Consider the following 115343-nt stretch of genomic DNA (forward strand, 5'->3'; position numbering starts at 1 on the left):
ATCCACACCGCCGTCATTCAGCAGCATCGTAGCGCCTGTGTGACGCGCCCAGTGGGTCGTTATCGGCTTGTCTATCCCTGCCGCCTGAGCCACGAGTTTCAGATACTCGTTGTACTTCACGTTACTCAGCAGTGGCAGCTTGCCGCCGTACTTCTTCAAGACGTTCTTCGCTCCCTTCAACAGCAGAAGCGTAAATTCCACGCCAGTCTTTCCTCTCTTCGCCGTATAGACGCTCACATCAGAGCACAAGGCATCTTCGCCGCCTTGGATGGAAGAGAGGTCGAAAGCAACCAAATCGACGTAACTCAGACAAGTGTACGTCTGGAACACGAATAAGTCACGCACCCTTTCAAGGCTCTCTGTGCCCATTGGTGCGCGCTCCAAGCGCCTGAACTCTTCCAAGGTGAGAAACTTCTGCAGACCGCAGTTCTTCTCCTTCTCTATGTGAAGCCACTTGTAAGGGTTCCGTTTCAGCATCCCTTCATCCATAGCATCAAGAATGAAGCTGTTCATGAAGCGGTGGTAGTTGTTCCACTTCGAGTAGTTCTTCATCCCTGTCTTCGCCAGGTCTTCATCCATCTTCATGATGTTCCTGTCCGTCACGTCGCTGAAGAACACAATGTGACCCCACGCCCTGAGCCATTTCAGAAAACGATCGTAGCGGTCTGCCGTGTCGGCACTCTTGCCATACACACGCACCTTCGCCCTGTCTTCACAGAAGTCCACGAAGAGCCGCTTCTCCCTCGTCAGGGCCTCCATCCTGCTCGGAATCTCGTCAAGGTTCAGCGCTCCGGCATCCATCATGGCGTTCACCACCTTGCGCGCTTTCACCATGATAGCATCAAGGGCAGCGTTCAGTTCCTTCGCATCCACGCGGTTCGTCACCGTTCCGTTATGCCAATGCTTCGGGAGCAGGCGAATGCCTGTTGACATCCACTTGGCCCTGCGCTCAAACGTCACTCGCAGTTCTACGACTGCTTCTCTCTTACTGGAAGCGATATGCCTCCTGTCATACACGAAAGTCAGAATTGGTACAATCATAATCGAATACTTTTATTGTTAATAATCAGTAAATGTTCCTTTTTTGTTCCGTATGCCACACTCTCGCGTCATTTTCCCCGAAAGTGTAAAACATTGCCCCGAAAGGTGTAAAACATGTGTAAAACATTCCGTCCGCATGAATGATTATTTATCATCATAAATCTACGTCCGTTCAGAGAGGTCTCTATCCCCTTATTAGGCTAATACTCAGCCCATTAAGGACACCTAAAACCTATAAATAACTGATTATCAACAACAAAAGAAGGAAGCCGTTTTGCGACTTCCTTCTTCGTTCAGCGGAGAGTGAGGGATTCAAACCCCCGATACCCATAAGGGTATACCGGATTTCGAGTCCAGCGCGATCGATCACTCTGCCAACTCTCCGAATTTTCACTTCATACGAGTTCTGTTTTCCTCTCGCTTTTTGCGGATGCAAAGGTACGAAGTTTCAACGAAACCTCCAAATTTATTCAAAGGAAAGTTTCGCCAATCTGCTTTTTAACTGTTCGGCTTCACTTTTACGGATACTCAGGCAAATCTGACAGGTATTATCGTATGTCTGACTGACAATACGCGGGTTCATATCCTTGACGATTCGCATCACGTCGTTCATCAGCGGATAGGCAAAGGAATAAGTAACCTGCTCCTCCACCTGACGCGTCACTACCTCTGCATGGGCTATCGCATCGGCAGTCGCCTCACGGTAGGCAATAATCAGTCCGCTGGTACCCAGGTTCACGCCACCATAGTAGCGTACCACGACAACCAGGATGTCTGTCAGTTCGTTGGAGTTTATCTGACCCAGAATGGGTTTTCCGGCAGTTGACGACGGTTCCCCATCATCATTCGCACGGAACTCCTCACGCTCAGGCCCCAACATATAGGCATAGCACACGTGGCGCGCATCATAGTATTTCTTACGATACTGCGCAATAATCTCCTTTACCTCCTCGACCGTCTCAACATGATGTGCAAAAGCGAGGAATTTACTCCGTTTCTCAGAGTAAAATCCCTCGCTTGTTGTTGCTATCGTCTTGAATTCGTCTGTCATTCTTTCCTGTTATAACGTAATAACGTTATTAGGACAATTTATGAATCACCAGTCCAGAGCGCAGTTTAGGCTCAAACCAGGTTGCCTTTGGAGGCATAATCTTACCGCTGTCGGCAATATCCATGATTTGCTGCATAGAGACAGGATAGAGCGCCAGGGCAGCACGCATCTCGCCATTATCCACACGACGCTTCAGTTCGCCCAGTCCGCGCAGCCCCCCGACGAAGTCGATACGCTTTGAAGAGCGCAGGTCGCCGATATTCAGGATCTCATCAAGAATCAGGCGGCTTGAGATGTCCACGTCGAGCACACCGATAGGATCATTATTATCATAGGTACCCTCCTTAGCCTTCAAGCTATACCAGTGCTCATCCAGATAGAGTGAGAACTCATGGAGCTGGGCGGGCTTATAGATTTCCGTACCCTTATCCTCAACGATGAAATTCTTGTCCAACGCCTTCAGGAACTCCTCCGAACTGAGACCGTTCAGGTCTTTCACCACGCGGTTATAATCCAGGATGGTGAGCTGTGAAGCCTGGAAACATACTGCCATGAAATAGTTATACTCCTCCTTACCCGTGTGATTGGGGTTCTGCTTCTGTTTCTCGGCACCAACCAAGGCAGCAGCTGCTGAACGGTGGTGACCATCTGCGATATAGAGAGAAGGCATCTTGGCAAACTCGTCGGTGATGGTCTGCATATCAGCCTTATCGCTAATCACCCAGAACTGATGACGGAAACCGTCGATAGGAGCAATGAAGTCATAGATGGGCTCTGTCTTCGCATAGCGCATAATCAGCGCATCGAGCGTGCTGTTATCAGGATATGCAAAGAATACGGGCTCAATATTGGCATTGTTCACACGGACATGCTTCATGCGGTCTTCCTCCTTGTCGCGACGTGTCAGCTCGTGCTTCTTGATACGTCCCTGCATATAGTCGTCAACCAAAGCACCTACCACCAGACCATACTGCGTCTTACCGTTCATGGTCTGTGCGTAGATATAATAGTGGTCGTCCTCATCCTGTACCAGCCAGCCTTTGTCCTGGAACATCTGGAAGTTCTCAGCGGCCTTTTCATAGACGCGAGGATCATATTCCGATGTACCCACAGGGAAATCAATCTCCGGCTTAATGATATGATACAGACTTTTCTCGTTGTCGCCAGCCTCAGCACGGGCTTCCTCAGAATCCAGTACGTCATAAGGACGGCTCTCTACTTGTTCTACAAGCTCTTTTGGTGGACGAATGCCACGAAATGGTTTTACTGTTGCCATAGGTTTATTACTGATGTTTTATTAACAGAGCGCAAAGGTAATCAAAAATTTCGAGAACACGAAAAGAAAATGCCTATTTCTTTCCTTTATTGATAATGTATATTCCAGCTGTGGTCAATGTGGCCGCAACGGCATACTTCCACTGGAATTCCTCGGCCAGACACAGACAGGAGGTCACAGCCCCCACCACAGGGATGAGCGAGTTCCAGATGGCAATCTTTCCCACAGGATTACACGTCAGCAACTTGTTGTAGAGCGTAAAACCTATCGTAGAGATAGCTATCAGCATCAGCAGATAGAAGAGTCCCAGCAGGGTGACGTGCGGAAGGGTACCACCAAGTATCAGGCCTGGTATCACCAGCAAAGCGCCTCCGATACCCAGACTATAGCCTGTGCCCACAAACACATCCACACGCTTGTTGACACCCCTTGTCATCAGTCCTGCGAAGGCGCCGCAGAGCGCATTCAGGATAATCATACCGTCGCCAAGGAAAGTAAACGAGCCACTCCCCTCGCCTCCCAAGTTCAGCGAAAGGATACCGCCAAAACCGATGGCACAACCCACCATCTTGCGAAGCGTCAGTTTATCGCTCTTAAAGAAGGCGCAGGCCAGGAGCACCAGCACAAACACACTCAAGGAGTTCAGGATAGCCGCACGACTGCCCTGACTATGGGACAGACCGATGTAGAAAGCTGCATAATGCAATGTGGTGTTCAGAAGCGTGAAGGCCAACAGAAACAAACTGCTGGCCAGCACGCTGTCCCTTGCCTCCTCCTTAAAACTAAAGGAGCGATGAGTCAGTTTGGCAATAGAGAGGATGATAACACCAGAGATAAAGAAACGGATGCCGGCAAACAGCATCTTGCTGCCCGTCATATCAGCCGTAATCTCAAACTCATCGAACCCCAGTTTAATAAACGGATAGGCCCATCCCCACAGAAACGCTGCAGTGAAGGCAAAGAGTGCAGCCCACAAAGGGCGTTGAAAGAGCGTCTGTTTTGACATGCTATTACGGTGTCAGATGCCCGTTTAGGCGTCAGCAAAGGTCTTGCCGTCGCTCAACGTAATCTGGAGTTTGGTATACTCTGAATGAAAATCATTCCTCAGTCGATCCAAATAGCGGGCACATTCCCACTTACACATGGGCAGGTCGTGCAACAAATAGTTTCCGCAAGCCTCCGGACGGGTTGCCGGTACTTCATTCTGGGTTAGAATCCACTCCAGGCACTCTATGGTCAACTGACGCATATCCTCTACGCTGTAATCACCCGTCATAATGATGTACATACCCGTGAGGCAGCCCATAGGACCAACATATACCACATCTTCCTTAACATGAGAATTACGAAACCATGTTGCCATCAGATGCTCAATACTATGTATGGCAGCAGGAGCTACTGCCGGCTCCTTATTGGGTTCTGTGATACGTAGGTCAAACGTTGTAAAACCCTTATCTACACGGGACACATAGATACCCGGCTTCAGATGTGTATGATCAATTGTAAAACTTTGTATGACTTCCATTATTTAAAATATTTTTCTCATTAGAATTATCTGTTTTAGTAATAATAACGTATTTCCTGGCCATTTATTGCTTAGCAGAGAAAAGCACCTGCAAATTTGAGTTTTAATCATTTTGTAACAAGTAACATTTTTGTTTTTCAAAATTAGTTCGTATCTTTGTACCAAGAAATACAAAAGAATCATGAAGATACTTGTTGTAGATGATGAGCAGGATATCTGTGAGATACTGCAATACAATCTCGAAACAGAAGGATTTGAGGTAACAACAGCAAACTCGGCAGAGGAGGCGTTGGACCTACCTCTACAGGACTATTCTCTGATACTGCTGGACGTGATGATGGGAGAAATGTCGGGGTTCCAGTTGGCGCGCAGATTAAAGAACGATGCTGCCACTATGCGGATTCCAATTATTTTCATCACGGCACTCGATAGTGAGGACAATCTGGTAAAGGGATTGAATATCGGTGCCGATGACTATATCACCAAGCCGCTGGGTATGAAAGAAGTGAAGGCCAGAGTAAAGGCTGTGCTCAGACGTGCACAACTGCAGCAAGGCGCATCAAGTCCTGCTGAGAACAAGATTGTTTATGAGGGTATCACTGTTGACCTGAATGCCAAAACTGTCACATGCGACGGAAAGGAACTGGAATTTACAAAACTGGAATTTGAGTTGTTGTCGTTTTTTCTCCAGCATCCCAACAAGGTGTTTTCCCGAGAGGACCTGCTGAAGTATTGTTGGCCACAGGATGTATTGGTGCTCGACCGTACGGTGGATGTCAATATCACCAGATTGCGCAAGAAGATAGATCATTATGGAAAACAGATAAAAACTCGTGTGGGATATGGCTACTACTTTGAAAGATGTGACTAAACGGGAACCTTTTACGCCAGAGCCGAAGAGTAAATCCTTTCAACGCAACCTTCTGCTGAGCATCGGTGGTGTGTTCCTGCTATTTGCTATTTGTTTTAGTGTATATCAGTATAAGCGTGAAAAAGAGTATAAAATTGATATCCTTCACTCACGACTGCAGATGTATAACTATGAGATGGTGCAGACTGTAGGTATGGACAGCATCGTCTGCAGCCATACTTTTCGCAATTACGTCTTACACCATCAGATGGAGGGGCTTCGAGTGTCGGTGATTGACAAGGAAGGACGGGTTATCCTTGACAGTTACGACACGAACGTGAAAGACTTGGGAAATCACCTACAGAGAAGGGAAATCCAACAGGCTTTGCGAGAAGGCAGTGGCTATGACATCAAACGTATGTCACAATCTACCCATGAGACCTACTTCTATTCTGCCACACGCTTTGGCGACGTGATTGTACGTGCTGCCGTGCCATATTCTGCAGAACTTACGCGCTCACTGCAGGCAGACAACACTTACATTTACTACTCTGGTGTTCTCACCTTGCTACTTGGCATTGTGCTCTACTATATCACTCACCGCATCAGTCGCCATATAGGTTACTTACGCGAATTTGCCGTAAAGGCCGAGGAAGGCCAGGAACTCGATCATGAATTAGAACGCAGACTGCCTGATGACGAATTGGGAGATATCAGTCACGCTATCATTATGTTATACTGGAAACTACGGCATTCTGAAGAAGACAAGGTCCGTATCAAGCGACAACTTACACAGAATGCTGCTCATGAACTAAAGACACCTGCTGCCAGCATTCATGGTTATTTAGAGAGCATCATCGATAATCCCGACATGCCTGATGATAAGAAAAAACATTTCCTGGAACGTTGCTATGCTCAAAGCGAACGCATGAACAAGCTTCTGTTGGATATGAGTGTTCTCACCAAACTCGACGAGATTGACGATGGCTCATCTAATATTCGGCACGAATACCGTCAGGTTGACGTGTTGCAGATTATCAACAATGTGACAGACGACACTGACTTGCAATTACAGAATAAAGGCATCAAACTTGAACTCCACCTACTAGAACATATAGAGGTGCTGGGTGATTCAAGCTTACTCTATAGCATTTTCAGAAATCTGATAGACAATACTATTTCCTATGCCAGCGGGGCGACCCGACTGATCATCGCCTGCCGGGAAATTGAAACGGAAGGACGGCACTTCTTTGAGTTTCAGGTAAGCGACAACGGTCTTGGTGTAGAGGCAAAGCACCGTGAACATCTGTTTGAACGTTTCTACCGTGTGGACAAGGGACGTTCACGCAAGTTGGGGGGCACAGGCCTAGGGCTTGCCATCGTCAAGAATGCAGTATTGGCTCACGGCGGACAAGTTGAGGCACTTGCGACTCCTGGTGGTGGACTCACCATCAGGTTCACCCTGGCACGTTTTCTTGTCGTAGACGCCAAATAGCCAACGCCCCATCAAGCCATCCCATTGACAGGACCGTCGCCAAAGTCATTACTCAGTCCCTTTCCAGCCTGAACAACGTTCATCACGTAGTCGCCAAGTCTCTCACACTCCGAGATAAAGTCAACGTAGAACACACCGAGCTGATAGTCGTAGAGACCTGCGTTGACATCGTGTAGATTCTGGTTTTTCAACTGGGTACGGTAGTTGTTGATTTCATGTTCGATGTTGAGCGACGTCTTAACACCCGACTTTGTTGTAGGTTGGTCTATGCGCTTCAGCATCTCACTGAGGGCAGCATCTACCAACTGCAGCATCGTCATCATATGCTGTTTCTGTTCTGCGGTAAAAGATTTCTGGCAGTGCATACGGTGACGGTTTAAGGTACGCCCAAGATTATATACAGAGTCACCTATCGACTCTAGTTCTGATATCTGGCGGAGCATCTTCTGAATCTGCGTCTTTGAGGCATCAGACAGACGTCCCTCGCTTACTTTATTCAGATAACTGGCTATCTCCATCTCCATCGAGTCGGTAATATTCTCGTATTTCTCGATACGGGCAAAGATCTTATTAAACTCCATCTCGTCTTGTGTTTCCAAGAGCGTGGGCACAAAACCGGCCATGCGCTGACAGCGCTCAGCGAAACTGTGAATCTCCTTCTGAGCCTCCATGATGCTGAGCTCGGCTGTAGAGAGCAGGCCACCACTGATGAAGCGCAGGCGATAGTCTTCGTCCTGGGCCTTCATAGGCAGCACACGACACACGAGCATCTCTATCTGCTTCACAAAACCGATGAGCAACAGGGTGTTAATGACATTGAAAGCGGTATGGAAGGCTGAGAGTTTAAACAAGTCATTACCGCCACCTAGGATATTCTCTACAACCCAACTGACGGCATCGCAGGCTGGATAGAACACAATGAGGAAGACTACGACACCAAACACATTGAAGAACATGTGGGCCAAGGCTGCTCTTCGAGCTTGCGTGTTGGCTGTCAAAGAGGCCATAAAGGCTGTGATGGTAGTACCTATATTCTGACCCATAGCCAACGCAGCAGCCTGCTCAAATCCAAAACCAGGGATATTCATGCCAAAGAGCATCAGCGTGATAGCCATCGTGGCTGCCGATGCCTGAACAATCATCGTGACCAGTGCACCAACAATAACGAAGAGAATAATGGTTAGGAACGAGTCTTGGGGCACGTGGGCCAACATACCAGCCACCATATCACCGATATTCATTGTGGTAGCTGCCTCTTGCAGAAACGACAAACCCATAAAGAGGAAAGAAAAGCCGAATATAAACTCACCAATACTTTTGCGTGACCCTTTGCTACTGAATATCAGGGGCATACCAATCGATAGTAAGGGAATGGCAAAGGCGGCGATATTCACCTTAAAGCCAACTGCTGATATAATCCATGCTGTAACCGTGGTTCCAATGTTTGCACCCATGATGACACCAATGGATTGGCCAAGTGTCATCAGTCCTGCATTAACGAAGCTTACAACCATCACGGTTGTAGCGCTTGACGACTGAATGAGGGCCGTGATCAGAATTCCTGTCAGGACACCCATCACACGGTTCTTGGTCATAGCTGCCAGAATACTGCGCAGACGATTGCCCGCAAACTTCTCAAGTCCTTCCGACATTGTCTTCATTCCATAGAGAAACAATGCCAGCGACCCCACAAGATTAAAAATGCCGATAATCAATTCCATTGTCATTTGTTTTTTTCAGGGTACAAAGGTATTACAATCTTGTTACGCTCATGTTACACTGATGTTACAATGTTGTTACAAACGGCGTTGTAACCTATCTATCACACGAATGAAATATTCTTGTAACATGCTCCATTTACCTTTGCAATGTCAATCACTAACGGTTGGCAAATCATTTATGGATAAAGAAAAAACTGTAAGAATTCAGAGAATATTTAATTGGGGGAGATTTATCATCCTTGTGTTGTTTCTCACATTTGTCTTCATTGGTTTATCTAAAGCTCAACCTACCAATGTCAACGTTGAAGAAGATAAAACGATACATGTAATCAAATAACAGAAGCGATGAATACTTTATTCCTAATCATTGTCATATTTCTGATTGTGCTCGCTGTGTTCGACCTTATGGTGGGCGTGAGCAACGACGCAGTGAACTTTCTTAACTCGGCCATCGGAGCACGAGTGGCACGATATCGGACGGTAGTGGCAATAGCCGCTATTGGTGTTTTTATTGGTGCAGCGCTTAGCAACGGCATGATGGACGTGGCGCGAAATGGCATCATGACACCGGCATACTTTTCTTTCTATGACGTCATGTGCGTGTTCCTGGCCGTGATGATTACCGACGTCATCTTGCTAGATGTGTTCAACACGCTAGGCATGCCAACATCCACCACCGTCTCAATGGTGTTCGAACTGCTGGGCGGAGCCTTTGCTATTGCGATACTCCAAATTATGCACGGGGCGACGGCGTCAGACGGCACGCTGCTATCGCTAGGCGATTTGCTCAACACAGAGAAAGCTATCTCGGTCATCCTCGGTATCTTCCTCAGCGTGGCCATTGCATTCGTCTTCGGCATGCTGGTGCAGTGGGTGGCACGTATCGTTTTCACTTTTACCTATCGCGTGAACGGCCGAACAACGGACCAGAAGGGCAAGATGGGGAGTCTGCTTACTTCGTCGTTAAAGATTGGCATCTTCGGCGGACTGTCGGTGACTGTCATCGTCTGGTTTCTGCTCATCAACGGACTGAAGAATAGCAGTCTGATGACGCCAGAGATGAAGGCACTCATCAGCGAGAACACATGGCTGATTATCGGTGGTGGCATTGCTGTATTCTCAGTGCTTATGACGCTGCTGAGTGCCTTGAAACTGCCTGTGCTGAAGTGCGTCGTGCTATTTGGCACGTTTGCTTTGGCAATGGCGTTTGCGGGCAACGATCTCGTGAACTTCGTGGGCGTGCCGTTGACGGGGCTTGAGGCTTATCAGGACTATATAGCTCACGGAAGCGCTGATGCTCAGGGATTCATGATGAAGAGCCTGATGGAAGGAGCCCGCACACCGGCTATCTATCTCATCGCGGCTGGTGTGGTGATGGTGCTCGCACTGGTCTTCTCGAAAAAAGCACAGAATGTGGTGAAGACGTCGGTCGACCTCTCGCGTCAGGACGAGGGCGATGAGATGTTTGGGGCGAGCGGAGTGGCTCGGACATTGGTTCGCACGTCCAGAAGCGTGGCCGGTGGTGTGGCAGCGATGGTACCAGGGGGCATGGCACGATGGATAGACTCGCGCTTCAATGCCGATGCTGCCGTGCTGAAGCAAGGAGCCGCCTTTGACGAGATTCGCGCAGCTGTCAATCTGGTACTCGCCGGAGCACTTGTGGCACTGGGCACATCGCTCAAATTGCCGCTATCCACTACCTACGTCACCTTCATGGTGGCCATGGGGGCTTCGCTAGCCGACCGTGCATGGAGTCGCGAAAGTGCCGTATTCCGTATCACTGGCGTGTTGTCGGTTATCGGCGGCTGGTTCATCACGGCTGGCGTAGCGTTCATACTGTGCTTTCTCGTCTGCATCACCCTGTTTTTCGGGTCGTTTATGGCAATGGTCGCTGCCATCGCGCTGGCCATCTTCTTGCTTATTCGAAGCCACCTGAGCTATAAAAAAAGCAACAAGACCAGCGAGGCCGACGAACTGTTTGATCGCATTATTCGTAGCAGCGATAAAGCTGAGTGTTGGAGATTGCTTCGACAGCATGTGACGCTAACCATCACGAACCAACTGCAACTGGTTGCAGAGACTTACAAATCGCTGACCGATGCTTTCTTTTATGAGGATTATCGCATGCTAAAACGTACTACAGCGATGACCGAAAACCAACGCAAGGATATTAAACGTCAGCGGCGCAAGCAAATTGTAGCCCAACGGCGCATAGACCCTGTGTTGAGTATCGAGAAGGGCACATGGTACTTCCTGACCATCAACTCGCTGGCGCAGCTGGTTTACTGCCTGAAGCGTATGGGTGAGCCATGCTTAGAGCATGTAGGCAATAACTTTAGTCCTGTGCCGGGAAGGTATATTCAGGAGTTCTTACAGATGCGCAATGAGATATTACAACTCATCACCCGGGCAAGCCACGCCGAAACAAAGGATTTGATACGTGGTGATGCTAATAAGATGCAATCACAACTTTCCGATTATCGACAGACTATCATCCACGACATTCAAGCCAAACAACTCAATATAGAGAGCATGACGGTATTTCTGAATCTAGTCCAGGAGTCGCAACAGATTCTCAGTGCCCTGCGCCATACCATGAGAGGATTAAACAAGTTTGAGGAATAGTTTGTCTTTGTAGCGGCTTTATGCTCTAGTCTCATGTTTGTTGTTAATCTGATAAATACTTTACTCGAATAGCCTTCGGAAGTTTCGATGCTATGAGTTGATAGGATTCTTTAATCAACCCCTCTACTATTGCTTCGTCCATCTCTTCGTAATAAACGTCGCTCCAGTGCGTCTTGTTCCAATGATAGGCTGGTCTAACGGCAGAGAATTGTTCTCTAAGTTCGATATTCCTGTCTGGAGATAACTTCAAGGCGATTCTTGATTCTCCGTCCTTCATATCATATCTGCCACCGCCTAACCATAGGCAGACAAATATCTTTCCTTCCAAGCGAAAGTTAAGGATGTCTTCACCAAACGCTTGGTCTTCGGTCACTCCTGGAAGTGACAACGTGTACTCTCTGACCAATTCAATATTCATACCCAATCAAAGTTGACTTCTCCGGCACCAATCTGCTCTTCCAGTATCTTGACTGCATCATCAGCCAAAGGTTCGTTTTTGTATGCCCTTACACTATGCCGGGCTTCAATAGCTTCTTGTAGTGTCATTGTTATATTCTTTAAAAATCAGATTCTTCCTTTCATTTCTTGATTGAGCCACAAAGTTAAAGAAAAATCTGCAAAGTTACACATTTTTCGCAAAAAAATGTGCTGAATGTACAATCTTTTTAAATCTTAATCTTACATATCTACCATAACACATGTTTTGTCTCTTTGGGGGTGAAAATGACTTTTCATAAGTCAATTTGGTGAGTTTTTTCCTGTTTTTTACTTTCAAAATTTGTTAAAACACAATTATTCTTGCCTGTCTGCTCATATTTTTAGCAAAACTTGTTTTTTTCTGCTAAAAAAACGTTATCTTTGTATCCTATAATATAATAATGTGTCACATGGAAGGTAAAGACTTAAACCGACTAAAAGTAGTGCTTGCAGAGAAGGGAGGAACCGCTAGACTACCGAGTGTCTCGTGGAGGGTACCAGCGCACCAATAAGTGGTTAGCAGAGCAGATAGGTGTTGCCCAAGCCACGGTTTCCAAATGGTGTACCAACAGCGCACAGCCCAACTTGGAAAATCTGATGGAGGTAGCCAAATGTTTCGAAGTTAACGTCAATGAACTTCCGCACATGTAACATAGAACGAACACAGGTCGATGCAAGCTGATGCCTTCGAAGATGGCTCGGAGTAGGTTCGTAGATGAAACCATACTCTAGGCTGTGTAGCCTTACCCTTGAGTGTGCTTACAGTATGGCAAGGGCAAAGAAGGAGAGACGGATGATGTGATACAGAACGGAATAAATGCGTTATACGAAATATGGACAAAGAGAACAAACTGATACTGTACAAGGATGATGAAGGCAGGGTGAGTGTGAATACTCGTTTTGCTGATGAGGATGTGTGGCTGACACAGGAGCAGCTTGCTACGATTTACCAGACTACTCAGGAGAATGTTTCCATGCATATCACCAACATCTATACAGATAAAGAACTCGACAAAGAGGGAACTTATAAGAAATTCTTATTAGTTCGCCAAGAGGGTAAAAGGCATGTGCGTCGAAACATCGACCATTACAATCTTGATGTAATCATAGCTTTGGGCTATCGTGTTCAGTCGCCCATTGCCGTACGCTTCCGCCGCTGGGCTACACAGCGGTTGCATGAATATATCCAGAAGGGGTTCACGATGGACGATGAGCGACTGAAGCAAGGGGGCAACCGATACTTCAAAGAGCTTTTGCAGCGCATCCGCGACATTCGCAGCAGCGAACGCAACTTCTATCAGCAGGTGACGGACATCTATGCCACATCGACTGACTACGACCCTCGTGCAAAAATGACGAAGCAGTTTTTTGCTACGGTTCAGAATAAGATGCACTATGCCGTACATGAGCATACGGCAGCAGAGCTGATTTATGAGCGTGTGGATAATGAGAAACCTTTTGTTGGCATGACCAACTTCAAGGGCAACTATGTGACGCGAGATGATGTAAAAATAGCCAAAAACTACCTGTCGGAATTGGAGTTGCAGCGATTGAACCTACTTACCTCTCAGTTCCTCGACTATGCCGAGTTTCAGGCATTGGAACAGAATCCTATGACGATGGCCGACTGGATTGCTGCCCTTGATGACCAGATATTGCGATTAAGAAAAAATATCTTAGAGGGGAATGGCACCGTGTCGCATCAAGAAGCCATTGAGAAGGCAGAACGTGAGTTTGAGATATATCGTGAGCGCGAGATGCGTATGTTGGAGAGTGATTTCGATAAGGCCGTGAAGCGGTTGAAAAATCTTAATGAAGATTCGGATGGAGATGATCCTGTTAAGTGTTAAAATAAATTTGGCATATGATAGATAAGAACGAAATTACCTGTCGGTTGCAGGAATGGATCGATCAGATGGAGGGAAACGGTAAGCACGTGAACCTGGATGACATAAACCGCCATCTGGGTGAAATCATGCATGCACAGAATGCTGCTCCAAAGCCGGATTTCAATGGATTCTCATCAGAGCAGATGCACCAGATGCTTAACAGACCGTTAGAAGTGGGGTGTCCAGTACAACTGCGTCGATTAACCGATGAACAGATGGAGCGGATTCCCGTCATGAGACAGGCGCTGCACCTGATGAATGAGTTGAGCGAAAAGGAATTGAAACTCACGGCACATGGGTATATACCTCCAAAGACGGTTGCCGAGCTCTACGAATTAGGAAGTCATAGTTGGAGCACTGACTGGTATAAACAGAAGAGTGAACCTAAGACAGAAGAAGTGCAGGTACTCAGGGTCGTGTTGAAGGAGTGCGGACTCATCAAGACTCGTATTGGAAAGTTGTCACTAACGGCCAAGGGTAAGCAATTACTTGCTGACCATAATGAGTTGATGCGGACGATGATCCAGTTCCTTTTTAGGAATTACAACACTGGCTGGCTTGATTTGTATGAAGACAACGAAGTGGGTAATTTAGGACGACTGTATTCTTTATGGCTTCTGCATCACTATGGCGTGGATTGGCGCGACACAAGATTCTATGCTGATGAGTATAGCAGAGCTTTCCCAATGCTAAATGCTGGTCATGGGTATGAATATAGAGTATTCAACCGCCTGTTCCGTTTTATTGGCCTCTGTGAGATAAACGAAAGCGATGAATTCAAGGGGAAGAACTGGGGTAAAGAAGTCCGTAAGACGGAATTACTTGACATGATGTTTGCCTTTGAAAAAAAATAATTGTTATTTTTGTGGCATAAAATAATCAGCAGACTTTTAGATGATATGAAGAATTTGCTTATTTCCCTGCTGCTCTGTATCCTGGCAATGGGAGCACAGGCACAACGGCAGCCTCGCCTGGAGCATCGTGATAATAGTACGGCTAGGATTGTTGTCAACGACAGGCCTATGCTGATGATTGGTGGTGAGTTGGGTAACTCGTCAGCCTCGACGCCAGAGGACGTGAAGCGTACGTTTTCGCATCTCCACAAGATGGGACTCAACACTGTGCTCGTTCCCGTGTCGTGGGAGTTGATTGAGCCCCAAGAAGGTGAATTCGACATGGGGACGCTCGACGTGATTCTGAGCGAAGCAAGGCATAACGAACTGAAAGTGGTGCTGTTGTGGTTTGGGGCTTGGAAAAACTCGATGAGTTGCTATGCGCCAGAGTGGTTTAAGCGAGACGTGAAGCGCTTCCCTCGTGCCCATACGTCTGAAGGGGTGCCCGTTGAGGAGGCTTCTTCGCTGAGTAAGAATGTGCTGGAGGCCGACAAGCGTGCCTTCTGTCATGTGATGGCGTATCTACGTGATCATGATGCTCTGGAGCAGACGGTGATCATGGTGCAGGTGGAGAATGAGATCGGTATGATTGAGGTGCCGCGCGACTATTCGGCGAATGCGACGCGGTTGTACCAGAGCGCTGTGCCCAAGCAGCTGACCGACTATCTGAAGAGGCATCAGAAGTCGCTGCACCCTTATCTGAAAGAGAAACTGCAGCCGCAGGCTAAAGCGGGTGCCAACTGGGCGCAGTTGTTTGGGGATGACATCTATACGGAGGAGATCTTCCAGACGTGGACCTACGCCACCTATGTGGAGCAGATAGCCAAGGCGGGACGTGAAATCTACAATCTGCCAATGTACGTTAATGTGGCTCTCAACAGCCGCGACCGGAAGCCTGGGCAATATCCGTCGGGCGGTCCGTTGGCTCATCTCATCGACCTGTGGCATTGTGGGGCTCCATCTATCGATGTGCTGGGGGTGGATATCTACGACAAGGGCATCAAGTCGTGGCTGGCAAAATACCACCAGCCCAACAATCCGCTCTTCGTGCCAGAGATACGACTGGAGGATAAAGACGCGATGTATGCTCTCTACGCCTTCGGGCATCATGGGGCGATGGGGTTCTGTCCGTTCAGCATCGAGAACTATCCGCTCACAACGGTTTCTAATGCCAACGACTGGAAGCAGATGGATATCTCGCAAGATGACCAGCTCAATACCTTCTCTGCCGTAGGCACATCGCGGTCGCCGCTTGTGGCTGCCTACCAGCTGTTGCGACAGGCAGAACCGTTGATTCTTGAGCGACAGGGCACGAAAGATATGGATGCTGTGCTGCTCGACAACGAACAGCGAGAGGCTGAGATCGTCACTGCTGATGGTTTCCGCTTCACCATCAGACATAGTTATTCGCTGGGTTGGGAACCAGGTGCGAAGGATGCGGAATGGCCAGAGACGGCTTGCATCATCTTAAGACTGGGTAAAGAGGATTATTTGGTGATAGGCAGTGGGGTGGTGGTTACCTTTCAGCAGCGCATCGGGTTGGCGAAATGCGAGGAGGTGGAGATCGTTGATGGCAAACAGCGCATCATCCGTCATCTGAATGGCGACCAGACGCATCAAGGTCGTCATGTGCGCATACCCGTAGGAGCATTCCAGATTCAACACTTCAAATTATACAGATACTGATGAGAAAGAACTTGCTTATTTTCCTGCTACTCTGCCTTCTGACAATGGGAGCGCAGGCACAACTGAAACCTCGTGTGGTGATCTTGACTGACATCGGACAACCGGATCTTGAACCTGATGATACGGAGTCGCTGGTGCATCTGCTTTGCTATGCCGACCAACTGGAGATTGAGGGTATCATCACCTCGACGGGCTGGAACTGCGACCCTTATCCCACGAAGAGCGCTGCCTATCGTGATTCGGTGGTAGAGGCTTACGGGGCGGATGTGCATAACCTGATGAAACGATCTGACCAAATGGCTTTTCTCAGCTTAGAGAAAGAGAACGGTTGTCAGGAGATGGGCTACTGGCCAAGTGTGGAGTACATTCGTAGCCGGAGTGTGATGGGTAGTCAACGGGCTGGCATCAAGGTGATTGGCAGCGACAACGACAGCGAGGGTAGCGAACTGATTATCCGTCTGGCTGACGAGAAGGATGAGCGCCCCATCTGGGTTTGTGCGTGGGGTGGTGCCAACACATTGGCTCAGGCGATCTGGAAGGTGAAGCAGACGCGCACGCCCGAACAGCTGAAGGCGTTTCTGCATAAGTTCCGTCTATACACCATCACTGATCAGGATATGGTGTATGCAATGCGCATGAATCTGGCATACAGCTCTCATCAGTGGATGCGCAGGGAGTTTGCCAGAGATCTTCTGTTTGTGTGGGATGAAGGCACATGGCAGTTGCAATGCAGTCTCGGACAGGATTACTGGCAGCTGATCAGAACGCAGATTCAGGGACATGCCACTTTGGGCAGACAGTATCCTGATTATAAATATGGTGTGGAGGGTGATACACCTTCGTTTCTGAACGTAATTCCCAATGGTCTGCACAATCCTGAAGAACCGATGCAGGTGGGTTGGGGCGGTTATCATATTTGGACAATGACCAAGGACCCGACAACCTGTGCGTGGACCAGTTGGCAGGAGCCTGTGAAGAGCATCTCGGAAACGTATTACAGACAGTTCTATCCTTCACAACTTAACGACTTCATCGCCCGCATCGAATGGGCTGAGAAGGGACAGGGTAACCGCAATCCGGTAGCTGTCGTCAATGGTGAGAACGGAACTGATGCTATCGTCATCATGGCAAAGGCTGGGCAGACCATCAGTCTCGACGCTTCTGCGTCATTCGACCCCGATGGTGATGAACTCACCTTCAAATGGTGGCAACAGGATGGTATCAGTCAGGCAAAGGCAACTGTCAGCAATGCCACTTCTTCGACAGTTAAAGTGGACATGCCAACAACTTTTGCAAACGATGAGATTCACATCATCTGCGAGGTACACGACCAAAGCAAGTACGCCTTGCCCGCTTATCGCAGAGTCATCATCAAACCGACAGAATGACGAATTTGAAATAGGTGCAGGTAATGACAAATTGATATAACGTAGTCTCATATCACTTTGAAGTGAACCCAGAAAGTTGGACACAACTGAAAGGATATGTTATTTTTTGTCCATTTTTTCAAAGAAAAATATTATCTTTGCATTTGTATTTAAAAGCAGTTCTCGAAGAGAAAGGAAAAATCCTGCAAATGGTTATCTAGGCGACATGGAGCAAAAGATTAAACCAAATACATCGATATAATCCCAAAACAACAAAAAAATGACTTACAAGAAATCTATTCTATTAACCGGTTGTGCTCTCTTTGCATTGGCAATTCAGGCACAGGTAACTATCGACATCGATACCCAGCAGCGCGGACCGAAGGTTAGTCCGATGCTCTATGGAATCTTCTATGAAGATATCAACCACGCAGCCGACGGCGGTATCTATGCCGAGTTGATACGCAACCGCTCGTTTGAAGACGGACCACGCTATGGCGCCCCTGCCGATATGCAGGGATGGACGACCGATGCTACCGTTCCTTCTCTGTTGTCGGCAAAACTCATACAACCCTCTAAAAAGACACCGTTGCTCAACAGCGTGCAGCATAATGCCTTGGAACTGACAGTCAGGGCCTCAAAGGAATCTCCCATACGCTTGGTGAATGAGGGTTTCTGGGGAATTAATGCCGTGCAAGGGCGCAGCTATCATCTCACATTCTGGGCAAAAGCCTTGAAATATCAAGGTAACGTGAAGGCTATGCTCTACTCGCATGACGGCTCACAGATATATGCCGAGACTATGGTAAGCAGTCTTTCTTCCTCTAATTCAAAGGGCTGGAAGAAGTATGAGGCTACGCTCACAGCTGATGGCAATGATCCTAAGGCACGGTTTGCGCTGGTCTTCGATGGCGTGGGACAGGTACAGCTTGACATGGTAAGCCTTTTCCCTCCAACCTTCAAGAATCGCGAAAACGGCATGCGTCCCGATCTTGCCAATATGCTGTGGCAGATGCATCCTAAATTCATGCGCTTCCCCGGCGGATGCTTTGTAGAGGGACAGGAGAGTCCTGATAACGCCTTCCGATGGGAGCGCACCATAGGACCGATAGAAGAACGTGAAGGGCATTGGAACGTGAACTGGGGATACCGCACAACCGACGGACTCGGTTATCACGAATATCTACAACTGGCAGAGGACCTGAACGCCAAGCCGCTCTATGTAGTAAACGTAGGACTATGGCACGGTGGTATGACTCCATACGACAACATACAGCCGTGGATTGACGAATGTATGAATGCCTTGGAGTATGCCAATGGTCCCGTCACTTCGAAATATGGTGCCTTACGCGCCAAGAACGGGCACCCTGAACCATTCGGAATAGAATATATAGAGGTGGGAAACGAGAACAACCAGCCTGATCCCAATCAACAGAGTGACCACTACTATGAGCGTTATGAGCAGTTCTATAAAGCCATACGTGAAAAGTACCCTGAGATGAAAATCATAGGAAACGTGGTCGCATGGGGCGATGACAACCCGAAGTGGAACAGCAAGCTGCCTGTGGATCTGCTTGACGAGCATTACTATCGCTCACCTGACTGGTTTGCTGCCGCTTTCCACAAATACGACAGCTATGACCGTCAAGGGCCAAAGGTATATGTGGGCGAATATGCTGTAACAAACGGCTACGGCAATCTGGGCAATATGAATGCAGCCCTTGGCGAGGCTGTATATATGATGGGAATGGAGAATAACTCTGACGTAGTCGAATTAGCTTCCTATGCGCCAATCTTCGTCAATGAGAACGATGCCCGCTGGCGTCCTGACATGATACGTTTCAATAGCAGTCGTGTAATGGGCACCCCAAGCTACTACGTTCAGCAGCTCATGCCTCAGCATCTGGGCACCCAGGTAGTGAAGGTGGTACAGAACAATCCCTACAAGGATGTGGCACGAAAACCTCTTACTCCCAAGCAGAGCCGTGTAGGATTCGGCACATGGAGCACACATGCTTCTTTCGAAACCGTCAAGGAATACGATTATGTCAAGGGCGACTGGAACAAAGAAGGTAATATCGTTCGACAGACAGGGCTGAAGGATGCCACCCTATGTATAGAGAAGAATGTTATCGACAGCGACCACTACACATGTAAGTTCCGCGCACGCAAAGACGAGGGAGTAGAAGGATTCATCATCATCTTCAACTATGTGGACGACAAGAACTACTGTTGGGTGAACTTCGGAGGATGGACAAACTCACAGCATGCCATAGAGCAAATCAGCAATGGCGGAAAGCTGCTGACCGCAAGTAAGCGAGGACATATCGAGTCTGGACGCTGGTATGATGTAACCCTTCAGGTGGCAGGAGATAGCGTCAAGGCATGGCTCGACAACGAACTTGTCTTCGACACGGTCTTGAAGCATGATGAAACGAAAGGAATCTTCTCGTCTGCCACTATCGACGATGCCACAGGTGAACTTATCGTAAAGGTCGCAAATACCAGCGATGTCGCAACAACCGCCAACGTCAACCTCAAGAATTTCACACCGGCATCAGCCCGAGTAGTACGCTTGGCAGCCAACGATGGTATGGAAGAGAACACGCTCGATGCCCCTACCACCATTCACCCTGTGGAGCAGTTACTCTCCCCAGAGAACAATAGCGTTCAGTTTGATGTACCTCCATACTCGCTGAACATCATTCGGCTTACAGCTCCAGCCAAGCCCTAACAAGCGTTAGAGAAATAAATAACGTCAGTTGAAATAGATCAATTTACACTCGCGGTAGAAATACTGTGCCAAAATAGCTTGAAAAACTGGTACAAACAAATATACAACTTGAAGTGTTAAAATACAAAAAGTCCCTCATTTAGAGGGACTTAGTTCAAATTACTCCAAGTTGCTCAGAGTTGTTTATAAGGGGTCACTTGCCCACGCAAAAGTTTTTAAAGATATTTCCTAAGACTTCATTGGGAGTTATCTGACCACCGGTTATCTCTGAGAGGGTATCGAGCGCCTGACGAAGATCCTCGCTAAGGAGGTCACCGCTGAGTTGCATCTGAAGACCATCGATGACACGCTGGATGCAGTCACGAGAACGGGTCAGCGCATCATAATGACGGGCATTGGTGACGATGATATCGTTGTCGGTAAGGGCTGGAATATCAGCTGCTTCATAGATGGCCTTCTCCAAATCCTCAATGCCCGTGCCATACTTGGCGCTAATAGCCACTAATGGTGAATTTAACAAATTGTAACTATTGTCATTTATCTTATCTGACTTATTACGAACTACGATAAGTTTTTTATTTTCAGTACGTTTCAATAATTCATTAACCTCTTCATCTGAAGGTTCTTCGTCGATAATCCAAAGAACGATACGCGCCTTATCGATGGCAGCATACGTACGACTGATACCTATCTGTTCTACCGTATCTTGTGTTTGACGGATACCTGCCGTATCGATAAAACGGAAGGTTACGCCCTGAATATCGATGGTATCTTCAATCGTATCGCGAGTGGTACCGTGGATATCCGAAACGATGGCTCGATCATCTTTCAAGAGTGCATTCAGCAGAGTAGATTTTCCAACGTTCGTCTTGCCTACAATAGCCACAGGGATACCCTGCTTTAGTGCCTGGCCCATTTCGAAAGAACGCGCCAACTTGGTGATATGCGTGTCAATTTCTTTGCTAAGCGCCAAAAGCTCGCTACGGTCAGCAAATTCCAGGTCCTCGTGGTCAGAGAAGTCAAGCTCCAACTCCAGCAACGACGTGAGTTTGAGCAGCTGTTCGCGCAATTGCGAAAGCTTAGAAGAAAAATGCCCCCTAAGCTGACTCAGTGCCACCTGGTGGGTAGCCTGATTGGTAGACGCAATCAAATCAGCCACAGCCTCAGCCTGCGTCAGATCCATCTTACCGTTAAGATAGGCACGCTGCGTAAATTCGCCGGGAAGAGCCATACGACATCCATGCTGAATCAGCAAATCCAACACCCTATTTAATATGTAGCGCGAGCCATGACAGGAGATCTCCGCACTCTCCTCGCCAGTATATGAGTGAGGAGCCCTAAACACGCTCACCAAGACCTCATCAACAAGGTTGGAGGTTGGAGATTGGAGGTTGGAGGTTTTGTCGACGATGTGTCCGTAGTGGACGGTATTTGGCTGGGCCGTTGTCAAGTCTTTAGTGAATATACGAGAAAGAATCTCAAGCGACTGAGCACCTGAGATTCTTATGATTCCTAATGCGCCACCCGGGGCGGTGGCCAACGCACATATTGTATCGACAGACATTAAATATCAAACATTAAAGATTAAATGCGGTCGAGTACTTTCTGAATCAGCGTATCAATAGAGTTCTTATACTCGGTATTCATCTCCTTGGCGTAACGGTTGGCAATCACCATACAGCAAGTCATGGCACGATGGCCAAGCAAAGCAGCCAAACCAGCAAGGGCAGAAGATTCCATCTCAAAGTTGCAAATCTTCATACCTTCATATTCGAACGCCTCAATCTTCTCATTCTGCTGTGGGTCAGCAATATCAGCACGCAACTGACGTCCCTGAGGACCATAGAAACCACCACAAGCCACCGTGTAGCCCTTAACCATATCGTCGCCAGCTACCTGTTCTATCAGGTCGGCATCAGCTACAGCCACATAAGGTGCGCCCTTGATGGGATCCCACTTCATATGCTCACAGAAAGCCTTCTCCATCGGTACATCACACACCACGTTACGTCCTGCATAGTAGTTCAGCAGGCCATCAAAGCCGATGCTCTTCACAGAGGCCACGAAACAGCCCGTTGGCGTGAAAGGCTGCAAACCGCCACAGGTACCGATGCGAACCATCGTGAGCGTGCGATGCTCATCCTTCTCCATACGCGTGGTATAGTCGATATTAGCCAGCGTATCAAGCTCGTTGACCACGATATCAATATTATCACAACCTATGCCGTGACTCTGAACGGTGATGCGCTTGCCCTTATAGGTACCGGTAATAGTATGGAACTCACGACTGCTTACCTCGTGCTCTATCGTATCGAAATGAGCAGCAACAGTATTTACTCGGGCTGGATCGCCCACAAGCACTACACGATCGGCCAGGAACTCTGGCTTCAGATGCAGATGGAAACAAGAGCCGTCCTCATTGATAATCAGTTCTGAGGGGGCAAAAATTTTCTTTTCGTTTGTCATAGTCTTATAAGGATTTGTTAGTTACTTTTATACTGTTTATTATGTACTTCCTTTTCTACGCGACGTATCTCCAGTTGCAGCGCCTCCAGTTCCTTCTCGCTGGTCAGTATCTCCTGAGTCAGCGTCTGGCGGTCGTTCTTTGAAGCACGCGCATAATAGTTGCGTGCCAGCAGGAGCGCCTTTTCCAGTACAGCTGCCTGATGACGCAAGTTGTCCAGTTCAGAAGAACCACCCTTCTTTGCCTGCAACTGCGTTGTCTTTGCCTTCACCTCATTCAGACGAGCCAAAGCCTGCTGACGGGTAGCCTTATCCGTCCATGTATCAGCAATACGACTGATATCTGCCAAGGCACGCATCTGGGCATCAGAATAAGCCTCCGACTGATAACTCTTTCGCGTCTCGTTAGGGATGAAGACGTAAATACACACCTTCCCCGCAGGCTGACGGCGATCCGTCACAAAATAACCCAGATTATTCACCTCGTCGATGGCATAGAGGTAGTCATTTGCCGTAGAAGAGAACGGCATGCCAATATTCTCGGCCTTGAGAAAAGAGCCAGTCTCCGGGTCATAGCGTGTGACAAAGATATCATACCCGCCAATACTCTGCTCACCCTTCTGGGCAAAATAGAACGTCACGCCATCCGGCATCAGGAACGGGTAATTGGCTGACGAGTCAGAAATACCCCCGACCCTTACAGGTGCTGTCCATTGATTAGCTATATAGTCGCTCTGTGCAATATGTATGCACGAATCCTTCTTGTCGAAATAAGCCGTCAGACGATGATCCTTCAGTTCATTGGTAAACTGTCCCAGGGAGTCCGTCTGTTCCAACAGTCCTGCATCCGCCGAAAGGGGGATACGACTGATGAAATGACGCTTGTCAACCACCATACTGTCGATAAACATCACCTTCTGTGTAGCTGCAAGCATCTGCTGGATGCGAGGGTCTTCAACCTTCACTTCCTTCTTGGCAGTTTTCTTCTTGACGACCTTACGTGGACGACCTGCCTGAGTAGCTGTAGTCAGCAGGAAGAGTCCCATAAGAAGCATTACGTATCTTTTCATTTGCGTCTTTGTTTCACTTTAAAAAGCAAAGATACAAATAATAATTGACAAACACCAAAATTATTAACTGAATTTAAGATATGTCCACCAGTTTACCTGCGCGCACGATTGCATTCCACAGACTATGACGGGCCTCAGGATTCATCTGCTGAATCTGTTCGAAGAGCTGTCGCATATCATCACGATGCGACACCGTCTCGTAGGGACAGAGTTTTACCTGCTTCTCATAGCCCCTCAACTCCGCATAGCGACGGATATCATTCTCCTCAACCATACAGAGCGGACGGATGATGCTCAGGGGCATCTTTCGCATCTTGAGCAAAGCAGGCATCGTATCAAAACGTCCCTGATAGAACTGGTTCATCAAGCAGGTATGCAACAAGTCATCCTGATGATGTCCCAAGGCAATCTTGTTGCCCCCCAGCTCCTGCGCCAGATTAAAAAGCTGCTTACGGCGGTTCCACGAACAGAGGAAACATGGCGGCTTTTGCTTGAGTTGAGAATTGGGAGTTGAGAACGGAGAGGTATGATTAGCAGGCGTGGCAGAGAAGCTGGTTGTGACGATATGCAATGGCACATCCAACTCCTTGCAGAACTGCTCCAGATAATCCGTCGAGGTTTCGTACGAGATATTCTCCATACGTACATGGATAGCCTCAACACGGAATCTGGGCTGGTCTATCTTAGCCCGTTTGCCCAACATCTCAAGCAGACATAGCGAATCTTTTCCGCCCGACAACCCCACAAGGACATGATCACCATCCTCAAGAAGATGGTAAGTGACAAAAGCCTTAACGAAGCGTTCGCGAATGCGTTTTTCTAGCAGGTCAACCTCTGTGCGCATCTTCGTTCTATTTCATGAACACCAGATAGACGGCACAGATAATCAGCAGGAAAGCCAGGATATGGTTCCAATGGAGACTTTGCCCCTGAAACATGATATTAGCAATGACTGCGAAGACAGCCAGCGAGATACACTCCTGTACAACCTTCAACTGCACCAATGAGAAAGGACCGCCATTTCCCAAGAAGCCAATACGATTGGCTGGCACCTGACAGCAGTATTCCAGGAAAGCGATACCCCATGAGAAGAGTATCACACCAATAAGCGGCCAGTTGCTTGAAGTTCCTGACTCCTGAAGTTTCAAATGCCCATACCAAGCAAGCGTCATAAAGACATTGCTTAGTATGAGCAAAAGAATAGTATAAAAACCGTTCATTTCTTCTGTAAATAATCATCCATATTCTGAGCAGCACGACGACCGTCACCCATAGCCAGGATAACAGTAGCACCACCACGCACGATGTCACCACCTGCGAAGATCTCTGCACGATTAGACTGCATACCCTCGTTAACCACGATGGTATTCTTGCGACCCAGTTCCAGTCCCTCGATACTCTTTGGAACCAATGGGTTAGGACTAACGCCTACAGCAACGACCACCTGATCGACATCGAGCGTCACCGTCTTGCCCTCCACAGGAACAGGACTGCGACGTCCACTGGCATCGGGCTCACCCAACTCCATAACCTGCAGCACGGCAGCCTTCACAGCACCAGCCTCATCAGTCAGATACTCTATAGGATTATGCAGACAGAGGAAGTTGATACCCTCTTCCTTGGCATGCTTCACCTCTTCCAGACGGGCAGGCATCTCCTGTTCGCTGCGACGATAAACCAATGTTACCTCAGCGCCCAGACGCTTAGCCGTACGACAAGAGTCCATAGCCGTGTTACCACCACCTACAACGAGCACTTTCTTACCCAGGTTGATAGGCGTATCCGTAGTTGGGTTAGCAGCATCCATCAGATTCACACGCGTCAGGTATTCGTTTGACGACATGATATTGATAGCATTCTCGCCAGGAATATTCATGAAGTTGGGCAGACCGGCACCAGAACCTACGAAGATGCCCTTAAAGCCCTGCTGCTCCAGCGTCTCCACGCTGATCGTCTTACCAACAATCACGTCGGTCTGGAAGTGAACGCCCATTTTAGACAGGTTCTCAATCTCCACATCCACAATCTTATTGGGCAGACGGAACTCAGGGATACCATATTTCAGCACACCGCCAATCTCGTGTAATGCCTCAAACACATACACATCATAGCCCTTCTTCACCATGTCGCCAGCAAAGCTCAGTCCGGCAGGACCAGAACCCACAACAGCAATCTTGATGCCGTTAGAAGGAGCAATCTCAGGCAGGGAGATATTGCCGCTCTCACGCTCATAGTCGGCAGCAAAGCGCTCCAGATAACCGATAGCCACAGCGGGCTCGTTCATCTTCAGGTGGATACACTTGCTCTCACATTGCTTCTCCTGCGGACAAACACGTCCACAGACAGCAGGCAGGGCAGATGTATTCTTCAGCACCTTGGCTGCAGCCAGGAATTCACCACGCTCGATATTCTTCACAAACGAAGGGATATTGATATTCACAGGACAGCCTTCAACACATGAGGGTTTAGCGCAGTCAAGACAACGCTTAGCCTCCGTCATCGCCATCTCCTTGGTCAGACCAATGTTAACCTCCTCTGTACGTGTGGTAGCACGATAAACAGGATCGAGCTCAGGCATCTTCACGCGCTCTATCTGCGTACGCTCCTTGGGCTTCATTGAAGCACGCAGTTCCTTACGCCACTCGGCATCACGGTCAGTGAGGACCTCTATGGGGTCAACAGAGGCTTTGGCCTGAGCGGTAGCAAATTCTTCACTCTTCACTTTTACCTCTTCCTTTCCATCCAAGTGCTCCTGGAAATGCTCCATCTCCTCCTGCTCGGCCTTCTTGAAGGTACCCATGCGCTTGAACATCTCGTCCCAGTCAACCAGGGCGCCGTCAAACTCAGGGCCGTCGATACAAACGAATTTCGTCTTACCACCAATCGTCAGACGACAGGCACCACACATACCCGTACCATCGACCATAATGGTATTCAGCGAAACCTCACAGGGGATATTATGCTTCTGGGCGGTGAGATTAGAGAATTTCATCATGATTGGAGGACCGATAGCAAACACCTTGTCCACATGCTCCTGTTCAATGAATTTCTCAATACCTACGGTAACGACACCTTTCTCACCATAAGAGCCGTCATCGGTCATGATGATTACCTCGTCAGAACTCTCGCGAACCTTGTCTTCCAGGATAATCAAGTCCTTGGAACGACCAGCCATCACAGACAGCACACGGTTGCCAGCAGCTTTCAGTGCCTGAATGATTGGCAGCATCGGAGCAACGCCCAGACCACCACCAGCGCAAACTACCGTACCGAATTTCTCTATATGCGTGGGATTTCCCAGAGGACCTACGATATCTGTGACATAATCGCCCTCGTTCAACATACACAGTTTCTTTGAAGAGAGACCCACCTGCTGTACTACCAGCGTGATAGTGCCCTTGTCTTTGTCGGCACCAGCAATGGTGAGGGGCATACGCTCACCTTTCTGTCCGACACGTACAATCACAAAGTTGCCTGCCTTGCGGCTGTTAGCAATAAGCGGAGCTTCAATCTCGAAAAGGAACACCTTTTCAGAGAACTGCTCTTTTCTGACGATTTTATTCATAATTCAGGTTTATTGTAACCAAATTGTTTAATAATTGGCTGCAAAGGTAACAAATTGTTTTGAATTAACCATACTTTTTACGAAAAAAGATGCAAACATATACTTATGCTTGCATCTTTATTCATAACCTATATGTATTAGTCAATCATTTCGAAACCTGTGTAGGGCACGAGTGCTGCAGGAATCTTGATACCGTTCTCTGTCTGGTTGTTCTCCAGCAGGGCAGCCACGATACGGGGCAGAGCCAGGGCCGAGCCATTCAGTGTGTGACAGAGTTCCGTCTTCTTGGTCTCACTGTTACGATAGCGGCACTTCAGACGGTTGGCCTGATAGGTGTCGAAGTTTGATACAGACGAAACCTCGAGCCAGCGGCCCTGAGCCTCAGAGTAAACCTCGAAGTCGTAGCAGATAGAAGAGGTGAACGACTGGTCACCACCGCAGAGCAGCAGGATACGATAAGGCAACTCCAGTTTCTTCAGCAGTCCCTCAACGTGTGCCAGCATCTCCTTGTGGCTCTCCTTTGAGTGCTCAGGCTTGTCGATACGTACAATCTCGATCTTAGAGAACTCATGCAGACGGTTCAGACCGCGAACGTCCTTACCGTATGAGCCGGCCTCACGACGGAAACACTCTGTATAAGCACAGTTCTTGATAGGCAGGTCCTTCTCGTCAAGGATCACGTCACGGTAGATATTCGTCACAGGCACCTCGGCCGTAGGAATGAGATAGAAATCATCTACCTCGCAGTGGTACATCTGACCCTCCTTATCGGGCAACTGACCTGTGCCGTAGCCAGAGGCAGCGTTCACCACTGTAGGAGGCATGATCTCCGTATAGCCACTCTTGCGAGCCTCATCCAGGAAGAAGTTGATCAAAGCACGCTGCAAGCGGGCACCCTTACCGATATATACAGGGAATCCGGCACCAGTAATCTTCACCCCCAGGTCAAAGTCGATAAGGTTGTATTTCTTGGCCAGTTCCCAGTGAGGCAGAGGATTAGCGATACCCAGTGAGGGGTTCACGTCCCAGTTGCCTACGGTATCCTTCTCCGTGCACTCCTTCAGGTTTGACTTCACCACGTGGTTATCCTCTGCGGAAGCACCCTCGGGCACCTCATCGTAGGGGATATTAGGAATCTGACAGAGCAGACGGGTCATCTCCTCCTGTGCCTGGTTCATGGTGTCCTCCAACTGCTTGTTGGTCTCCTTCATCTCGGACACCTTGGCCTTGATAGCATCAGCCTCAGCCTTCTTGCCTTCCTTCATCAGACCACCAATCTGGGCAGCCATCTTCTTGGCCTCGCTCAAGTTCTTGTCGAGTTCCTGCTGAGCCTCACGACGACGCTTGTCAACAGCCAGCACCTCGTCGATAGCCTCTTTAGCACCCTTGAAATGTTTCTTCTCCAAGCCGCGAATCACGCGCTCGGTTTCCTCAGTAATGAGTTTAAGTGTAAGCATAATCTATATTTGTTTTTTATCTTTTTATTTCAGTTCATTCAGTCGGGCGATATACTTGCCCAGGATATCAAACTCCAGGTTGACCACCGTACCTACACGGATATCCTGGAAATTCGTGTGCTCCATGGTGTAAGGGATGATAGCCACCTGGAATGAGTTTGCCGTGGGATTACATACCGTGAGCGACACGCCATTAACGGTCACCGACCCTTTATCCACCGTGAAGTAGCCACGACGTGCCATCTCGCGGTTCTCCGGATACTCGAAAGTGAAGTAAGTAGAACCGTTGGCATCCTCCATCTTGACGCACTTAGCCGTCTGGTCCACATGACCCTGAACGATATGTCCGTCCAGTCGGCCATTCATCACCATCGAACGCTCCACATTCACCTTGTCGCCCACTTTCAGCAGACCCAGATTCGTGCGGTCGAGCGTCTCTTTCATGGCAGTCACCACATACTCGTTACCCTCAATCTTCACCACCGTCAGGCAGACGCCATTATGAGCCACACTCTGATCGATGCTCAGTTCACTGGTGAACGAACAGGTCAGTGTGAAGTCAATATTCTCTCTATCGTGCTTAATCGCTACTACCGTAGCAAACTCTTCAATAATTCCAGAAAACATTTAAAAAACTCCTAACTCTTAATTCTTAACTCTTAACTAAAAGAAAAAGGGACCGCCAGGGTGATGTGATGAAAACTCCTTTATCACAGGTTATGGGTGCTCTCCGTCTTTGTAATCCATCGGCATTTGGAAAACGCTTGGGTAATGGCCCGCCATCGACAAGAGAAGACTGCCCGGTTTTCATTGTTATTTGATGAGTATCCCAATCTAACCGAGACGGTCCCAGTTTTTCTTTATTCTATTATTTCATAATCCGTAGAAGCGCCAGTGGTGTCAGTCTGCCTTTGGGCATCACGATACTGTGATGGAGTCATCTCCGTAGCCTCCTGGAACAGACGGTTAAACTGCGCCGCATTAGCAAATCCCAGTTCAAACGAGATGTCCGCAATGCTTGCATCTGTATGCGCCAGCATCTGCTTAGCTTTATCTATCCTATATTCGCTGATATATTCCTTTGGTGTCTTATTCGTGATACGCTTCAGCTTACTTTCGAAATCTGCCAGGCTCATGGACATGAACACGATCAACTGCTCTACGTCAACCGTAGGATTCTTATAGTTCTTTTCCATCCACAGCTCTACACGCTTCATGAACTCATAGTCCTCCTTGGCCCTGATGACAGCCTTCTCGCGCGTCTTACTATCCTTCATCGAGCGTCCCTGTCTTCTGCGGTGCATTTTCTGCAACCAGAACATCAGCATCACGCAGAGCACGACACCTATTGCCAAATAAATCCACATGGCATTGCGCGACATCAGGAACGATGGAGGCACAATTACCTCAATCTCTTTCAGGTCGTATTTCTCCGGCGAGTCAATCAGGAAGGCCTTCACCTTAAACTTATAGGTACCTGAAGGCAGGTTATTATACCATGCCGTCCTTGACACCGGGGCATTATGCCAATCCTCGTCATAGCCCTCAAGCATATACTGATAATGTACGCGGTGCTGCAACTGATAGTTCAGTGAGGCAAAACGGAAACCAATCTCATCATCATGATTCTGCAGTCGCACCGTCTTGGCATCGGGCACGTAATAGCCATACAGGGTGGTCTGACGCGGTGTCTGCAACACGTTGTTCAACCAGAAATCCGTGATGCGCAACTTCAGCATAGAACCTGTCGATGTCATCAACTTTGTTTGATCTACATCGTAATAGCCATTCACCGTACCGAAAAGCACATGTCCGTTTTGCAGCGTCACAGCAGAAGCCTCTGAGCAGATCGTCTCATCCACGCCTTCCAGGTTAGAATAGGTGGCAAAGATGCGCTTTCCCTGATCAAAGGAACAGATGTGGTGGTCTGTAGCAAACCACACGTTGCCACGACTGTCAAACGTCAGACATTTTATCTCCTCAGACGGCAGACCGTCTTTTGCGCCGAAATGCTCAAAATACCAGTGTCCCTCCGAGTCCTGTCCGATGGTATGTGCCAGACCACCGCCATTGGTGCCTACCCACATCATGCCATGCGCATCACGCGCCAGACAAACCACATCGTTTGACATCAGGATATTGTCAGGATACTCTTTGGATTCCAACAGTCGCTGCACCTCTACCTTACCTTTCTTATACGACATGATAAGCACACCGTCAGTTGTTCCTGCCCACACCTTTCCGTCCTTGTCGAGTTCCAGCGTGCGCACCTTCTGGTAGGCATTGATGGGATAATTGTTCATGCCCCTCTTGGGATAGAGGAATCCGTTCTTACCCTTAGGCAACAGATTCACGCCACCGCCATAGGTTGCCACCCACAGGTTGCCATCCTTATCCTCCAGACAGCAATAGGCACGATCATCATTCAGCGAGTTGGGATCACCAGCCTTATGACGCAGGTTCACGATAGAGTAACCGTTGCCCGTTGGCGTCATCCTAAACAATCCATTATCCTTCGAAGCAATCCAGTAGCGGCCACTGGCATCCTTTGAGATGCCGTATATACGTCCAATAGGACTGCCGTCATCGGTCCTTGACCAGGTAGTGTGTATGCTGTCGCCCTTGATGATATGCAGCACACCAGCCTTGGTACCCATCAGCAACTGTTTCCTGGACTTGTCATACAACAGTCCGCGAATTTCGTTATCCAATGGATTGGTGCTGCCAGGCGCAACCATCCTGCGAGCTATCGTCTGTTTGATAATCTCCAGTTTCTCCAGTCCGCGACGTGTTGTTGACTCAAACACCACGCCCTCGTTGGTTACCAGCATGGCATTCACCGCATTCGACAGGTTCCAGGGGTTAGAGGGGTCGTTATGGAAATACTCCACCTCATCGGTCTCACGGTTGTAATAGCCGAAGCCGCCACGGTTCATGGCTATCCAAACCACACCGTTACTCTCGGCAATAATACCGCCATAGCCGTCATAGTCGGGCGTTTTCACGTTCTGCGAGTAGAACCGCTCCACATGGGTCTCAGGATCTATCTTGCTGACACCCATACGCGCATCCGTAAACCATATCAGGCCGTGACTGTCCACAAAGAGCTTGGCAACCTGGTCGCCACCGGCACGAATCACCTGTGATTCCTGGCCATATGAGAACGACATGATCTTGCCACTCTTTGTACCCACATAGATATTATAGCCATTTGAATACAGACAAGTGATACTTTCGTCCAGGAACAGTCCCTTGCGCTCTACGGTCAGGTTACTGGCATCCATGCGATGCACGCCCTGATTCGTACCAAGCCATATATCGTCCTGATAGCCCTCGGTTATCGAGGTGATAACCATGTCTCCCACGGTGATCAGCTGTGCCTTGACGCCGGAAGACATCATACGCAACTTATACAGTCCCACGCCGTCTACAGTAACCAGCACGTCACCGCTACTTGTCACGACGATAGGATGTGTCGTACGGTATTCCTCACTGCCACTGACATTCTCAAAGGGATTGACGATGCAGTCGGTTGAGCGTTTCAGCACAAAGACCCTGGAGTCATACATGCGCATCCACACGTTCTGCTGATTGTCCACAGCCAACTGTGCTATACGGTTATGCAGATTCCTGATATGACTGGCAGCGCCCGTCTTATAATTAAAGAAGTTGTATCCGTCAAATCTGGAAAGGCCATTCCAGGTGGCAAGCCATATATAGCCATAGTCATCCTGCACCATATGCGCAATGGCATTGCTCGCTAATCCGTCATCCGTTGAGAAATGACGACGCGTAGCCTGAATCTGCTGAGCATTGACATCCGTTCCACCCAGTTGGAAGATACAAGCAATCGCAAGAAATATTTGTGTGACCTTTCTCATTGTATTTCCTTTTGTATAGATTTACGGCTACGAAATTACAAATATTTTTTCTGAGTTGATACGTTTTTATCTTTTTTAACGATTCTTATGCTCTAAAAACCACCTATGGGTCCAGAACACGTACATCAGAAGAGCCGCAACAACAAGGAGGAATGCCACCATGAGCATCTCCATCGTACGTCCGCTGAAGAAGTAATAGCCCACGCCGACACCGATAGCCAAGCCACTCTCCCACCCCAGCATGAAGGTGCTCTGCGAGGTACCTCGCTGGCAGTGACGGCTCAACTTGATGAAGAACAGCAGGAACCTACCGCCCACCAGTCCTACTCCCAAGCCCAGAAGGGGCGTTGTCAGGGGTGAATAGCGGGACGTCAGAAGTATAATCAACGAGGCGCCTATCAGCAACAGGCCGGTAATCACCTCACTCTTCAGTTCTGCATCACAAAACACGAAGCGCTGGGCCAGCAGGGCCAACAGGAAACCCAGCATCACCATGCCGTAAGCATGTACAGGCACTGGGAGCGACATCAGCATACCGATAGCCGTCGTCACCAACAAGAGGTTCAGGAAGAGTGTCCATCCTGACGTCAGGAAAAACCTGTCAAGACTCAGCACATGCAGGTTGTCCTCCGGAATACGGAACGGAAAGCGGATAAACGATACCAGTAAGATAGCCGCCACGCAACATACCAGCGCCAGGAAGAAGACGTTCAGCGTCGACATAGGCGAGGCCGGTATAGATGAAGGGACTATCAGACTAGACAACTGCATCATCAGCAGTCCGGCCATCGGGCCCAGCGACAGGGCAAACCGTCCGAACCACGTTGCTGAGTGGTTGGCCTCCGTGCGCTGATGCGATTCACAGGTATCGATAATCAATGTCGACGAGAGTACCATCTGCGCCAAGCCAAAGGCCGCACCCTGAAGTCCACGCCATACAAGTATTATCGGATACAGGTGCAAGGCGGGGAGCTTGAAAAACGGCAACGTCATTGATGCGGCCAATACCAGCACACATATCATGAACACCACGTTGCGCCTGTATTGCTGCACCAGGTAGGAGCAGAAGGCACCCGGCAAGAACAAGCCCAAGGCAAAAGACCCCATTACCAGACCCACCTGCCGGTTGTCCAGACCAGCAGCTTCCTTCAGCCATATAGGCAAGGTAGGAATCAGCATTGTAACGGCCATCGACAGCAAAAGGTTTGCTAGCACCATCAGCCAGAACTCCTTATGCCACAGTCCGATATGTAACCTTGTGCCTTGTGTGTTCACGCTTATAGTCTTTAATTAATACGATTCACTCTCGTTGGGGAAGTCACCGCTCTTCACGTCAGTAACATACTGTCCGATAGCATCCGTCATCACCGTATTCAGGTCGGCATAGCGACGCAGGAAACGGGGAGAGAAGCCCTGGTTCATACCCAACATATCCGCTACTACCAGGATCTGGCCGTCGCACTTACCGCCAGCACCGATACCGATAGTAGGCACACTGATTTCCCTGGTCACCTGTTCGGCCAGTGCTGCGGGCACTTTCTCCAGTGTCACGGCAAAACAGCCGGCCTCACTCAGAGCCTTGGCATCCGACAGTAGTTTGGCGGCCTCCTTCTCCTCCTTGGCACGTACAGCGTATGTACCAAACTTATTAATACTCTGAGGTGTCAGTCCCAGGTGGGCCATCACGGGGATACCGGCATCCAGGATAGCCTTGACGGTGTCCAGTATCTCTACGCCACCCTCCATCTTCAGGGCGTCACATCCACTCTCCTTCATGATGCGGATAGCATTCACCACGCCATCATGCACACCAGTCTGATAAGAGCCGAAGGGCATGTCACACACCACCAGTGCACGTTTCACGGCACGAACCACCGAACGTGCGTGATAGATCATCTGATCTACGGTCATAGGCAACGTGGTAGAGTTACCAGCCATCACATTTGATGCTGAGTCACCCACCAGGATGCCGTCAATACCGGCACGGTCTACGATGCCTGCCGTGGTGTAATCGTAAGAGGTGAGCATTGAGATTTTCTCACCTTTCTGTTTCATTTCAATAAAGCGATGTGTCGTCACTTTACGATTGTCGCTTACTAAATATCCTGCCATAATGTGTTTAACTTTTGGTAATTTATATCCTGATAATCTTTAATCTGTATATTCGATAATGCCTCGATATTCTCCTTGGTATTCGTGGTGGTCAGTCCCACGACGTACATGCCGGCAGCACGTCCGCTCTTCAGTCCATTAATACTATCCTCCAACACGACACACTCGTCCGGACTCACGCCAAAACGCTCAGCACCCTTCAGATAGCAGTCGGGCGAGGGCTTGCTCTCAGCAAAGTCCTCACTGGTCAGAATCGCGTCAAAGAGGGATTTGAACTCCGGACGTACACGGAATACGCTCTCCATCTTCGGCATATTGCTGCTTGTCACCACAGCCGTCTTCACGCCATGCTGGCGCAAGTCGCGCACAAAAGCCTCGAAGCCAGCGATATAGCTATAGTCCATCTGTGCCTCAAATTCGTTCAGGCGCCGGGTCACTATATCGCGCTCTTTCTCCAGTTCGCCGCTCCACCACTTGTCATAAATCTGCTGCAGCGTAGAACCCTTTATCTCATGTTCCAGCCCTGGGCGTTCCGGATGATATAACCGGCACTGACTTCCCCAGAAAACGGTGTACTGTGGCTCTGTGTCAAACACCACACCATCCAGGTCAAAAAGCGCCGCTTTAAGTTGTTTCATTACTTCTTCTATTTAAAAATCGGGTGCAAAGGTACAAAATAATTGAGAATTAAGAATTCTTTTTCAAGAAAAAGCGGTCAAGCCGAGCGAAGAATTAAGAATTATTTGTATCTTTGCACCATGAAATTGATTGAAAAGTATTTTCCAAAGCTCACCAACGAGCAATATGCGCAGTTTGAATCCCTGAATGCGCTGTATCATGAATGGAATCAGAAGATTAACGTTATCTCGCGCAAGGATATCGACAATCTGTATGAGCACCATGTGCTTCACTCCATGGCTATCGGCCGCTTCATAGGCTTCAAGCCCGGCACGCAGATTCTCGACTTCGGCACCGGTGGCGGTTTCCCCGGTGTGCCCCTGGCCATTCTGTTTCCAGAGTGCGAGTTCAAGCTCATCGACGGCACGGGCAAGAAGATTCGCGTGGCGCAGGAGGTATGCGATGCTATCGGACTGAGGAACTGTCACCCCGAGCATCTGCGTGGCGAGGACGAGAAAGGCAAGTACGACTTCGTGGTGAGTCGTGCCGTGATGCCCCTGCCCGACCTTGTGAAGATTGTCCGCAAGAATATCAGCAAGGAGCAGCGCAATGCCATCCCCAACGGTGTCATCTGCCTGAAGGGAGGCAACCTGCAGGGCGAGACGCAGCCTTTCAAGAAGATTGTCCAGTCCACGGAACTCTCCAGCTATTTCAGTGAGGAGTGGTTCAAGGAGAAATACTGTATCTACTTACCATTGTAACCATGCTGACTATCAAGGCTTTTGAGGTAAACCCTCTGCAGGAGAACTGCTACGTAGTGAGCGACGACACAAAAGAGTGTGTCATCATTGACTGTGGTGCCCTTTATGACAACGAACAGCATGCTATCCAGAACTATATCCGGGAGCAGCAGTTGAAACCCGTGCACCATCTCTGCACGCATGGCCACTTTGACCATGTGTTTGGCGCTGCCTTTGTTTACAAGGCCTTCGGACTGAAGCCTGAGGCTCACGCCAATGACCAGACGATGATAGAGGACCTTGACCAGCAGTGCCGCATGATGGGTTTCGACCTTGGCACCAGTTTTACCAACATCCCCTTGGGCAGGATTCTCAGTGATCAGGATGTCATCACCTTTGGCCATCACAGTCTGAAGGTGCTCCACACCCCAGGCCATTCTTCCGGCAGCATCATCTTCTATTGCGAAGAAGAGCATGTAGCCTTCTCGGGCGACACGCTCTTCCGTATGAGTGTAGGCCGTACCGACCTCCCTGGCGGCTCTTGGGAACAGTTAATCAACAGCCTTTCTACTGTCATTGCCCAGCTCCCCGCCGAGACCACCGTCTATCCAGGCCATGGTCCCAAGACCAATATCCTCGATGAGGTAAGGATGAATCCATATTTCCATTAACCATAGATAACCATAGAATATAAGAATGAAAAGATTGTTTTTATGCTACCTGTTTTTAATGGTAGCAATTGATATTGTGGCTCAACATGTGGATACGCCAAAGAAACTGGTGAGCGGCTACGTGATAACCAACGATAATGACACGATACACGGCACGATAGACTATATCTCGAAAAAAGAGAATAATGCCGTCTGCCGGTTCTTGCCAGAAGGCGAAACAACCTACCGAATGTATCAGCCCTACGACATCCGAGGCTACCGTTTCATGGATGACGGCTCTTTTTACGTAAGCAGTACGCTGCCTGTCAACGGCAAGGACAGTAACCTTTTTGCTGAATGTCTGCTACTTGGCGGAGTGAGTCTCTACAGTTATCAGGACGGTGATCAGACCTACTATTACATGGTTGATGCCAACGGCAAGACTGCAACCATCAAAGAGGAGTCATACGACGACTACCGAACGGAGGATGCCATGAAGCGAAAGCGAGAGAACCTGCGCGGTGCTGCAGAAATCATGTTTATCAGTTCTGAGGCTACACAGGCCCTGTGGAAAAATGATATCACTGCAGCCAATCTGAAGAAGACGACACGCCGGTACAACCAGATGTATTGTAAGGAAGCTGGCGACTGTGTGGAGTTTGAATACGACAACAGCAAATCCAAGTATGCCACCCGCTTCTTGATGGAGGGCGGTATGAGATGGGGCCAGATCAATGACAAGAACCTGTCCTATCATGCCATGATGCCACATGTGGCGCTGGGCTTTGAGTTCGGTGCTTCACGCAACCATCCCAACCTTGCATACCAGTTCATGGTACTGGCTGGACTATACAAGAACAAGGTGAAGGATCTGGACGAGTATTCTCATCTCCGCGTCATGGAGAACGACAAGCTATGGATTGAAATCGATTGCGGACTTATCTATCGCTTTGACACAAAAAAGAAGCACCGCCCCTATATATGCGGCGGTACTACTTTATCTATGACTCAGGGACTTTACGGCGGACTTGGCTACGAGTTCTGCATGGGGCGCAGACTGCTGCGTGTAGGGGCTAAAGGCAACTGCCGTTTCATCAATCTGGCCAATATCCTCGACAGCAATATCTTCGAGTTCAAGAAGATGCCCTCAAAATCACTCGACCTGTCCGTTGCCTGGGTTTTCTAGGACCTATTCTGCGGCCACGACCTCAATCTCCACCAGTGCTCCCTTTGGCAAGGTCTTCACTGCCACTGCCGAACGGGCGGGATATGGCTCTGCAAAGAACTCGGCATAGACGGCGTTCATATCCGCAAAGTCGTTCATGTCAGCCATGAATACCGTTGTCTTGATTACATTGGCCATTGTCAGGCCAGCCTCTTCCAGGATGGCCTTCACGTTGGTCAGCGACTGACGGGTCTGTTCCTTGATACCACCCTCAGCAAAACTGCCTGTGGCGGGGTCAATGGGAATCTGACCGGAGGTATAAACGAGGTTTCCCACTCTGATGGCCTGACTGTATGGGCCGATGGCTGCAGGAGCAGCCTTTGTACTGATTACATCTTTCATATGCAAAACTGTTTTTTAGAGTTGTGTTAGTCGTTAATAAAGGACTTTGTCGTCATATCATAATATAAGGCTTCCAACTCCGCCAGCGTCAGCTTCTCCACACTATGTTCGATAATGCGTATCAGCTCATCACGCCGACGTTCATCTGTCTGATTGAATCTGTTCATGTAAGCCATATTGCCTTTTCTTTCAAATATCCTATTCGTAATGTCTGATTCTAACGTCAATGCCGTCATTCCGGAGCAGTGACGGAATGCTGTTCAGGTCTGTCTGTCCGTAGTGATAGGGAAACAGCACCTTGGGCTTGATGATTCCTGCAGCCCTGACCAGTTGCCCTGGTGTCATGGTGTAGGGCTGGTTACACGGCAGGAAGGCAATGTCAATGTCCTTCACAGCCGACAATTCCGGGATATCCTCCGTATCACCGGCGATATAGATTCTCAGGCCGTCGACAGTCAGGATATAGCCGTTATCACGTCCCTTGGGATGGAACTGCGTGCGTCCCTCACTGTAGTTATATGCAGGGACAGCCTCAACAGTGAAGTCATCAGCCAACTGCAACTTATCACCATTCTTCATCACCTCACCAGAGCCATACATTTCGGCACATCGCTGGTTGGTAATGAAACGTGTCTTTCCGTCTGTCAGAATCTTTATGGCATCCTGACTGAAGTGGTCGCCATGCTCATGGGTCACAAAGAGATAGTCAGCCTTGGGCATAGCAGCATAGTCTATCGTCTTGTTACCCAACTTCGTCACAGGATCAATCTCTATCTCCTTGCCATCATACTGGATACGGATGCTGGCATGTGTCAAGGCATGAAACGTCACCGTCTTACCGCTTCTGGTCTTAAACATATCCACCTCGTAGGTGTCGGCCTTTCTTACGTCAAGGATTACCACGTCAGGGTCTGCAGTCAGTTCGGCAAACGCCTTCACATCATAATTGTCAAAATTCTGGCTGCAAGCTGTGTTCAGCCCCAGTACAGCCAACAAGAATGTCAGGACCTTTTTCATATTTCCGTGTGTCGTAGCTTCAAAAATTCAACTTTTGTTAATTGTGAGGGCAAATATACGAATAATATCCTAAAAAGGACTATCTTTGCCCTCACTTTTAATATGTTTTGTGATATAAGATTGTTGAGAGATCATTACTTAATGGTAATCCACACCGCCTCACCACGGTCTTTCGCCTCTACTATTTTCTTCTTCAGGCGATAGAGCCAGATGCGCGAATCGACCACCTGACCTACAAGCTTGTTCTTGCCCACGAGGATGCAGCCCTCAGTGTCGGCGGCAGTGTTACCCGCGTGGATGCGGATGCCACTGAAGTTGGGCACACCCAGCAGAATGGGCAACCATGCCTTGAACTTCGGGCTCCATGAGATAACTACTGCGTAGCGCCCTTCGGGAATGGCCGAGCGACCCTTTACCTTGCGGCCGCCGTGGGCATAGTCGCGCCATGTGGGTTCCAGTGTGTCACAAAAGTACAGGTTCTCCCCTGCCCCTTCAATTTCAAGCCTGCCTATCGTGTAGGTCTTGCGCTTTGCTATTCTTGTCAATACTAATTCCATAATTCTGAAATTTAATGTTTAATGCTTAATCTTTAATGTCCTTAATGTCACGATGTCACTTTGTCATTGTCACTTTTCGCCTTAGACCATCTTTTCGAGTCTGCCTTCACCACCCAGCCGTCGCGGTTCCAGCGCGAGATAATCTTGATGATGGAGTTTCGCGGCACGTTGGCGGGCTTCAGCGCAGCCAAGTCATCTGCCGTAAACGTGGGCGGCAGTTGGTCGAAGATGCTGTTGTTGGCACCATAGCGCTGACACTCCTGCTGGGCATCCACATACTGATTCTGCAGGGCCGCACCAAACACCTTGATTTGCTGGTTCAGACAGTAGTCGGCCATCATCGTGGCAAACTCCACGCAAGCGTTGCTCTCCTTCACGCGTCCCGTCAGCAGATGGAAGATAACCCCACAGCGGAAACCGATGACGGCAGCACGACGACGATAGGTGTCCTTCACGTGGTCTATATCCTTCAAGGCCACTACGCGCTGCTCTTCCACCCATTGGTCTATGGCCTTCCGCAGGCGTGGCGTGTCCACATAGCCGCTATACGAGCGCAACCGGGTGACGGCCTCCTGAATCTTCGACTCGTCCTCCTGGGTGCGACGCCCATAATGAGGCATCTTGGCAAACGAGGTGTCGGGCATCTCGGCCAGCAGGATACGGCTCGAAAGGCCGTTCTCTACGTTGTCTGCCTTGAAGCACTTCCTGACGGCCCCACTGGTGCCCAGCATTGACCAGTTGTACGCCACTTTCACCACGCCCGACTCAGCCTGGTCGCTGTTGTAGTCCTGACCCCATTCCGAGTCTATCGGGTCGAAGGCCAGACGATAGATGTCGTACTTCGACGACCACGAGCCGGCACCGTTGGTCTTGCGCAACGTGTCCAGTTCCTCGCCAAACGAGAAGAGCGTATGACCGTCTGCATTCTTCAGTCGCTTCAGCAGCGTAGAACAGCTCACCGTGACGGGCACCACGCGAATCAGCACCTTCGGGTCGTCCGGAGCCTTCTCGTTGGCCTTGCGGTTCTTCTTGCGCTCCTTCCACTCATCTTCACGCTTACGAGCCAAGGCATCCTCGTCGTCCAACTGGCGTTTCCAGATGTTCACAGCATGTTTGCAGACCGACTTACCGGAGGCCTGCTCGCCGTAGATAATCGACATCATGCCCAACTTCTGCATCTCGCCGTCGCAATAGCGCACCTCCACCTGGTCGGCATAGGCAGCCGCCAACGGCATCAGCGAACAGAGCACTGGCATATGCATCGAAACGGGCACACCTGTCAACGATTCCTTCAGGCCGATGGGCAACGCTTTCACATTGACCTTGACACCAGTCTCTTCCTGAACAGCCTCAGCATCGTCCACCTCGTCAGGACTGATGCCCGTTTCCAGAGCCTTGACAATCTTATCTATCAGCCGCGACCCTTTCGTAGGCTCCTTGCAGGCCGAGTGGATAATGCCGCGCATCTCCTGTGCCGACAGTCCGTATCGAGGCATCACCTCCAGCAACCACTCCTCGTTATCATCGCAGATAGCTCGCAGATTGGCAGCCAACTGATGCAGACGCTTATTACGCTCACCCTCACTGGGTTCGCCGCCAGTTCTGCGCCAGAACTCACCTATAATAGAGGTATAGGAGATGCCTTTGAAGTCGCTAGGGAAAGAAAGAAGACCCTCCCCCTTCCCCTCCAGACTCTCCCCCATCCCCTCTCTGTGAGAGAGGGGCGTAGATAGCTTCTGTCCTTGAGTCTGACCACTCCCCTCTCTGAGCAGAGAGGGGCTGGGGGTGAGTCTGGTGAGTCTGAATATCTCATCATCCAGAAATAGGAGATCCTCGGCGCTCCCCGTTGTCGTGAAAAACACTCTCGTGATGTCCTTGGCACCATCGTCATATTTGACCTCCAGCAGCTCACTCGCCCACTTCAGGTTCTCCTCCTGCGAGAGCTCCGGACGGCGACGGAACACCAGGTGATAGCCACCGCCACGGGCACTCTCCTCCAGCATCAGCAGACCCAGTTCTTCCTTCTTCTGCAAGATGCGCTCACGCACCGCGGGCATCTCCTCCTTCGACAGGTGGTCGATATCCATGCCCACCGTGGTGCTCATCGTCTTTGAGCCCTTCAGCGAGCCGTCCTCATTGGGCAGGCACGAGTAGTTCATCTGCACCAGCTTCGATTTCAGACCTTCCTCGCCAGCCCGGATACGCTCCACCAACCGCCGCTGCTCGCCGCCATTCCTCAGACTCAAATACTCCTCTCTCGTAGAAATGGGGCGCATCCTCTTCGCCCCATCCTTATAATAAATATAATGTACACTCATATAAAAAAGACCCCCTCCCTGCCTCCCCCTGAATGGGGAGGAGTAGTTAGTTGGGGTAATATTAGTTATTAATTGGAAAATCTATTCACTCCCCTCTCTGAGCAGAGAGGGGCTGGGGGTGAGTCTTAGAAGTTCGGGTATCCCAGTATAGAATTAAGGTAGTGCAGTCCCTGCATCGTCCACGTCATATAGGTGCGTATTTTCTTCTCGCCCTTCAATGAATAGGAGACGTGGGTGCGCAGGCGCACGAAGTCGCGGTCGGCAAGGTCGTCAGAGATGTTCCAACGCCCGCCGCGTCGGTACTGGATGCCCATGTCGCGCAGCACGGCGTTGAAATCGAGCGTGGTCATGTTGAATGTCTTTGCCACCTGCGTCGCCGTCAGCGTGTCCTCAGCGGGCTCGTTCAGCATACGGAGCCCCTCCCCGATGATGCCGTCGGCCAGGGCAAGGATTTTCTGTGGACTGGGCAGACATCTCGCATCAGCCATCTGACGTCTTGCGTCAGCCTTCTCCAGTTCCTCCCAGCGCAGCACCAGCTTGGCGCGTGCCTCGTCGTTGAACTTCGTGGCGATGTAGAGGCACTCGGTCTTAGTGAGCACATAACAGGGAACTTCCTTCGTTCCACCATTCGGCAATTGGTAGGTTCTGGACGAGAGTCCAAATTTGGACCCTTGTACTTTTTCCCATGCAATCTCCATCTTTCTAATGTCACGCATGAGATGATTGTGTTGTTTACCTGTCAGCTCTGCAATTTCGAGCGACGTGATTGTTTGAACTGTATGATTAATAATGTTTGTTTTCATTGTTGAGTTGTTATTAAGCGAGAAGAAGTGCTTGGAAATCCGATGGCCATCTTCACGTGAAGACTTCCTCTGCTTCAACTCAAATTCTCGTTTTCTTGAGGAATAAATTCCTTTTTTCTTGGAAACAAATTTTCGTAATTATCGTAATTTTCTCGTAATTTTTATTATGGATAAATTATGCGTATTACGGCAATTTGTTTCCATTTCAATTGTACGGCAATTTGTTTCCTGATCAATTGATTTTCACGATATCAGTGGCAAGTATTTCCTGGAACGTCTGTCCCTGATATTCGTGTGTAGAGAAACGGAGGGTGGCGATGACGATGTCACCCTCGTAGAACCTGCACGCCGCCAGATTACCCAGCATCGTGCACACATATTCATTTTCAAACTTTGAGCCCAGCTCCTTCAGCACAATGTTGCACTTCTGGATAACGCCCGACTCCTGTTTACTTGACTGTACGCTGAAGGCCTCGCCCTGGCGTACCACTTTCAAAATCTTTGTTTCCATTTGTTGTTGTATATAAAAACCTTGCTTGTAGCCGCCCCTTCCCAAGGGGCTCAAAATGTGTATCAGCATGTCAAAGAGCACCGTCGATCAATTCGACAGTGCAAAGGTACGGCAAGTAAAAAGAGTAAAAAAAAATAAAAGCCAGCCGATAAATAATAATAATTTATCAACTGACTTTCAATAAGTTACATTTCCGGAAATAACAAAAAATAAAATCAGGTATGCTTTTTTATTACCTCCTTGATGGCTTTTACTTCTTCGCGGGTCATTTCTGAGTCGGAAGAGTCGTAGTTCGCATAGTTATTAATATACGTATAATGCGTCTTACCTGTGTAGATAAGGGCATCGGCCTGTTTGGGATTTACATCGTACACACCTTCTCCACACAACAGTCCCACTAGATTACACGTCAACTTCTGATTATAGCCACCTTTGAAGGTGTTTGGCGATACCTGCTTTAGTTTCTTCTGCAAATCGCCTACCATCAGAATTGCATCCAACAACTCATCATAGTTTCCAGAGAAATCAGATACCACATGTTCACGTAGCGGCTGCATGTCTGTCAGCATACCAGTCATACACTCCTCCAACTTACGGTCGCGATTAGCTTTCTTCAACTGGTCAAGGTCTTGATAAATAAGGCCAAGAGTAGTCTCAAAACGGAAGTAGTGACCATAACGAGCTGGGCTGTAGGTGTCGCGATTTTCGTACATGTAGTTACCGATAGCCTCCTTATTGTCAAACTCAAAACGCCCCATTCGTAAATCAACCATATCACGCAGCAATGCATAACGCAGAATTTGCACTTCGCTCATACAGTCTACTTCCAATCCCAGCTGCTCCAACTCCTCTTTGGCTTTTGTGCGTTTCGATCTTGGAATCTCGTAGTAGTCATCACGCAGAAACTTGGTGTCAAGCAGACTCTTTAGCATCAGTCCGACACGTTCAGTCAAATCCTCTTCTGTCACACCGCCGCCGTGACGCTTAGTCCAGACGGCATGATCCTGTCGCGCTTGTTGGATGGTATCTTGCTGCTGGGCGAGAATGGTGTCGTAGTACTCGCCACCTGGCACAGCCGTCAACTTCACTTCCACCTGACGTGTAATCATGTCGAGTTTGATGTAGTCAATATGGCGACCACCCGTCTCAAAGGCAGCCACACGACTGAATATTTCTTCTAACAAATCGCTCATGATGCACTGCCAGTATATTCAAAGTAAATGTAAAGCGAACGATAGTTCTCATCAGGCTCAGTTTCTGTGTTCACTTCGAAATGTGAGAATTCAAAAATCACAAAAGCAGTCTCAACATTCGGACCAGGACGCTTATAATCCATCAAATAAGTGGTTGCAATCTCTCCATTTTCGGCGTCATCCATCACTTGTTTTTCCAACTCTGCTAATATCTCGTAAGGACGTAGATACCATTCGTCATTGCCGAGCGTAAACATTTCCAGAAAATACTTCAGGTTACTTAGCATCAGTATCGTGGCACCACTTTTACCTGGTAGGCCCTTAGGCAGCACAACATACTCACGAGTTTCATCACCCCATTCATGATGAGTGGTCTCTTCTCTGTATTCAGGATTCTCTATTATCATTTATCTGTCTATTTTGATTTCTTATTCAATCCATAGCCTCTCGTTGAAGGCTCCACTAACTTAAAGTTTCCCTCTTGCGGAGCAAACGGGTCAAGATTGGCTTTGTACCTATAGCTGAGCTGATGTTTCAGGCTTTCCCTTTGAGCCTCCACCTGATTATCCTTCAACATCTCGTTCGAAACAAACGTGGTAAAGTTGAAGTATCGGCGGTCTGCACCCGAAAGGCCCAACGAGATGCCATTACGCGAATAGGTTATCAGATTCTTGAAACCCGCCTGACGATTATATTCTTCGTTTTCCTCGAAAAACATACGGTCTTCATCGTCAAGTTTTATTTTTAATTCAATTAACGTCTCATCAATCGCATCATAATGTTCTCTCATCACCATCTTCACAAGATTAGGGAAGTCTGGTTGCGACAACCCCCTGGCCTCAACAAAACGCTTGCGAAACTGATTGAAATAATGTGGCGGGAACTCATTGCACATGATTGTATCTTCGCTATTTGCGTTTAACAAATAGATGCCCATACCATTGTTGCTTTCAAGTTTTGCGTGGCAGACAACGTAAGTCTGATAGCCCCGCACGTTGACAATGCCCTTTTTCAATATAGCCTTGCTTTCTGCCATTACGATGACCGTCCACTTCCCCATACCATCAAACGTCCGTTCGAAAGTATAGAAAGTTGGGAACACCTTCGTCTTGAACACAATTTTATAATTGTGTTTCAACCAGCCCATGGCAGCCTCATACAGCAACGGCTTCATCTTTTCCATCTGTCTCACCTTCTCTTCAGGTGTCATTGTAGGGAGTATCATACAATCTTCTTACCTTTATTATCTATATGAATAATATATCGTGTTTTCGAATTGCAAAGGTACAAAAAATCCCGCTCTATTTGTGGTAGAACGGGAAAAATATTTATAAAAATTATATTATGCCGAATCATTGAGCAAAGCAGAGTGACTCGTCATGGGAACAAGGGCTGTAACCATTTTTTACTTCTTACAAATCTTGTTCTTTTAATGACTTCCGAAATTCCTCGTAGCTGATTTTGTCTTGCCCTGAAAAACGTTGAATAAAAAACAACGTTTAAAAAGAAAAAAATATGATTTTCTTTTTTTTTTCGTGGGAAATTCGTATCTTTGCGGCGTCTATACCTGCTGACTAACCTAACAATTCATCAAGATGAAACAAAAGATTCTTTATTCCTATATCCTGCTGCTATCCTTCGCCACATTTTTTACAGCCTGTTCAAAGGACGAACTGCAGGCCGAATCCCCGTCCGGAAAAGACCTGACGGTTCTCTTTGCGTGGGAATCCGGTTTCTCTGGTGCAGGCTACGACGATGCTATTCTCAAGTCCGTGTCGGAAAGTCAGGCAGCACATCTGGATATGAAGGTTCATCTCATAAGACCCAAGAGCCAAGCCGAGGCCCTTGCCCTTATGAATAATTTCACAACCAATGGAACTGCAGAGAAAGCCCTTATCCTCTGTGGTCCTCAGTACGAGTCTCTGGCACAAGAGCTTCACCCTGGAGCCGGGCGCATCCTTTTGGTAGATAGCCAAGAGGAAATGCCCAACGGTCTCTCCACCTTGCAACTGAAACGCTACGGCGGGGCATGGCTGGCCGGAGCCCTCAGCAAGCGTCATGAGTTGCATATCTTCAAGGCTTTTGACGGCGACAGCATGATGGACGCGGTGGCCGACGGCATTGAGGATGGTTATCGGGATGCAGGCGGACAGGAATGTCACCGCATTGTGCTGGCAGACAGCTACCGCGGCACCAACATGCCCGACGAGTTGTTCCACCTGCTGTATACGAATCCGGATGAATACTGGGAGGCTGTCAATGTTTGTCTGGCGCCGGTGTGTGGCGCTTCCCGGATGGGAGCCTACGCCTACTCCAACAATTTTTGTGTGTATTCCATGGGCATCGGGGAAGACTGTAGTATATTCTCTGACTGGCTGCCATATTCTCTCATTTACGATATGGGAGAAATCATCAAGACCTATATCAACCAGTGGCTTGCTGGCCAATCGTGGCCTGTACATAAGGACTTTGGTCTGTCCACCGGCCATGTGCGTATTCTATACAACGACCGCTTCTTTGGATTACTCAATCGCATCCATTACTACAGAGAAAACTTCCCTCAAAGGGACGAATACGAGGCGCTGGAAGCGCAATACATAGAAACCGCAAAAGAAAAGGAGATGACCCATGCGTACTAAACTGATATTCCTATTCACGATTCTGTTTCTCTGGAGTTGCAAGGACGAAAGTCCGACGCCCAGTTCCAGTCAAAACGTGGAAACGACCTCCTACAAAGTGGCCGTGATTATGCCTCAGGAAATCTGGGGCAGTATAAAACCCGTAGCAGAGCAGGCTCTCCAAAACGTGGTGAAAGCCCAAGAGGGATTAGCGAAAAGCGTGACAATGAACCTGGAATGGGTTGACGAGTCTGCCGAGAACCTGAAGGATGAAGTGTATCGCATCACCCACGACAACACCTATGCTGCCATCATCGGACCCAAATACAGTCGTCACGCCCGTATGGTGGCCAAGGAGAGCCTTTCGTACCGCATCCCCGTACTGATGCCCAGCGTCACTTCTGCAGAGATTCAGCGCATCTATGCGGGCAGCAACCGTACGGCCCCCAACATCTTCTGCATGTCGGAAAGCGACCTTGCCCAATGTCAGGCCATCTTGAGCATCATCTCCCACCAGATGTATTCGTCCTTCGTCATGCTGTTGTGCCGTCAGGACGACGCCGACGACTACGTCACTTCCTTCAACTCCTATCTGCCCTTCCTGGCCAGAGAACTCGGCTTCCGCAATGTATTGACCTACCCCTTCAAAGACAAGGAAAGTATGCGCGCGCAAATAAAATCCATTGCCGGTGATAATGTCCTCGCCAAATTCTTAAGCAGCATCTTCTTCGTTCCAGCGACCACCCAAGAAATGCTCTGGCTCGACGAAATACTGACGGAGGAAGGCATCAAGCAAGACTACGTCAATTTCCCCCGCATTTATTGCACAGATATTGCCAGCAACGAAGTCCTGGAAAAACAACTGAAACACGAATACGAAGGCATAGCTCTCTGCGGCAGTCCAGAAAGCGGTTTCCCCGCCATGCGAAAAGCCTTTACCGGCAAGGAAATCCAAAACGGCTATGCCCAGTTCTATGATTGTTTCACCCTTTTGGGAATGGCGTTGGCACACAAGGAGACCGCAGGACTGGAAACCGTGCGCGAGGCCATTGTTGCCGTAATGGATGCCTGTGACGGGCATGGAGACAAACTGGGATGGACAACCGAGAGTCTTTCCGCAGGGTTCCGCGCCATCCGTGGCGGCCAGTTGCCCAACATGGCGGGAGCGTCTGGTAGCTGGGTATTTGACCGCGAGACCCACATCAGTCAGCTGGGTACTTGGTACGGTCACTGGCGGTTCTACGATGGGGCCTATCATTTTGTGGAGTACCTTACCCGCAGTGACAATGCCAACAAGGCCTCCATGGATCAACTCTGGAATATGGAGATGGGTTATAGATTATTTCCTTCCAGCAGAGACTATGATTTTGAGTACGAGCCCCTCCAAGACCGCTATGCCGTGGTGATGGCCACCTCTACGGGTTGGAACAACTACCGCCACCAGGCAGATGCCCTCGACATCTACCGTATGCTTAGAAACGCCGGTTACGATGATGACCACATCGTGCTCATCACCGAGGACGACCTGGCCAACGATCCTGAAAATCCCCACCCTGGTGTGGTGCACGTAACCCCTGACGGGGAAAACCTCCACTTGAACATCAAGAACGATTACAAAATCAGTCAGCTCACCCCTGCCGACCTGGAAAACATCCTCAAAGGCAATGTCACAGAACGCACACCGCAGGTCGTACATGGCAGCAAGAACACCAATGTGCTCTTCTTCTGGAGTGGCCACGGGAAATACGATGGCATGCTCAACTGGGCGGGTGGCGAGATCACTGCAGAAGAGATCCGTACTGCCATCCATGGGGCACAAGACAACTTCCGCAAAATGTTGCTGGTCATGGAGACCTGCTACAGCGGCTCGGTTGGCGAGAATCTGACCGGTATTCCCGGACTGATGGTGCTCACAGCTGCGGCTCCAGACGAGAAATCCCATGCCGACGTCATAGAGGGCAACATCTATCTCTCGAATGCCTTTACCCGAGTGTTCCGCGAAGAGGTGGAGAAGAATCCGGACATCACCATTTACGACCTTTACACCCAACTGGCCCGCCACACTACGGCCTCCCACGCCATGATGTACAACTACGACTGCTATGGCAGCGTCTACAACAATACCTTAGGAGAATATTTCAAATAAAGAATAATAATTATTAATTCAAAATCTATAGTACAATGAAAAAGATTTTCAACATTCTAATGCTTTTCACCGCAAGTCTGCTGGTGCTGAGTTGTTCGGAAGATGAAACAGAAGCCATCAGAGAGGCGAAGACCTATGCCCATGCGCTGTCTGTCATCAACGAGGATTATTACGAGTTGCTGGTTTTGAACGAGCTTTCGGAACCTGTTACCGTTGCGTCAACTAACAACCTTCCCTATTGGCTTTCCGTGGAGGCTCAGGAGGGAGTGAATAAGAATGGCCATCCGGTGCTCAAGCTAAATGTGAAAAAAGAGGACGGCATGCAGGAAGAACGCCAGATTGAAGGTACCGTAACCCTCTCTACTGGCGACATCATCAGCCTCGCCGTGAAGCAGGGGAGCGATCTCCCTACCGGCTTTAATGACGGAGGAGTCCTCACTTCCAGTAATACGGAGTTCGAAGCCGACTGGGCCAGCTGTAAGAGCATTTCGCTGGTAACCAGCTATGTGGATGTCAATGGCCGCACGCAGGTAACCACCACAGAAGTTGCCCTGCCGTGGGCTCAGGACGCCCTTCCTCAAGAATGGCTGCCGGAGGACGAAGCTCAGTGCATGGTCATCAACAAAGACCAATGGGAGTTGGTTTTCAACCTCACCGGCATTGAGTCGCGTCCCAACTACAACTACTTTGGCATGTACAATAAGTACAGCGGCCTGTTGCGCATCTTCTACTACATGGACGAGGCCCATATGCCTGCCAGCGCTGCCAACGACCACATGTGGTCTCTTAACTTCTCCGACGACCTGGCCGAATATCCCGTTTTCCAATATGGTGTGCCTTACAACGAAAGTATTTCCATGTCTTACAAGCAGGCTGTGGGCTATCCCAACATCCAGTACATGACCAGTGCCACCACAAGTCAAATGAGCCGTCAGGGAAAAGTGATTCCACGCATTGGCTGGTGGGCATACGACGTAGACATGTCCCAGTTGCGTCCCAAGGCCTTGGCTTCGCGAGGTGGCTATATCACTCCCGGCATGTTGCTGTTTGCCCAGGACAATGTGTTCTTGAACTCCATCATGCACGGAGACATCGCAGGGAGCATCTCGGGTAAAATCGACCTATATGGACTGCTGCCTGCTAAAGTCAACAAAGCGGGCCTCGCCTTTACCGATATCTTTGGAATTGCAAGTTCTTTCGTTGGCGCAGGTGGTATGAGTGCTTTATTTGCGGGTAATTCTAAGAACGAGCCAGGCTCATATGCTCAGGGTGGTATTATGGCTGCCTTGAGCATGTTTGGAATGATGGCTTCCCAGATTAACCCGGGCTCAATCAGCAAAGATGACAAGAAAAACCTGGGTAATATTCAATTGCAGGCCCAACTGAACTTGAATGCCGAGATGGAAACCCAGGGAACCATTGGTGGAGAGCGCTCCACCAACATTGCCTCCCCTAAGATTTCTTCTAAGTATTTCAAAGCCGGCACCCACTTTGGTGAAGGCGTTTGGAACATTCAGAATACCCCCGTCATCTATGTGTTGGGAGATGCCTTCTGGAGTGATGCCACGCACTTCCTCGCCTACGACAAGGGAGAGGAGTTGGATGCCTCCGGCAAGGTAATCCGTACTTACTACAAGACTTTAAAGGACCCAGGACTCGTCAATATGCGAATGGTTTCGTTCATGGACCCGACTTCTATCGGAAATATCCTGCTGAACAACAATGTCTATGATGCCAATGCTCCGATGGAGGTTAACCAGTCATTTGGCGTTTATCCGGGATCAAAGGCCGGCTACACCAAAGGATTTCGTGAGGGTCTGGGCGTTAATCAACAGACAGATGCCATATCCGACGGCGCATTCAATGCGGCTAAAAATAATAAATTTGTAGCGGTACAGCGCCCCGTTGACGACGATTTGTTTAAGTATGACATTCCTGAGGAATACTCCAGTATCATGGCTCCGCGCTTGAGTCAGCAGTTAGACCCCACGAACGCGAACCTTGCCCGCCAGTTCTTTGGCCCGTCCACGTACTTCTACAAGGTGAACGCCGGCGTGAAAGAAGTGGATCAGGTACATTATGTAGCCGACCCCCAAGTTAAATTGCCCTATGCTATAAAGGATCAACCCGATAAGACAAATATGGAGAAGAAGCCAGAAGACAGGGCAAAAGACTACTTCCTCTACGACCCTGACTATGTGGACTGGGTAACGACTGTGAACCTGAGAATAGTGCAGGGCGAGCGCATCTATATCATGAACCGTCAGTTCATGCCTGAGGTGAAAGTCATCTCTTACAAGGATATGCCTGCCCTCATTAACCAGATGAAGGCGCGCAAGGGGCGGATTCCCAGTAACATGACATATCTCAACTGTGATGAGATGATTGACCGCATCCAGCGGTACTACGACGCGATAAAGGAAGCTGTAAAATAATAAATTAATAATGAATAGTCAAATTATGAAAAAGTATTTTTATTTGCTATTATGTGCAATATTTGCATTGAGTTCGTGCAGTAATGATGACTCTGAAGATAATTCTCAGACAGAATCAGAAGAATATACTGGCAAGTTGAGTGACCTCGAGCTTCTGGAGGAGCGTTTGGTGGAAACCGACTCCGTGGGCAACATCCTGGGGTATTTGGTGGGTGCAAACCTGAACGAGGCAGATCCCACGGAGATTTCCGTGCCTGTTAACACCTACGAAGAGGCTGTAGAGCTGTTCAAGAAGTGGTTGCCGGAAGGTGCCCAACTCATCGAAGAGAACAAAAAGATTACATGGAAAATGACAGACGAGGAAAACCAGGAAGAGGGTGAGACCATACTCAAGGAAAGCACCACCCCTGGCGAGATTGCCAACGTAAGCATTAGGAAAGCCTCCCAAACGGAGAATGCCCCCATCATTACAAGCGTGAAGTTCATTCCTTTTTCTGCCTGGCCGGAAAACTCAACGGCAATAGAAGAATACCTGGAAGAACATTATTATCTGGGGGCTGAGGTTAAGGTTACGGAGAACAAGGGGGCCAGCACAGGAACCTATGTAGTGATTCGCGAATGGAGCCCGCAGGAAGCCGGCATCATGATCCGCTTCTCAGGGGATACATGGAATACTTTTTGGGATGGTTATAAAAGAGATAATTGTTCCAGTGTCGGAACCACCCAGACGGTTAGCCGGGTTCTACATCAAGGGAGTAACTATGATTACTTTGTCAATTATTACGGACCAGAGCACAATTGGCCTGACCTGAATAAAAGATTCATAACAAAGACAATAACGGGTACAAAAATTTGGCAAACAAAAAAATATTGGTTTGTAAGACTTGATACTGGCGAGGCAGCTACCTTCCCTAATCATGCGGGGGCGAAATCCAGTTATACGAAGGTGTATATCTATTGGTTCATTCCCAAAGGCAACTCTGTTAAGATTTGGTAACAATATGAAAAAGAAAACATACGAGAAACCGCTGACAAGAGCAATTCAGTTGAATTTGCAACGCGTTTTGCTCATTGCCAGTCCCGATCCCAATGCAGAGACGGAGGATATCAACGAACAGCGGGACTGGGAGCATCAGGAAGGAGGCTGGTCATGAAGAAGATGTTTGTTTTGTGGGGTGCCTTGGCACTCCTGACAGCCGCCTGCAGTAATGAGGAGAGTCAGGAAGTATCGTTCAGTCCGCTGGTGCTGACGGCCCAGCAAGAGGGTGGTGAGGCAACAAGAACCTCACTCAGCGGTACGGAGGTTCACTGGTCGGCTGGCGACAACGTAGCTGCCTTTGTGAGCAACGTGGCACACACCTCTACGGCAACAGAAATACTATCTGCCAAGAGTGCCCGCTTCACCTTTTCCGACCTTGCGGCTGATGCTGTCGTGCAATATGCCGTTTATCCCGCTGCCGCAGCTGCAGGCCTGGCGGGCGACGTCATCACCGTCACCGTGCCCACCGAGCAGACTGCCGTAGCAGGCAGTTTTGCCGAGGGCAGTGCGGTGGCAATTGCCCAGGGCGGCAGTTCTACACTTGGTTTTAAGAACGTCTGCGGTTTCCTGGCTTTCACCATCAATGCTGATGATGTGCAGAGTGTACACATCTATGCCAACGAGAAGATGACGGGTACGGCTGACATCAACTGGAACAGCGGCGACCCAACGGTCAGCGCTTTTGGGACCTTTGCCTACACGGGTGTCAAACTCACGGGGCCATTCATCAAGGGCGCGACTTACTATGCCGCCGTATTCCCCGGTACCTATACGGGCCTTACGCTGAAGCTGACGCATAGCGACGGTTACGTGTCGACATACACCAACAGTAACACGCTCACTGTCAGTCGCAAGGACAATGTGGTTATCGCCAGAAACCTGGTGCTGCGCACTCCTGTCAGCGGCACATGGTTCGAGAAGACCCCTGCCACAATTGGATCTGGCGTGCCAGTCATCATTGTAGGTAAGGTGGGTGGCAGCTATCGCCTGATTTCTAACGCAGATACAGGTGCCTCGTCGTCTCCCAGCGCTGCCACTACGGCAACGGTTTCGGGTTCAACGGTTACGGATGTGGATGATAGCTTCGATGGCTACAAGTGGAATCTCTCGACAACCGACGGCAAGTTCACGCTCTATCCCGCAGGCGTTAACACACGCTGGCTCAATTGTCAGGCCACCAGTGGGTCGGCTAGTCAGACTTGTATGGCTGTTGACAACGAAAGTTATTTTAAACGTCGCTTCTTCATATGGGATGCTGCAGGGCACTTGGTCACCAGCGATAGTTACGATGCCCGCTATCTGAGCTATAATAATGGCTTATGGTGTGGCGAGACCTTCCCCGCATCGACCGTTTACCCTGCTGCCGTCTTCTCCTTCTATGTTAAAGTTCCGTAGAAACGGGCTTTGGTGATCACGGGGAATGCAGTTCCACTGACCATTCCGGACGGACTCTCGGTCCGAGCCGTTCGGAATGGCAAATCCCCAAAAGATGACATCGTGACATCGTGACATCGTGACATTAAGGATATTCTACATGCTGAGAGGGGAAAGAGTAATAAATTGTAAGAAATTAATTTTATAATAATATTATAATATATTATAATATTATTATAACTTATAGCATGCGCATATCGAGAGGTGCTTAATGTCACTTTGTCACGATGTCATTGTCACGATTTGGAGCTGGGTGCATGAAAGCAAGCGCGAGCGTTAACAGATTTTTACAGGTTACGCTATGCCGAAATTCGGCAGTTCAAGATTTTCTTTGTACCTTTGCATTGTCAAAAATGAGCAACACGCCGTATCGCTGACAGCAAAACGCCGGCTCGCTGAAAGAGAAAAGCCGTTTCGCTCATTAAGGGAATAGTGAATAGTGAAAAGTGAAAAATTTGCTACCGCTAGAACCTCAATTCTAAACATTAACCATTAAAAATTAAACATTAAAAATCACTATGGGAACAATTGAAATTAAGAAGGTAGAACGCAAGGTGACTGTGGGCAAGAAGGGCGAGCAGCGCCAGCAGGTGAAGAAGACCTACGGTAAGATTATCTATCGCGGCACAATGCGACTCACCGACATGGCCGAGCACATCATGAAGCACGGCAGTATCTATACCGAGGACGTGGTCATCGGTGTTATCACCAAGTTGAAGAGCTGCATGCAGGAGATGCTGGCCGACGGCTACAAGGTGAAGCTCGACGGCATCGGAACCCTCTACCCTGTCCTCACCTCCAAGGGCGTTGCTGACGCGAAGGACTTCAGCGCATCCGAGAACGTCACCCGCCTGGGCATCGCCTTCCTGGCCGACCAGAGCAAGAAGTCTGCCTACAAGGCTTCCGCCATGCGACAGGGCGCTACGCTGAGCACCCAGCTGTACAGCGAGCTGACGGGCGAAGAGACGGAGAACGGAAACACGGAGTCAGGGAACTCGGAGAGTGGAAACACGGAATCAGGGAATAACGGAGAAAGCGGACCCGTAAATCCTTAAACCTCGCACAGAGGTGATAATCTCACACAGAAATCACGGAAATCACAGAAATGAGAATCGCCAGCGATTCTTTATCCGCTGAATCCGATTAATCCGTGGTCGAAAGATTTCTGTGATATCTATTTGCTTTGCAAATACTGGAGGCGCAGCCAATTTCTGTGATATCTGTGGTTTCTGTGTGAACTTAAATAATCTATCGGTGTGAAATTAAAACATTATTACCATGAAGAACAAGACATTTTGGAAATTCGCAATCCAGACAGCCATTAGTGTGCTGTCGGCCATCGCAACGGCACTGGGAGTGACCTCGTGCATGGCATGAAAGTAGAAAGGTAAAAAGGTAAAAAGGTAAAAAACAGGAGTTGGCAAATCTGCCAGCCCCTGTATTTTTTTATAAGAGTAATTCCTTCATGCTATTCCTATCAGTTCAATTTCAAAGATAAGCGTTGAACCACCGGGGATGCCAGGCTGTGAGAACTTGCCGTAGCCCATCTCTGCAGGGATATAGAGTTCCCACTTGTCGCCGATGTGCATCTGCTGCATGGCGATGATCCACCCCTCAATGAGGTCGCACAGGCGACAAGCCAGAGGTACACCGCCACGACTGCTGTCAAACTGCTTACCGTCGATTGTCCAGCCGGTATAGTGGGCAGTGATGATGCTGCGGACCGTCGGTTTCTGACTATCCTGATTTCCCTCACCCAGCACCTTGTAATAGATGCCCTTAGGCAGGGCTTTTACGCCCTCCTCCCTGGCTTTCGCCTCCAGCCAATCCTTGTTGGCCTGTATGTATTCCCGTTTTGCCATATGTTATAAAGTTCTTTAATTTGTCATGAGTATGATGATGCCGCTGACGCAGATATAGGCATAGACAATATAGCGGAAGATGCGGTTGGGAATACGCTTGAAGACGTATGCGCCGAGCATCGTGCCGATGACGACACCACTAAGGCCATAGAGATAGCTGGTGGCGACTGTCGCGGTGAAGAAGCCATTGCAGGCTCTCACGCCCGTCATCATCAGATTGCCAATCAGGAAATAGGTCTGTGCCATCGCCATATAGTGCTCCTTGGTAGGCTCACTCTGGATGAAGTAAAGCACGGCGGGCGGGCCTTGCATACCAAAGAAGCCACCCATCAGTCCGCTGAGCGTTCCCGCGCCGACCTGCACCCTCTTTGTAGTCGGCAGTTTGATGCGCTGGCTAAAAAGCATGAAGTAGATGCTGATGAGGATGAGCACCACACCAAGGATGCGCTGCAGGATATGGTCTTCGATACGCGTCAGGGCAAAGATGGCGATGGTAGAGACGACGACAAACGTCAGCAGGATAGGCCAAAGCCGCTGCCACGTGACATAGCTGCGCAAACGCCACACGATAGCCGCAGATGTGGTGATAGCCAGCAGTCCTGAGAGCGTCGTAGCCTCGCCATAGCTGGGCATAAGAAACGGCAGCATCGTCATGATGAAGATGCCGAAGCCGAAGCCCGTGGTGCGCTGGATGAAACTGGCACCGATGCTCAGCAGGAATATGGAGAGGGCAATGCTACTCATTTCCTAATATTTATCAAAACTTGCAATTTTTCATGGCAAAGGTAACTATTTTTCATTGATTTTTCGTATCTTAGCGGCCAGATTTAATATGTTTTGTGATTATGGACAGAAGTTCTCAAATTATCCGTACCAGTTGGATAGGCATTATAGCCAACGTATTGTTGGCAGGCTTCAAGGCCGCAGTAGGTATCCTGGCCAGCAGTGTGGCCATCGTGATGGATGCCGTCAACAACCTGAGTGATGCGCTGTCGAGCGTCATCACCATCGTGGGTACCAAACTCTCCCAGCGTCCTGCCGACAGGAAGCATCCCTTCGGTTTCGGTCGCATCGAGTATTTCAGTGCCATCATCATCGCCGTCATCGTGCTGTCAGCCGGTATCACCTCGCTCATCGAGTCGGTGAAGAAAATCTTCGACCCCACGGAACCGGAATACACCACGACGACACTGGTGGTTATCGTGGTGGCTATTGTGGTGAAGCTTATCCTGGGCCAGTATGTGAAGAAGAAGGGCGAACAACTGAAGAGCGACGCGCTGATAGCCTCTGGCTCGGATGCGCTGTTTGATGCCGTCATCACGCTGGCCACGCTCGTATCGGCGGGAGTCATGCTGCTGTGGGGGGTGTCGCTCGACGGTATCCTTGGCGCCCTGATATCGGTTGTGATTATCAAGGCCGGTTTCGAGATGCTGGCCTCGCCTGTCAACGAACTGCTGGGTACGAGTATCTCGGCCGAGTACGCCCAACAGATCCAGAAGGAGGTATCCGACTTCGAGGGCGTGCATGGTGTCTTCGACCTGATACTGCACAACTACGGTCCGGACGTGAAGATTGGTTCGCTGCATATCAACGTGTATGATACGATGTCGGCCCACGACATTCACGGACTGACGCGCCGCATCTCTACGCAGATGTACGAGCGTCACGGCATCATCATGACCGTCGGCGTCTATGCCGTGGCTACAGGCGAGAACCGCCGTGCGGAACTGCAGTCGCAGGTGATGCAGGCCCTCGCTGCCCACAAGGAGATTGTTCAGGTGCACGGCTTCTACTATTCAGAGAAGAACAAATACCTCTCCGTCGACATCGTGCCTGATATCTCCGTCCACGACGAGGCCGCTTTTGTCAGTCAGCTGACCACAGAGCTACAGCCGCTAGTGCCCGATACAAAGGTGGTTGTGGTGGTGGATCACAATTACGCAGAAATACTATGTACCGCTGATCAGGAAACAAAAACAAAATCATAAACTGGCAATGATCGGAACAATAGTCAACGCAACCACCATCATCGCAGGCACCATCATCGGCAGTCTGCTGCATCGTGGTGTGAAGGAGAAATACAAAGAGGTCTTATACACCGGCTTGGGACTGGCATCGCTGGCCATCGGTCTGAATGCCACCATCAGCCACTTCTCTCAGTCGCAGTATCCGGTGCTGTTCATCATCTCGCTGGCCATAGGCGGCGTCATCGGCACGGCACTCGACATAGACGGAAGGTTCAAACGGCTCGTTGACAAGTTGCAGCGCGGAAAGAAACAAGACGGCAACCGACTCGCCGAGGGACTCTCGACAGCTATCCTACTCTACTGCATCGGACCGCTGTCGATGCTCGGCCCTGTCATCTCGGCCCTGAAGGGCGACCACACCTTCCTTTTCACCAACGCCACGCTCGACTTCGTATCGTCGATGGTGTTTGCCTCTACCTACGGCATCGGCATGGTCCTGGCAGCACCCGTACTGTTCTGCTGGCAGGGCATGTTCTGGCTCGTGGCCCATATCAGCAGTACCGCCATCAGCGATGCGCTCATGGCAGAGTTACTGATTGTGGGCGGACTGCTTATCACGGGCAGCGGTCTCTCGCTGTTGAACCTGAAGGACTGCAAGACGCTGAATCTCCTGCCCGCCCTCCTGGTGCCCGTCATCTGGTTCCTGATACGTGCCATGGTATGAGATCAGCCTCCAGGAACCGCAACTCTGCCTCCAGCATCTCCAGCTTTGGCATCGGACAGCCGGCCTCACGGGCAATTTCCAGGGGACGGGTGTATAGATAGTATATCTCCATGGGACGGTGGAAGTCGTAATCCAGTCGCATGGACGGCGAATAGGGTGTCATCGCATCGGTGGTCTCAATCATCTTATCCACAAACGATTCGTCCAGATTCTTTACACCCAGATGCTGGGCTGCACTGACTACTTCCATCATCTGCTCGCGAATCAGCTGACGGGTCGATTGGTTCTTCAGCAGTTGGTCGGTCTGCGTGTGCAGCGCTACGGTCATACCATTGAACGGCATGTTCCACACGGCCTTTTTCCATCGTGCCTCATGATACTCCACCAGTCCTGTCTCTATGCCGGCCTGACGGAACTCATCGACCACGGTCTGCATCAACGCTTCGCCCTTGCATGAATAGTTGGCCAGGTTGATGCTGCCATAACACTGGTGACTGACAAGTCCTGGCTCTGTCTTGGCAGAACAGATAAAGGCCAGTCCGGCAGCCAGTTGCACATCGGGAAACATCTGCTGCACATCTTCCTCTACGCCAATGCCATTCTGGATGAGCACCACCAGCGTATGGGCATGGAGCAGTGGTGGGAGCAACGACTGCAGTTTGTCGTTGTTGACTGACTTCAGGCCCACGAGCACCACGTCGCATTGCGGCATATCTTCCGCACGTTGATAAACATTAACATTATCCAAATGAAACGAGCCGTCGCAGGAGTCAACCTGCAGGCCGTGCTGTCTGACATACTCATAGTCGCGGTGCAGCAAGAAATGAACTTCCTGTCCTGCATGAGCCAGTTTTGCTCCATAATATCCACCAATGGCACCTGTGCCGATGATTCCGTATTTCATGTCAATAACTATATTTTACAATGCGACCGCAAAGTTACGCTATTTTTAGGAATTCCATCCCATTTTATGAGATTTTCATTGTATCAAGCTGCATTTTTCCATTCTTTTTCGTACCTTTGCAATGATTGATGACATCGGCGTGAACCAAAATCGGACATATATTGCCATCGACCTGAAGTCGTTCTACGCTTCAGTGGAGTGTGTGGACAGGGGACTTGACCCACTGACCACCAACCTCGTCGTGGCTGATGTGTCGAGGACGGAGAAAACCATCTGTCTGGCTGTTTCCCCTTCACTGAAAGCATACGGCATAGGTGGACGTGCGCGCCTGTTTGAGGTGGTTCAGAAAGTGCGCGAGGTCAACAACGAGCGCAGGAGGGCTGCCGGATGGAGAATGACCGGCAAGTCATTCAACGACCTGGAGCTTCAGGCTCATCCTGACCTCGAACTCGACTATATCGCTGCCCCACCCCGCATGGCACACTACATAGAGGTGAGTACCAAGGTCTATCAGACTTACCTGAAATATATTGCTCCTGAAGATATACATGTCTATAGTATCGATGAGGTGTTCATGGATGTGACGGCCTATCTGGGTACTTATAAGATGACTGCTCACGAGTTGGCGATGAAGATTATCCGCGACGTACTGGCTACAACAGGTATCACGGCAACAGCTGGCATCGGCACAAACATGTATCTGGCTAAGGTGGCTATGGACATTGTTGCCAAGAAGATGCCAGCCGACAAAGACGGTGTGCGTATTGCTGAATTGGACGAAATGGCGTATCGGCATGAACTATGGGATTATCGCCCTCTGACCAAGTTCTGGCGTGTGGGACGGGGGACTGTCGAGAAACTGGTTGTCTACGGTATTGACACGATGGGGAAGTTGGCGCGAATGTCAATTCAGAACGAAGGACTGCTATACCGTCTCTTTGGCGTGAATGCAGAGCTACTGATAGATCATGCATGGGGCTGGGAACCATGTACCATAGATGCTGTGAAAGCCTACAGGCCAGAGACAAACTCATTCAGCAGCGGACAGGTTTTGCAGGAGCCTTATACTTTCAAGAAAGCCCGTGTGGTGATACGTGAAATGGCTGAGGGAATGGCACTCGACCTTGTATCGAAACGTCTGGTGACTGACCAGTTGGTGCTGACCGTAGGGTATGATGCCGAATGTCTGACACGTCCTGAGATCCGCGAAAAATATCATGGTGAGATTACCACCAACTATTATGGAAAGGCTGTTCCCAAGCATGCTCACGGCACGTTCAACTTCGAGAGCCCTACGTCATCATCACGGCTCATCATGGATGGGGCAACTGAATTGTTTGACCGCTTCGTGAATCCTGATTTACTAATCCGCAGACTGAACCTGACAACAAACCATGTGGTATCTGAGGAAGCTGCATCGGCACAGGATAAAACGCCCCAGCAACTGGATCTCTTCACCGATTACGAAGCGTTAGAGAAACAGCACCAGGAAGAGCAGGCTAAACTGGAAAAGGAACGGAGGATGCAAGAGGCACAGTTGAAAATCAAGAAGCGTTTCGGTAAAAACGCTATTCTCAGGGGCTTGAACTTTGAGGAGGGCGCCACGGCCAAGGATCGCAACAAGCAAATAGGAGGACATAAGGCTTAGTTAAGAATTAAGAGTTAAGAGTTATGGATAATTACGACGATATCATCAATCTGCCGCATTACGAGCCGAAGCATCACCCGAGGATGTCGATGTGGAACCGTGCAGCCCAGTTTGCACCTTTTGCCGCACTGACCGGCTATGATGATGCCATTAAGGAATCTGGCCGTTTAGTAGAAAACCAGACAAATATGGCCGATGACTATAACATGTACGAGGAGTCTCATTTCTGAAACTCCTCGCATTTTTCTGATGTAGCCTGCTAATTGCATTTAGAAGGCAACATGACTTCTAAAATTTCTCGGCAATCTTTGCTGCCTGATAAATTCGGTTGCCCATACCTATGCCATCACGCATGTTACCTGCAAGAATCAGGCCAGGATAATCCTGCTCAATACAGCGGATTGCTTCAAAACGGGCACCACTATCCGCTCCATACTGAGGAATAGCATGCTCATGACGGAAGATACGGATCATATCGGGCTTTATATCTGCAGGATATTTCAACATGGAATGGAATGCCTCGATAACAATCTGCCGTATCTCGTCATCACTCTTCTGAAGATACTCCGGATGACGGGCACCACCTATGAAATAGGAATACAACGCTCCACCATCGGGGGCACGCTGCACGAAGCACTCCGAGGGGAAGAGGATACCCAGCAGCTGCTGCTTTTCCTTACTGGGCACCAAACCGCCAAAGGCGGGCTTATTGAGCCCACGGGCATCACGGATACCGACGCTCACCTGGATAACGGGAGCGTAGTACAGATTACTGATATGCTCCATCATACTGCTTGGCACAAAGGGCAGCATATCGGGCAATGCATAGGCTCCTACGGTGGTGATAACATGGTTGCAGCGTATCTCCTCTGCCCCGTCATTGTAAGACACGCGCCAGACATGCGCTCCATCGGGACGTACCCTGATATCCTGGGCATTGGTCACAATGTTGACGTTCTGTGCCAACGCCTCTACAATCTGTTGCAGACCGCCACGGGCTGAGAAAACTTTTCGCGTGGCCAGTCGGTCGCGATCGGTCTTTGGTTCCTTACGCTTGGCAACAGCACCACGCACAAAACTGCCATAGTTGGTCTCTAGGTTATAGAGCTTTGGCAGGGCATAACGGGTGGTGAGCTTCATAGGGTCGCCGGCATAGACACCGGATACGAAGGGATCGACGGCATATTCAAAGAACGAGCGTCCCAGGCGGCGCTGGGCCAACGAGCCCACCGACTCATTGGGATCGTTTCCTTTTTTACGCCAGGGTTCGCCGAGGATACGGAACTTATCCTTTAGGGTGAACAAGGGGGTGGTGATGGCAGCCACAGGACCGGCTGGCAGGGCATGAAACTTGTTGCCTTTCCATATCAGACGACGTTTGGACGACTCGCGGGCTATCTCTAATTGGCAGCTACCGTCGAGGTTCTGAAACAGTTCGGCCACTTCAGGGAAAGAGACGACACCGGTATTAGGACCGCTCTCGAAGGTAAATCCGTCTTCTGTATAGGTACGTATCTGTCCGCCAATACGGTTCTGCTTTTCCAGCACCAGGACATCACGTCCTTTCTTCTTCAGATTAAAAGCTGTTGAAAGACCGGTGAGTCCAGCTCCAATCACAACGATATCACATTTTTGAATCATCGGGAAAAAAAGGGAATTATATGGGAGTTGAGAATTGTTTATCTGTATGTCGCATCAAGGGGTCGAGGACAGCTGCCACACAGCGCACCAACGAACAGGCATCGGCATGCACGACAATGTGGTCGTCGTCGAAATCCAGAATACCGTCGGCTGCCATGTCCTGCAACTGATGCTCATCATAGTGGCAGGCTGCCCGGAGGGTGTCAACCGTAACGCCCATGCGCTCTGCCACCTGATGCCAGTTGAGCTGATAGTTGCACATCAGTGTCTCCACCACCTCGCGCACCAGTTTCTGCTCGTGCGACAATGTATAGCCTCGCTGTATGTAGAACCGTTTCTGGTTGATGGTCTCGATATAGGTTTTGATATCACGACCGTTCTGCACATAGGCATCGTCAAGCTGACTGATAGCCGTCACGCCGAAGGCATAGACCTGGGCTGTGGTGCGACGTGTGCAGTAGCCTTGGAAATTGCGATGGAGCATGCCCGACTGCAGGGCGGTATACAGTTCGTCCTCGGGCAGCACAAAGTGATCCAGTCCTACACGCTGATAGCCTGCTTGTGTCATCACCTCTGAGGCGGCTTCATACATCGCGCTCTTCTCCTCCATCGAGGGTAGTCCTATACGGTCCAGTATCCGCTGGCGTGGGAAGAGCTTGGGTAAGTGGGCATAGGCAAAGGTCACCAGACGGTCTGGACGCAGTTCTGCTGCCTGTTCTATGGTATGCCGGAAGGAGTCGACAGTCTGCAGGGGCAGACCATAGATGAAATCAAAGTTGACCGTGGCGCCCGATGCTCTCAGTATCTGCAGCACATCACTCATAGGGAGCAACGAGGGACGGCGGTTCACTGCCTGCAGCACGTCGGTCTTCAAATCCTGCATACCGATGCTATATCGGGTGAACCCGCACTCGGTAAGCTGCTGCCAGTCTTGCTCGGTCAGATAGCCGGGATGGCACTCGATGGCTATCTCCGGACGGTCTATCGCAGGTGCAATGCTCAGCAGGTGCTCGTTCAGCTCCTTTATCATTGATACGGGAAGCGACGTCGGACTGCCTCCGCCATAGTGTATCTGCGAGATTTGTCGGCTGCGGTCTATCTGACTGGCTACAAGGTCTATCTCCTGATGCAAGGCATCGACATAGTCTTTCACGGTGTCGGCCGATGCTGCGGGATAGGAATTACAACCGCAATAGTGGCACAGATGACGACAGAAGGGGATATGCAGATAGAAGGATATCTGGTTCTGACGGGCTGTGTTTGATGCTGCAACGACACGCTGATAGTCGCTCTCACTGAATGCTGTGAAATAGTTGGCTGGCGGATAACTGGTGTATCGCGGCACAGGACGGTTGTATTTCTGTATTAATTCTGGCTGCATGCTTTAAGATTGTGGTGAACAGGATGAAGCAGGCAAAGAGAATACGGGTGAAGCGGATGCCGACTCGACGCAACAGCAGACCTGCTCCAAAGGAGGCGCAGAAGGCGGCTGAGGTTCCCACGATGCCACTCATCACGCCTATCTCTTTCATGTCGTATCCAAGGTCCACTAACCAGGGGCGCATCATGGAGAGAATGCCTATCATGCTGGCATAATAGAGCATCAGAAAACCTATCTGACGCCAGATGCCACGCTGGGTGAAGAACGAGGCAAAATCGGTGAGGCGGGCACGCTCTTGTGTGCTCTTTGCCGCTATCACTGGTTCACGACGCATAATCAACGGTATGAGCATCAGCAGCACGAAGAGTCCTAAGCAGAGGGTGACCGTCTGCCAGCCAAAGGTATGTAGCACTACCAGCAACAGACCGCTACCAACGAGGGCGCCTCCGAAACTGCCCATAGACTGCATACTGTTCACCATACTCTTATCCCTACCCCCATGCATCAGGATGGCTAATGCATCAGTAGCGATATCTTGTGTGGCTGACGCCACCAGCGACAGACAGACAAGGGCGATGATGAGATACAGGTTGTCACTCACATCAAACAGGCCTGCCAGAATGATAAACAGGGCATAGACACACTCGCTGCCAATGATGCAACGACGGAAATCACGACCTGTCAGACAGTGACGGTCGACAACTGGCGACCAGAGGAATTTGAGTACCCAGGGCAACTTCACCAACTGAAGAAGTCCGATAGTCGCTAAAGAATAATGAGCTTCTCGCATCATCACCTGAAGGGCGGTAGCAAAGAAGCTGGAGGGAATACTCTGAGCTATGTAAAGGCAGAAGAACATCGGTAGCCCGATGCCTCCTCTGCCTATTAAAGATATTTTATTGAGTTGTCCTTGCTTTTCTTGTTGCATCTTTTTCATTAGAGATCAAAAATCAGCGATGTTCCAAAAGAGACGGGGCGTCCCTGCTGACCATAACCTACATTGGTCTTGAAATAGTAGGTCAGATAATCGGTATTGGTCAGGTTCTTTCCCCATACCTCCCACGTCAGCAGACCGAAGGTGGCACTCACCTTGGCATCGAGCAGGGCATAGAATGACTGACTGACGGCGTTGTCCTCGTTCCAATAAATCTTACCCATACCATTGACACCGGCACTCAGCACAATACGGTCAACGGTCTTACAACTGGGCAGAATGGTGTAAGCGCCTCTGAACGAGAGGGTCTGACGGGGAACAAGGGGCAGCATCTTGCCGGTATAGTCCACTGTGGCACTCTTCTTATAATTCAGGAAGCGGGCATAGGTGTAACCGTAGCTCATACGCAGTGTGAGGGGCTGCACAGGACGAACGGTAAGACCAAGTTCTACACCCTTGCTGTCGGAATGACCGGCATTGCGGGTGATATTACCTACGCCTGGCACAGTCTGCGTAATCTGCTGATGACGCCAGTCCACATAGAACAGGGTCAGGTCGGCCTGCAAGGCGTGGTCAAACAGTGAGGTCTTTGCTCCAATCTCGTAGTTCCAGTTGTACTCGGGCTCAAACGTACGCTCATCGTCCTGGGTAAAGGTAGAGTTAAAACCGCCTGTCTTGTAACCTCTTGTCACCGATGCATAGACCATATTGTCGTTACTGAAGAGATACTCAAGGGCAAACTTCGGTGTGAACTGGGTGAAATTCAGTGTGCTGTTATAGGTATCGGTCGGTGCGCCCAGCGTTCTGTCCCATGCTGTTGCGGTCTTATATGACTCATAATCTTCCTTAGCATGCTCATAGTCGAAACGCAGACCCAACTTTGCATTCAGACCGCCAACAATACGCAGTGATGACTGGTGATAGACGGAAAGACCGGTTGTTGGACTGTCATAGAATTTTGGGGTGCAATAGTTCTGCGAAATATAGGTGGTATAGAGGGCCTTCTTATAACTGTCGTTGAAGAAGAAAGCACCAAACATCCACTGATAACGACTGGCTGTTGTTGACTTAATCGTGAGCTCCTCACTGAAAATATTCTGACGCACACGCTGATTTACCCAATAAAGGTCGGCACGGGTGAAATCCTGGTCAATACCCTGATTATCATCAATATACTGATAGGCTGTCTGACTGTTGAAACTAAAGCCGTTGCCTTCGTAACGGGCATTCAGACCAGCAGTGGTCAACTGGCGCAGGTAAGAGCTGTAGCGGTTGTAGTTAATCTCGCCTACAGTACCATCTGCCTCGTTATACAGGCCATAGGGGTATCCTCCCTGGTCACTGTTACGATAGCTCAGGTCGGCTGAGATGGTCCAACGTTCGGTGGGCTTCCAGAACACGCGACCGCGCATAAAGCCTTCGTTAAACTTATCTATCTTACTGTCATCGAATGCGTTACGGAAATATCCGTCGTTGTGATGATAACTACCATTCACGGCAAAAGCCAGCTTATCGCTCAACTTGCTGTAATGACTGGCATTAACTGATACGTCATTATAACGTCCATACCCTACTTTCACGCGTGTGCCCTGATAGTCGAATGGTGAACGGGTATAGGCATTGATAATACCACCGATGCAATTACGACCATAGAGTGTACCCTGCGGACCGCGAAGCACTTCCAGTGAACTTACATCAAACAGATCATCATCAAATGCTGAGCGCTCCATGTGGGGCACGCCATCAATATAAAATCCTACTGTAGGACCATTTGTCTTGGCACCCACACCACGTACGAAAACGGGGGAGTTCTGACGCGTGCCATACTCTGGAATAAAGAAGTTGGGCACTACATAACCCAGATCCTTAATACTGGTCATCTCTGCCTGACGGATATTGGCAGCAGAAATGGAAGTAATAGAAAGAGCTTCCTTGATAGGCGGATCCTGTTTAAAACCTACTACAGTAACCTCTTCTACATTGTACTGTCGTGAAATTGTTGTGTCAGCTGTTTCTCCTACTCCATCCGCATACATAAAAATGGGACACAGTAATCCTAGAAATAATAAATGTTTTTTCATTATTATATTGAAGTTTTTGTGTTGTTAAGCGATTGCAAAGGTACAAACATAAAACTATCAACACAATCCCCATTTATATTGATTTTTGAAAACCATAGGTCAAGGCATCCTAAATCATAGACTTTGAGGTCCTAAACCATAGACTTAGGCATCGTAAACCTATGGTTTCCGACCTCAAAGTCCCTATTTTCCGATCTCAAAATCAGTGAGTTTGAAACTACCAAAATCAGGCTTCACCGGAACACTCTGGAAATGAGCAGTTTACAGTAAAGGTGAAACCTAAAAAAATAGTGCATACAAACACGAAAAAGACCCTGACTCATTGCTGAATCAGGGTCTTTACTAGTAAAAATGGCAGCCTCCTACTCTCCCGCATTGCATTGCAGTACCATCGGCGCAAGCGGGCTTAACTTCTCTGTTCGGAATGGGAAGAGGTGGGACCCCGCCGCAATAGCCACCTGAATATCTTCGCTAAATTGATAATTGACAATTGATAATTGACAATTATACAACCGCGTATAAGGTTGACATATCACACTAAGACTGAAGACAAAACTTCATCGTCAATACTGTCACAGTTGAAAGCATGCGCTTATTTAGCGAAAGCCTTCGGGCAATTAGTAGTGCTCGGCTTTGACATCACTGTCTTTACACCTGCACCCTATCAACGTCGTAGTCTACGACGACCCTCAATGGAGCCCTCATCTTGTGGCCGGCTTCGCACTTAGATGCTTTCAGCGCTTATCCGATCCCGACGCGGATACCCGGCGGTGCACCTGGCGGTACAACCGGTAAACCGGAGGTCAGTCAAACACGGTCCTCTCGTACTAGTGTCCGATCCACTCAAGACTCCCACGCCCACGATAGATAGAGACCGAACTGTCTCACGACGTTCTGAACCCAGCTCGCGTGCCACTTTAATGGGCGAACAGCCCAACCCTTGGGACCTTCTCCAGCCCCAGGATGTGACGAGCCGACATCGAGGTGCCAAACCACCCCGTCGATATGAGCTCTTGGGGGGGATCAGCCTGTTATCCCCGGAGTACCTTTTATCCTTTGAGCGATGCAGTTTCCATACACTTGCACCGGATCACTAAGCCCCAGTTTCCTGCCTGCTCGGCATGTCTGCCTCCCAGTCAAGCGCCCTTTTGCCTTTACACTCTATAAGGCCGGTTACCAATCGGCCCGAGGGCACCTTTGGAAGCCTCCGTTACGCTTTTGGAGGCGACCACCCCAGTCAAACTACCCACCAAACAGTGTCCACGCTACTGCGTGTTAGACCTCAGGCAGCAGAAGGGCCGTATTTCAACGGCGGCTCCATGAACGCTGGCGCGCCCACTTCATAGCCTCCGGCCTATCCTACACATCCGATGACCAAGGTCAGTGCTAAGCTGTAGTAAAGGTTCACGGGGTCTTTTCGTCCCATCGCGGGTAATCGGCATCTTCACCGATACTACAATTTCACTGAGATCGTGGCCGAGACAGCGTCCGGATCATTACACCATTCGTGCAGGTCGGAACTTACCCGACAAGGAATTTCGCTACCTTAGGACCGTTATAGTTACGGCCGCCGTTTACTGGGGCTTCAATTCAATGCTTCATCCGAAGACTGACATCTCCTCTTAACCTTCCAGCACCGGGCAGGTGTCAGGCTGTATACCTCATCTTTCGAGTTTGCACAGCCCTGTGTTTTTGTTAAACAGTTGCCTGGACCTATTCTCTGCGCCTCACTTAAAGTGAGGACCCTTTATCCCGAAGTTACAGGGTCAGTTTGCCTAGTTCCTTAGCCACGAATCTCTCAACGCCTTAGTATGTTCTACCCGACTACGTGTGTCCGTTTGCGGTACGGGTACCACACGGGTTAAGCTTAGCGGTTTTTCTCGGGAGTATGTTTACCTGCGCTATCAAGTTCTTCCGAAGAAGACCCTGTACTGTCACGTTCGGCTCGGAGTGTGGATTTGCCTGCACTCCTCAGCACCTACACGCTTCAACGTGCTATTCCGTCAGCACGCGGCAGTGTCACTGCTCCGTCACCACGTCGCCCCGTATGGTAGTCACGGAATATTAACCGTGTCAGCCATCGCTCTCGCCGTTCGGCTTAAACTTAGGACCCGACTCACCCCGGGGTGATTGACATCGCCCGGGAAACCTTAGTCTTATGGCGGACGGGAATCTCACCCGTCTTATCGTTACTTATACCTACATTTGCTTTTCCAGAAACTCCAGTGAAGGTCATCCTTCACCTTCGGCGCCGCTGGAATGCTCCCCTACCGATACTTTTTAATGCTATCCCGCGCCTTCGGTACCTGTCTTATACCCGATTATTATCCATGCACGGCCTCTCGACTAGTGAGCTGTTACGCACTCTTTGAATGAATGGCTGCTTCCAAGCCAACATCCTAGCTGTCATCGAGGCCACACTTCGTTAGACTAACTCAGACAGGATTCCGGGACCTTAGACGGCGGTCTGGATTCTTCTCCTCTCGGGGACGGACCTTAGCACCCGCCCCCTTACTGCCGGACTGCAGACCGTGAGCATTCGGAGTTCGTCAGGTCTCGATAGGCGGTGAAGCCCTCTTGACCTATCGGTCGCTCTACCTCTCACGGTGACCATCCGACGCGGCACCTAAATGCCTTTCGGGGAGTACGAGCTATCTCCGAGTTTGATTGGCCTTTCACTCCTACACACACCTCATCCGGAAGCTTTTCAACGCTTATCGGTGCGGACCTCCATCCCGTGTTACCGGGACTTCATCCTGGACATGTGTAGATCACTCGGTTTCGCGTCTACCCCATCCGACTTGGGCGGCCTCTTCAGCCTCGCTTTCACTGCGGTTGCGCCCCAGAAGGGCTTAACCTCGCCGGACATGGTAACTCGTAGGTTCATTATGCAAAAGGCACGCCGTCACTAGTATAACTAGCTCCGACCGCTTGTAGGCGACTGGTTTCAGGTACTATTTCACTCCCCTAATAGGGGTGCTTTTCACCTTTCCCTCACGGTACTGGTTCGCTATCGGTCTCTCGGGAGTATTTAGCCTTACCGGATGGTCCCGGCAGATTCGCGCAGAATTCCTCGTGCTCCGCGTTACTCAGGATACCACTAGGCCTCATTTCACTTCGCGTACAGAACTTTCATCTTCTATGGTTGAACTTTCCAGAACATTCTGCTCATGATCAGAGTACCACGGCGTGGTCCTACAACCCCCATTATGCATTGCTACATAACAGGTTTGGGCTCTTCCCCGTTCGCTCGCCACTACTAGGGGAATCATTGTTTATTTTCTCTTCCTGAGGGTACTAAGATGTTTCAGTTCCCCCCGTTTGCCTTCCTACCTTTGTAGGAATAACAGTCCTTCAGACTGCTGGGTTGTCCCATTCGGAAATCCCTGGATCAAAGATTATTTGCATCTACCCAGAGCTTATCGCAGCTTATCACGTCCTTCATCGCCTCCGAGAGCCAAGGCATCCACCAGACGCCCTAACTTGCTTTCGCCTATATACATTAAACATTAATGATTAAACATTAACATTCAATGCATAGCTCATACTTTCAGCTGTAATTTTGAGATTTTTTAATCTACTCAGTTTGACTTCTTAAAGTCTTTACTTACAGTCTTGTGTGTCAATATGTCAAAGATCTCTGTACTTGAAACATTAAACATGAAACATTAAATTTCAGAGGTCGTCCGTACTTGGTGGAGAATAACGGATTCGAACCGTTGACCCCCTGCTTGCAAAGCAGGTGCTCTAGCCAACTGAGCTAATCCCCCAACTTTTCGTTTTCGAGTCGGATGTAGTCCCAGGCAGACTTGAACTGCCGACCTCCACATTATCAGTGTGGCGCTCTAACCAACTGAGCTATAGGACTGGCTTCAAGCTTCGCCGTTACTACGCTCAGCTTCATCTTTCTCTATTCTTATATATAAACATCAGCAGTAAAGAAGCTTGGGTTAAAAACTAACCTTCTTAACTTAAAGCGGTAGCAAATTTTCACTTTTCACTATTCACTTTTACCTTTTATAGTCATTCTCTCCAGAAAGGAGGTGTTCCAGCCGCACCTTCCGGTACGGCTACCTTGTTACGACTTAGCCCCAATTACCAGTTTCGCTCTAGGCCGATCCTTGCGGTCACGGACTTCAAGCGCCCCCGGCTTTCATGGCTTGACGGGCGGTGTGTACAAGGCCCGGGAACGTATTCACCGCGCCATGGCTGATGCGCGATTACTAGCGAATCCAGCTTCATGGGGTCGGGTTGCAGACCCCAATCCGAACTGAGGAAGGCTTTTAGGATTAGATGCGCCTTGCGGAACACCATCTCTCTGTACCTCCCATTGTAACACGTGTGTAGCCCCGGACGTAAGGGCCGTGCTGATTTGACGTCATCCCCACCTTCCTCACACCTTACGGTGGCAGTCCAACCAGAGTGCCCAGCATAACCTGATGGCAACTAGTCGCAGGGGTTGCGCTCGTTATGGCACTTAAGCCGACACCTCACGGCACGAGCTGACGACAACCATGCAGCACCTCCACCAGCGCCCCGAAGGGCCTCAACATCTCTGTATCGTTCGCTGGCAGTTCAAGCCCGGGTAAGGTTCCTCGCGTATCATCGAATTAAACCACATGTTCCTCCGCTTGTGCGGGCCCCCGTCAATTCCTTTGAGTTTCACCGTTGCCGGCGTACTCCCCAGGTGGGATGCTTAACGCTTTCGCTTGGCCGCATACAGTATATCGCATACAGCGGGCATCCATCGTTTACCGTGCGGACTACCAGGGTATCTAATCCTGTTCGATACCCGCACCTTCGAGCTTTAGCGTCAGTTATAGCCTCGCCAGCTGCCTTCGCAATCGGAGTTCTTCGTGATATCTAAGCATTTCACCGCTACACCACGAATTCCGCTGACGTCGAATACACTCAAGGAAACCAGTTCGCGACGCACTTCCACGGTTGAGCCGCGGCATTTCACGTCACGCTTAATCTCCAGCCTGCGCTCCCTTTAAACCCAATAAATCCGGATAACGCCCGGACCTTCCGTATTACCGCGGCTGCTGGCACGGAATTAGCCGGTCCTTATTCTTACGGTACATACAAAAAGGGACACGTCCCTCACTTTATTCCCGTACAAAAGCAGTTTACAACCCATAGGGCCGTCATCCTGCACGCTACTTGGCTGGTTCAGACTTCCGTCCATTGACCAATATTCCTCACTGCTGCCTCCCGTAGGAGTTTGGACCGTGTCTCAGTTCCAATGTGGGGGACCTTCCTCTCAGAACCCCTACTGATCGTGGGCTTGGTGGGCCGTTACCCCGCCAACAACCTAATCAGACGCATCCCCATCCCTTAGCGGTAAACCTTTGATTCATCTTGAATGCTCGCAACGAACAACATAGAGTATTAATTCGACTTTCGCCGGGCTATTCTCTACTAAGGGGAAGGTTGGATACGCGTTACTCACCCGTGCGCCGGTCGCCGACAAAGAAAGCAAGCTTTCTTCTCGCTGCCCCTCGACTTGCATGTGTTAAGCCTGTAGCTAGCGTTCATCCTGAGCCAGGATCAAACTCTTCATTGTAAAATGTTTTATCTCTAAAGTCTTGGTAAAGCAGGAAATGCTGCTTTCACAATCTTTTATATCTGTCTCAGAACGACTATCCAGTATCAAGTTAAGAATTAAACGGTTTGTTTCTTCTACCCAAGAGTAACCGAAATTACTCTCGCTTCTTGTACTACTTCTGTCTATGTAAATCTTTCAAAGAACTCTTTCTTTAGTGCCTTGCCCGTTGTTAGGCGAAAGCGGATGCAAAGGTACGACTTTTTTCTGAACCACCAAACATTTTACTACTTTTTTTCATAAAAAAATTGCAGGCTTTCGAGTTATTTGACAAACCTGCAATTATACACCTTATTATATATAAGGGGATCATTTCCTGTTTCCAAAAAATCTCAGCAGATAAAGGAAGAGGTTGATGAAGTCCAAATATAAGGTCAATGCAGCAAGAACTGCATATTTTTGAGTATGGGCACTTGCATCAGGTGCCATCTGGAACATCTTTTTAATCTTCTGTGTGTCGTAAGCCGTAAGACCTACAAAGATAAGAACACCAAGATAAGTGATGATAACATCCAGTCCGGTGCTAGCCAAGAAGATATTTACGACAGTAGCAATGATGATACCAATAAGGGCCATGATAAGAATACGTCCTATAGCAGAGAGGTCTTTCTTGATAAATAAGCCTACTGCCGACATAGCCCCAAAAGTACCTGCCGTAACAAAAAAAGTCGTCGCCAGGCTTGGAAGTGAATAAACCAGGAACAATGTTGAGAATGTTACGCCATTAAGGAGGGCATAGACAATAAACATCAGTGTGGCTGTTGTAAGCGACAGCTTTTCAATGGCTGCGCTAAGAGATATAACCAAGCCAATCTCTGCAATAAACAGAATCCATATAGCGGCGCGAAAATTAAGCAAGATATTGAGAATCATCTCATTACCTGCCACGATATAGGCAGTGAGGCCTGTGATAGCCAAGGCCATTGTCATCCACAAATATGTCTTCAGCATCAATACAGAAAAAGCTGCCGATGACTCTAATTCACGTTCACGTGAAAAAGAACGATAGTTGATTTCTTCGTAATCCATATTTTATAATATCTAATGTTAAACGTCGCAAAGATACGTAGTTTTTACGTGTTTAAAGAAAAATAGAGACAATTTTTAAGATAAAAAACACTAAAGTCCCAAGTCGTGAGCCAGAATAGCAGAGAATTTGCACGCTCCCTGATCAGACAGATGGTCTGAATCGAAAAAATCATTATCACTCAAACGAGCATCACGAGAGTAATCACATTTCACAGAACCATACTTTGCACAGCAGCTATCGGTCATTGCATTAATCCATTGCAATTGCCATGCCGGAGCTTTTCGAGTATAATCTTTACATACTGGAGTCTGAAGCAGAATCAATTTCACCTGATGCTGCTGACACCAAGAGGCAATGGAATCAACGTAATCCCGATTGCGATACGTGTACTCCCAATTTACAAAAAGATGTTCCCTTACATTCTTATATAAGAAATCGTCAGGGTTGCGATCGGCTACCACATAATTATTGCCCCACCCCAGACTGTCGCACATAACACTCTGTCCCTGATAATGATATCGTAGTTTCTGATGAAAATATCCTGCATTTGATAATTCAAAACCATACTGAGAAAGCATTGAATGAGCCCGATACCCCATATACAACTGATAATAAGTCACGCGTGCAGGCTCGTCACATTCCATTGGGACATCAAAGAGATTAGAATTATCAGCAACCAGGATTACCTGTTTTAGCGCATCATACCTATCAGCATAATGACAAAGCAAGAAATAATCCTGTTCCAAACGTTGCGATACATTACACAGATTAAAGATGCTATCGCCCATAGCAGAAGGTTTCAAAGCAAAATAGCCATGAGAATTGCCAAGTATGAGTGTCTTTACACCATGCGCATTTCGCAGCATCCACTCGTTCTTCATCCGATAAGTATTAGGAATAGTACGCATATACCATTCTATCACCGCCAACATACAGAAGACAGGAATCAGGAAAAAGACAACACGGAAAAGAAACTTTCTCATAGGCATCTCAGAACTGGAAATAGATAAACGTCTGTTCCTCTCCACGGCCAAAGAACATCAACATGAACACAATATAATATACCAGCCAGCGCGTCCAGCGGTAGCGGCCCAACCAACATCCGTCCAAATGGAGAGGACATAAACGATCACGCTGTATCCACTCTATGACAACCAACAAAAGACAATAAATGATTGCCACCTTACCATAGACCGGCATTCCGAGATTCATGGATGTCAGGGTGATAGTCAAACGCTGCAGATATCCAGATGCTTCGGACAAGCTCTCTGCCCGGAACACCACCCAGCCCAATACGACTAAGGCGAAAGTAAAACAGACAGGAACCAGATCTCTTACCCCTACCCGTTCATCGGTATTAGCCCCTGACTTCCACAACCAGCGTGCCATCGCCAGTAGCACGGCATTATAGCCGCCCCACACGACAAAGGTCCAGTTAGCGCCATGCCACAGGCCACTCAACAAAAAGACGATGAAGATATTCCGGAAGGTATGATACGTCCCTAGCCTACTGCCACCAAGCGGTATATAGAGATAATCACGGAACCACGTCATCAGCGAGATATGCCAGCGACGCCAAAACTCTCCAATAGAGCGCGAGAAATAAGGCAAACGGAAATTCTCCATCAAACGAATACCGAATAGTTTCGCCGTACCAATAGCAATATCAGAATAACCGGAAAAATCACCATATATCTGGAAAGTGAACAGCACCATGCCACACAGAAGCGTCATAGCATTCGCATCTGTATAGTCATCCCATATCTGATTCACAGCCAGAGCACAGTTGTCGGCAACAACTAATTTCTTAAAGAATCCCCAAAGTATTCGGCGCAAGCCATCAACAGCTTCAGCATAGTCAAAGCGACGAGTGCTTAACATCTGCGGCAATAGATTCGTAGCACGCTCAATAGGACCTGCCACCAACTGCGGGAAGAAGGCAATATAAGTACAGAAAGCCACGACATCCCTGGTGGCAGGGAGTTTACCACGATAAACATCAATGGAATAGCTCAGCGACTGGAAAGTATAGAAGCTAATACCCACTGGCAGTATAATACGCCATGTAGGCATATCAAGCGAGAAACCAAACTGCGACAGGAGCAGATTCAGATTGTCGGCAAAGAAACCATAATACTTGAATACTGCAAGAATACCCAGATTCAAGCATATATTTGAAATAAGGTAAAACCGTCTATTACGTGCTTTCTCAATATAGAGTCCACTGAAGAAACTCGACAGCGATGTAATCAATATCAAGATGAGGAAGCGCCAATCCCACCAACCATAAAACACATAACTGGCAATGAGCAGACAGATATTCTGCAACTTCAGCTGTCTCTGCATAGTCCAATAAAACAAGAAAACTATGGGCAAGAAAAGCAGGAAAGATACAGAAACAAATGACATAAACAGTTAACTAAAGGTCGTATTCATAGATATCATAGCACAAACCACGTCCGCCAAATCCCTCTTTTTGGAATGCCAGAGATTCATTAAGACCGCTACCATCCGGATTCTCCGTGGAGCGTCCGAAGTCAAAATAGGGATAATTGACATAGTCGTGAAGCATGATTTGTTCATAGATTAGGTCGATCGCTCCCAGACTCTTTCCCTCGGGCGTTGCCGAGCTATACTGTGCATGAACAACCTGAGACGAGAGATAAAGCACGACGCCAGCTATGACCTGCCCATCCTTCACGGCTTCATAAAGAATGATATTCTCAGGAAAACGACTTCTCAGCAGCTCAATCTCCTGAAGAGAATGCACTGGCTTGATACCATATTTATTACCCAGATTATCAGAAAGAACTTTCCAGAAATCTGCGTAATGGTCAGAACGTCTTACGGTAAGACCAGCCTTCTGAGCCCTCACCACCCCACGGCGACGTACACGTTCCCAGCGCAGTCCGGCTCTCAGGAAGATATTCGTAGAATAATCCCTTGCCACCATTCTAGCCTTACAAACATGATACAAGGCATAAAGATCTTCCTCTGCAGGAAAACGGTGATAAATCCATGGGATACATTTATAATAGACACGTTTGATACCGATACTGCGAAGATAGTCGTTCAACTGCTTAAAGAGTTCAATAGTTTGGACTACTGACAGTTGGAGACTCATCAGAAGTCCACCATAAGTCAACCCTTTATGAGTGAAATAACCATCACCGCTGATATGTCCAGGAAGAACTGCCAGCAATCTGTTTTTCTCATAGAACATCAGAGAATGGTCATTGAAGCGGTCACTATGGTAATCCATATAGTTACGGTCGAAAAGGAACGTTCCGTTCTTAGCTTCTGCTACGAAACGGTTCCATATATCGGCCTTATCAGGAGTGTATCGGATAATATCAAACATTTACTTGCTATTTCGTCATAACATGATGATGGACATACGCCAGGAATTCATCATAATCATAGATATAGTCCTCTTCCTCATAATGCTCGGAAGCAAGAACCATACAAACTGCTCCCGACGAAAAATCATCGAGCGTACGCCACACATTCGTATCAATCAGCAAACCTTGCCAAGGATGGTTCAAAAGGACTGTCTTTCGTTCAAAACCATTATCGAGGGTGACATGAAAAGAACCGCTTAATGCCACGATCAACTGTTTGAGTCGCTTATGAGCATGCCCACCACGACTTTCGCCAGCGGGGACATCATAGACCCAATAGGCCCGTTTGATATCAAACGGCACCTTGTCGTTCCCCTCGGCAACGGTGAGGTTGCCCCGGGGATCAACAATCTTGGGTAAGTCAATCAGTCTAATCTCTAAGTTTTGCATAAGGATCAGTACCTAATACAGTCTTTGCCAGACGCTTGGCTTTTTCACGCAAAGCATCAATATCGTCACCCACCTCACCATAGCACAGGACAACACCCATGCGACGGCCTTTGTGAGCCTCGGGTTTACCGAAGATACGGATACGCGTACGATCTTCCTTCAAAGCATCCTCAAGATTATAGTCGAGCAAAGAACGGTCAACAGGTGTAGAAGCCTCCTTTGGAGAAAGGATAACAGCCGAAGCACCTGCATGCTCTAAATGGATGCCGGCAATAGGCAGCCCCATCACGGCACGGAAATGCAGTTCAAACTCAGAGAGATTGGTAGTATGACCCAATGTCACCATACCGGTATCATGTGGACGGGGTGACAGTTCGCTGAAGATAACCTCTCCCTGTTTGGTAAGGAAGAACTCTACGCCCCAAATTCCGGCTCCCGTCAGGGCTTTCGTTACCTTATCAGCCATCATCTGAGCCTGTTTCAAAGCCTCATCAGAAATCTTATATGGCTGCCATGATTCACGGTAGTCGCCCGATTTCTGAACATGTCCGATAGGAGGACAGAACAATGTAGGCCATCCATTCTTCTGAGTAACGGTGAGCAAGGTGAACTCTGAATCGAAGTCGATAAACTCTTCGATAATCACTTCCTTTACATCACCACGACTGCCTTCCATTGCCTCGCGGAAAGCCTGTTCCAGTTCATCATCGTTATGAACATAACTCTGTCCATGACCACTTGACGACATCAATGGTTTCACTACACAGGGGAAGCCAATCTCATCGGCAGCAGCCTTGAACTCATCAAATGTCTTAGCATAAAAATATTTTGCCGTACGCAAGCCCAATTCCTTTGATGCCAAATCGCGAATTGCACGACGGTTCATCGTGAAATTCACAGCACGGGCAGAAGGAACAACCTGAATGCCCTGTTCCTCTAACTGGAAAAGACGTTCGGTACGGATAGCCTCAATCTCAGGTACGATGATGTCAGGCTGATGTTTTTTCACCACAGCCTCCAGCGCATCGCCATCAAGCATATTAAACACTTCACGCTCGTCGGCTACCTGCATAGCAGGTGCATTGTCATAGCGATCACAAGCAATGACATACTGACCAGCACGCATAGCGGCAATTACGAACTCCTTGCCCAGTTCTCCTGAGCCTAACAATAATATCTTCTTCATAATTGAATGGTTTTTCCTAAACTATACTTCATTGCTTGGATATACGAAAGTTCCAAACGTCCCAATAACTGTATCCGCATTGCATTTCTCAGCGCCTCAAAATTCCTATATTCCCATTCTCCTATCTCGAGGACTACCTTCTCATTTTTGACGAGCCAACGTAGTTCTTCATCTTTAGATCCCATTTGCCCGTCGCTCTTGATAATCACATCATAACAACCATCAAAATCATCCAACAGATAGTACTTCACCCGAAATGGCCATAACAAACGACGCACTTCCACTTGTCCTCGCCATACCGTGATATTCTGATAAGAGAAAAGATAAGCCCGCGTCAGTCCGCCAAAGAGCAATATCCCGAAGATGGAAAAGAAGAATATACCTAAAGAAACAACTTTGCCATCGCAGTATGGCCCCACAGACATAAGTGCCATAACAGCTACGGAAAACGAGCCAAAGCCTAGTCCCCCATACAGGTGAACCTTGTTATACTCTGAAACGACTTCTGCATTGTCACGACCAGAGAAATGTTCTTTTGTCTGCACGCCAATGGCTTGACAAAGTTGCGTGTAGTTCTTATATATAGCTGAAGAGAAACTTACCACTCTCCTACCGTCCTTTATAAGCCACAGCACTTCTCCGCTGCTCGTTTGCAGCTTTTCAGAATAGTCGAACTCTGCGAAGCGATAGAATTGCTTACTAAATGGCAGCAAAACACTATGGATTTCAAAACCGTCATTTAATATAGTTATGCGCTTTAAAGATAACAGGAAGAATGCAAAGAAAAAGAATGTAAATATCCCCATAACAAGTAACATTGGCACAAGCATCTCCTCCTTAAACAAGGAAACGCCTATCGATGACAGCACACCCAATGCTATCAATACGAACGTCGTGTAAATATACTTTGTATTAAATTGGGAATATACCATTTCCTTTTATCTATCCTTATACATATTATCGTAATACTTCTGATAGTCACCGCTAGTTACATTATCCAGCCACTCCTGGTTGTCAAGATACCAACGAACGGTTTTCTCGATACCTTCCTCAAACTGGAGAGAGGGTTCCCAACCAAGCTCACGCTGCAACTTGGACGAATCGATAGCATAACGCAGGTCGTGACCGGCACGGTCGGTAACGTATGTGATAAGATCCATATCCTCACCCTCCTTACGTCCGAGGAGACGGTCTACGGTATTGATAAGCACCTTGATGATATCTATGTTCTTCCACTCATTAAATCCACCGATATTATAGGTGTCGGCAATCTTTCCTTTATGGAAAATCAAATCGATAGCACGGGCATGGTCTACCACATAGAGCCAGTCGCGCACGTTCTCGCCCTTACCATAAACAGGCAGAGGCTTACGATGACGGATGTTATTAATAAAAAGAGGTATCAGTTTCTCTGGAAACTGATAAGGACCATAGTTATTCGAGCAGTTGGTCACCACCACCGGCATTCCGTAAGTATCGTGGAAAGCACGTACGAAATGGTCACTGGAAGCCTTTGATGCTGAATATGGTGAGTGAGGATTATACTTCGTAGTCTCCAGGAAGAACTTATCGCCATAAGCCAAATGATGCTCAGCAGAAGAAGCCGTCGTAGTAAATGGAGGCTCAATACCCTCTGGATGTGTCAGCTCAAGAGCGCCATACACCTCATCGGTAGAGATATGATAGAAACGCTTGCCTTCATACTTCTCTGGCAGGCTCTCCCAATAGAGTTTTGCAGCCTGAAGAAGTGAGAGAGTACCCATCACGTTAGTACGCGCAAAAGTGAAAGGATCCTTGATAGAACGGTCCACATGACTCTCGGCAGCCAGATGGATGATACCATCAACCTTTTTATCCTGCATCAATTTATAGAATGCATCAAAGTCGCAGATATCCATCTTCACGAACTCATAGTTTGGTGCATTCTCAATATCCTTGAGATTAGCCAGATTACCTGCATAGGTCAGTTTATCCAGATTGATAATATGATACTCCGGATACTTGTTTACGAAAAGGCGCACCACATGACTTCCAATGAAGCCTGCACCACCGGTAATGACAATGTTCTTCATACTCATTATGTTATTTGTTTTTATTCTTTAGTTTGCTAAATAAAGTCAGGGCGATATAGACCACGAAACAGATACCATAGGTCTGGGCTGCATCATCCCATGTCTTATCAAACCCAACGATATATGATATTAACGTGAGAACTGCGGCAACTATTGTGCCAGTGATAAAATCAATTACATATTCTTTCATCTTCTACGTGGATCTTCAAGGGTTATCACCTCCATATCCTTAAACGTGGAGCCGTCGATAGTAAGTCGGACCAACGTTCGTTCCTTATGCCATCCCTGCAGTCCTGCTGCCCCTGGATTTATATGAAGCATCTTCAGTGTTGGGTCGTATTTCACTTTCAGTATATGCGAGTGTCCTGCAATAAACAACTGTGGCGGATTTGTATAGAGTGTCCGCATCACAGAATGATCATAGTTGCCAGGATAACCGCCTATATGTTTGATAAGTACATCCACATCCTCACACTTAAAACGATTCATCTCACGATACATCAGTCGCAGGTCGCCACCATCGCAATTACCGCAGACAGCCCTAAACGGACGGAACTCCGCCAAACGGTCGGCCACCTCCACACTGCCGATATCCCCCGCATGCCAAATCTCGTCGCAAGGTTCGAAATAGTACAGGTACTTATCGTCCCAGTAGCTGTGTGTATCGCTGATGATGCCGATTCTTTTCATTTGGATGTTAGGTGATAAGTGATTGATTATAGTTTAAGTTTCTTTCTGGCAAATTCTGCTATTAGGCGGGCGGTCTCTGCTGAGCCTATGGCACTGGAATCTATGCAGAGATCATAACTGGATGCATGTCCCCACTGCTTTCCCGTATAGTAATTATAATAAGATGCACGACGGCTCTCTACATGCTGAATGCGTTTGACAGCCTCATCATACGTCACGTTCTTTTCCTTCATAAAAAGATTCGCCCTTGATTCGATAGAAGCCGTAATAAATACGTTGACCACATTATCAAAATCACGCAACACATAATCGGCACAACGTCCCACGAAAATACACGAACTTTCCTGAGCCGCCTTGATAATGGCATCACTTTGGAACTTAAACAAACTCTCCTGCGAGAAATTGCTCTGATAAAAGTTACTGCCGCCACCCCAGCTATTTCCATAGGACAAGTGGAAGAACGAACGCAAGAAGCCCTTTCGCTCATCGCTCTGTTTAAAGAACTCCTCTGAAAATCCGCTTTCCTTAGCAGCCAGATTCAGCAGTTCGCGGTCATAGTATTTGGCTTGGAACTCATCAGCCAGTAGCTTTCCGATTTCCAATCCGCCAGCACACACCTGACGACCAATGTTAATGATTATCTTTTTGTCCATAAGACTTGAATTTACGAATATGCCATATCAATATGGGGATAGTAAAGGAAAATGCGATAAAGTCACTGGCAGGCATTGCATACCACACGCCATCAAGATCCCAGAACAGCGGAAAGATATAGGCCATGGGTAATAGGAAGATGAGTTGGCGCGCCAGCGATAGGAATATACTGATTTTCACCTTACCAATACACTGGAAGAAATTAGTGATGACAGCCTGCGAGCCCACCACGAAGAACACCAACATGTCAAGCACGATACCATGAGCAGCCATTTCAAGCAACACAGGATCGGTGGTAAAGATGCGAGCCATCTCTCTGGGGAATAACATTGACAGTGCCCATCCGCACAGCAGTATAGAGGTAGCCACAGCGATAGACAGCCACAAGCAGCGCATCATGCGGTCAGACTTCTGTGCTCCATAGTTATACCCCACAATGGGCTGCATTCCCTGCGTAACGCCCATCACGAACATAAAGAACACCATGACCATTGAGTTAGCTATAGAATATGCACCCACAGCCATATCGCCGCCATAACGCACGAACTGGTTGTTCATGAAAATCACGATGACACACGAGGTGCTTTGCATCAGGAATGGAGATACGCCAATAGCTATAATATTTCGTACCAGGTCAGCCTTCAAGCGATAAATACCCCGTTTCAGATGAAGCAGTTCACGCTTGTCACTAAGTATCCACATCTGCCAGCAAAGTGCAAAAGACTGCGATACCACTGTTGCCAAAGCAGCTCCTCGAATGCCCCAGCGGAACAACCAAACAAAAGCCATGACCAGCACGATGTTACACCCTACGGTAAATAACGTAGCATACATAGCATGGCGCGGTTTTCCCGCCGCACGAAGTACGGCATTCATACCGAAATACATGTGGGTCACCATATTTCCCAAGAGGATGACCTGCATGAACTCACGGGCATAAGGCAATGTAACATCAGACGCACCAAAGAAACGAAGAATCGGATCAAGGAATATCAGGCTGACTGCCATGAACAGGAAGCCCACAATGGTATTCAGCGTTACCGTATTACCAAGCAGATGCTGAGCAGTAGCATAATCACGCTGCCCTAATTTCACACTGATACACGTTGATGCGCCCACACCTACGGCTGCGCCAAAAGCAGCACCCAGATTCATAAAGGGGAAAGTGATACCCAGACCAGCGATAGCCTCAGGGCCTACCACTTGTCCGATAACCGAACGGTCGATGATATTATACAGCGAACTGGCCACCATTGCCACCATTGCAGGCAAGGCATACTGCCACAACAATTGCCCAACAGGCTTCTGACCTAGTTCTAATGCTTTCTGTTTATTATCCATAATTCAAGTTGCAAAGGTAATGTTTTTTTCTGACACAACCAAAACTTACAACAAAGATTTGGCTGTTTCAAAAATTTTATGTAAGTTTGCAACCGATAAGATGACACATCATGAAACAAACGACATGCTTTCTAATCGTACTCCTATGGAGCTTTACGATGTTTGCAGCAAAAATAAAATATCCAGGAAAAAAGACCTTCATCTACCGCTATGCGCTCATTGACAAAGCGTCAACGGAATTTACGTTGGACCAACCCTTACAATTCCTGTCCCAGAAAAGTCTGGAGAGACGTCAACGCCAAGGCCTGAGCGTTGATTCCACTGACCTGCCCGTATGCAAACAGTATATCAGGCAATTCCACAGAAAAGGAATTCACATTATTGGTACTAGCAGATGGCAGAACACAATACTCGCAAGTTCTTCCGACTCACTGTTGTTGGCTAGCCTCGACACACTGTCTATCGTCAGGAAGAGCACATGCGTATTTGTCTCACCCGACTCAATCGAACACCCAGGAGACATCCGTTGGAATGTGCACGAGGACTTCAATCGCTGGGACTCCGTGAAAAACGACCCATACGGCATGGCCCGTCAGCAAATTGAAACGTTGGAAGGTATCTTTCTGCATGAGATGGGATACAGAGGTAAAGGCATTACCATTGCCGTACTAGACGGTGGTTTTCAGAACTATAAACGCATCCCTGCCTTTAAAAGAACCAATATCCTTGGCACGCACGATTTCATTAAGCCACGAGAAGACAAAAAATATGGCGCATTTGAGAGCATTGACCACGGAACAAAGGTTCTTTCCGCAATGGCAGCCTATGCGCCAGAGGTCACTATTGGCACTGCACCAGAAGCCTCCTACTGGCTATTGCGGTGTGAGGACCCACTCACCGAACAGCCTGTAGAAGAGGACTATTGGACGATGGCTGTAGAAATGGCAGACTCATTAGGAGCCGATATCATCAATTCATCCTTGGGCTACTATGCCTTTGAGAACGGGCAAGGCAATTATCGTCTTCAGGATTTAGACGGACAAACGGCATTCATCTCACGCTCTGCCTCCCTGTTGGCTCAGAAAGGCATGATTCTCTGCAATTCCGCTGGCAACTCTGGTATGGGACAGTGGAAGAAGATCAGTGTACCTGCAGATGCTCACAACATCCTGACTGTTGGAGCTATTGACAGGAACCGCCTTTTGGCTGCATTCTCAAGCATTGGCCCGTCTCAAGACGGACGTATCAAGCCCGATGTAGTAGCACAAGGCGCCCCCACCGTATTACTATCAGGAAGAGGCACATTGGTACACGACATGGGAACATCGTTTTCGACTCCGCTGATCTGCGGATTGGTGGCATGTTTATGGCAAGCACTACCAGAGAAAACCGCATCAGAAATCATGGAGATTGTACGACGCAGTGCCAATCAATATCATGAGCCAACCAACATTCTGGGCTATGGTATTCCTAATTTCCGTCAGGCTTATAACAACAACCGAACCCATTAATTCCACGATATATCATGGACGCTTATTCACTCTTAGAGCTCAACAGCATGGTGCGCCAGTCCATTGAGCACACCATGAACCAAGAATACTGGGTCGAAGCAGAACTATCTGAATGCAGAGAGAACAGAGGCCATTGTTTTATGGAACTCATTCAGAAAGAAGAACATAGCAACACGCCCATAGCGCGAGCCTCAGCCAAATGCTGGCAAAGCACATGGGGTATGATAGGTCCTTATTTCGAACGAACCACAGGTCAGCCACTTCATGCCGGACTGAAAGTGAGGCTACAAGTTTATCCCCAGTTTCATGAAGCATACGGTTTTTCTTGGATTATCACCGATATCGACCCCACCTTCACATTGGGCGATATGGCACGACGCAGACAGGAAATCATCCGTCAACTCAAAGAAGAGGGCATCTTTGACCTGCAGAAAGATCTGACACTACCGCTTTTTTGCCTCAATATCGCTGTCATCTCCAGTCAGTCTGCTGCTGGCTATGGTGACTTTGTCAACCAACTGGCCGACTCGCCTTATGATTTCCATACCCAGCTCTTTCCCGCTATCATGCAAGGTGAACAGGTAGAAGAGAGCATTATCCAGGCACTCAATGCCATTTACAATTCATGCGCGAATCAACAGACATCTGCCTTTGATTGCGTCGTGATTATACGAGGGGGTGGTGCTACAGCAGACCTGTCGGGCTTCGATGCCCTGCAATTAGCAGAAAACGTAGCCCAATACCCCCTGCCCATCATCACAGGCATTGGACACGACCGCGATGAATCCATCCTTGATATGGTGAGCAACACGCGAGTGAAGACACCTACTGCAGCTGCGCAACTGCTCATTTCTCATCTAGACAGCACCGCTCTGCGCATTGACACTTGTGGTGAGCGTATCAACACATTCTTCTCACTGTTAAAGACACGCGAAGAAGCACGTATCGACAAACTGTCCTCTTATCTCTCACCACTCATTTTCCACCTTTTAGAGCGCGAGCAACATAAGTTGGAAATGCTGGAGCAGAGAGCAAAAGCACTTGACCCAGCCCTACTGTTGAAACGCGGCTACAGCATCACCTTACACAACGGACATCTACTACGGAATGCCGCAGAAGTGAAACCTGGAACAGAATTAGAAACCCGCCTGGAACAAGGCACAATCATATCTATAGTAAAATGACCTACGAAGAATCACTGAAACAACTGGAGGATATCGTCCGACAGATGGAAGCCGGCAGCTATAGCATCGACCAACTGGCCGATAAACTGACGTTGGCACAACAACTCATTACACAATGTAAAGAGAAATTATACAAAACAGATTCAGAAATCAAGAAAATTTTAGAAAAAAGATAGAAAAACTTGCAAGTTATAAGAAATATGCCTATCTTTGCACTAAAATCATAAACTAAATAGGAGAAAATGAAAGACCTAGACTGGAAAAACCTTTCCTTCGGCTACAGGCCGACCGATTACAATGTCCGTTGCTATTATCGCGACGGAAAGTGGGGAGAAATTGAAGTATGTTCTGACGAGTATCTGAAGCTGCATATGGCAGCAACCTGTCTGCACTACGGACAGGAGGCTTTCGAAGGTTTGAAGGCATACCGCTGTAAAGACGGTAAGGTACGCACATTCCGCGTAAAGGACAACGCTGAGCGCCTGCAGTCAACCTGTCGTGGTATCATGATGCCCGAGGTTCCCACAGAACTGTTCACCGAGATGGTTAACAAAGTAGTTCGTCTGAATCAGGAGTGGATTCCCACCTATGAGAGTGGTGCTACACTGTATATCCGTCCTCTGCTGATTGGTACTAGCGCACAGGTAGGCGTACATCCCGCCAAGGAGTATTGCTTCCTGATTTTCGTAACACCCGTAGGCCCATACTTCAAGGGTGGTTTCTCAAGCAATCCATACGTCATCGTTCGTGATTATGACCGCAGTGCTCCTTTGGGTACAGGTAAATATAAGGTAGGTGGAAACTATGCAGCCAGTCTCTTTGCCAACAATCTGGCTCATGAGAAGGGTTATGCTTGCGAGTTCTATCTGGATGCCAAGGAAAAGAAATACATCGACGAGTGCGGCGCTGCCAACTTCTTTGGTATTAAGAACAACACATACGTGACACCAAAGTCAACCTCTATCCTACCCTCTATCACCAACCGTTCACTGATGCAGGTGGCTGAAGACTTAGGCCTGAAGGTTGAGCGTCGCCAGATTCCTGAAGAGGAACTGGAAACTTTCGAGGAGGCTGGTGCATGCGGAACAGCAGCAGTTATCTCACCTATTTCATATATAGATGACCTTGATACGGGCAAGCGCTATTCATTCGGCGATCAGCCTGGTCCAATCTCCAAGAAGCTGTATGACACTCTGCGTGGCATCCAGTATGGCGAGATTGAAGATAAGCACGGTTGGACAAATGTAGTCATTGAGTAATAACCATTAAAACAGTCATTATGGAATACAACAATCAAGAAAATACATTTGTACCACAGCCCAACGACTACAAGGTTTGGTCTATAGTAAACTTAGTGGTATCTATCCTCTTTTGCTGTTCATGTACGGGTATTGTCAGTCTTGTGTTGTCAATTATCGCCCTCATGAAGTCAAATGACGTCAACAAATACAACATGATGGGCGAATCATCTGCCATATTAGCACAGGATGCCTCTAAGACAGCTAAGACGCTGAATATCATCAGTTCTATTCTGTTGGCAATAGGCTTCATCACAAGCATTATTTACATGCTTATTTATGGCATAACAGGCATTGCCGAGGCCATGCAGCATTAAATATAATGACCATCAAAAAAGGATTGCCTTTAATACTGGGTATAGCAGCGACAGTAGTCGTGCTGACGCTGCTTTACCTTTTCAATCCAGTTGAAACGGAATACGCTCCAAAATGCATTTTCCACGCTGTAACGGGATTGAGCTGTCCAGGATGTGGTATGCAAAGATTCCTGCATGCTTTTATGCACGGTAACTTCCTTGAGGCAATACAATACAATTACATGCTAATTGTTCTCATTCCTTATTTATTATTATTCGGAATAGAGAGATTTATTCTCATAGGCGAAAGAAAAAAACGCTGGAACAGTATTATTGAAGGGCGTGTTATTTCAACAATCATGATAATCCTTGCACCAAGCTGGTTTATTATCCGGAATATTTTACATATCTAATTCATATTTTATTAACCCTTAAAAGTATTACGCTATGACAAAAGAACAGATTGATCAGCTAATTGACATGAACTGTGACAAGCTTGCCTCAGAATTCATTCCTCAGATTCGTGAGCGTTTGGAAAATGTTGATGAAGGTGTAGCTCAGGCTGCATTCTCAAACCTGAAGGGTGGCACCCTGATGACCTTTATCGCATGGTTCCTCGGAGGTCTCGGTGTTGACCGTTTCATGCTTGGCGATACTGGTTTAGGTATTGCGAAACTCCTGACCTGCGGCGGTTGTGGCATTTGGACAATTATCGACATTTTCACCGCTGGCAGTCGTACAAGAAAGTACAATGCCCAAAAGGTTCTATCATCAATTTAATAATTAATCGAAGGGCAACACATTGCCCTTCGATGCTTTTTCGACCGAATATACGATGGAATTAAGAGACGCAGAACAAATCATCTTGCTGTATTCTTCTAAACTATCTCCAGAATACATCCCGATGATAAAAGAAAGACTATTGGAACTTGATCGTTCTACCGCTATTACTGCTTTCTGTGACTTGAAAGACCCGCAAACAGCCTTCATCATCTCAATTTGCGAGTTTTTTATCCAAATCCATGGAATTAGTCGCTTTTACATAGGTGATATAGGCATCGGCATAGGAAAACTACTAACCTGTGGCGGTTGCGATATCTGGTGGCTCATAGATCTCTTCCTTATTTCTGATGCAACCCGCAGCAGAAATACACAAAAGGTGATGCGACTCCTTGGCATCTGATTAGAATAGAATTGCCGTATTGCTATAAGAGAAAGGCCGTATTGCTTCGAGCAATACGGCCTTTCTCGATTCACAATTATCCACATTATTATGATGACACAACATTCTGAGGGTTGCCATTCAAAAAACAACGCACATTATCAGTCGCGACTTGTATCAAACGTACCCTCGCCTCTTTCGTTGCCCATGCTATATGAGGGGTGATATACGCATTTGGCTGCATCAAAAGTGGATTTGACATACTCGGCGGTTCATTCGTAAGCACATCAGCGCAAAAAGCATAAAGACGTCCACTTTCAAGAGCATTAGCCACAGCCCCATCATCAACCAACGGTCCACGACCGGTGTTGATAATAACAGCAGAAGGTTTCATTTTGCTAAGTGTCTCTTTATTTACGAGATGACGAGTACTGTCAGTCAGAGGGCAGTGTAAGGACAATACATCAGAAGTAGCCAACAACGTATCGAGATCTACTTTCGAGACACCATCAGGCAGCTCTGTTTCCGACTTACTCGTCAGCGCCTGTACCTTCATTCCAAACGCAATAGCAATCTGAGCTACACGACGGCCAATATTACCCAGTCCCACAATACCAAAGGTCTTACCAGCCAACTCTGTCAACTCCGTATCCCAATAACAGAAATCAGGATTAGCACTCCAGCGACCATGACGATTCTGAAGAGCGTAATGCTCTGTGCGATTCATCACAGTAAGCAAATGAGCAAATACCATCTGGGCAACGCTCTCCGTACTATAAGCGGGTACATTCGTCACCACGATGCCACGTTCACGGGCCGCTTCAATATCTACCACATTATAACCTGTAGCCAATACTCCGACATATTTCAAAAGCGGTAACTGGGCTATCACCTCCTTACTGATAACAACTTTATTAGTAAGCACTATCTCTGCGTCTTTAGCCCGCTCTACAGTCTGTTCAGGCGCAGTACGGTCATAGACCATCAATGTGCCTAAATTCTCAAGACCCAGCCAAGATAAATCTCCTGGCTGGGCCGAGTAACCATCTAAAATGACTATCTTCATTGCCATTTATTCCTCTGGACTAAAGTCTTCTTTACTTACACCGCAAACAGGACAAGCCCAATCATCAGGAAGATCTTCAAATGCAGAACCAGCGGGAATTCCGCTATCAGGATCACCTACAGCTGGGTCATACACGTAACCGCACACATTACACACATACTTTTTCATAGTTGTTTTGTTTTTAGTTAGACATCTAATTTACTTTATCTCGGCTACAAATATAGTAAAAAAACAGCAATATATAGCATATCAACAAATTATTTTAATAAAAAAATCAAAAAACGAGGTCATAATTAGTAGAAAATAGGTAACTTTGCGCAAAAATAAACATATGAGTAAAGGAAAATTGGCTAAGTTTGCCGACATGGAAACATACGAGAACGTCTTTCAATACCCTTATTCGGTAGTGAGCGATGTGCCGTTTGCCATGCGCGGACACTGGCGCGAGCAATATTTTAAGAACAACAACCCTATCGTACTCGAACTGGGATGCGGAAAGGGAGAATACACCGTAGGATTGGCAAAGCGCTATCCGCAAATAAACTTCATTGGCGTTGACATCAAAGGAGCACGCATGTGGACAGGTGCGACACAGGCTACTCAAGAAGGCCTGAAAAACGTGGCATTTCTACGCACTAACATTGAGATTATCGACCGTTTCTTTGCTCCAGATGAGGTGCAGGAGATTTGGCTCACTTTCAGCGACCCGCAGATGAAGAACCCACGTAAACGTCTGAGCAGCACATACTTCATGGAGCGTTACCGTCGTTTCCTCACAGACAACGGAATCATTCATCTTAAGACAGACTCCAATTTCCTGGCTACCTACACCAACTATATGGTGGACCATAATCATCTGCCAGTTGATTTAAGGACTGACGATCTCTACAAGCAAGAAAATCAGGCTTTTGCTGAAGCTGCCTCTATCCAGACCTATTATGAGTCCATGTGGTTAGCACGCGGACTGAACATCAAATATCTGAAATTCCATCTTCCGCATGAAGGCGCCCTAGAAGAGCCAAATGTAGAGATAGAATTGGATGACTATCGTAGTTATCACCGTTCGAAACGCAGTTCATTGGAAACGGCAAAATAAAAAGTATCACATGAAACGATTTCTGTTAAGCATACTATTGGTGACCTGCCAATTGTCATATTGCGCAGCACAACAGCTTACCGTAAAAGTTGATTCCGTAGGACAACTGGCAGGTAAACTGACGGACGATATTCGTTTTTCTATGTCAGAACTGAAGGTTTGCGGTCCACTAAATACCAGTGACCTCAGGCTATTGCAGACTATTGCCGGACGAGGTGTAAAACCAAAGCGTGCTAGTAATCATCATCTCTTGGCGCTCGACCTCTCAGAGGCCAGTATCCCTGAGTCTAAAGGTGCTATCCGTATGCGCGCAGGAGCACTCCCCGCGGCAATGTTTTTGAACTGCAAAGATCTGGAGCGTGTTGTCCTGCCTGCCTCGTTGACAGAGATAGGCCGAAGCTGTTTCAGTGGATGTATCAATCTGAAAGTCGTAGAGTTGCCAGAAACGCTAAAATTAATCGGAGAGTATGCTTTCAGTGGTTGTCAGAACTTGACTGATATCACGATTCCAGCGAGTTTGGAGTCTCTTCAAGGCCACGCATTCGATGGTTGTGCCTCACTCACCTGCGTAGATATACCTGAACTTGTAACGAATATCGACGCATTTGCCTTTAATAATTGTAAGTCACTGGAGACTGTCAATATAGAAGGACAGATAAAACGTGTCAACAATAACCTGTTCTCAGGTTGCGAACATCTGAAAAGTATCACGCTGCCACAATCTGTAACCTATATAGGAAGTGAAGCTTTCAAAGGTTGTACAGCCATGGAGACTGCTGAACTCCCAGAGGTGCTCACAGAAATTAATGTCAACGCATTCGAAGATTGCCAAAGCTTGCGCGAAATTCAACTCAACGTGGTTACAGCCATCAGCAGTGAGGCATTCAAGGGCTGCAGCAGTCTTGAGAATTTCAAAGTTGACAATCTTAAACGTATGGGACCAGGCGCTTTTCAGAACTGTCTTAATCTAAAAGAAATTAGCATAGACGGCAACCTGCCTACCATCAGCGCGGAATCATTCTCCGGCTGTACCAGTCTGTCATCCGTGACTCTCCCAGATGGTATCCGAACCATTGGCAAGCGAGCTTTTGCTGATTGCAAATCTATAGAAATCATCAAGTTACCTGCTTCTTTGGCAAGGATTGACGATGAAGCTTTCAACCAATGCTCCAGTCTGAAGAACATCTATCTTCCCAAACTCACAAAAAAAATGGGACGCGGTGTCTTTGAGAATTGTATCTCACTTGACAGCGTCAATATTGAGGGCTTTGTAGATAAATTGGATGACAGAGTATTCCGCAACTGCCACTCATTACGTGTGATACTGCTCCCAGTCTCTATCAAAGGCGTAGGTGACAATGCCTTCGAGCAGTGCAGTTCGCTCTATGCTATCGACCTGCCTATATCCTGTTCAGAGGTCGGAGACAATGCTTTTGAGAAGTGTTCTTCACTAACTACAATGATTATCCCTGCCGCTTGCACAGAGATAGGTAGCGCGGCCTTCCGCGAGTGTAGCGGATTGGCACGTATAGAATTCCCTGCAGCATTAAAGAAAATTGGCGGTAATGCTTTTGCAAAATGCGCCTCATTACGCGAGATTGCATTCAGTTCACCCATACCTCCTTCCATCAGTAGCAGTTCATTCAAAAATGTTGTAACGGCTACCTGTATCGTCTCTGTACCCAGAGGGGCAAAAAGGAATTATGCAGAGGATAAAACATGGAAAAAGATGGCAAAAATCGTTGAACAGTAAACAGTAAACAAAATAATGACTTTATATCCCAAACTGATTATGGATGCCCTTGCTACGGTGACGTATGCGGGCACAAAAAAGAACTTAGTAGAAAGTGAGATGGTGGCCGACACCCCATCTATCAACGGCCAGGCAGTAAAGGTCATCCTGGTATTCCCACGTGATACAGACCCATTCCTAAAATCCACCGTAAAAGCAGCAGAAGCCGCCATCAAATACCATTGTGGTCAGGATGTAGAGGTAACTATCAAAACAGAATTCAAGTCGAAACCTCGTCCTGAAGTGGAAAAACTACTCCCTCAAGTTAAGAATATCATTGCCGTCAGCAGTGGTAAGGGTGGTGTAGGCAAAAGCACTGTATCTGCCAATCTTGCAATAGCTTTGGCTCGTCTGGGCTATAAGGTAGGATTGCTGGATACTGATATCTTCGGCCCATCTATGCCAAAGATGTTTCATGTAGAAGATGCACGTCCATACGCTGTCAACAAAGACGGTCGTGACCTCATCGAACCTATCGAGCAATATGGTGTCAAGCTGCTTAGTATCGGATTTTTTGTAAATCCCGACACGGCAACGCTTTGGCGCGGTGGTATGGCTACAAGCGCACTGAAACAACTCATTGCAGATGCCGACTGGGGCGAACTGGACTACTTTATTCTGGATACACCTCCAGGCACTAGCGATATTCATCTGACGTTGCTACAGACACTCAGTATCACAGGTGCCGTCATCGTCTCTACGCCACAGCAGGTTGCATTGGCTGACGCACGCAAAGGTATTGATATGTATCGTAACGAGAAAGTCAACGTGCCCATTCTGGGTCTCATTGAGAATATGGCTTGGTTTACACCAGCCGAACTGCCAGAGAACAAATACTATATCTTCGGCAAGGAAGGTTGTAAGCAACTGGCACAAGAGATGGATGTACCCCTATTGGCACAGATACCACTCGTGCAAAGCATCTGTGAAAGTGGTGACGAGGGAGCTCCTGCTGCCACAAAGGTAGACACCATAACAGGTCAGGCTTTCCTCAATTTAGCTCAGGCTGTTGTCACGGTAGTGAATCGTCGAAACAAAGACTTGCCCAAGACAAAGATTGTAAAAGTATAAAAAAGAAAAAGGTCATTTCCCTATTGAGAAATGACCTTTTTCATTTTATGTCGTTCTGATTATCTCAGTTCTTTCAGATTCCATTTCGAGTTATCTGAGTTGAAGTCCCACTCGGCCAATGTAGGTGTTGAGTCCGCGATGCTATAAAGGCAGAGTTTCTTGTTCACGTCAGTCTCACCAGGAATACGCTTAGGCATAATACGGAAAGTACCATCAACAGCCTGTTCGATACGCCAGAGCTGCTCATCAGCACCTGTAAAGGTTGGCACGGTGCTTACTTCTTTATTAGCTGTAGCACAGAGTGCACGGTCTGTACCTGAAATAGTAATCTTGAAATAAGAATTACTCAGATAGCCACCAGCCTCGTTAACTGGAGTTATCGTCCAAAGCTGATGAGGACGGAACATATAGTCACCGCAACGTACGGCGATATCGCCCTCGGGCCAAGTTCCCTTTACCTGATCCAGAGTCTGGTTCTCAATAGGCTTTGGAGGAGCTGCGTCAGCCTGTGGGCGACCGAATCCGCCACGACGTGCAACGTTCATGCGAACGAAGTCAACAGCAAGTTCCAAAGAATAGCCACGACGCTCTGACTCAATCTCGAAGGTGCCTCCCTTGAAATGGTCACCAGCATAGGGCCAATCGTTCTTCCACAACAAAGGACGGATAGCCAGCACACTACTACCACCTTGATCAAAGTCGGCCTCCCAGTGGAATGATGTCACCTCGATACCCTCGTCAATGATGGTACGTCCGAAGTGTCCGGCACCTGTCTTACGATCACCGGCAGCGACCACCATCTTACCACCACCATGATACATGTCGCGACCTACATTATCAAGGTAAGGACCTTCCACACTACGTGAGCGTCCCACCACTATATTATAGGTAGAGTTCACACCATCACAGCAAGTACCGTGTGTACCCAACAAATAGTACCAGCCATTACGATAGATAAGATCGGTAGCCTCACAGTCGATAGCAATATCTTTTTCCTTGTTACCCTTCATGCGGAAGCCCGTCTTAGGATCAAGTTCGATAAGACGGATAGTTCCGAAATAAGTACCATAGCTTACCCACAGACGACCAGTCGTAGGATCAAGCAATACGCCTGGGTCGATAGCATCCTGATCTTCCATTCCGTCGGAAGCACAAACCTCCACAGCGGTACTCCACTTGAAATCTGGTGACTTAGGGTCAAGCGTCTTATTCCACATCGTGAGGATACGACCACTATGTCCACCGCCAAGTCCACCACCTGTAGCACCATAGATACACAGGTAGCGATCACCTATCTTTATCATATCGGGAGCAGCACCGCCACCAGGACGGTCAGCACCACTGTGCCAAGACCAACCATCATCAGAGATGATACCGCCACCACCTGTACCAAAGGTATAGTATTTTCCATCACACTCTGCAAGTGTTGAAGGGTCGTGAATATATGGTTGTCCAATTTGAGCATTGGCTGCTGATGCAATAGCCAGTGCAGCCAGGATTGTATGTAAACGTTGCATAATTATTTGCTATTAATGATTGAATAGTTTGTTACAGGGGTACCTTTCTCGTTAATGAAGCGCACGCAGAAGTCGCTCATACCAGGGCCATTAATAATGGCACCACGCAGGACGTTGCGTCCTTTCTTTAAGGTCAAGCGGTGAGACACGGCATCGTCCTTCACCATACGACGGTCGCCAGAGAGCAGAAGCACCTCGTCACCATTGAGCCACCACATTGAAGCAGAGTTAGAACCAACAGCCAAGCGTACATTCTCAATATCCTCAGGACAGTCGATAATAGTCACACCCCAGAAAAGCACACCATAGACCTTCTCGCCCCATTTCTCTGCGAAGCGGAACAATTTCACATTGAAGTTCTCGCTATCAAGCGCATGCCAAGTCAGCGTCTGCTTCACGGTCTTCACTTTCGGTCCCTCCGGCATCTGCTGTGCACCACGACCGAATCCTGCAGGAGCCTGTTCCTGCTGGAACACAGCCTTCACCTTCTGACCATCCTTAGGCAGAATCGTCTGCTGCCCCTTAAAATACTCACGATTGAAATGCTCACGCAGATAGGTATCAGTAAATACAGTGTTACCACTATTCGGCTTATCAATAGGCTCTAAGAGTGTCCATCGACGTATGAATCCCTCGCTATCAGGCTTAGCTGGTGTTGATGTAGCTGGTGAGAAATACTTCGGACGATTCTTGAACAAAATCCAGTCAACAGAGAGTTCGCCCCCACCCTCATTAGTCATTACAAGGTCGGTAACTCCCTTTGGTGTGTACTCCAACGTTGTAGTCTGAGTGAGCCACTGATTTCTCTGATCACGACGGAAACGAGCCATCATTGGATTGGCAGCAGCTCCAGGAATGGGTTCTGGTGGGCGAACGGCCAACTTGATGCGAGCGATGACCTTACCTGTAGCACTCTTTTCACGGATACAGAACTCAGTATCATCACTTGCTTTCACACTAATCTGAAGATAACCGTCTGTCAGACAATCGAAGTCCACATCAGCATATCTCATCCAACCCTTAGAAGGAATAGTTGCATAATCACCACTGAAAGCAATTGTTGTATCCACATGAGCAGTGGTCACGCTCTGAGAAGCGTTACTGTAACGATCAATCTCAATCTTCTCTGTAGCCTTATTAATACCAACACCTCGCATTGTAGGTTTCACTTCCTGTATGGTACCATCAGCATTGAAATACAGTTTCTCAATCTGTACTGAGCGACGCTTATCATCGCTGGGCGAGAAGAAATTATGATGATAGAACAGATACCACTGCCCTTTGTAGTTCACGATACTATGATGGTTAGTCCAACAACCATTGGCATGCTCTGCCATAATCAGTCCCTTATACTCGTAAGGTCCCATGGGATTCTTACTCATGGCATAGCCTAGAACCTCGGTATTCTCTCTTACATAAGGATAGGTCAGATAATAATTGCCATTATACTCAAAGGCGAAGGGTCCCTCAGCCTGCCGATTAGGCAGATCTTTCAAGCAACTAACACCAATCATTTCCATCTCACGGTTACCCCACTTCACTGTCTCCTTGGGATTATCGTCAGCCAGTTCTTTCATATTGGGCTTCAGTTTGGCACAACGCCCATTACCCCAGAAGATATATGCATTACCGTCTGAAGCCTGAAGCACACACGGGTCAATGCCATTGATACCCTTGATGGGCTCTGGTTCAGGAATAAACGGACCCTCTGGACTATCGGCAACAGCTACACCAACAGCAAATCCGCCACGTCCGGCAGCAGGAGCAGATGGGAAATAAAAATAATACTTTCCGTTTTTCTCTACGCAATCAGGAGCCCACATAGAATAAGAGTCTTTTCTTACCCAGGGAACCTTATTCTGAGTCACAATCACACCGTGGTCGGTCCAGTCAGTCAGATTCTCTGACGAGAAAACGTGATAGTCCTCCATACAGAACCAATCCTGACGTTGTCCCGTTGGTGGCAGAATGTCGTGAGACGGATAGAGATAAACTTTACCGTTAAAAACTCGCGCAGTTGGGTCAGCCGTAAACTGGTCACGGATCACGGGATTTTGAGCTGCTGTAATTAATGGCACAGCTAGCGTCAAAATAGTTAAGGTTTTCTTCATATTGTTTAATTAAAGGTAGATGTTTATAATATCGAATGCAAATGTAACAAAAAAAAATAATATGTCCAACGCGCGTATACAGAGATTTCTCAATTGTAACATACTAAAAAGTCTATGCAACAAAAACATAAGGAAAAATCGGGATTGTATAGTAATTTTGTAGCAAATTTCTAAAACTATAAGAAAAAGATGAAACGAAAGACTCTCATTGTGACGCTGCTCACAGTCAGCCTAGGTATGCAGGCTCAGGTGCTACCATATCAAAATCCGTCCCTCAGCGCCAAGGAACGAGCCAAGGATCTCTGTTCACGACTGACACTTGAAGAGAAGGCAAAACTGATGCTAGACGAAAGTCCGGCAATTCCCCGATTGGGTATTAAGAAGTTTTTCTGGTGGAGTGAAGCCTTGCATGGTGCTGCAAACATGGGCAACGTAACAGTATTCCCAGAACCAATCGCTATGGCTGCATCCTGGAACCCAGGCCTGGTGTATAAAGTATTTGATGCAGCCAGTACCGAGTTCCGTGCACAGTACAACCATCGTATGCACGACCTGAAAGGCGAGGACGAGAAATTCCATAGTCTCTCTGTCTGGACACCCAATGTCAACATCTTCCGTGACCCACGTTGGGGACGCGGACAGGAAACCTATGGTGAAGATCCTTACCTGACATCAGTCATGGGTGTACAGGTGGTTAAGGGCCTACAAGGACCTGAGGATGCCAAATATCGTAAGCTCTGGGCTTGCGCAAAGCATTATGCCGTACATAGTGGTCCGGAATATACCCGTCACACAGCCAATCTGACAGATGTATCACCACGCGATATGTGGGAGACCTACATGCCTGCTTTCAAGACATTGGTACAGGATGCTAAAGTCCGTGAGGTGATGTGTGCTTATCAGCGTTTAGATGATGACCCCTGTTGTGGAAGCCAGCGCCTGCTGCAACAGATTCTTCGCGACGAATGGGGTTTTGAGTATCTGGTAGTGAGCGACTGTGGAGCTGTTAGCGATTTCTACGAGTCACATAAGTCATCAAGCGATGCCACACATGCTTCCGCAAAGGCCACAATCGCCGGTACCGATGTAGAGTGTGGCTACGGCTACGCTTACAGAAGTATCCCCGAGGCTGTGAAACGTGGGTTCATGACAGAGGCCGAGGTTGACAAGCACGTTATTCGTCTGCTAGAGGGACGTTTCGACTTAGGCGAAATGGACGATCCTTCACTGGTAGAGTGGTCAAAGATTCCCTATTCTGCCATGTCTACTAAGGAATCTGCTAATTTATCACTGGATATGGCAAGACAAAGCATTGTATTGCTAAAAAATAGCGATTCCGTCCTGCCCTTGAAAAAGAATTCTGAGAAGATTGCTGTTATTGGTCCCAATGCCGACAACACGCCAATGATGTGGGGCAACTATAATGGCCAGCCCAACCACACTATTACGATTCTGGATGGCATCAAGGCAAAACAAAAGAAACTGTTCTATGCACCTGGTTGCGACCTGACCTACGACAAAGTATTAGAGAGTCTGTTGGGATCACAGTGTTCTTTCGAGGGAAAGAAAGGTATAAAGGGAACATTCTGGAACAATCGTAAGATGGAAGGAAAACCAGTTACCACGCAATACTACACCCAGCCCTTGGCTGTAACCACCTTTGGTATGCACAACTTCGCCCCAGGTGTACAACTCGAGGATTTCTCCGCGAAGTACGAGACGGTCTTCACCCCCAATGAAGCTGGCGAATATGTGGTAAACGTGGATGGATGTGGTCAATTTGAGCTCTATCTCAACGGCGAACGCCAGTTCCACCATCGTATCTGGCGCACCACGCCCAATCATATTGTTATTAATGCCGAGAAAGGTAAGAGTTACAATATCGAGGTACGTTTCTCACACGTTCCTACTTACAACGCCAACCTAGCCATTAATATCGCTAAGGAATATCCCATTGACTATCAAACCATCATCAATCAACTGAAGGGAATTAATAAAGTTATCTTCGTGGGAGGTATCTCACCAGCTTTGGAAGGCGAAGAGATGCCTGTGGATATTGATGGATTCAAGGGAGGCGACCGTACCCATATTGAGTTACCAAAGGTACAGCGCGATTTCCTGAAGGCACTGAAGGATGCAGGCAAGACCATTATCTTTGTCAACTGCTCTGGCTCATGTATTGCCTTGGAACCCGAGATAAAGACCTGCGACGCTATCGTACAGGCATGGTATCCAGGCCAGGAAGGTGGTACGGCTGTGGCTGATGTTCTTTTTGGCGACTATAACCCAAGTGGAAAACTGCCCGTCACCTTTTATAAGAATAGCAACCAATTGCCCGACTACGAGGACTACTCGATGAAAGGACGCACTTATCGCTACTTCACAGACGCCCTCTTCCCCTTCGGTTATGGACTGAGCTACACAAACTTTGAAATTACAAAGGCTGGAGTTGAGAAGAATGGTACGAACCCAACAGACTGGACATTAACTGCAGAAGTAGCCAATACCGGCAAACGCGACGGTGCTGAGGTCGTACAGGTTTATATCCGCAATCTACAGGATGCCGATGGACCATTGAAAACACTCCGTGGCTTTGAGCGTATCAATGTGAAGGCGGGAGGAACTGCTACTGCTACAATCCAACTCAACAAACAGTCGTTTGAGTTCTGGGATGCAGAGTCAAACACCATGCGTGTAAAACCTGGTAAGTACGAGATTCTTGTTGGCACCAGTTCTGATGAGAAGAACGCGAGAGAATTAATGATAACAATACAATAACAAAGGAGATGATGATTAAGAAATTATTAGTACTGTGCGTGGCAATGGCCACTTTTACGGTAACACAGGCCACTGAGCGATTCGTGAAGTTCACCCCCGTAGAGGGTGCCCTACCTCTCAGTAACGCCTCTATCAGCTATAGCGCTGACGAATACGAAGGCGTAAAGATTGCCATCAACAACCTGAAGATAGATATCGAAAAGGTGCTGGGTAAGACTCCCAACCTTTTAGAGGGGGCAGGAAAGGGCAACATTCTGATTGGTACACTTGGAAAGAACAAGGATATCGACAAGTTGAAACTTGCCAATCTGAAAGGCAAACGCGAAAAATATATTATCACCACCGTGGGCAACCAACTGGTCATTGCCGGTAGTGATCGTCGCGGTACCATCTATGGTATCTATGAGTTGAGCCAGCAGTTAGGTGTATCACCTTGGTACTATTGGGCAGATGTACCCATCACCAAACGTGACGAGGCCTATATAATAAAAGGTACGTATACCGATGGTGAACCTGCAGTAGAGTTTCGAGGCATCTTCCTCAATGACGAGGCTCCCTGTCTGACCTCATGGGTGAAAAACACCTTCGGCACAGACTATGGCGACCACCATTTCTACGAGAAGGTCTTTGAACTCATCCTGCGCCTGAAGGGCAACATGATGTGGCCTGCTATGTGGGGATGGGCATTCTATGCCGACGATCCTGAGAATGGCAAACTGGCCGACCGTATGGGTGTGATGATGGGCACCTCTCACCATGAGCCTATGGCACGCAACCATCAGGAATATGCACGTAATCGTGGAAAATGGGGAGCATGGAACTATCAGACCAATCAAGAGAAACTTGATCAGTTCTTCCGTGAGGGTATTGAGCGCATGAAAGGTACTGAGGATATCGTGACCATCGGTATGCGTGGCGACGGTGATGAAGCCATGAGCGACAAGGCAGATACAAAACTGATGGAGCGTATCATCAATAACCAGCGTCAGATTATCAAGGATGTGACAGGTAAACCTGCAGAGAAGACCACACAAGTATGGGCATTATATAAAGAGGTGCAAGACTATTATGATGCAGGGCTGCGCGTACCCGATGACGTTATGATTCTCATCAGTGATGACAACTGGGGCGATATCCGTCGTGTACCAGTAAACGACAAAGAGCGCAGCCGCAAAGGCGGATGGGGTATCTACTACCACGTAGACTATGTAGGAGCACCTCGTAATTCGAAATGGATTAACGTGACCCAGACCCAACAGATGTTTGAACAACTCTCACTGGCCTACGACCACGGTATACAACGTATGTGGATTCTGAATGTGGGCGACTTAAAGCCTATGGAATATCCCATCCAGTTGTTTATGGATATGGCTTGGAATCCCAAAGAGTACAACTTACAAAACGTGACCGACCATACAACAAAGTTCTTCCGTAGAACACTCGGATGCGAGGTTGCCAAGGAAGCTGCAGATATCTACAACCAGAACTGTCAGTATATGGCACGCGTCACCCCCGAGATGTTGGATGCTCGTACCTATAATGTGGAGACTGGCGAATGGAAAAAGGTGGCCGACGAGTATCTGCGTCTGGAGACACGTGCCCTCCGCCTCTTTGCAGAAATACCACAGGAGAAGCATGATGCCTATCGCCAGTTGATACTCTTCCCCGTTCAAGCAATGGCCAACCTCTATGACATGTACTATGCTCAAGCCATGAACCTATACCTGGCAGAACGTAATAGTCCAGATGCCAACAAATGGGCGAAGCATGTTGCCGACTGCTTCAAGCGCGACTCATTGCTCTGTGCCTATTATAATAAGGAGATGAGTCAAGGTAAATGGGATGGTATGATGACCCAGAAACATATTGGTTATCGCTCCTGGAACGACAATTTCCGTCGTGACATGTTGCCCACTACCAAGAAGGTTGAAGACAAGGGACTGGGTGGCTATGTCTTCACTCCTAGCAATGGCTATATATCTATGGAGGCCGAGCACTTTTTTGCCAGCAAAGCCGATGGCGATACTCAATGGAGCGTCTATCCCTATTACGGTCGCACACGTAGTGCCGTAGCTTTAACACCCTATACAAGCCCCGTAGGTGACGCCTCGCTGACCTATCGTTTCACCTTACCCAAGGATGCACCGAAGACAGTAAAGGTACGCGTTATAGTAAAGTCAACCCTCGATTTCCTCAACATCGGTGGTCATGAGTGCACTATCAGCATAGACAACACAAAGCCAGAGACCATCAATTTCAACAAGACCCTTGTAGATCGCCAGCCCTATATGTATTCCGAGTTCTATCCCACCATTGCCCGCCGTGTTGTGGAGAAAGTGATAGAACTGCCTGTGGGTGATAGCGATGTTCATGAGCTGAAACTACAGCCCAAGCATCCTGGCATCGTCTTTGAAAAAATTGTTGTCGACTTCGGAGGTTATCGTCCATCCTATCTGTTCATGACAGAGTCAGACTACAAGAAAGAATAGCAGAAACGTAAAAAAAGAATAATTTGCTACCGTCTAATATGAATACATATTTAAAAAATATTAGGCAGTAGCATTTTTTTTTCCATTCACTTTTAGTTTTTACCTTTTTTTAGTACCTTTGCGGCCAAATTGTAACAAGAAAGAATGAAAAAACTTACAATTGCCCTTTTTGCAGCCGGATTGCTGCTCATGGGGCAAACTGTTTATGCACAGGATTCAACCAAACAGACGACAGAGGCCGTTGTGGTTGACAGTAGTGATGCCGACATGTCCATAGAAGAGATGATTGGCAACGAGGATATGGCAGAACTGGCCGAGATGGCAGCAGAAGACATTGGGATGCATCAGGAATTGAAGAATAAATTCATTGAGGGTGATCCACGTTATATGTCGCTTGTTGCTATTGTCCTGATTATCGGTTTGGCTCTTTGCATTGAGCGAATCATCTATCTGACACGTTCCGAGGTAAACACCAAGAAGTTGCTCTCTGATATCGAGAAGAAAGTAGAGAGTAGCGATGTGGAAGGTGCTAAGACCATCTGTCGCAACACCCGTGGTCCAGTGGCCAGCGTCTGCTATCAGGGACTAATGCATATCAACGAATCTGCTGAGGACATCGAGCGTAGCATCATCAGTTATGGCACAGTGCTCACCTCACGTCTGGAGCGTGGTTGTTCATGGATCAAGCTCTGTATTGCTATTGCTCCCTCACTGGGATTCCTAGGTACAGTGATTGGTATGGTGATGGCTTTTGACCAGATTCAGGCCGAGGGCGACATTAGTCCTACCATCGTGGCAGAAGGTATGAAAGTAGCCCTGATTACCACTATCTTTGGTATCATCGTGGCACTTATTCTGCAGGTGTTCTACAACTTTGTCAACTCTCGCATTGACCGTCTGACTACTCAGATGGAAGAGGGAGCCATCAACCTGATGGATATCTTTGCAAAAGTAAAAGCGAAGAGCGAAAAGTGAATAATTTGCTAGCGCATTAAGAAAAAAAAATGGTTGACGTTCTACTCTATACGATTTATATTTTGATGGGCCTCCTAGCAGGTCTTGTTATATGGTCTATTGTTCATCAATATACCACCCACAACGACTAATAGTTTAGATTCATGTTTACGAGGAAAAAAAAGGAGATGCCAGGTTTGAACACCACATCGACAGCGGATATATCATTCATGCTGTTGATCTTCTTCCTCGTGACCTCATCCATGGACACTGACTGGGGACTGCCTCGCCAACTGCCTCCGCCAGATGATCTGACGAAAGAAGAGGAACTGGTAGTTAAACAACGTAATGCCCTCTGCCTCAAACTCGACGCCAACAATCAGCTCACCTGCAACGATGAGCCTATGGCAATCGATGATTTGTCTAAGCGTGTAGAAGATTTCGTAGCTAATACTGCCGATGACCCCACCCTGCCCGAACTGAGTGTACGCGAAGTGCACCTTTTGGGACGCTGTAAGGTCAGCGATCGTCATGTGATTATCGTTGAGGTCAGCCCAAAGGCTACCTACGACTCCTATTTCCAGATGCAGAATGCTGTGGTAGCAGGCTACAACCACCTACGCAACGAATTGGCCCTCAAACAATTCCAGCACCCCTACGCTCAGTGTAATGCAGAGCAGCGAGATGCCATTGCCCTGGTCTATCCCCAGCGCATCAGCGAGCAGGCTCTTGAAGAGAAAGGAGGTGAGTCATCATGAAACGTGGAGTTTTTCGCAGAAAGAAACATGAGATGCCAGGTCTGAATACAGCAGCCCTACCCGACCTGATATTCACCGTGCTCTTCTTCTTCATGATTGTCACCCACATGAGGGATGTCGACTTACAGGTGCGTTACGATGTGCCCAAGGGAACAGAAGTACGAAAGCTGACTCACAAGTCATCAGTCAGCACCATCTACGTAGGTCGTGTACCAGGTCAACCGGCCGATAGTTTCTATATCCAACTAAACAACAAACTGGCCACCATGTCGGACATCAAAGCCTTCGTGGAAACCGAGAAAGCCCAGATGAATTCAGAAGACCAACCCAGAATGACAGTCTCCATCAAGGCCGACCGCGACGTACCATTCGGCATGATAGCTCAAATTAAAAAAGCCTTGCAACAATCGTTTGCACTAAAAATCAATTATTCAGCAGTAGAGAAAACAAACAAGAATTAAGATTTAAAATTAAGAATATGGCAAAAGAAAAACTTGACAGACTGGACAAGCAGATTCTGAAGCTTGTCGCCGCCGACGCACGTATTCCTTTTCTAGAAGTAGCACGTGTATGTGACGTGAGTGGAGCAGCCATTCACCAGCGCATCCAGAAATTGACCAATATCGGTATCCTGAAAGGCTCACAGTTCCTTATCGACCCTGAGAAGGTGGGTTATGAGACCTGTGCCTTCATTGGTTTGAACCTGAAAAATCCTGAGGATTTTGACCAAGTATTAGAGGAACTAAAGAAAATTCCCGAGGTAACGGAATGCCATTACACCACGGGAAATTTCGATATGTTTATTAAGATTTATGCTCAGAACAATCACCATCTGCTCACCATCATCCATGACAAACTGCAGCCTTTAGGACTTAGCAGTTCGCAGACGCTGATTTCATTTCACTCAGCCTTCGAGAGACAGTTGCCCGTAATGGACATGGTAGACCTTGATGACTAATGTAAGATGGGCTGATGTGAGATAGTCTTAACGTCTTACATAGTCAACAAACGCATAAGGATAGGCGTGACGATCATCCGCGGGGTGATCTTCGCGCCATTTTTCTTGCCAGTCTTCCTCATATTCAGGGAAAAACGTATCGGCTTGCGCAGGTGTATCGTCAATCTCCGTCAGACAGAGACGGTCGGCCTTGTCCAACAGGTTTGTATAAAGGCTGGCGCCCCCAATGATATAGATATCCTCATCAGGCTTGCAACTCTTGAAAAAGTCGTCCCAACTATCAAAGCAGTCACAACCTGGAAGTTCTTTAGAACTCTTTGTCAGCACGCAGTTCCTGCGATTAGGAAGAGCCCCTTTTGGCAGACTCTCAAACGTCTTACGTCCCATCACAATGGTGTGTCCCGTTGTCAAAGCCTTAAAACGCTTTAGGTCATTGGGCAACCAGTAAATCAGTTTATTCTCAAAGCCAATAGCGCGATTCTTCGCTACGGCGGCAATCATTGATATCATACGCTTACCTCTGCTTTAATATGTGGCCAGGGATCATAATTCTCTAATTGGAAGTCCTCATACTTGAAGTCGAAAATACTCTTCACGTCGGGATTAATCTTCATTGTGGGCTGAGGTCGAGGCTCACGCGTGAGCTGCAAGCGGGCCTGTTCCAAATGGTTCAGATACAGATGAGTATCGCCTGTAGTATGAATGAACTCACCAGGTTTCAGTCCACACACCTGTGCCATCATCATACACAACAGGGCATACGATGCGATGTTAAACGGTACACCCAGGAAGGTATCTGCACTACGCTGATATAGCTGCAATGACAACTTGCCGTCGGCCACGTAGAACTGGAAAATCGTGTGACAAGGAGGCAACGCCATCTTGTTCACCTCAGCCACGTTCCACGCCGATACAATCATACGTCGCGAATTAGGATTATTCTTAATCTGATCCACCACATACTTTATTTGGTCTATCGTACCTCCGTCGTAGTCTGGCCAAGAGCGCCATTGGTGCCCATAGACGGGTCCAAGTTCGCCGTTCTCATCAGCCCATTCATTCCATATCCTTACACCGTTATCCTGCAAGTATTTCACATTTGTGTCGCCATTAAGAAACCACAGCAATTCGTAGATAATCGACTTGAGGTGCAACTTCTTTGTAGTGAGAAGAGGAAATCCCTTACTTAGGTCATAACGACTCTGCGTACCAAAGATGCTCAGTGTGCCCGTACCCGTACGGTCACCTTTCTGCGTCCCCTCTTTTAGGATGCGATCCAGTATGTCAAGGTATTGTTTCATTTAAGTTTTGATGTTTTTATGGCACAAAGGTAGTGCAAACCAATTGAAACGCAAAACAAAAAAGCATTTATTTCATTTTACTTACCCAAATTGTAGTTCTTTTTTGCATGATAGGAACAATGTTTGGTGGTACAGAGATAAATGAGTTCCTTTGCAAAAACTTTATTAAAACAGAAAAAAAATGGCAAACGAAAAGATTGTTTTGGTGACAGGTGCCAACAAAGGCATCGGCTTTGGCATTGCAAAGCATCTGGGCCTAAGCGGATGGAACGTGATAATCAGTGCACGCGACGAGCAGCGTGCTGAGAAAGCCATCTGCGAACTGAAAGCTGCTGGCGTCAACGTACTGGGCTATGTGAATATCGAACTGAAGGACCTGAATGGTATCAATCAGGCTACAAAAGAAATCAGCGAGAATTACCCCAACCTTTCACTCCTTGTCAACAATGCTGGCATTCCTGGCGACATGAGTGTAGATAGCGCTCACACGGAATTGAACGATATCCGCGAAACACTGGATGTGAACTTCATCGGCACATGGGCGCTAACAAAAGCCTTGCTCCCAGTATTAGCGAACAATAATGGTCGCATTGTGAATATCACCGTGCCTTCAGAAATCAGTCCCTACTGGCATCCTTTGGCTTATGTTGCCAGCAAGGCCGCCCTGAATGCCATGATGGGCGTGATGGCAATAGAATTCCAACAGAGCAATACGCCCGTAGAGATTTTCTCAGTACACCCAGGTCCCACTACCACCGACCTGAATGGCAACATGTCTCTGCCTGGTTTCCACGATATCGAGACTGTAGGTCAGAAAACAGCCGAACTGATTAATGACGGACAAAATCATCAGGGTGAGTTCATCGAACTCTATCCCATCGTAGAAGAGTAAAATCTTATTGAGCCCACCTCTTAACGTGGGCTCAATCTTTTCTCCTGCTCTATCAATGCCTTACGATAAACAGGGCCATTGATAAATTCCATACCTATTACATTTGCTCCTTCTATGTTTTCAGGAATCCAATAGAGACGGAAGTATAGATTTTTCTTTCTCCAATGATGAGTAGAAAAAGATAATATATCAGCTGTATCCGCCTCCGTATACATATATTTATTTGAATCTGAACCATATACGCTCTTGAAATAAGTTGCAAGCGAATCAAAATCCGCTTTAGTCAGGTCTGCCCAATCCTCCAAACCATGATAACGCCATGTTATGTAGACGTTAAATGCATACAACTTATCTTCATAAAACAGGCTCTTACCTGTAGTTGCACAGTAAGAAATGCTATCCAAGTCCAGTCGGAACTGGTCACACTCTAGTCTTGGCAAATGATAGGCATGGTCAACATTTTGTTTCACACTTCTTCCAAACCTGAAACCTGCAATAAGTTCTTTGACTGATTCCGGCTGTGTTTCTGTGAATGAGGCGAAAGCATTTAATTGTTTTAATGTATCTTCTTGTACGTGGAAGGTATTGTTCTCTGTACTATCTGCAGAGTCAACTAATGATGTCCGAATACTATCTACATCTTGCACAGAAACGTTATCTTTCTGTGTTTTACTTCCGCCACAAGCCACAAAGGCAAAGGTTGCTAAGATTACAAAAAATTCCTTCATGTTTTAAGTTAAAGTTTAAATCTGTATGCAAAGGTAAAAAAATATCATTATTAGGCAAAGGAAACAAAATAAAAAATATTACCTTTGCACACATAAACAAAATAATAATGAGGAAAACTATTTTGATGACTACGCTCATCCTGTCACTATGGGCAGGAAAGGCAGGGGCACGTGATTATAATATTGTGGCATATGGCGCAAAAACGGATACCACAATGCTCAGTACAAAAGCCGTGCAGCAGGCAATTGACGACTGTGCGAAGGCGGGAGGCGGCAGAGTGGTAGTACCCACCGGCCAATATAAAATTGGCTCTATCGTACTGAAATCAGGTGTAAACCTCTATCTGGAACAAGGGGCTACGCTCTTTGGTAGCACGGACCTGAAGGAGTATCTGCCTATGAAGTCTGATTACGTATCATTGCGCACGCAGACCTCAACCATCCAGTTGATTTATGCCGACAACGTGAAAAACGTAGTGATTGATGGCTTTGGCACCATCGACGGACAAGGTCGCGCCTTCAAGAAACTCACCTGGAACGACGAGGGCATCACTCGTCCCCACCTCATCCGTTTCATCCAAAGTCAGGATATCACCATCAAGGACATCACCCTTAAGAACTCCGGTTGCTGGATGCAACACTATCTGGCCTGCGACCGCGTAAGAATAGAAGGCATCAAGGTGTTCAATCGCAACAACTACAACAATGACGCGCTTGATATCGATGGCTGTCATGAAGTCATTGTCAGAGGCATTATAGCCGATAGCGACGACGATGGTATCACACTGAAGAGCACTTCACCTCGTCTCTGCGAAAATATCCGAATCTGTGACTGCGTGATATCCAGCCATTGCAACGCCGTAAAACTGGGAACAGAGACCAATGGAGGCTTCCGCAATATCAATATTTCAGGTATCGTGGTTAAACCCAGCAGTGACCAGTCAAGCCAGTTCTTTGGTGCTCCTTCTAAAATTGGAACGTCGGCCCTCTCATTGGAGATTGTGGATGGTGGAATGCTCGAGAATGTTAGCGCATCAGACTTCACCGTTGAAGGCACCGAGTCGCCCATCTTTATCCGTTTAGGCAATCGTGGACGAGGTTATAAATTGAAAGAAGCAGGGAAAGCGCTCAGTGGCACGGGCAATGATGACACCATCACCGAACTGATTCCCATAAACCACGTAGGTCGTATTGACGGTATCCGTTTGGAAAACTTCCATATTCGGAATGCTGGTCCTGTGGGCTGTTCTATCACAGGTCTGCTAGGCTATCCAGTGCGCAACATATGGCTATCGAATATCACCATCCAACATCAGGGAGGCGTGAACGAAATCGACCTCAAGGCCATCAACGACTCCATAGCTAACGAAAAGGAAAAAGCCTACCCCGAGGCCACTATGTGGGGCAACCTGCCTGCTAAGGTTTTTTATCTGCGACACACCCGTAATGTACATTTCAATAACATCGACATTAGGACTGATGCCCCCGATGTACGTCCCGACTTTGTGCGCAGCGATACAGAGGGCTGGGGCGACCAAGGTAACGGCACCTACAAGAATCCCGTGCTCAATGCCGACTTCTCCGATCCTGACGTCATTCGTGTTGGCAAGAAATACTATATGGTAGCATCCGATTTTCATTTCCTCGGCATGCAGGTATTGGAATCAGACGATATGATTAATTGGCAGTATACCAGTCAGATATACAGTCGCTTCAACGAGCCTGGATGGGACGAGAACAAGCATTACGCCGGTGGTTCGTGGGCACCTGCCATCCGCTATCACGATGGTCTCTTCTACGTCTATTTCTGTACCCCAGAAGAGGGACTTTATATGACTACCGCAAAAGACCCGCACGGCCCTTGGGCACCCCTTCACCTGGTCAGACGCGTGGTCAAATGGGAAGATCCCTGCCCATTCTGGGATGAGGACGGACAAGCCTATTTAGGTCGCAGCAAACATGGTGCAGGTCCTATCATCGTACATCGGATGTCGGCCGATGGCAAACAACTGCTCGACGAGGGTACCACCGTCTATGAAGGTCCTATCGCCGAAGGCACTAAGTTCATGAAGCGTAATGGCTATTACTACCTCATCATCCCCGAGGGCGGTGTAGGAACTGGTTGGCAGACAGTACTGAGAGCCAAGAATATCTATGGACCCTACGAGCGAAAAATCGTGCTCGAACAGGGTTCTACCTCCATCAACGGCCCTCATCAGGGTGCCTTGGTCGATACCCCCGATGACACCTGGTGGTTTTACCATTTCCAGGAAACGCCCGTCTTAGGGCGCGTGGTTCACCTGCAACCCGTTCGCTGGCAGGACGATTGGCCCCTCATGGGAGTCGATTATGATGGCAATGGTATTGGTGAACCCGTTTCTGAATGGCAGAAGCCGATAACTTCATCCTTGCAATTTCTCCCACAAACAGACGATGAATTTTCATCATCCACACTAGGTCTGCAATGGCAGTGGAACCACAATCCCGTTGACACCCACTGGAGCTTGAAGGAGAAAAAAGGCTGGCTTACGCTAAAAGCCCAGCCCGCTGATAGTCTGAAACTCTGTAGGAATATGCTCACGCAGAAGGTCATTGGCTATCAAAGCGAGAGCACCACCCTACTCACCGCACAGGGCAACTGCTATGCCGGTCTCTTCTGCAGTGGCAAGACATTCCATGGCATCGGCCTCTGTAAAGACGGCATTTTCATTGAGTCTCAAGGCAAGCGTGAAGTCATTCAGAAGGGTAAGTTCCAGAAGCTCTGGGTGCGCATTAATAACGACTGTCAGGCTAATCGTCACCAGTTCTCCTACAGCACCGATGGCACCCGTTTCATCCAAGCGGGCGACGCATTCCCCATGCGTGCCGGCTATTGGAAAGGCATCCGCGTAGGCCTCTTCTGCTATGGAAACAGTGGAAAAGCAGCCTTCGACAGTTTTGCCCAGCAGAACACCAGTTTTGCTTGGCATGCTTTTTGCATGGATAAAGAAAAACATTAGAATTATGGAAGAAAAAGATATAAAGAAAGAAGAGCAGGAGGTAAATACTGACGATATGGCAGTAGAAACCCCTACTGACGAAGTGACAGAAGAACAGACTGACGCAAAAGTTGAGGAAGCTGAGGAAGAGACAGATCCTCTGAAAGCTGCAGAAGCTCAGATTGCCGACCTGAAGGACAAATTACTCCGTCAGATGGCAGAATTTGACAACTATCGCAAGCGTACGCTGAAAGAGCGTTCAGAACTGATTCTGAATGGTGGAGAGAAGACCATCACAGCCCTACTCCCCGTTATCGACGATATGGAGCGCGCCATTGCCAATGGCGAGAAGACAGACGACCCACAGGTTCTGCGTGAAGGTATGCAACTGATTTACCAGAAGTTGATGAAGGCGCTGGAGGCTCAGGGCGTGAGCAAGATTGAGACAGAGGATGCCGACTTCGACACCAGCCTGCACGAGGCAGTAGCCCTGGTTCCTGGCATGGGCGACGACAAGAAAGGAAAAGTCATCGACTGCATGGCTCCTGGCTATAAACTGAACGACAAAGTGATTCGCTACGCTAAAGTAGCCGTAGGACAATAAGAACTGACAATTAATGGCACAAAAAAGAGACTACTACGAGGTACTTGGTGTAGAGAAGACGGCCTCGGAAGAAGAGATTAAGAAGGCATACAGAAAAATTGCCATCAAGTATCACCCCGACCGTAACCCTGGCGACAAACAGGCAGAGGAGAAGTTCAAGGAGGCCGCAGAAGCCTACAACATCCTGCACGACCCACAGAAGCGTCAGCAGTACGACCAGTTTGGTTTCAACGGACCTATGGGTGGCGGATCAGGAGGCTTTGGAGGCTTCGGCGGTGCGTCTATGAATATGGACGACATCTTCTCTATGTTTGGTGATATCTTTGGCGGACACGGATTCAGAGGCTTCGGCGGACGCGGTGGACGCCCTCAGCAGCACAGAGGCAGCGACCTGCGACTAAAGGTACGCCTCACGCTGGAAGAGATCAATCAGGGTGTTACCAAGAAATTCAAGGTTAGAAAAGATACCACCTGCTCACACTGTCACGGCACAGGTGCTGCCGACGGTAGTGGCAGAGAGACCTGTCCTACCTGTCATGGTTCAGGCGTTATCACCCACACCACACAGAGCATCTTTGGTATGATGCAGACACAAGGTGTATGTCCTACCTGTCAGGGTGAGGGTCAGATTATCAAGAACAAGTGTCCGCATTGTAGTGGCACTGGTGTGACCAAGGGTGAGGAAGTAGTAGAAATCAATATCCCCGCTGGTGTAGCCGAAGGCATGGTAGTCAACGTACCAGGAAAGGGTAATGCCGGCCATCGCGGAGGCGTTGCCGGTGACATCCAGGTATATATTGAAGAGGAAGACCACAAGCTTTTTGTCAGAGACGGTAACGATTTGATATACAACCTCTTGCTCGACTTCCCAACAGCAGCACTTGGAGGTGAGGTAGATATCCCCACCATCGAGGGCAATAATCTGAAGATTAAAATTGAGAACGGCACACAGCCTGGTAAGACCATGCGCCTGAGAAGCAAGGGACTGCCTGCTGTTCAGGGATACGGAAGCGGACGCGGCGACTTGGTGGTCAATATCAGTGTGTACGTACCAAAGACACTCTCGCGCGAAGAGAAGAAAGCCATCGAGAGCTTTGTTGGCAGTGACAACTTCAAAGGCGACAACCAAACGAAAGAGAGCATCTTCCAACGTTTCAAGAACTACTTCAATTAAATTTCAACTCTCATGACCTACCAAGAAGCAACAGAATATTTGTTCTGCAAGACATCGAATTTTGAACATCAAGGTGTTGGCGGTTACAAAGAAGGACTGGAGAACACCCTAAAACTGGACGAGCACTTCGGTCATCCGCACGAGCACTTCCGCAGTATCCATATTGCAGGAACAAACGGCAAGGGCTCCGTGTCAAACATGTTGGCAGCCCAGTTGCAGACATGCGGCTACAAAGTAGGACTCTACACTTCGCCCCACATCATTGACTTCAAGGAGCGTATCCGCGTGAACGGTACACCTATCAGCGAGGACTACGTCACGAAGTTTGTGGAAACAGAGAAATCATTCTTCGAATCATTCAACCCCACCTTCTTTGAGATAGCCACAGCAATGGCTTTCAAGTATTTCAAGGAGATGGACGTAGATATCGCCGTTGTAGAGGTAGGCCTGGGCGGACGCTTGGACTGCACGAACATCATCACCCCTATCCTATCCGTAATCACCAACATCTCACTGGACCACACCCAATTACTCGGTAACAGTCTGGAACAGATTGCGATAGAGAAAGGCGGTATCATCAAACGCGGCATTCCCGTGGTCATAGGCGAGTCGACAGCTGAGACAAAAGCCGTGTTCGACACACTGGCAGCAGAGGCCCACTCACCGATTACCTACGCTGAAGAACAGGATGAAGTAATCTCGTGGGAAGAAGAGCCCAACGGTTCAGGCATCAAATATCATACAAAGCACTACGGCGACTTCCTTTGCGAACTGTCAGGATCGTTCCAGCCAAAGAACATGAAAACGGTTCTGGAAACCATGCATCAGTTGGAGAAACTGGGATACATGTCGGCCTACCCAGAAAGCGGGCACAACGAGAATACCATCTCTGAGATAGAAAATGCCTTCAAGAATGTGACAAACATCACGGGACTGATGGCACGCTGGCAGATTATCCGACAGAATCCCACCGTGGTATGTGACACAGGTCATAATCCCGGCGCTTGGGAATACCTGGGCAAGCAACTTGAGAACACGAAATGCCGCGAACTGCGCATCGTTTTCGGACTGGTGGAGGACAAGGACATCTATACCGTGATGTCACTGCTCCCCAAAAACGCCACCTATTATTATACTAAAGGAAGTACGAAGCGTGCTTTCCCTGAGACCTCTCTGAAGATATTCGGCGACCAATTCGGTCTGAAAGGCGAATGTTACCCCACAGTAGAGGAAGCATACCAGGCAGCCATGCAAGGTGCTACCAATGAGGACTTTATCTTTGTAGGCGGC

The 115343-nt window shown here is 48.2% G+C and carries 100 protein-coding genes, 3 tRNA genes, 3 rRNA genes and 2 pseudogenes (2 of these 108 running past the window's edge); 46 read left to right on the forward strand and 62 right to left on the reverse strand.

Annotation, left to right across the window (positions count from 1 at the left end):
- The 6 genes from L6468_RS09075 to L6468_RS09100 all read right to left on the reverse strand — a co-directional run.
- Window positions 1-1041, reverse strand: the 5' portion of a protein-coding gene (locus L6468_RS09075) for a site-specific integrase (RefSeq protein ID WP_237793029.1). It extends 129 nt beyond the left edge of the window; only the first 1041 of its 1170 coding nucleotides appear in the window; the start codon lies at window positions 1039-1041; the stop codon falls past the left edge of the window.
- A gap of 297 nt (window positions 1042-1338) precedes the next feature.
- A tRNA-Ser gene (locus L6468_RS09080) sits at window positions 1339-1425 on the reverse strand.
- 82 nt (window positions 1426-1507) lie between these two features.
- Entirely contained in the window at window positions 1508-2092 is a 585-nt protein-coding gene (locus L6468_RS09085) for an IMPACT family protein (RefSeq protein WP_237793030.1), read from the reverse strand.
- A 28-nt stretch (window positions 2093-2120) separates the two neighbouring features.
- Window positions 2121-3368: a DUF1015 domain-containing protein gene (locus L6468_RS09090; protein ID WP_091819026.1), complete on the reverse strand. Its 1248-nt coding sequence runs from the start codon at window positions 3366-3368 to the stop codon at window positions 2121-2123.
- A gap of 73 nt (window positions 3369-3441) precedes the next feature.
- Window positions 3442-4374, reverse strand: a complete 933-nt coding sequence (locus L6468_RS09095; protein ID WP_237793031.1) for a DMT family transporter — start codon at window positions 4372-4374, stop codon at window positions 3442-3444.
- A gap of 24 nt (window positions 4375-4398) precedes the next feature.
- Entirely contained in the window at window positions 4399-4893 is a 495-nt protein-coding gene (locus tag L6468_RS09100; protein ID WP_237793032.1) for an S-ribosylhomocysteine lyase, read from the reverse strand.
- Between the two features lie 181 nt (window positions 4894-5074).
- Between L6468_RS09100 and phoB the strand changes: the two genes are divergently transcribed.
- Together phoB and L6468_RS09110 are read left to right on the forward strand one after the other, a co-directional pair.
- Entirely contained in the window at window positions 5075-5764 is a 690-nt protein-coding gene (gene phoB, locus L6468_RS09105) for a two-component system response regulator PhoB (RefSeq protein ID WP_091819023.1), read from the forward strand.
- Entirely contained in the window at window positions 5757-7238 is a 1482-nt protein-coding gene (locus L6468_RS09110) for a sensor histidine kinase (RefSeq protein ID WP_237793033.1), read from the forward strand. The genes phoB and L6468_RS09110 overlap by 8 nt, the downstream gene beginning before the upstream one ends.
- Before the next feature lie 11 nt (window positions 7239-7249).
- Here L6468_RS09110 and L6468_RS09115 read toward each other — a convergent pair whose 3' ends face one another.
- Complete coding sequence (locus L6468_RS09115) at window positions 7250-8959, reverse strand: Na/Pi cotransporter family protein (RefSeq protein WP_237793034.1); 1710 nt, start codon at window positions 8957-8959, stop codon at window positions 7250-7252.
- Between the two features lie 345 nt (window positions 8960-9304).
- On the opposite strand from L6468_RS09115, the gene L6468_RS09120 reads away from it, so the two are divergent.
- Window positions 9305-11584 carry an inorganic phosphate transporter gene (locus L6468_RS09120; RefSeq protein ID WP_237793035.1) on the forward strand — a complete coding sequence of 760 codons (2280 nt, stop codon included), beginning with the start codon at window positions 9305-9307 and terminating at the stop codon, window positions 11582-11584.
- A gap of 43 nt (window positions 11585-11627) precedes the next feature.
- Here L6468_RS09120 and L6468_RS09125 read toward each other — a convergent pair whose 3' ends face one another.
- On the reverse strand, window positions 11628-12002 hold the full coding sequence (locus L6468_RS09125) for an MmcQ/YjbR family DNA-binding protein (RefSeq protein ID WP_091819019.1): 375 nt from the start codon (window positions 12000-12002) through the stop codon (window positions 11628-11630).
- Window positions 11999-12130 carry a nitroreductase family protein gene (locus L6468_RS14710; RefSeq protein WP_255380671.1) on the reverse strand — a complete coding sequence of 44 codons (132 nt, stop codon included), beginning with the start codon at window positions 12128-12130 and terminating at the stop codon, window positions 11999-12001. Before L6468_RS14710 ends, L6468_RS09125 begins: the two co-directional genes overlap by 4 nt.
- Before the next feature lie 341 nt (window positions 12131-12471).
- On the opposite strand from L6468_RS14710, the pseudogene L6468_RS09130 reads away from it, so the two are divergent.
- The 6 genes and pseudogenes from L6468_RS09130 to L6468_RS09155 all read left to right on the forward strand — a co-directional run bounded on the left by L6468_RS09130 (window position 12472) and on the right by L6468_RS09155 (window position 20630).
- A pseudogene (locus L6468_RS09130) lies at window positions 12472-12712 on the forward strand (helix-turn-helix transcriptional regulator).
- Window positions 12713-12894: 182 nt separating this feature from the next.
- Window positions 12895-13911 carry a virulence RhuM family protein gene (locus L6468_RS09135; protein ID WP_091819017.1) on the forward strand — a complete coding sequence of 339 codons (1017 nt, stop codon included), beginning with the start codon at window positions 12895-12897 and terminating at the stop codon, window positions 13909-13911.
- 14 nt (window positions 13912-13925) lie between these two features.
- A complete protein-coding gene (locus L6468_RS09140; protein ID WP_237793036.1) occupies window positions 13926-14804 on the forward strand; it encodes a hypothetical protein in 879 nt (292 codons plus the stop codon).
- Window positions 14805-14849: 45 nt separating this feature from the next.
- A complete protein-coding gene (locus L6468_RS09145; protein ID WP_237793037.1) occupies window positions 14850-16529 on the forward strand; it encodes a GH35 family beta-galactosidase in 1680 nt (559 codons plus the stop codon).
- Window positions 16529-17917: a DUF1593 domain-containing protein gene (locus tag L6468_RS09150; protein WP_237793038.1), complete on the forward strand. Its 1389-nt coding sequence runs from the start codon at window positions 16529-16531 to the stop codon at window positions 17915-17917. Before L6468_RS09145 ends, L6468_RS09150 begins: the two co-directional genes overlap by 1 nt.
- 259 nt (window positions 17918-18176) lie before the next feature.
- Window positions 18177-20630, forward strand: coding sequence for an alpha-L-arabinofuranosidase C-terminal domain-containing protein (locus L6468_RS09155; protein WP_237793039.1), 2454 nt, complete (start codon window positions 18177-18179; stop codon window positions 20628-20630).
- Window positions 20631-20823: 193 nt separating this feature from the next.
- On the opposite strand, the gene mnmE is transcribed toward L6468_RS09155, so the two are convergent.
- The 12 genes from mnmE to L6468_RS09215 all read right to left on the reverse strand — a co-directional run bounded on the left by mnmE (window position 20824) and on the right by L6468_RS09215 (window position 35816).
- Window positions 20824-22194, reverse strand: coding sequence for a tRNA uridine-5-carboxymethylaminomethyl(34) synthesis GTPase MnmE (gene mnmE, locus L6468_RS09160; protein WP_237793040.1), 1371 nt, complete (start codon window positions 22192-22194; stop codon window positions 20824-20826).
- Between the two features lie 20 nt (window positions 22195-22214).
- Window positions 22215-23096, reverse strand: coding sequence for a nucleoside phosphorylase (locus tag L6468_RS09165; protein WP_237793041.1), 882 nt, complete (start codon window positions 23094-23096; stop codon window positions 22215-22217).
- A gap of 17 nt (window positions 23097-23113) precedes the next feature.
- Window positions 23114-24163 (reverse strand): hypothetical protein, encoded by a 1050-nt coding sequence (locus tag L6468_RS09170; protein ID WP_237793042.1) that lies wholly within the window; start codon window positions 24161-24163, stop codon window positions 23114-23116.
- Between the two features lie 73 nt (window positions 24164-24236).
- Window positions 24237-25007: a tRNA 2-thiocytidine biosynthesis TtcA family protein gene (locus L6468_RS09175; RefSeq protein ID WP_237793043.1), complete on the reverse strand. Its 771-nt coding sequence runs from the start codon at window positions 25005-25007 to the stop codon at window positions 24237-24239.
- A 7-nt stretch (window positions 25008-25014) separates the two neighbouring features.
- A complete protein-coding gene (locus L6468_RS09180; RefSeq protein ID WP_237793044.1) occupies window positions 25015-25383 on the reverse strand; it encodes a DMT family protein in 369 nt (122 codons plus the stop codon).
- Window positions 25380-27728, reverse strand: a complete 2349-nt coding sequence (locus L6468_RS09185) for a bifunctional dihydroorotate dehydrogenase B NAD binding subunit/NADPH-dependent glutamate synthase (RefSeq protein ID WP_237793045.1) — start codon at window positions 27726-27728, stop codon at window positions 25380-25382. Before L6468_RS09185 ends, L6468_RS09180 begins: the two co-directional genes overlap by 4 nt.
- Before the next feature lie 137 nt (window positions 27729-27865).
- Entirely contained in the window at window positions 27866-29185 is a 1320-nt protein-coding gene (gene serS / locus L6468_RS09190; protein WP_237793046.1) for a serine--tRNA ligase, read from the reverse strand.
- A gap of 24 nt (window positions 29186-29209) precedes the next feature.
- A complete protein-coding gene (locus tag L6468_RS09195) occupies window positions 29210-29812 on the reverse strand; it encodes a riboflavin synthase (RefSeq protein WP_091854079.1) in 603 nt (200 codons plus the stop codon).
- Between the two features lie 233 nt (window positions 29813-30045).
- On the reverse strand, window positions 30046-33066 hold the full coding sequence (locus tag L6468_RS09200; RefSeq protein WP_237793047.1) for a ligand-binding sensor domain-containing protein: 3021 nt from the start codon (window positions 33064-33066) through the stop codon (window positions 30046-30048).
- A gap of 75 nt (window positions 33067-33141) precedes the next feature.
- Window positions 33142-34341 carry an MFS transporter gene (locus tag L6468_RS09205; RefSeq protein WP_237793048.1) on the reverse strand — a complete coding sequence of 400 codons (1200 nt, stop codon included), beginning with the start codon at window positions 34339-34341 and terminating at the stop codon, window positions 33142-33144.
- Window positions 34342-34356: 15 nt separating this feature from the next.
- Window positions 34357-35178 (reverse strand): 3-methyl-2-oxobutanoate hydroxymethyltransferase, encoded by an 822-nt coding sequence (panB, locus tag L6468_RS09210; protein ID WP_091819002.1) that lies wholly within the window; start codon window positions 35176-35178, stop codon window positions 34357-34359.
- Window positions 35163-35816: an HAD family hydrolase gene (locus L6468_RS09215; protein WP_237793049.1), complete on the reverse strand. Its 654-nt coding sequence runs from the start codon at window positions 35814-35816 to the stop codon at window positions 35163-35165. The genes panB and L6468_RS09215 overlap by 16 nt, the downstream gene beginning before the upstream one ends.
- Window positions 35817-35936: 120 nt before the next feature.
- Here L6468_RS09215 and rsmG point away from each other — a divergent pair, with 120 nt between their 5' ends.
- Genes rsmG through L6468_RS09230 form a run of 3 tightly spaced genes read left to right on the forward strand, consistent with a single transcriptional unit; the run spans window position 35937 to window position 38372 of the window.
- On the forward strand, window positions 35937-36557 hold the full coding sequence (gene rsmG / locus L6468_RS09220) for a 16S rRNA (guanine(527)-N(7))-methyltransferase RsmG (protein ID WP_091854085.1): 621 nt from the start codon (window positions 35937-35939) through the stop codon (window positions 36555-36557).
- Window positions 36558-36559: 2 nt separating this feature from the next.
- Complete coding sequence (locus L6468_RS09225) at window positions 36560-37207, forward strand: MBL fold metallo-hydrolase (protein WP_237793050.1); 648 nt, start codon at window positions 36560-36562, stop codon at window positions 37205-37207.
- A gap of 58 nt (window positions 37208-37265) precedes the next feature.
- Window positions 37266-38372 carry a hypothetical protein gene (locus L6468_RS09230; RefSeq protein ID WP_237793051.1) on the forward strand — a complete coding sequence of 369 codons (1107 nt, stop codon included), beginning with the start codon at window positions 37266-37268 and terminating at the stop codon, window positions 38370-38372.
- A gap of 3 nt (window positions 38373-38375) precedes the next feature.
- Here L6468_RS09230 and L6468_RS09235 read toward each other — a convergent pair whose 3' ends face one another.
- The 10 genes from L6468_RS09235 to L6468_RS09280 all read right to left on the reverse strand — a co-directional run bounded on the left by L6468_RS09235 (window position 38376) and on the right by L6468_RS09280 (window position 46377).
- Entirely contained in the window at window positions 38376-38753 is a 378-nt protein-coding gene (locus tag L6468_RS09235) for a RidA family protein (protein ID WP_091818997.1), read from the reverse strand.
- Between the two features lie 26 nt (window positions 38754-38779).
- Entirely contained in the window at window positions 38780-38929 is a 150-nt protein-coding gene (locus L6468_RS09240; protein ID WP_237796689.1) for a hypothetical protein, read from the reverse strand.
- Between the two features lie 22 nt (window positions 38930-38951).
- Entirely contained in the window at window positions 38952-39770 is an 819-nt protein-coding gene (locus tag L6468_RS09245) for an MBL fold metallo-hydrolase (protein ID WP_091854093.1), read from the reverse strand.
- Between the two features lie 134 nt (window positions 39771-39904).
- A complete protein-coding gene (locus L6468_RS09250; RefSeq protein ID WP_237793052.1) occupies window positions 39905-40327 on the reverse strand; it encodes a DUF5675 family protein in 423 nt (140 codons plus the stop codon).
- A gap of 47 nt (window positions 40328-40374) precedes the next feature.
- On the reverse strand, window positions 40375-42486 hold the full coding sequence (locus L6468_RS09255) for a YfjI family protein (protein WP_431356699.1): 2112 nt from the start codon (window positions 42484-42486) through the stop codon (window positions 40375-40377).
- A gap of 284 nt (window positions 42487-42770) precedes the next feature.
- Entirely contained in the window at window positions 42771-43448 is a 678-nt protein-coding gene (locus L6468_RS09260) for a Rha family transcriptional regulator (protein WP_237793054.1), read from the reverse strand.
- Between the two features lie 232 nt (window positions 43449-43680).
- A complete protein-coding gene (locus L6468_RS09265; protein ID WP_237793055.1) occupies window positions 43681-43959 on the reverse strand; it encodes a hypothetical protein in 279 nt (92 codons plus the stop codon).
- 215 nt (window positions 43960-44174) lie between these two features.
- Window positions 44175-45152 carry a hypothetical protein gene (locus L6468_RS09270; RefSeq protein WP_091818513.1) on the reverse strand — a complete coding sequence of 326 codons (978 nt, stop codon included), beginning with the start codon at window positions 45150-45152 and terminating at the stop codon, window positions 44175-44177.
- The gene (locus L6468_RS09275; RefSeq protein ID WP_091818514.1) at window positions 45149-45559 is read right to left on the reverse strand and encodes a hypothetical protein; all 411 of its coding nucleotides are present in this window, start codon (window positions 45557-45559) and stop codon (window positions 45149-45151) included. The genes L6468_RS09270 and L6468_RS09275 overlap by 4 nt, the downstream gene beginning before the upstream one ends.
- 8 nt (window positions 45560-45567) lie before the next feature.
- Window positions 45568-46377: a hypothetical protein gene (locus tag L6468_RS09280; RefSeq protein ID WP_091818515.1), complete on the reverse strand. Its 810-nt coding sequence runs from the start codon at window positions 46375-46377 to the stop codon at window positions 45568-45570.
- A gap of 628 nt (window positions 46378-47005) precedes the next feature.
- On the opposite strand from L6468_RS09280, the gene L6468_RS09285 reads away from it, so the two are divergent.
- The 8 genes from L6468_RS09285 to L6468_RS09320 all read left to right on the forward strand — a co-directional run bounded on the left by L6468_RS09285 (window position 47006) and on the right by L6468_RS09320 (window position 56201).
- Window positions 47006-47791 carry a hypothetical protein gene (locus L6468_RS09285; RefSeq protein ID WP_237793056.1) on the forward strand — a complete coding sequence of 262 codons (786 nt, stop codon included), beginning with the start codon at window positions 47006-47008 and terminating at the stop codon, window positions 47789-47791.
- Complete coding sequence (locus tag L6468_RS09290; RefSeq protein ID WP_237793057.1) at window positions 47781-49916, forward strand: C13 family peptidase; 2136 nt, start codon at window positions 47781-47783, stop codon at window positions 49914-49916. The genes L6468_RS09285 and L6468_RS09290 overlap by 11 nt, the downstream gene beginning before the upstream one ends.
- Window positions 49917-49951: 35 nt before the next feature.
- A complete protein-coding gene (locus L6468_RS09295; RefSeq protein WP_237793058.1) occupies window positions 49952-52351 on the forward strand; it encodes a hypothetical protein in 2400 nt (799 codons plus the stop codon).
- Between the two features lie 25 nt (window positions 52352-52376).
- Window positions 52377-53348 (forward strand): hypothetical protein, encoded by a 972-nt coding sequence (locus tag L6468_RS09300; RefSeq protein ID WP_237793059.1) that lies wholly within the window; start codon window positions 52377-52379, stop codon window positions 53346-53348.
- 4 nt (window positions 53349-53352) lie between these two features.
- Window positions 53353-53505, forward strand: coding sequence for a hypothetical protein (locus tag L6468_RS09305; RefSeq protein ID WP_237793060.1), 153 nt, complete (start codon window positions 53353-53355; stop codon window positions 53503-53505).
- A complete protein-coding gene (locus L6468_RS09310; RefSeq protein WP_237793061.1) occupies window positions 53502-54785 on the forward strand; it encodes a hypothetical protein in 1284 nt (427 codons plus the stop codon). The genes L6468_RS09305 and L6468_RS09310 overlap by 4 nt, the downstream gene beginning before the upstream one ends.
- A gap of 557 nt (window positions 54786-55342) precedes the next feature.
- Window positions 55343-55879, forward strand: a complete 537-nt coding sequence (locus tag L6468_RS09315) for an HU family DNA-binding protein (RefSeq protein ID WP_237793062.1) — start codon at window positions 55343-55345, stop codon at window positions 55877-55879.
- Between the two features lie 223 nt (window positions 55880-56102).
- Window positions 56103-56201 (forward strand): smalltalk protein, encoded by a 99-nt coding sequence (locus tag L6468_RS09320; RefSeq protein ID WP_176756895.1) that lies wholly within the window; start codon window positions 56103-56105, stop codon window positions 56199-56201.
- Between the two features lie 86 nt (window positions 56202-56287).
- Here L6468_RS09320 and bamJ read toward each other — a convergent pair whose 3' ends face one another.
- Together bamJ and L6468_RS09330 are read right to left on the reverse strand one after the other, a co-directional pair.
- Entirely contained in the window at window positions 56288-56686 is a 399-nt protein-coding gene (gene bamJ / locus L6468_RS09325; protein WP_091819306.1) for a BamJ family beta-barrel-assembly machinery protein, read from the reverse strand.
- 15 nt (window positions 56687-56701) lie between these two features.
- A complete protein-coding gene (locus L6468_RS09330; protein ID WP_091819305.1) occupies window positions 56702-57430 on the reverse strand; it encodes a sulfite exporter TauE/SafE family protein in 729 nt (242 codons plus the stop codon).
- A 101-nt stretch (window positions 57431-57531) separates the two neighbouring features.
- On the opposite strand from L6468_RS09330, the gene L6468_RS09335 reads away from it, so the two are divergent.
- Entirely contained in the window at window positions 57532-58674 is a 1143-nt protein-coding gene (locus tag L6468_RS09335) for a cation diffusion facilitator family transporter (protein WP_091855100.1), read from the forward strand.
- A 7-nt stretch (window positions 58675-58681) separates the two neighbouring features.
- A complete protein-coding gene (locus tag L6468_RS09340; RefSeq protein WP_237793063.1) occupies window positions 58682-59377 on the forward strand; it encodes a DUF554 domain-containing protein in 696 nt (231 codons plus the stop codon).
- Here L6468_RS09340 and L6468_RS09345 read toward each other — a convergent pair.
- Entirely contained in the window at window positions 59346-60281 is a 936-nt protein-coding gene (locus L6468_RS09345; protein WP_237793064.1) for a putative 2-dehydropantoate 2-reductase, read from the reverse strand. The two genes, L6468_RS09340 and L6468_RS09345, sit on opposite strands and share 32 nt — an antisense overlap.
- 121 nt (window positions 60282-60402) lie before the next feature.
- Between L6468_RS09345 and L6468_RS09350 the strand changes: the two genes are divergently transcribed.
- Together L6468_RS09350 and L6468_RS09355 are read left to right on the forward strand one after the other, a co-directional pair.
- A complete protein-coding gene (locus tag L6468_RS09350) occupies window positions 60403-61929 on the forward strand; it encodes a Y-family DNA polymerase (RefSeq protein ID WP_237793065.1) in 1527 nt (508 codons plus the stop codon).
- A 23-nt stretch (window positions 61930-61952) separates the two neighbouring features.
- The gene (locus L6468_RS09355; RefSeq protein WP_237796690.1) at window positions 61953-62159 is read left to right on the forward strand and encodes a hypothetical protein; all 207 of its coding nucleotides are present in this window, start codon (window positions 61953-61955) and stop codon (window positions 62157-62159) included.
- A gap of 58 nt (window positions 62160-62217) precedes the next feature.
- Here L6468_RS09355 and hemG read toward each other — a convergent pair whose 3' ends face one another.
- From hemG to L6468_RS09460, 21 genes and pseudogenes are all read right to left on the reverse strand, one after another.
- Window positions 62218-63570, reverse strand: a complete 1353-nt coding sequence (gene hemG / locus L6468_RS09360; protein WP_237793066.1) for a protoporphyrinogen oxidase — start codon at window positions 63568-63570, stop codon at window positions 62218-62220.
- A 16-nt stretch (window positions 63571-63586) separates the two neighbouring features.
- The gene (gene hemN, locus L6468_RS09365) at window positions 63587-64951 is read right to left on the reverse strand and encodes an oxygen-independent coproporphyrinogen III oxidase (RefSeq protein WP_237793067.1); all 1365 of its coding nucleotides are present in this window, start codon (window positions 64949-64951) and stop codon (window positions 63587-63589) included.
- A gap of 7 nt (window positions 64952-64958) precedes the next feature.
- Window positions 64959-65879: pseudogene (locus L6468_RS09370) on the reverse strand (MFS transporter); the annotation flags it as partial.
- 8 nt (window positions 65880-65887) lie between these two features.
- Window positions 65888-67966 carry a TonB-dependent receptor gene (locus L6468_RS09375; protein ID WP_237793068.1) on the reverse strand — a complete coding sequence of 693 codons (2079 nt, stop codon included), beginning with the start codon at window positions 67964-67966 and terminating at the stop codon, window positions 65888-65890.
- A gap of 349 nt (window positions 67967-68315) precedes the next feature.
- Window positions 68316-68428: ribosomal RNA gene (rrf, locus tag L6468_RS09380) — 5S ribosomal RNA — on the reverse strand.
- A 135-nt stretch (window positions 68429-68563) separates the two neighbouring features.
- Window positions 68564-71459: ribosomal RNA gene (locus L6468_RS09385) — 23S ribosomal RNA — on the reverse strand.
- A 200-nt stretch (window positions 71460-71659) separates the two neighbouring features.
- A tRNA-Ala gene (locus L6468_RS09390) sits at window positions 71660-71736 on the reverse strand.
- A 24-nt stretch (window positions 71737-71760) separates the two neighbouring features.
- Window positions 71761-71834, reverse strand: a tRNA-Ile gene (locus tag L6468_RS09395).
- Between the two features lie 168 nt (window positions 71835-72002).
- Window positions 72003-73532: ribosomal RNA gene (locus tag L6468_RS09400) — 16S ribosomal RNA — on the reverse strand.
- The 16S, 23S and 5S rRNA genes sit together here with 2 tRNA genes alongside, the layout of an rRNA operon.
- 348 nt (window positions 73533-73880) lie before the next feature.
- Entirely contained in the window at window positions 73881-74600 is a 720-nt protein-coding gene (locus tag L6468_RS09405) for a Bax inhibitor-1/YccA family protein (RefSeq protein ID WP_237793069.1), read from the reverse strand.
- Window positions 74601-74690: 90 nt separating this feature from the next.
- The gene (locus L6468_RS09410; RefSeq protein ID WP_143005761.1) at window positions 74691-75584 is read right to left on the reverse strand and encodes a hypothetical protein; all 894 of its coding nucleotides are present in this window, start codon (window positions 75582-75584) and stop codon (window positions 74691-74693) included.
- A gap of 7 nt (window positions 75585-75591) precedes the next feature.
- Window positions 75592-77010 (reverse strand): MBOAT family O-acyltransferase, encoded by a 1419-nt coding sequence (locus L6468_RS09415; protein WP_091817496.1) that lies wholly within the window; start codon window positions 77008-77010, stop codon window positions 75592-75594.
- 10 nt (window positions 77011-77020) lie between these two features.
- Window positions 77021-77962 (reverse strand): GNAT family N-acetyltransferase, encoded by a 942-nt coding sequence (locus L6468_RS09420; RefSeq protein ID WP_091817493.1) that lies wholly within the window; start codon window positions 77960-77962, stop codon window positions 77021-77023.
- A 7-nt stretch (window positions 77963-77969) separates the two neighbouring features.
- Window positions 77970-78392, reverse strand: coding sequence for a sugar 3,4-ketoisomerase (locus L6468_RS09425; protein ID WP_091817491.1), 423 nt, complete (start codon window positions 78390-78392; stop codon window positions 77970-77972).
- Entirely contained in the window at window positions 78373-79578 is a 1206-nt protein-coding gene (gene purT / locus L6468_RS09430) for a formate-dependent phosphoribosylglycinamide formyltransferase (RefSeq protein ID WP_237793070.1), read from the reverse strand. The genes L6468_RS09425 and purT overlap by 20 nt, the downstream gene beginning before the upstream one ends.
- On the reverse strand, window positions 79575-80462 hold the full coding sequence (locus tag L6468_RS09435; protein ID WP_237793071.1) for a hypothetical protein: 888 nt from the start codon (window positions 80460-80462) through the stop codon (window positions 79575-79577). The genes purT and L6468_RS09435 overlap by 4 nt, the downstream gene beginning before the upstream one ends.
- 54 nt (window positions 80463-80516) lie before the next feature.
- Complete coding sequence (gene rfbB, locus L6468_RS09440) at window positions 80517-81656, reverse strand: dTDP-glucose 4,6-dehydratase (RefSeq protein ID WP_431356536.1); 1140 nt, start codon at window positions 81654-81656, stop codon at window positions 80517-80519.
- Window positions 81657-81660: 4 nt separating this feature from the next.
- Window positions 81661-81840 carry a hypothetical protein gene (locus L6468_RS09445; protein WP_091817483.1) on the reverse strand — a complete coding sequence of 60 codons (180 nt, stop codon included), beginning with the start codon at window positions 81838-81840 and terminating at the stop codon, window positions 81661-81663.
- On the reverse strand, window positions 81837-82340 hold the full coding sequence (locus tag L6468_RS09450) for a metallophosphoesterase family protein (RefSeq protein WP_091817481.1): 504 nt from the start codon (window positions 82338-82340) through the stop codon (window positions 81837-81839). Before L6468_RS09450 ends, L6468_RS09445 begins: the two co-directional genes overlap by 4 nt.
- A gap of 26 nt (window positions 82341-82366) precedes the next feature.
- Window positions 82367-82993 carry a cytidylate kinase-like family protein gene (locus L6468_RS09455; RefSeq protein ID WP_237793072.1) on the reverse strand — a complete coding sequence of 209 codons (627 nt, stop codon included), beginning with the start codon at window positions 82991-82993 and terminating at the stop codon, window positions 82367-82369.
- Window positions 82971-84335, reverse strand: coding sequence for an MATE family efflux transporter (locus L6468_RS09460; protein ID WP_237793073.1), 1365 nt, complete (start codon window positions 84333-84335; stop codon window positions 82971-82973). The genes L6468_RS09455 and L6468_RS09460 overlap by 23 nt, the downstream gene beginning before the upstream one ends.
- A 110-nt stretch (window positions 84336-84445) precedes the next feature.
- On the opposite strand from L6468_RS09460, the gene L6468_RS09465 reads away from it, so the two are divergent.
- The 8 genes from L6468_RS09465 (at window position 84446) to L6468_RS09500 (ending at window position 89807) form a co-directional block, all read left to right on the forward strand.
- A complete protein-coding gene (locus tag L6468_RS09465; protein WP_091817473.1) occupies window positions 84446-85846 on the forward strand; it encodes a S8 family peptidase in 1401 nt (466 codons plus the stop codon).
- Between the two features lie 14 nt (window positions 85847-85860).
- A complete protein-coding gene (gene xseA / locus L6468_RS09470; protein WP_091817471.1) occupies window positions 85861-87030 on the forward strand; it encodes an exodeoxyribonuclease VII large subunit in 1170 nt (389 codons plus the stop codon).
- Entirely contained in the window at window positions 87027-87206 is a 180-nt protein-coding gene (gene xseB, locus L6468_RS09475) for an exodeoxyribonuclease VII small subunit (RefSeq protein ID WP_091817468.1), read from the forward strand. The genes xseA and xseB overlap by 4 nt, the downstream gene beginning before the upstream one ends.
- A gap of 66 nt (window positions 87207-87272) precedes the next feature.
- Window positions 87273-88289, forward strand: a complete 1017-nt coding sequence (locus L6468_RS09480; RefSeq protein WP_091817466.1) for a branched-chain amino acid aminotransferase — start codon at window positions 87273-87275, stop codon at window positions 88287-88289.
- 20 nt (window positions 88290-88309) lie between these two features.
- Window positions 88310-88645 (forward strand): CD225/dispanin family protein, encoded by a 336-nt coding sequence (locus tag L6468_RS09485; protein WP_091817463.1) that lies wholly within the window; start codon window positions 88310-88312, stop codon window positions 88643-88645.
- 5 nt (window positions 88646-88650) lie between these two features.
- Window positions 88651-89037 (forward strand): DUF2752 domain-containing protein, encoded by a 387-nt coding sequence (locus L6468_RS09490; RefSeq protein WP_237793074.1) that lies wholly within the window; start codon window positions 88651-88653, stop codon window positions 89035-89037.
- Between the two features lie 34 nt (window positions 89038-89071).
- A complete protein-coding gene (locus tag L6468_RS09495) occupies window positions 89072-89404 on the forward strand; it encodes a TM2 domain-containing protein (RefSeq protein WP_237793075.1) in 333 nt (110 codons plus the stop codon).
- Window positions 89405-89459: 55 nt separating this feature from the next.
- Window positions 89460-89807, forward strand: coding sequence for a TM2 domain-containing protein (locus L6468_RS09500; protein WP_091817458.1), 348 nt, complete (start codon window positions 89460-89462; stop codon window positions 89805-89807).
- An 88-nt stretch (window positions 89808-89895) separates the two neighbouring features.
- Here the strand turns inward: L6468_RS09500 and L6468_RS09505 are convergent, their stop codons facing one another.
- Together L6468_RS09505 and rd are read right to left on the reverse strand one after the other, a co-directional pair.
- On the reverse strand, window positions 89896-90852 hold the full coding sequence (locus tag L6468_RS09505; RefSeq protein WP_237793076.1) for a D-2-hydroxyacid dehydrogenase: 957 nt from the start codon (window positions 90850-90852) through the stop codon (window positions 89896-89898).
- A 6-nt stretch (window positions 90853-90858) separates the two neighbouring features.
- Window positions 90859-91020 (reverse strand): rubredoxin, encoded by a 162-nt coding sequence (gene rd, locus L6468_RS09510; RefSeq protein WP_237793077.1) that lies wholly within the window; start codon window positions 91018-91020, stop codon window positions 90859-90861.
- Between the two features lie 163 nt (window positions 91021-91183).
- Here rd and trmB point away from each other — a divergent pair, with 163 nt between their 5' ends.
- The 3 genes from trmB to L6468_RS09525 are packed head-to-tail and all read left to right on the forward strand — an operon-like array spanning window position 91184 to window position 94811.
- Entirely contained in the window at window positions 91184-91948 is a 765-nt protein-coding gene (gene trmB, locus L6468_RS09515) for a tRNA (guanosine(46)-N7)-methyltransferase TrmB (RefSeq protein ID WP_091853700.1), read from the forward strand.
- 10 nt (window positions 91949-91958) lie between these two features.
- Window positions 91959-93701: a leucine-rich repeat domain-containing protein gene (locus tag L6468_RS09520; protein ID WP_176756979.1), complete on the forward strand. Its 1743-nt coding sequence runs from the start codon at window positions 91959-91961 to the stop codon at window positions 93699-93701.
- A gap of 15 nt (window positions 93702-93716) precedes the next feature.
- Window positions 93717-94811 carry an Mrp/NBP35 family ATP-binding protein gene (locus L6468_RS09525; RefSeq protein WP_091817448.1) on the forward strand — a complete coding sequence of 365 codons (1095 nt, stop codon included), beginning with the start codon at window positions 93717-93719 and terminating at the stop codon, window positions 94809-94811.
- Window positions 94812-94870: 59 nt separating this feature from the next.
- Here L6468_RS09525 and L6468_RS09530 read toward each other — a convergent pair whose 3' ends face one another.
- Together L6468_RS09530 and L6468_RS09535 are read right to left on the reverse strand one after the other, a co-directional pair.
- Window positions 94871-96328 (reverse strand): family 43 glycosylhydrolase, encoded by a 1458-nt coding sequence (locus tag L6468_RS09530; RefSeq protein WP_091853702.1) that lies wholly within the window; start codon window positions 96326-96328, stop codon window positions 94871-94873.
- Window positions 96329-96330: 2 nt separating this feature from the next.
- Window positions 96331-98439 carry a family 43 glycosylhydrolase gene (locus tag L6468_RS09535; protein ID WP_237793078.1) on the reverse strand — a complete coding sequence of 703 codons (2109 nt, stop codon included), beginning with the start codon at window positions 98437-98439 and terminating at the stop codon, window positions 96331-96333.
- Between the two features lie 189 nt (window positions 98440-98628).
- Here L6468_RS09535 and xyl3A point away from each other — a divergent pair, with 189 nt between their 5' ends.
- The 6 genes from xyl3A to L6468_RS09565 all read left to right on the forward strand — a co-directional run bounded on the left by xyl3A (window position 98629) and on the right by L6468_RS09565 (window position 106376).
- A complete protein-coding gene (gene xyl3A, locus L6468_RS09540) occupies window positions 98629-101217 on the forward strand; it encodes a xylan 1,4-beta-xylosidase (RefSeq protein ID WP_237793079.1) in 2589 nt (862 codons plus the stop codon).
- An 8-nt stretch (window positions 101218-101225) separates the two neighbouring features.
- Window positions 101226-103706 (forward strand): glycosyl hydrolase 115 family protein, encoded by a 2481-nt coding sequence (locus L6468_RS09545; RefSeq protein WP_237793080.1) that lies wholly within the window; start codon window positions 101226-101228, stop codon window positions 103704-103706.
- 144 nt (window positions 103707-103850) lie between these two features.
- Entirely contained in the window at window positions 103851-104681 is an 831-nt protein-coding gene (locus L6468_RS09550) for a MotA/TolQ/ExbB proton channel family protein (protein ID WP_091817435.1), read from the forward strand.
- A gap of 167 nt (window positions 104682-104848) precedes the next feature.
- Window positions 104849-105418 (forward strand): ExbD/TolR family protein, encoded by a 570-nt coding sequence (locus L6468_RS09555; RefSeq protein ID WP_237793081.1) that lies wholly within the window; start codon window positions 104849-104851, stop codon window positions 105416-105418.
- The gene (locus tag L6468_RS09560) at window positions 105415-105879 is read left to right on the forward strand and encodes an ExbD/TolR family protein (RefSeq protein ID WP_237793082.1); all 465 of its coding nucleotides are present in this window, start codon (window positions 105415-105417) and stop codon (window positions 105877-105879) included. The genes L6468_RS09555 and L6468_RS09560 overlap by 4 nt, the downstream gene beginning before the upstream one ends.
- A gap of 17 nt (window positions 105880-105896) precedes the next feature.
- On the forward strand, window positions 105897-106376 hold the full coding sequence (locus tag L6468_RS09565; protein WP_091817427.1) for an Lrp/AsnC family transcriptional regulator: 480 nt from the start codon (window positions 105897-105899) through the stop codon (window positions 106374-106376).
- A gap of 27 nt (window positions 106377-106403) precedes the next feature.
- Here L6468_RS09565 and L6468_RS09570 read toward each other — a convergent pair whose 3' ends face one another.
- Together L6468_RS09570 and L6468_RS09575 are read right to left on the reverse strand one after the other, a co-directional pair.
- Complete coding sequence (locus L6468_RS09570; protein WP_091817424.1) at window positions 106404-106886, reverse strand: dihydrofolate reductase; 483 nt, start codon at window positions 106884-106886, stop codon at window positions 106404-106406.
- Window positions 106883-107677, reverse strand: coding sequence for a thymidylate synthase (locus L6468_RS09575; RefSeq protein WP_237793083.1), 795 nt, complete (start codon window positions 107675-107677; stop codon window positions 106883-106885). Before L6468_RS09575 ends, L6468_RS09570 begins: the two co-directional genes overlap by 4 nt.
- Before the next feature lie 181 nt (window positions 107678-107858).
- Here L6468_RS09575 and L6468_RS09580 point away from each other — a divergent pair, with 181 nt between their 5' ends.
- Window positions 107859-108569: an SDR family NAD(P)-dependent oxidoreductase gene (locus tag L6468_RS09580; protein ID WP_091817418.1), complete on the forward strand. Its 711-nt coding sequence runs from the start codon at window positions 107859-107861 to the stop codon at window positions 108567-108569.
- A 20-nt stretch (window positions 108570-108589) separates the two neighbouring features.
- On the opposite strand, the gene L6468_RS09585 is transcribed toward L6468_RS09580, so the two are convergent.
- Window positions 108590-109297 carry a hypothetical protein gene (locus L6468_RS09585; protein ID WP_176756980.1) on the reverse strand — a complete coding sequence of 236 codons (708 nt, stop codon included), beginning with the start codon at window positions 109295-109297 and terminating at the stop codon, window positions 108590-108592.
- A 107-nt stretch (window positions 109298-109404) separates the two neighbouring features.
- Between L6468_RS09585 and L6468_RS09590 the strand changes: the two genes are divergently transcribed.
- The 4 genes in view from L6468_RS09590 to L6468_RS09605 are tightly spaced (at most 13 nt apart) and all read left to right on the forward strand, a layout consistent with a single transcriptional unit that may run on beyond the window.
- Complete coding sequence (locus L6468_RS09590; RefSeq protein WP_237793084.1) at window positions 109405-112296, forward strand: family 43 glycosylhydrolase; 2892 nt, start codon at window positions 109405-109407, stop codon at window positions 112294-112296.
- Between the two features lie 4 nt (window positions 112297-112300).
- Window positions 112301-112879 carry a nucleotide exchange factor GrpE gene (locus tag L6468_RS09595; protein ID WP_091817408.1) on the forward strand — a complete coding sequence of 193 codons (579 nt, stop codon included), beginning with the start codon at window positions 112301-112303 and terminating at the stop codon, window positions 112877-112879.
- 13 nt (window positions 112880-112892) lie between these two features.
- The gene (dnaJ, locus tag L6468_RS09600; protein ID WP_237793085.1) at window positions 112893-114053 is read left to right on the forward strand and encodes a molecular chaperone DnaJ; all 1161 of its coding nucleotides are present in this window, start codon (window positions 112893-112895) and stop codon (window positions 114051-114053) included.
- Between the two features lie 12 nt (window positions 114054-114065).
- Window positions 114066-115343 carry the 5' portion of a bifunctional folylpolyglutamate synthase/dihydrofolate synthase gene (locus L6468_RS09605; RefSeq protein ID WP_237793086.1) on the forward strand. Its footprint extends 42 nt past the window's final position, so only the first 1278 of its 1320 coding nucleotides appear in the window; the start codon lies at window positions 114066-114068; its stop codon lies off the right edge, out of view.

This window comes from Prevotella communis (assembly GCF_022024115.1).
In the GTDB taxonomy this organism is placed as follows: domain Bacteria; phylum Bacteroidota; class Bacteroidia; order Bacteroidales; family Bacteroidaceae; genus Prevotella; species Prevotella communis.

What these genes read in the sequence shown, in the direction of transcription:
- L6468_RS09085 (WP_237793030.1), bottom strand. Translation starts at nt 2,092, where the DNA reads ATGACAGACGAATTCAAGACGATAGCAACAACAAGCGAGGGATTTTAC.
- L6468_RS09090 (WP_091819026.1), bottom strand. Translation starts at nt 3,368, where the DNA reads ATGGCAACAGTAAAACCATTTCGTGGCATTCGTCCACCAAAAGAGCTT.
- L6468_RS09095 (WP_237793031.1), bottom strand. Translation starts at nt 4,374, where the DNA reads ATGTCAAAACAGACGCTCTTTCAACGCCCTTTGTGGGCTGCACTCTTT.
- L6468_RS09100 (WP_237793032.1), bottom strand. Translation starts at nt 4,893, where the DNA reads ATGGAAGTCATACAAAGTTTTACAATTGATCATACACATCTGAAGCCG.
- phoB (WP_091819023.1), top strand. Translation starts at nt 5,075, where the DNA reads ATGAAGATACTTGTTGTAGATGATGAGCAGGATATCTGTGAGATACTG.
- L6468_RS09115 (WP_237793034.1), bottom strand. Translation starts at nt 8,959, where the DNA reads ATGGAATTGATTATCGGCATTTTTAATCTTGTGGGGTCGCTGGCATTG.
- L6468_RS09120 (WP_237793035.1), top strand. Translation starts at nt 9,305, where the DNA reads ATGAATACTTTATTCCTAATCATTGTCATATTTCTGATTGTGCTCGCT.
- L6468_RS09125 (WP_091819019.1), bottom strand. Translation starts at nt 12,002, where the DNA reads ATGAATATTGAATTGGTCAGAGAGTACACGTTGTCACTTCCAGGAGTG.
- L6468_RS14710 (WP_255380671.1), bottom strand. Translation starts at nt 12,130, where the DNA reads ATGACACTACAAGAAGCTATTGAAGCCCGGCATAGTGTAAGGGCATAC.
- L6468_RS09135 (WP_091819017.1), top strand. Translation starts at nt 12,895, where the DNA reads ATGGACAAAGAGAACAAACTGATACTGTACAAGGATGATGAAGGCAGG.
- L6468_RS09140 (WP_237793036.1), top strand. Translation starts at nt 13,926, where the DNA reads ATGATAGATAAGAACGAAATTACCTGTCGGTTGCAGGAATGGATCGAT.
- L6468_RS09145 (WP_237793037.1), top strand. Translation starts at nt 14,850, where the DNA reads ATGAAGAATTTGCTTATTTCCCTGCTGCTCTGTATCCTGGCAATGGGA.
- L6468_RS09150 (WP_237793038.1), top strand. Translation starts at nt 16,529, where the DNA reads ATGAGAAAGAACTTGCTTATTTTCCTGCTACTCTGCCTTCTGACAATG.
- L6468_RS09155 (WP_237793039.1), top strand. Translation starts at nt 18,177, where the DNA reads ATGACTTACAAGAAATCTATTCTATTAACCGGTTGTGCTCTCTTTGCA.
- mnmE (WP_237793040.1), bottom strand. Translation starts at nt 22,194, where the DNA reads ATGTCTGTCGATACAATATGTGCGTTGGCCACCGCCCCGGGTGGCGCA.
- L6468_RS09165 (WP_237793041.1), bottom strand. Translation starts at nt 23,096, where the DNA reads ATGACAAACGAAAAGAAAATTTTTGCCCCCTCAGAACTGATTATCAAT.
- L6468_RS09170 (WP_237793042.1), bottom strand. Translation starts at nt 24,163, where the DNA reads ATGAAAAGATACGTAATGCTTCTTATGGGACTCTTCCTGCTGACTACA.
- L6468_RS09175 (WP_237793043.1), bottom strand. Translation starts at nt 25,007, where the DNA reads ATGCGCACAGAGGTTGACCTGCTAGAAAAACGCATTCGCGAACGCTTC.
- L6468_RS09180 (WP_237793044.1), bottom strand. Translation starts at nt 25,383, where the DNA reads ATGAACGGTTTTTATACTATTCTTTTGCTCATACTAAGCAATGTCTTT.
- L6468_RS09185 (WP_237793045.1), bottom strand. Translation starts at nt 27,728, where the DNA reads ATGAATAAAATCGTCAGAAAAGAGCAGTTCTCTGAAAAGGTGTTCCTT.
- serS (WP_237793046.1), bottom strand. Translation starts at nt 29,185, where the DNA reads ATGCTTACACTTAAACTCATTACTGAGGAAACCGAGCGCGTGATTCGC.
- L6468_RS09195 (WP_091854079.1), bottom strand. Translation starts at nt 29,812, where the DNA reads ATGTTTTCTGGAATTATTGAAGAGTTTGCTACGGTAGTAGCGATTAAG.
- L6468_RS09200 (WP_237793047.1), bottom strand. Translation starts at nt 33,066, where the DNA reads ATGAGAAAGGTCACACAAATATTTCTTGCGATTGCTTGTATCTTCCAA.
- panB (WP_091819002.1), bottom strand. Translation starts at nt 35,178, where the DNA reads ATGGCAGGATATTTAGTAAGCGACAATCGTAAAGTGACGACACATCGC.
- L6468_RS09215 (WP_237793049.1), bottom strand. Translation starts at nt 35,816, where the DNA reads ATGAAACAACTTAAAGCGGCGCTTTTTGACCTGGATGGTGTGGTGTTT.
- rsmG (WP_091854085.1), top strand. Translation starts at nt 35,937, where the DNA reads ATGAAATTGATTGAAAAGTATTTTCCAAAGCTCACCAACGAGCAATAT.
- L6468_RS09225 (WP_237793050.1), top strand. Translation starts at nt 36,560, where the DNA reads ATGCTGACTATCAAGGCTTTTGAGGTAAACCCTCTGCAGGAGAACTGC.
- L6468_RS09230 (WP_237793051.1), top strand. Translation starts at nt 37,266, where the DNA reads ATGGTAGCAATTGATATTGTGGCTCAACATGTGGATACGCCAAAGAAA.
- L6468_RS09235 (WP_091818997.1), bottom strand. Translation starts at nt 38,753, where the DNA reads ATGAAAGATGTAATCAGTACAAAGGCTGCTCCTGCAGCCATCGGCCCA.
- L6468_RS09240 (WP_237796689.1), bottom strand. Translation starts at nt 38,929, where the DNA reads ATGGCTTACATGAACAGATTCAATCAGACAGATGAACGTCGGCGTGAT.
- L6468_RS09245 (WP_091854093.1), bottom strand. Translation starts at nt 39,770, where the DNA reads ATGAAAAAGGTCCTGACATTCTTGTTGGCTGTACTGGGGCTGAACACA.
- L6468_RS09250 (WP_237793052.1), bottom strand. Translation starts at nt 40,327, where the DNA reads ATGGAATTAGTATTGACAAGAATAGCAAAGCGCAAGACCTACACGATA.
- L6468_RS09255 (WP_431356699.1), bottom strand. Translation starts at nt 42,486, where the DNA reads ATGAACTACTCGTGCCTGCCCAATGAGGACGGCTCGCTGAAGGGCTCA.
- L6468_RS09260 (WP_237793054.1), bottom strand. Translation starts at nt 43,448, where the DNA reads ATGAAAACAAACATTATTAATCATACAGTTCAAACAATCACGTCGCTC.
- L6468_RS09265 (WP_237793055.1), bottom strand. Translation starts at nt 43,959, where the DNA reads ATGGAAACAAAGATTTTGAAAGTGGTACGCCAGGGCGAGGCCTTCAGC.
- L6468_RS09270 (WP_091818513.1), bottom strand. Translation starts at nt 45,152, where the DNA reads ATGAGCGATTTGTTAGAAGAAATATTCAGTCGTGTGGCTGCCTTTGAG.
- L6468_RS09275 (WP_091818514.1), bottom strand. Translation starts at nt 45,559, where the DNA reads ATGATAATAGAGAATCCTGAATACAGAGAAGAGACCACTCATCATGAA.
- L6468_RS09280 (WP_091818515.1), bottom strand. Translation starts at nt 46,377, where the DNA reads ATGATACTCCCTACAATGACACCTGAAGAGAAGGTGAGACAGATGGAA.
- L6468_RS09285 (WP_237793056.1), top strand. Translation starts at nt 47,006, where the DNA reads ATGAATAATTTCACAACCAATGGAACTGCAGAGAAAGCCCTTATCCTC.
- L6468_RS09290 (WP_237793057.1), top strand. Translation starts at nt 47,781, where the DNA reads ATGCGTACTAAACTGATATTCCTATTCACGATTCTGTTTCTCTGGAGT.
- L6468_RS09295 (WP_237793058.1), top strand. Translation starts at nt 49,952, where the DNA reads ATGAAAAAGATTTTCAACATTCTAATGCTTTTCACCGCAAGTCTGCTG.
- L6468_RS09300 (WP_237793059.1), top strand. Translation starts at nt 52,377, where the DNA reads ATGAAAAAGTATTTTTATTTGCTATTATGTGCAATATTTGCATTGAGT.
- L6468_RS09305 (WP_237793060.1), top strand. Translation starts at nt 53,353, where the DNA reads ATGAAAAAGAAAACATACGAGAAACCGCTGACAAGAGCAATTCAGTTG.
- L6468_RS09310 (WP_237793061.1), top strand. Translation starts at nt 53,502, where the DNA reads ATGAAGAAGATGTTTGTTTTGTGGGGTGCCTTGGCACTCCTGACAGCC.
- L6468_RS09315 (WP_237793062.1), top strand. Translation starts at nt 55,343, where the DNA reads ATGGGAACAATTGAAATTAAGAAGGTAGAACGCAAGGTGACTGTGGGC.
- L6468_RS09320 (WP_176756895.1), top strand. Translation starts at nt 56,103, where the DNA reads ATGAAGAACAAGACATTTTGGAAATTCGCAATCCAGACAGCCATTAGT.
- bamJ (WP_091819306.1), bottom strand. Translation starts at nt 56,686, where the DNA reads ATGGCAAAACGGGAATACATACAGGCCAACAAGGATTGGCTGGAGGCG.
- L6468_RS09330 (WP_091819305.1), bottom strand. Translation starts at nt 57,430, where the DNA reads ATGAGTAGCATTGCCCTCTCCATATTCCTGCTGAGCATCGGTGCCAGT.
- L6468_RS09335 (WP_091855100.1), top strand. Translation starts at nt 57,532, where the DNA reads ATGGACAGAAGTTCTCAAATTATCCGTACCAGTTGGATAGGCATTATA.
- L6468_RS09340 (WP_237793063.1), top strand. Translation starts at nt 58,682, where the DNA reads ATGATCGGAACAATAGTCAACGCAACCACCATCATCGCAGGCACCATC.
- L6468_RS09345 (WP_237793064.1), bottom strand. Translation starts at nt 60,281, where the DNA reads ATGAAATACGGAATCATCGGCACAGGTGCCATTGGTGGATATTATGGA.
- L6468_RS09350 (WP_237793065.1), top strand. Translation starts at nt 60,403, where the DNA reads ATGATTGATGACATCGGCGTGAACCAAAATCGGACATATATTGCCATC.
- L6468_RS09355 (WP_237796690.1), top strand. Translation starts at nt 61,953, where the DNA reads ATGGATAATTACGACGATATCATCAATCTGCCGCATTACGAGCCGAAG.
- hemG (WP_237793066.1), bottom strand. Translation starts at nt 63,570, where the DNA reads ATGATTCAAAAATGTGATATCGTTGTGATTGGAGCTGGACTCACCGGT.
- hemN (WP_237793067.1), bottom strand. Translation starts at nt 64,951, where the DNA reads ATGCAGCCAGAATTAATACAGAAATACAACCGTCCTGTGCCGCGATAC.
- L6468_RS09375 (WP_237793068.1), bottom strand. Translation starts at nt 67,966, where the DNA reads ATGAAAAAACATTTATTATTTCTAGGATTACTGTGTCCCATTTTTATG.
- L6468_RS09405 (WP_237793069.1), bottom strand. Translation starts at nt 74,600, where the DNA reads ATGGATTACGAAGAAATCAACTATCGTTCTTTTTCACGTGAACGTGAA.
- L6468_RS09410 (WP_143005761.1), bottom strand. Translation starts at nt 75,584, where the DNA reads ATGAGAAAGTTTCTTTTCCGTGTTGTCTTTTTCCTGATTCCTGTCTTC.
- L6468_RS09415 (WP_091817496.1), bottom strand. Translation starts at nt 77,010, where the DNA reads ATGTCATTTGTTTCTGTATCTTTCCTGCTTTTCTTGCCCATAGTTTTC.
- L6468_RS09420 (WP_091817493.1), bottom strand. Translation starts at nt 77,962, where the DNA reads ATGTTTGATATTATCCGATACACTCCTGATAAGGCCGATATATGGAAC.
- L6468_RS09425 (WP_091817491.1), bottom strand. Translation starts at nt 78,392, where the DNA reads ATGCAAAACTTAGAGATTAGACTGATTGACTTACCCAAGATTGTTGAT.
- purT (WP_237793070.1), bottom strand. Translation starts at nt 79,578, where the DNA reads ATGAAGAAGATATTATTGTTAGGCTCAGGAGAACTGGGCAAGGAGTTC.
- rfbB (WP_431356536.1), bottom strand. Translation starts at nt 81,656, where the DNA reads ATGAGTATGAAGAACATTGTCATTACCGGTGGTGCAGGCTTCATTGGA.
- L6468_RS09445 (WP_091817483.1), bottom strand. Translation starts at nt 81,840, where the DNA reads ATGAAAGAATATGTAATTGATTTTATCACTGGCACAATAGTTGCCGCA.
- L6468_RS09450 (WP_091817481.1), bottom strand. Translation starts at nt 82,340, where the DNA reads ATGAAAAGAATCGGCATCATCAGCGATACACACAGCTACTGGGACGAT.
- L6468_RS09455 (WP_237793072.1), bottom strand. Translation starts at nt 82,993, where the DNA reads ATGGACAAAAAGATAATCATTAACATTGGTCGTCAGGTGTGTGCTGGC.
- L6468_RS09460 (WP_237793073.1), bottom strand. Translation starts at nt 84,335, where the DNA reads ATGGATAATAAACAGAAAGCATTAGAACTAGGTCAGAAGCCTGTTGGG.
- L6468_RS09465 (WP_091817473.1), top strand. Translation starts at nt 84,446, where the DNA reads ATGAAACAAACGACATGCTTTCTAATCGTACTCCTATGGAGCTTTACG.
- xseA (WP_091817471.1), top strand. Translation starts at nt 85,861, where the DNA reads ATGGACGCTTATTCACTCTTAGAGCTCAACAGCATGGTGCGCCAGTCC.
- xseB (WP_091817468.1), top strand. Translation starts at nt 87,027, where the DNA reads ATGACCTACGAAGAATCACTGAAACAACTGGAGGATATCGTCCGACAG.
- L6468_RS09480 (WP_091817466.1), top strand. Translation starts at nt 87,273, where the DNA reads ATGAAAGACCTAGACTGGAAAAACCTTTCCTTCGGCTACAGGCCGACC.
- L6468_RS09485 (WP_091817463.1), top strand. Translation starts at nt 88,310, where the DNA reads ATGGAATACAACAATCAAGAAAATACATTTGTACCACAGCCCAACGAC.
- L6468_RS09490 (WP_237793074.1), top strand. Translation starts at nt 88,651, where the DNA reads ATGACCATCAAAAAAGGATTGCCTTTAATACTGGGTATAGCAGCGACA.
- L6468_RS09495 (WP_237793075.1), top strand. Translation starts at nt 89,072, where the DNA reads ATGACAAAAGAACAGATTGATCAGCTAATTGACATGAACTGTGACAAG.
- L6468_RS09500 (WP_091817458.1), top strand. Translation starts at nt 89,460, where the DNA reads ATGGAATTAAGAGACGCAGAACAAATCATCTTGCTGTATTCTTCTAAA.
- L6468_RS09505 (WP_237793076.1), bottom strand. Translation starts at nt 90,852, where the DNA reads ATGAAGATAGTCATTTTAGATGGTTACTCGGCCCAGCCAGGAGATTTA.
- rd (WP_237793077.1), bottom strand. Translation starts at nt 91,020, where the DNA reads ATGAAAAAGTATGTGTGTAATGTGTGCGGTTACGTGTATGACCCAGCT.
- trmB (WP_091853700.1), top strand. Translation starts at nt 91,184, where the DNA reads ATGAGTAAAGGAAAATTGGCTAAGTTTGCCGACATGGAAACATACGAG.
- L6468_RS09520 (WP_176756979.1), top strand. Translation starts at nt 91,959, where the DNA reads ATGAAACGATTTCTGTTAAGCATACTATTGGTGACCTGCCAATTGTCA.
- L6468_RS09525 (WP_091817448.1), top strand. Translation starts at nt 93,717, where the DNA reads ATGACTTTATATCCCAAACTGATTATGGATGCCCTTGCTACGGTGACG.
- L6468_RS09530 (WP_091853702.1), bottom strand. Translation starts at nt 96,328, where the DNA reads ATGCAACGTTTACATACAATCCTGGCTGCACTGGCTATTGCATCAGCA.
- L6468_RS09535 (WP_237793078.1), bottom strand. Translation starts at nt 98,439, where the DNA reads ATGAAGAAAACCTTAACTATTTTGACGCTAGCTGTGCCATTAATTACA.
- xyl3A (WP_237793079.1), top strand. Translation starts at nt 98,629, where the DNA reads ATGAAACGAAAGACTCTCATTGTGACGCTGCTCACAGTCAGCCTAGGT.
- L6468_RS09545 (WP_237793080.1), top strand. Translation starts at nt 101,226, where the DNA reads ATGATGATTAAGAAATTATTAGTACTGTGCGTGGCAATGGCCACTTTT.
- L6468_RS09550 (WP_091817435.1), top strand. Translation starts at nt 103,851, where the DNA reads ATGAAAAAACTTACAATTGCCCTTTTTGCAGCCGGATTGCTGCTCATG.
- L6468_RS09555 (WP_237793081.1), top strand. Translation starts at nt 104,849, where the DNA reads ATGCCAGGTTTGAACACCACATCGACAGCGGATATATCATTCATGCTG.
- L6468_RS09560 (WP_237793082.1), top strand. Translation starts at nt 105,415, where the DNA reads ATGAAACGTGGAGTTTTTCGCAGAAAGAAACATGAGATGCCAGGTCTG.
- L6468_RS09565 (WP_091817427.1), top strand. Translation starts at nt 105,897, where the DNA reads ATGGCAAAAGAAAAACTTGACAGACTGGACAAGCAGATTCTGAAGCTT.
- L6468_RS09570 (WP_091817424.1), bottom strand. Translation starts at nt 106,886, where the DNA reads ATGATATCAATGATTGCCGCCGTAGCGAAGAATCGCGCTATTGGCTTT.
- L6468_RS09575 (WP_237793083.1), bottom strand. Translation starts at nt 107,677, where the DNA reads ATGAAACAATACCTTGACATACTGGATCGCATCCTAAAAGAGGGGACG.
- L6468_RS09580 (WP_091817418.1), top strand. Translation starts at nt 107,859, where the DNA reads ATGGCAAACGAAAAGATTGTTTTGGTGACAGGTGCCAACAAAGGCATC.
- L6468_RS09585 (WP_176756980.1), bottom strand. Translation starts at nt 109,297, where the DNA reads ATGAAGGAATTTTTTGTAATCTTAGCAACCTTTGCCTTTGTGGCTTGT.
- L6468_RS09590 (WP_237793084.1), top strand. Translation starts at nt 109,405, where the DNA reads ATGAGGAAAACTATTTTGATGACTACGCTCATCCTGTCACTATGGGCA.
- L6468_RS09595 (WP_091817408.1), top strand. Translation starts at nt 112,301, where the DNA reads ATGGAAGAAAAAGATATAAAGAAAGAAGAGCAGGAGGTAAATACTGAC.
- dnaJ (WP_237793085.1), top strand. Translation starts at nt 112,893, where the DNA reads ATGGCACAAAAAAGAGACTACTACGAGGTACTTGGTGTAGAGAAGACG.